Consider the following 114,043-nt stretch of genomic DNA (forward strand, 5'->3'; position numbering starts at 1 on the left):
GCGTGAATTTTATTGAGGCGCGTGATTCTGCCATGTGCAGGAGAAATGTCAAGTGCGTACGGTGTATTTTCCCCTTCACGTCGCCTCGGTCGGGTGACGGGTTCAGTCAGGTGACGGGGGTGGTTGGCAGACGGGGCAGCAATAGGTGGCCCGTTGTGCCTGGGTGAATTTTCGGATCGGCGTGCTGCAGACGCGGCAGGGCTGATCGGCGCGATCGTACACGTTCAGTGTCTGCTTGAAGTAGCCCGGCTGTCCATCTTCCCGGACGAAATCGCGCAGCGTCGTGCCGCCCTGTTCGATGGCGCGGGCGAGGACGTCCCGGATTGCCGCGACCAGTCGGGTGACTGCATCCCGGTCGCAGCGACTGGCGGAGGTCGTCGGGTGGATGCCTGCCAGGAACAGGGCCTCGTTGGCATAGATGTTCCCGGCGCCGACGACGATGTCCGCGCTCATGATGAGCGGCTTGATGGCGACGAGGCGGTTTTGCAGCTTCCGGTGCAGGTATTCGGGCGTGAAGTCGGGGCCGAGTGGTTCGGGTCCCAGATTCGCGAGTCGCTCGTGCGGGTTGTCCACGTGGTCGGTGAGCAGCGCGCCGAAGCGGCGCGGATCGTGATAGCGCAGGATCCGGCCGCTGTCGAATTCGATTTCGACGTGATCGTGCTTTCTTTTCGGCGTGCCGGGCTCGACGAGGCGCAGGCTGCCGGACATGCCGAGGTGAATCAGCAGGCGTTCACCGTTCTCGAATGCGATGAGCAGGTATTTGGCGCGCCGGGAAACATCCGTGATACGGCGATCCTTCAGCCACTCGGTCAGGTCGCCACGCACTGGCCACCGCAGTCGGGGATCGTGCACCTGGGCACGGACGATCCGGCGGTCAAGGCAGTGAGGCTCGATGCCCCGACGGGTGGTTTCGACTTCAGGTAGCTCGGGCATGTTTGTTCCGCAAACAAGAAAACCCGCCGCAGGGATATGGCTGGGCGGGTTGACGAAGTGGGGATCAGGCTGGCGGATCGGGTCGATGCAGACCCGATGGGGCACTTACTTGATCTTGGCTTCTTTGTAGATCACATGCTGGCGAACGACCGGATCGAATTTCTTCAGTTCCAGCTTTTCCGGCATGGTGCGCTTGTTCTTGGTCGTGGTGTAGAAGTGACCGGTACCCGCGCTCGATACGAGTTTGATTTTATCACGCATGGTTGTTCTTCCTTATCGGGTCCGGGGTGCGCCCGAACCGAACATGTTCAGTGGTTAGATTTTTTCGCCACGCGCCCGCATGTCGGCCAGAACGCTGTCGATACCCACCTTGTCGATGGTGCGGATCGCGTTGGTCGATACGCGCAGGGTCACGAAACGGCCTTCGCTTTCCACCCAGAACCGCTTGTGGTGCAGGTTGGGCAGGAAACGGCGACGGGTTTTGTTGTTCGCGTGCGAAACGTTATTGCCGACGGCAGGACGTTTGCCGGTGACTTGGCAGACTCGGGCCATGATGCTGGTCTCCTAAAAAGCGGACGCTCGATATCATTCAAAGGCGCGAGATGTTACGGCAATTTGCCGTGATGGGCAAGTCCGTTTCGGCCAAATGGTGTCGATGCGTGGAGTCGGGGGCAGATTTGCTATGATCGATGCCCTCCATTCTACACACAAATACGCGTATCAGGTTTCTCATGACTCAAACCACTCCAGGCACGTCCGCGGGCGCCAAGCGGCCCATTGTCCTTTCGGGTATCCAGCCTTCCGGTCAATTGTTGATCAGTCATTATGTCGGTGCCATGCGCAATTGGGTGGCGATGCAGGAGACTCATGACTCCCTTTTTATGCTGGTCGATCTGCATGCCATTACCGTCCGTCAGGATCCGGCCGTGTTTCGCGCCCGCTGCTACGACTTTGTCGCGCTGTACCTCGCCTGTGGTCTGGATCCCGAGAAGAACACCATTTTCGTTCAGTCCCATGTGCCGGCGCATGCCGAGCTGGGCTGGATTCTGAACTGTTATGCGCATATGGGCGAATTGGAGCGCATGACCCAGTTCAAGGACAAGTCGACGCGCCCGGATGCCAGCATCAATGTCGGTCTCTTCGACTACCCGGTCCTGATGGCGGCCGATATCCTTCTGTATCAGGCGACGCACGTGCCGGTCGGTGCCGACCAGAAGCAGCACCTGGAACTGACCCGTGATCTGGCGATCCGCTTCAACCATATCTATGGCGATGTGTTCACGGTGCCGGAGCCGTTCATTCCCGAAACGGGCGCGCGCATCATGTCGTTGCAGGATCCGACCAAGAAGATGTCCAAGTCCGATCCCAGTGAAGCGAGCTACATCGGATTGCTGGACGATCCCAAGGCGATCCTCAAGAAATTCAAGCGCGCGGTCACCGATTCCGATACGGCCATCCGCTTCGATCCCACGGAAAAGCCCGGTGTGTCGAACCTGCTGACACTGCTCTCAATCTTCTCCGGCGAATCGATTCCGGCGCTCGAGGCGCGTCTGGATGGTCAGGGGTATGGCACGCTCAAAGTGCAGACGGGCGAGGCCGTCATCGCGTTCCTGGCGCCCATTCAGGAGCGATTCCAGGCGCTGCGTGCCGATGAGGCGACCCTGGACCGCATCCTGGCCGACGGGGCCGAAAAGGCCCGTGCCCGTGCGGAACCGACTCTGCAGCGCGTATTCGATGCCCATGGCTTCCTGCCCCGGCGTTGAGCCGCGCCCGCTCATGAAAGACTGGTTCCGATGAACGATCCGGCGTCACCGCTTTCACTGGATCCCGCCCTGCTGGCCGTCTTTTCCGCGGCACAGATCCGTGCGCATGAAGCAGCCATCTTTGCGCGCGGCACGGATGGCTACACGCTGATGGATCGGGCCGGCGCGTCACTGCTCGCGGCTTTGCGCTCGCAATGGCCCGAGGCTCGGCACATTGCGGTCGTGGTCGGGGTGGGGCAGAACGCCGGAGACGGTCTGGTGGTCGCCCGGCGCGCTGTCGAAGCCGGGCTTTGCGTCGACTTGTTCGGTTGGCAGGATCCCGCCGACTGGTCGGGTGCCGCCGCGCAGGCCTGGCAGGCATTGCGGCAGGCCGTGCCGGATATCCGGATTCGAAATGATTCTGCCGGGCTTTCGACGGCAGAAGTGATCGTCGATGCCCTGTTCGGTATCGGGCTCAATCGTCCGATCGACGGGCCCGCCGCCGCATGGATCGCCGCCATTAACGCGGCACGACACGCCGGAGCATGGGTCATCGCCGCCGATTTGCCTTCGGGATTGTTGGCGGATACCGGTCAGGTGCTGAACGACTGCGCGGTGCATGCCGATCTGACGGTCAGTTTCCTGGGATTCAAGCCGGGGCTGTTCACCGGGCGGGGGCCGGCGCTTGCCGGGCGTCTGCACCTGGCCTTGCTCGGGCAGGCCATGCCGGATGGCGCGCCGATGGCAACGCTTCTGTTCGACGCGGCGCCGTTGCCGCCCAAACCCCGCGATGGCCACAAAGGCACGTTCGGCACCGTGCTGGTGGTCGGCGGCAATCGCGGCATGGGCGGCGCGGCTCGTATGGCCGGTGAATCTGCGCTTCGCCTCGGCGCGGGGAAGGTGATTCTTGCGGTTCATCCTGAGCAGGTGATCGGCATGAACGCCGGGCGGCCGGAACTGATGGTGCACGGGGTTGACGGTGTGGCTGCCCTGATTTCCCTGATGTCCCTCGCGGATGCCGTCGTTCTGGGGCCGGGGCTGGGCCAGGATGACTGGGCGCAGACTTTGGCGTTGGCGGCATTGGCGTTTGACGGGCCGATGATCGTCGACGCCGACGGATTGCGATTTCTGTCTCCGGTCGATTCATTGGTCGATCCACGCGCGCAATCCACGGTGCTCACGCCGCATCCGGCGGAAGCGGGACGATTGCTGAACTGTTCGACGGCGGATGTACAGGCCGATCGATTTGCCGCGGCACGCGCCTTGCAGGCCCGATTTGGTGGAGCGGTTCTGCTCAAGGGCGCGGGCAGCGTCCTCGCCCTTCGGGATGGCCTGAAGCTCTGTGGTCGGGGTGATCCGGCGCTCGCCACGGCGGGTACGGGCGACATCCTCTCCGGCATGGTCGGCGCACTGCTGGCCATGGGGTTCGATGCGGACGAAGCGCTTGGTCGGGCCGTCTGCTGGCATGCGATCGCGGGGGAAATCGAGGCCACAGCCTCGGGGTCATGGGGGATGGCTGCTTCAGATCTCTTGGGTCCGATCCGGGCCTTGGCCAATGCACAGTTGAGCGGTGCGAATGAGCGGTTGCCATGGCTGCTGAATTGACGCCTGCAGCAAGTGCGCCGTGGGTATTGGCCGGGCAGGACGAAGCGGCGGTTTCCCGTTTGGCCCAGGCTCTGGCCCAGACCGCGCCCGGCCACGGGTTGGTGTTTCTCGAGGGGGATCTGGGTGCCGGAAAAACCACGTTCACACGCGCCTTTCTGCGCGCTCTGGGTGTGACAGGTCCGGTGCGCAGCCCGACCTATACCCTGATCGAACCCTATGATCTGGAAGAATGCGCGGATTCTGCGCGCGGAGCGGACGCCGCCGTTGCCCCGTGCCGGGTGCTTCATCTCGATCTTTATCGGTTGGGGTCGCCCGAAGAGCTGGATTATCTCGGTCTGCGGGATGAGTTCGGGCAGGCGCTGATCCTGGTCGAGTGGCCTGCGTGCGCGGGCGACGAGTTGCCCCCGCCGGATATTGAAATCCGTCTTTCCGTTGATGCGTTTGCTGGGGTGGATCGTCGACAAGTGACCGTGCGTCCGCGGACGCCTTCGGGAACCCGGTGGTTTCAGGCTTGCCAAAGCCGGTATGGCGAATAAGGAGGCAGTAAAATGGATCAGGCCGTGATGCTCTGGGGATTGGTGTTCGGGTCGGTCGGGCTCGGGTTTCTGGTTTATGCCCGTCGGCGTCGCGCGATTGTCCCCCTGGTCGTGGGAATTGCGCTCACCATCTACCCCTTCTTCGTCACCAACGTCTATGCCCTGGTGCTTATCGGTCTTGGTTTATCGACCTTGCCGTATTTCATTCGCCTTTGATTGTTCCTTGATCCCGCTCAAATCCCACCGGTTCCCACTTTCGAACCGCCTGTGTTGCATTGCCGCAAAAACACAACATATAGTGTTTTCTCCAGTTTTTTAGCCCGATATGCGGCAAATTTTTTTGGATATTTTTCTTTAGAATTCGGCGCTATCTAATTAAAAATGTTGAAAAAAAATTATTCTTGTTCAGAATGTATCTCAAGCATGGCCCGCCTTGAGTGCGGCGTCTGCGTTGTGATGAATCTGTTCGTGAGGGTCAAATTATGTTTGATAATTCCTCGAATCCTTGGGATCGCCGGAAGTTTCTGGGTGCCGTTCTGGGCACGAGTACGGCGGTGTTCGGACTGGTGGCGCCGGAGAAGGTTCTTGCGGCGCGCGTGATCAATGCCGTGCAAACCACGCGCCAGCCGGATTACACGCGTTATGTATTTAAGGTGAACGGCCCCCTGGACTACAAGACGTTCAGCCTCGACAATCCCCCACGGGTGGTTGTCGATCTCACGCAGACTCAGATGAGCCAGATCGAGATTCCGCCGGCGCCCGCCGGTTCCGTGGTCAGCGATCTGCGGGTCGGTATTCACAATGGGTACGACCTGCGGCTGGTGTTCGACATGAAGGCGGCAGTCAAGCCGCGCATGCTGCTGTTGCCGCCGAGCGACGGACAGGGCTACCGTTTCGTGGTCGATCTGCCGCACGACAAGGCAGCGACTCTGGTGGCGCGCGACGCGGCCGATCCGGATAGCAAGCCGCGAATCCAGACACAGCAGACCTTCCGGGATATCGTGATTGCGATCGATCCGGGCCATGGTGGCAAGGACCCCGGGGCGATCGGCCGTCGGGGGACCAAGGAAAAACATATCGCGCTCGATATCGGACGGCGGTTGCAGGCCATGGTGGCGGCGACTCCCGGACTCAAGCCCGTCATGACGCGCGACTCCGATCGTTACATCCACCTGCGGGGGCGTACCGCCATCGCCCGCCGCGCCAAGGCGGATCTGTTCGTTTCCGTGCATTCCGACGCATTCCGGGTGACTTCCGCACGGGGTGCCTCCGTTTTCTGTCTGAGTCAGGGCGGGGCCACCTCCGAGGCGGCGCGCTGGATGGCCAATCGGGAAAACGAGGCGGATTTCGTGGGCGGCGCATCCATTGCCGATCACGACCAGGATGTGGCTTCCGTATTGCTCGATCTCTCGCAGACCAAGACGCTGGAGAACAGTCTGGATTTCGGGCATCGCGTGCTGTCGCAGATCGGCGACGTCACCGATCTGCACTCCAAGCGCGTGCAGCAGGCCGGTTTCGTCGTGCTCAAGTCGCCGGATATCCCCTCGATTTTGGTGGAAAGCGCGTTCATCAGTAATCCGACCGAGGAGGCGCGCCTGCGTACCGCGGCGTATCAGAACGAAATCGCCCGGTCGATTCTGGCCGGCGTGAACACCTATTATGCCGAGCGGGCGCCCGAAGGTACGCGGTACGCCATGCTCTGAGCAACCCGGCGCTGCGTGCGCCGCCATTTGTATTCGGAACGATCGCGGGGGAAAATACGCTTTTGCCCCGCGAAATCCCGATGTCCTCGATAGCCGTACTTCCCCCCACACTCGTGAATCAGATCGCCGCCGGCGAGGTGGTGGAGCGCCCGGCCAGCGTCGTCAAGGAACTCGTCGAAAATGCCCTCGATGCCGGCGGTCGGCGGATCGTCGTGCAGATCGAGGAGGGCGGTTCGCGCTTGATTTCCGTGCGCGACGATGGTCGGGGCATGGACGATACCGATCTGCCGCTGGCGCTGACGGCCCATGCCACCAGCAAGATCCGCTCTCTGGATGACCTTGAGGCCGTTCAGAGCATGGGGTTTCGTGGTGAGGCTTTGGCCAGCATCGCTTCGATCGCCCGGGTGACCTTGACCTCTTGCACCGCCAATGCGCCGCACGGCTGGACGCTCAGCAACGAAGTGGACGTCACCGCCTGCAAGCCGGCGGCGCACCCTCAGGGCACGACGGTGCTCGTTCGTGACCTGTTCTACCAGACGCCGGCCCGGCGCAAGTTCCTGCGTACCGAACGGACCGAGTTCGGCCAGATCGACCAACTCATGCGGCGATTCGCGCTGGCCCATCCGACGGTCGGCTTTACCCTGGAGCACAATGGGCGCCGATTGTTCGATCTGCCGCCTATCGGGCCGGATCAACTTTCCGAGCAGTTTCCGGCCCGCATCGCCCAGATGCTGGGCGAGGATTTCCTGACGCGCGCCCGCTTCATCGATTCCACGGCTTCCGGACTCGGTCTGACCGGCTGGGTGGCCGATCCGAGTTATGCGCGCTCCTCGACGGATCAGCAGCTGTTCTTCGTCAATGGTCGGATCGTGCGGGACCGGCTGATCGGTTTCGCAATCCGTCGCGCCTATGCCGACGTGCTGCACCATGCGCGCCAGCCTGCCTACGTCCTGTCGCTGAATCTCGACCCGCGGCACGTCGACGTCAACGTCCATCCCACCAAGGCCGAGGTGCGATTCCGGGATGGACGGGCCGTGCAGGATTTCCTGTTCCGCGAGATTCATCGTGCCCTGGCCGTGGGCGCCGATCCCGGGGTGGGCGACGCGGCGGCGTTCGGTGCCGGTGCGTCATCGGGAGAACTGCGTTCTTCCGGCTCGGCCGGTGCGCCACCGTCGAGGTCGATGCCGGACCGTGCCCTCGCTTCGGCGCCTCGCGTCCAGGGGTATCTCGATCTGCTCTCCGCTGCCGCCGAACCGGTGTCGAATCCTGTTATGGTCCCCTCGGCATCGGCAACCACCCTGGCTTTCGGGGGCGTGACCGAATCCGAGCCGGCAGAAATCCCGCCGCTGGGGTTTTCCCTGGCCCATCTGCACGGGGTGTATATCCTGGCCCAGAACGCCCAGGGTTTGATCATCGTCGATGCCCACGCGGCGGCGGAGCGGGTGACCTACGAACGTCTGAAAACCGCTTATGCCGGCCGGCAGATGGTGCTTCAGCCCCTGTTGCTGCCCGTGACTTTCGGTGTTACCGAGGCAGAGGCCGACCGGTTCGAGGCTTTTGCATCGGCCTTCGCCCGCATGGGCGTGGCCCTGTCGCGCATTGCACCGACCCGGATTCGCGTCACGGCGCTCGCGGCGCTCCTGCGCGGTGCGGACGCCGAATCCCTGGCGCGGGACATGCTGGCCGCCGTCGAGGACGACGAGTTGTTGCCGGATGCGGAAAATCCCGTGATGACCGAGCGGATCAATGCGGTGCTTTCCCGGATGGCCTGCCATGGGTCGGTGCGTGCCAACCGCATTCTGACCCGACCGGAAATGGATGCCCTGTTGCGCGACATGGAGCGCACGGAGCGCGCCGATCAGTGCAATCACGGTCGACCGACCTGGCGGCAGTTGAGCATGACGGATCTCGATCGCCTGTTCATGCGGGGGCAATGATGAGCGAGAACGGGGTGACCCAGTGCGCCGAGAAGTCTCCCGTGATCGCCCTGCTGGGCCCTACAGCTTCGGGCAAGACCTCCACCGCACTCGAATTGGCGGCGCATCTGCCCGTGTCGCTCATCAGCGTGGATTCCGTGATGATCTATCGCGGGATGGATATCGGCTCAGCCAAACCTGCGCCCGCCGTGCTGGCCGAGTTTCCCCACGAACTCGTGGATATCTGCGATCCATCCGAATCGTATTCGGTCAGTAACTTCTGCCACGATGCCCTGGCGGCAATTGATCGTGCCGATGCGGCGGGTCGTGTACCGCTCCTGGTGGGGGGCACGATGATGTACTTCCAGGCGCTGCTGGATGGGCTTTCGACCCTGCCATCGACCGATCCCGACATCCGTGCCGCCGTTCAGGCGGAGGCCGAACGCCTGGGCTGGTCGGCTCTTCATGCGCAGTTGCAACAGGTCGACCCGGAAGTGGCGGCTCGGGTTCATCCCAACGACCCGCAACGGATCGGTCGGGCCCTGGAGGTGTTCCACGCGACGGGCAAGCCCTTGAGTCGGTGGCAGCGGGAGAATCCCCCCCGATCCCCGCTCGGCGACCGAATCGTGCATCGGTTCGGTCTCTGGCCCGCCTCGCGGGCCCATGCCCGCGAAGCCATGGCCGAGCGATTCGACATGATGCTGGCGGACGGGTTGTTGGACGAAGTGCGCCGATTGAAGGATCGCGGGGATCTGGATCCGGGCATGCCGTCGATCCGGGCGGTGGGGTATCGTCAGGTCTGGGATTACCTGGATGGCGTCACGGACTTCGACCGGATGCGCTTTCTGGCGATCACCGCGACGCGTCAGCTGGCCAAGCGCCAGATTACCTGGATGCGCGGTCAGTCGACCACCCGGTTTTATCCGACCGAACAGCGGGACGAACTGCTCGCGCAAATGCAGCGAATCGTCGCTCAGGCGGAACTTGCATCCCCCGGTTAAATCCAAGGGCGGCCGACATGACGGCAGTCTGTGGCTGCGACATCTTGAAATTTCAGGATTCGGGCCCAAATCCCAACGGTCGTGATACGCTAAACGCTAATACGCTGAGCAGCGTGCACACAATACTGTGAATGCGACCTGTTCCCGGACGATCAGGAGTGATCTGCCGCTCGGCGTGCCACTACGTGCGCATCGGAAGCTGCCAACTACATTACAAACGAGGAAAAATGCGATGGCAAAAGCTCAATCACTACAGGAACCCTATCTGAATGCCCTGCGCCGCGAGCATGTGCCCGTGTCCATCTATCTGCGCAACGGGATCAAGCTGCAGGGGCAGATCGACTCCTTCGACAATTTCGTGGTGCTGCTGAAAAACAACGTCAGTCAGCTCGTCTACAAGCATGCCATCAGCACGATCGTGCCCACGCGCGAAATCCATATCGATTTTGACGAAGAGGGCGACGCCGCCAAACCCGCTCAGTCGGGAGACGATGGTCACTGATGCAATTCTTTGAACGGCACGAGGGCGGCGAGCGCGCGGTCCTGCTGCACGTCGTCTCCCGGCAGGCGAGTCGTGCCGAAGATCTTGACGAATTCCGTGAATTGCTGCGCTCGGCGGGCGCCGAGGTCGTCGGTGAGTGTCTTGCCAGCCGCGAGTCTCCGGACCCGCGTCTCTATATCGGCAAGGGCAAGGCCGAGGAGCTCGCGGCACTGGTGGGCGAATCGGAAGCCGATCTCGTTGTCGTCAACGCCCAGTTGTCTCCTTCCCAGGAACGAAACCTCGAGGCCCTGCTCAAATGCCGGGTGATCGATCGTACCGGTCTGATTCTCGATATTTTCTCCCAGCGCGCCCGATCCCATGAGGGTAAGTTGCAGGTCGAGCTGGCCCAGCTGACGCACCTGTCCACCCGGCTGGTACGGGGCTGGACCCACCTCGAGCGTCAGCGCGGGGGCTCCATCGGTCTGCGTGGGCCCGGGGAAACCCAGCTCGAGATGGACCGACGTCTCATTCATGAGCGAATCAAGCAGCTGAAAGAGCGCATCCTCAAGGTCCGCCGTCAGCGCCACGAGGGGCGAAAGGGACGACAGCGCTCGGAAATTCCCACGGTTTCCCTGGTGGGCTACACCAACGCCGGAAAATCGACCCTGTTCAATGCCCTGACGACCGCCGGCACCTATGCGGCGAATCAGCTGTTCGCCACGCTGGATACCACGTTGCGGCGCGTCGATCTGGCCGTCGGCCAGCCGATGGTGCTGGCCGATACGGTCGGGTTCATCCGCCATCTGCCCCACGAGCTGGTGACGGCCTTCCGCTCCACGTTGGAGGAAACCCTCGAGGCGGATCTGCTGATCCATGTGGTGGATGCCTCCAGTGAAGAGCGCGATCGGCAGATGGCGGATGTGGAAAAAGTGCTCGAGGAAATCGGTGCCGATTCGCTCCCGCGACTCACGGTGATGAACAAGATCGATCAGCTGGCGCAGAGCGTAGCCCAGGTCGATGTCAACGAACAGGGTGCTCCCGAGCGCGTCTGGGTGTCCGCGAAGACAGGCGAAGGCATGGACGATCTTCGCCAGGCGTTGCTGAGTCGGCTGGCGCCCGCCAAGATAGCCGTATCGATCTTTCTGCCGGTCTCCGAGGCGGGTATCCGTGCCCGTCTGCTCAATGAAGGACTCATCGTCCGAGAGGCATGGTCCGAGGACGAATCCCGACCGGGGTGGCGTCTCGATCTGGTTCTGACGGACGGCAAGTGGGCGCAATGGAAAAAGCATTTCCCGCAGTTAGGCGACTATCAGATCCCCCCGGTCGTGCTGCCGGATACCCCGGTCGTTTTGCCGGGTGCGCTTGCGGCAGATGGGCTCCATCACTAAACTTACGTGTCTTTTTTTGAAACCTGTCCAATCGGTTCCCCCGATTATCCCCGGAGTAGTGCCCATGGCCTGGAATGAACCCGGCGGTGGCAAGGATAACGATCCTTGGTCCAATCCCCGCCGTGGCGGCAAGCCGCCCAATATCGACGATGCGATCGAACGTCTACAGAAGAAATTCGGCGGCGCCATGGGTGGCGCGGGCGGCGGAAAGGCCCTGGCAGGGATTGCCGTTCTGGCGTTTGCCGCCTGGATGTTCTCCGGGGTCTACACCATTGATGCCGGTCAGCGCGGTATCGTGCTGCAGTTCGGTAAATACACCGAAACGACGGGGGCAGGGCCGCACTGGCATCTGCCTTACCCGATCGCGTCGGTGGTCAAGGTGAACGTGGATGAGTTTCGCGACAAGCAGCTGAAGATGTCTTCGCTGACCAACGACGAGAACATCGTCGAGGTCAAGATCAGCAGTCAGTTCGTGATCAACGATCCGGTCAAGTACCTGTTCAACGTTCGCGATCCAGACGGCACACTGTCCGACGTCATGCAGAGCGCGATCCGCGAAGTGGTCGGCTCCAAGAAGATGGACTACGTCCTGACGGAAGGGCGAAGCGAGATCGCCAGTCTCGTGCGCGATCGGATGCAGGATCTGCTTAACGGCTACGACACCGGTCTGAAGGTGCAGTCGGTCAACCTGCAGGACATTCAGCCGCCGGAAGCCGTTCAACCCGCCTTTGAGGATGCGATTCGCGCCCGCGAGGACGAGCAACGCTATATCAGCGAGGCCTCGGCGTATGCCAATCAGGTCGTGCCGCGCGCGCGCGGCGATGCCGCCCAGATCGACGAGCAGGCCAAGGGCTATCAGTCCAAGGTGATCAATGCAGCATTGGGTGAGGCGGCACGGTTCGAGTTGCTGCTGAAATCCTATCGACTGGCGCCCGAGCTGACGCGAGAGCGCATGTACCTCGATGCCATGGGGGATATCTTGAGCAAGAACCGGAGCGTGATTCTCGATTCCGGCAAATCCAACAACGTGTTCTATCTGCCGTTGGGCGACCGGACTTCTGCTGCCAGCAAGAAGCCGGTGAAACCGGTCACGCCGGCGGACAATGCCATTCTGCCGCTGCCTTCCCTGCCGTCCCCGGACGATACGTCGCTCTCGCGCAGTACCGTGACCAACGATAGCCGCAGCGATCTGCGTACGAGGAGCGCGCCATGAACATCATCAATCGCGTGATTCTGCCCGTTGTCGTGGTGGCGGTGTTCCTCCTGTCGACCGCCACCTTCCAGGTCAAACAGTATCAGACGGCGCTGGAATTCCGCCTGGGCGAGATTGTCCAGGAGGGCTTCGATCCCGGTCTGCACTTCAAGATTCCGTTCATCAACAGCGTCCGCCTGTTCGACAAGCGCGTCCTGACGATGACTTCGCAGCCCGAGCGCTTCCTGACCAGCGAAAAGAAGAACCTGATCGTCGACTACTACATCAAGTGGCGCATCGTGAATCCGGCCGATTTCTACCGCGCGACGCGTGGCGAGGAGCGGATCGCGATGAACCGGATGGATCAGATTGTCCGGGACAGCATGAAAAGTCAGATTTCAAGCCTGACGCTGAACGAGGTGGTCTCCGGGGATCGCGATCTGTTCATGCGCCATGTGATCGATGTCACGAACAAGGACATCCATGGCCTGGGCATCGAGATCACGGACGTCCGCATCATGCAGATCGAGCTGCCGCAGGAAGTCCGCAAGTCGGTGTATGCCCGGATGGAGAAAGAGCGTTTTGCCGTGGCCCAGTCGATACGCTCGCGCGGCGAGGAGCAGGCCAAGAAGATCACCGCCGATGCGGACCGTCAACGCGAGGTGATTCTGGCCGAAGCGAACCGTCAGGCGGCCAAGATTCGCGGCGAGGGGGATGCCCAGGCCGCCAAGACCTACGCCGAGGCCTACACGGCTGATCCCGGCTTCTTCGACTTCTACCGGAGTCTCGAAGCCTACAAGAAGGCCTTCGATCAGGGGGACAGCACGTTCGTCCTGAATCCGGATACCCCGTTCTTCCAGTATTTCCGTGCGCCGGGGCAGCCGGGCGCTGCCGAGTCGGGACACGGGGGATCGGCAGCCAAGCACTGATCCCGGCAGCACAGGCCCGTTTCAGGAGTCGGACGTTTGGATCATCTTTGGTTGCAGGTCATCGGGCTGGTCTTGATCGTCGAGGCCTTGTTGCCGTTCATCAGCCCCCGTCGTTACCGGGCGATGGCCTTGCAGATGGCCAGTACGCCGGACGGTGTGCTGCGTTCGATCGCGCTGGTCGCCTTGCTTGCGGGCGTCGTCCTGCTGAGCCTGGCGCACCGTTAATTATGTATTCGTATTGTCAGACGGGGTCGGGCCCCGTCGCTGAATAGGATTTTTTCATGTCGCACAAAACCTCGCGCTGGGCCCTGCCGGCCGGTATCGACGAGCTGTTGCCAGACCAGACGCGCCGCATCGAGCGCTTGCGCGCCGTGCTGCTCCGCCGCTTCGAAGTCGCCGGTTATGATCTGGTTGTCCCGCCGCTGGTCGAGTTTGTCGACTCCCTGCTCGTGGGCGCTGGAGAGGCTCTGACGCTGGATACGCTCAAGATGACCGACGGGCTGACTGGTCGCCAGTTGGGTCTGCGGGCGGACATGACGCCCCAGATCGCCCGGATCGATGCGCACAGCATGAAGACCGAAGCTGAGCGGCGGCTTTGCTATATCGGCACGGTCGTACGGGCGCGTCCCGACGGGTTTGGCGGTAGTCGTACCCCGATGCAGCTCGGTGCCGAGCTTTATGGGGTTGCGGAGGTCGAGGGTGATCTGGAAATCATCACGCTGATGCTCGATCTCCTGCAGACGGCTGGCGTGGATGCGCTGGTGCTCGATCTGGGGCACGTCGATCTGTTTGGCGAGTTGGCTGCGGCAGCCGGTTTGAGCGAGCATGCCGAAGACGCCGTGCGCGATGCGCTGCAGCGCAAGGCGGCAACCGAGATGGACGGCCTTCTTGCCGATCTGGACCTGGCGACGGAATACCGCCAGGGCTTGCTCGCGTTGTGCGACCTGCACGGCGCCTGGGCGGAAACACTGGCCGAGGCCGAGGCGCGTTTGCGTCCGGTGCTCAACGAGGCGATGAAGCAGGCATTGGCCCGGTTGCGTATGATCGCCGAGCTCATCGAACGCCGTTTCCCCGTCGTCACGGTATTGATCGATCTTTCCGAGCTGCACGGTTATCACTATCAGACCGGTCTCGTATTTGCGGCCTATGTTGAGGGGCTCGGTCGAGAAATTGCGCGCGGCGGTCGTTACGACGACATCGGCGAGGCTTTCGGACGCGCCCGCCCGGCAACCGGCTTCTCGACGGATGTGCGCGACCTTTTGCGATTCTTCACGGCGGATGCGCCGGCACCGGTCGCCATCTATGCGCCGGCCCGTTATGACGACGAGGCATTGATGCGCGAGGTGGCGCGTCTGAGGGCTGAAGGCCGACGGGTGGTCATGACGAATCGTCCTCCGGAGGGCGCTGCGGCCAGGTTGGTCCCGGGCACCGAGGCAACACAGAATTTATGGCAGTTAGTGGGTGATACCAATCATGGGTAGAAGTGTTGTTGTGCTCGGATCCCAGTGGGGGGACGAGGGCAAGGGGAAGATCGTCGATCTTCTGACGGAGTCCGCGCAGGCGGTCGTCCGCTATCAGGGCGGGCATAATGCCGGCCATACGCTGGTCATTGAGGGCAAGAAAACCGTCCTGCACCTCATCCCGTCGGGCGTGTTGCGCGAGAATGTCCTGTGCCTGATCGGCAACGGCGTCGTGTTGTCTCCCGATGCGTTGATCAAGGAGATGACTCAGCTCGAGGCGAGTGGCGTGCCGGCGCGCGAACGCCTGATGCTTTCGGAAGCCTGCCCGCTGATCCTGCCCTATCATGTGGCTTTGGACCAGGCACGCGAACAGGCGCGCGGGGCCGCCAAGATCGGTACCACGGGCCGGGGAATCGGTCCGGCTTACGAGGACAAGGTGGCGCGCCGGGCGATTCGCCTGGAGGATGTCTTCCACCGCGAGCGTCTGGCATCGAAGCTGGGCGAGGTGCTGGACTACCACAATTTCGTCCTGCGCAATTACTTCCACACCGATACCGTCGACTTCCAGCAGGTGCTGGATGAGGTACTGGCGCAGGCCGAGATCCTGGCGCCGATGGTCGGTGATGTGCCGGCGCGTCTGGCGGAGATGAAGCGGGCCGGGGCAAACCTGATGTTCGAAGGGGCCCAGGGCACGCTTCTGGATATCGACCACGGCACCTATCCCTATGTCACCTCGTCCAATACCACGGCCGGCGGTGCATCGACCGGATCGGGCATTGGCCCTCTGGGGCTGGATTACGTGCTCGGCATCACCAAGGCGTACACGACCCGCGTGGGTGCTGGCCCGTTCCCGACGGAGCTTGAATACGACGCGGCGCTGGATGTGGGTGACTCGGTGGGTAAGCATCTCGGCACCCGGGGCAAGGAGTTCGGCGCGACGACCGGTCGTCAGCGTCGTTGCGGCTGGTTCGATGCCGTGGCACTGCGCCGGGCCGTCGAGATCAACAGTATTTCCGGTCTGTGCCTGACCAAGCTCGACGTGCTGGATGGTATCGACAAGATCAGTATCTGCGTCGGCTATGAACTGGATGGTCAACCGGTCAGCACGGCGCCGCTCAGTGCGGAAACCTATGCGCGCTGCGTGCCGGTCTACGAGGAAATGCCGGGTTGGCAGACGTCGACGGTGGGTGTGCGCAGTCTGGAAGGCTTGCCGGAAAACGCCCGGCAATACATCCGCCGTATCGAGGAGCTCGCCGGTGTTCCGGTCGACATCATTTCCACTGGACCGGATCGGGACGAGACCATCGTTCTGCGTGATCCCTACGACGCCTGATTTTGGCGTACCGTGCCGGTTCCCCTCGATGGGCGTGCCGCACGGCTGAGTGGTGGACTTTCCACCACGGAATTTCGACGTTGTTTGAATCTTTTTTCAAGCAACGCTTTATTTTTGTAAAAACTTGCGTAAAATCACGCGCCTTGAATTTTGAAAAGGCGCGGTGTGGTTTTTCGTCCGCCCCCTTGAAACAGGATAAATGACACATGGTATCGATCCGTTTAGCTCGCAGTGGCGCCAAGAAGCGCCCGTTCTACCACCTGGTGGTCACCGACAAGCGTAACGCGCGTGACAGCGGTGCATATATCGAGCGTGTTGGTTTCTTCAACCCGGTGGCCCGCGGTGCGGAAGTTCGTCTGCAGGTCAATCTGGAGCGTTTGGAGCACTGGGTTGGCCAGGGCGCGCAGCCGAGCGATCGCGTGGCTGCCCTCTTGCGTGAAAACAGCAAGCAGGCCGCGGCTGTCTAATACCCCGTGACGGGTTCGCTTGCCATGGATGCCTGCCCGGAAGATCCGGTCGTTGTCGGTGAAATCGGGCGGGCCTATGGCGTGAAGGGGTGGTTCTGGGTGACCTCCCATACCCGGCCCGAGGATGGGATCCAGCGTTACACGCGTTGGTATCTCGATTCGGATTCGGCGACGAATCCAGGGCGCTGGGTGAACGTTGCGCGCTATTCCCCGCAAAGCAAGGGGATCGTGGCCAAGTTGCAGGGGATCGATGATCGAACCCAGGCGGAAGCACTGACCGGCATGCGGATCACGGTGGCTGCGAGCGATCTGCCCAAGGCAGGCAAGGGCGAATATTTCTGGCGCGATCTGGTCGGGTGCCGGGTCGTGCATGTGGATGGACAGGATTTTGGTGTCGTTGAGGATCTGATCGAGACGGGCGCCAACGATGTGCTGGTCGTTCAGGGTGATCGGGAGCGTTTGATCCCGTTCATCCCGGATCAGGTTCTGGTAATGATCGATCTGGACCAGCGCCGTATCCTGGTGGACTGGGATCCGGATTTCTAGACGACGAGCGTCTCGGGATGCACATCACGGTGGTCACCCTGTTTCCGGAGCTGGTGGCAGCGGTCGGCGAGAGCGGCATGCCGCGGGTGGCCATCGGGACGGGTGCCCTGACGGTGGATACGGTGTCGCCGCGCGACTTTGCCGTGAATCGGCACCGCACGGTCGATGATCGCCCCTTTGGCGGCGGTCCGGGAATGCTGATGATCCCCGAGACGCTGGCGGCGGCGATCACCGAAGCCAGGCGTCGCGCACCAGGCGCACGGGTGGTTCTGATGTCGCCTCAGGGGCGGCGGCTTGACCGGGCAGCGGTTCAGGCCTTCTCGGAAACGGCGGGTCTGATTCTGGTGTGCGGTCGGTATGAGGGCATCGATCAACGCGTGATCGATGCGATGGTCGACGAGCAGGTTTCGATCGGCGATTACGTGTTGTCGGGTGGCGAGTTGGGCGCCATGGTCGTGATCGACGCCGTGGCCAGACGACTGCCGGGTGTGCTGGGTGATGCGGCGTCCGTCGAGCAGGACTCCTTCGAGGAGGCCTTGCTCGACCACCCGCACTACACCCGGCCGGACAACTGGCGGGGGCAGGGTGTGCCGCCGGTACTGACGTCGGGCGATCATCGCGCGATCGATGACTGGCGCGAACGGCAGCGGTTGCGAGCAACCGCCGATGCACGGCCGGATCTTTTTTATCAGCGTGGCCTCGACGATCGAGCGCGCGCATTATTGACCGCAGAATGGCTTCATTCTGCCGCAACGAACGTTTAGTAGGTGGGTTAAGTTATGAGCAATATCATTCAGCAGATCGAAGCCGAGCAGATGACGCGCGACGTCCCGGCGTTCGGCCCCGGCGACACGGTCGTCGTTCAGGTCAAGGTGAAGGAAGGTGATCGCGAGCGTCTCCAGGCCTTCGAAGGTGTGGTGATTGCCAAGCGTAACCGCGGCCTGAACTCTGCCTTTACGGTACGCAAGATCTCCTATGGCGAAGGCCTGGAGCGTGTGTTCCAGACGTACAGCCCGGCAATCGCCTCCATTGAAGTGAAGCGTCGCGGCGACGTCCGTCGTGCGAAGCTGTACTATCTGCGCGGCCTGACCGGCAAGAAGGCCCGTATTCGCGAAAAGCTGGCCTGATCCATATCGGGCGTCGATCGGCCCTGCCGGTCACGCCCCCAGCGGGTGTCGATGCGACGAATCCGCAAGGCCCCCTCTTGAAAAACACCCCGGCGTCCACAAAACGCTGGGGTGTTTTTTTGCTTTTATCCTTCCCGACGGAGATGTTCATTCTATGAGCCAGCCTGAAACTCATGGTTTCCAAACCGAAGTCAAAGAACTGCTGCAGTTGATGATTCACTCGTTGTACTCCAATCCCGAGATATTTCTTCGGGAGTTGGTGTCCAACGCCTCTGATGCCTGCGACAAGCTGCGTTTCGAGGCGATTTCCGACGAAGCGCTTTACGAGGGGGACGAGTCCCTGCGGATTCGGGTGGAATTCGACGAAAACGCCAAGACGGTGACCATCAGCGACAACGGTATCGGCATGAACCGGGATGAGGTCATCCAGAATATCGGCACGATCGCCCGTTCCGGCACCAAGGCCTTCGTGCAGAAGCTGGGTCAGGATCAGTCCAAGGACCTTCAGCAGATTGGTCAGTTCGGGGTAGGTTTCTACTCCGCCTTCATCGTGGCCAAGGAAGTGGTGTTGACGACCCGCCGGGCCGGCACCGGCAAGGAGCACGGCATCCGCTGGACCTCGCAGGGCGAGGGCGAATACACCCTCGAGACCGTGGATGTGTCGGAGCGTGGGACGAAGATCGTCCTGCATCTGCGCGACGATCATCAGGATTTCGCCAATGACTGGCGCCTGCGCTCCGTGATCCGCAAGTATTCGGATCACATCACCTTCCCCGTCGAGATGCTGAAGCCGCAGACGCCACCGGCGCCGGACTCCGATAATGAGGAAACGGTGATCGATGCCCCGGTGTGGGAGCGGGTGAACGACGCGCAGGCACTCTGGGCGCGCCCGAAATCCGAGATCTCCGACGAGGAATACACCGAGTTCTACAAACATGTCGGTCACGACTGGGAGGCCCCCCTGGCGTGGTCGCACAACAAGGTGGAAGGCAAGACCGAGTACACCTCCTTGCTGTATCTGCCTGCACGTGCGCCGTTCGATCTCTGGGATCGCGAATCGAAGCAGGGCGTGAAGCTGTATGTGAAGCGCGTGTTCATCATGGACGACGCGGAAAAACTCATGCCGCGCTACCTGCGTTTTGTGCGCGGGGTGATCGATTCCGCCGACCTGCCGTTGAACGTGTCGCGGGAAATCCTCCAGTCCAACCGGATTCTCGATACGATCCGTCAGGGTTCCGTGAAGCGCGTACTGGGCATGCTGGAGCAGATGGCGACCAACGATGCCGAGAAGTATGCGAAATTCTGGTCCACCTTCGGTCAGGTGCTGAAGGAAGGTGTCGGCGAAGATTTCGGCAACCGCGAGCAGATTGCCGGTCTGTTGCGCTTCGCGTCCACCCAGGGCGGCAACGATACGCAAAACGTCAGCCTGGGCGACGCGATTGGCCGGATGCAGGAAGGTCAGGACGAGATCTACTACATCATCGCCGATTCCTATGCCGCCGCGATGGCGTCGCCGCATCTCGAGATTTTCCGTAAGAAAGGCATCGAGGTGTTGCTGTTGTGGGATCGGATCGACGAATGGCTGATGTCCCAGTTGACGGAATTCTCCGGCAAGAAGTTGAAGTCCGGCACCCGGGCCGAGTTGTCATTGGATGAGTCGACCGAGGCGGAGACGCCGGAGGCCAAGGAAACCCAGGATGCGCTGGTCGATCGCCTCAAGAAGGCGCTGTCCGATCAGGTGGACGATGTGCGTGTGTCCAAGCGTCTGGTGGATTCGCCCGCCTGTCTCGTGACCACGGAAGAGGAAATGAGTCTGCATCTTCAGCGTCTGCTGAAGGAAGCCGGGCAGCAGGCGCCTGTGGTCAAGCCGATTCTGGAGATCAATCCCGTGCATCGGTTGTTGCAGCGTGCGGCGGCCGAGCAGGATGAGGCGCGCTTCGAGGACGTGGCACGCGTCCTCCTCGGGCAGGCGATGCTGGCGGAAGGCGGGCATCTGAGTGATGCGGCAGATTTCGTGACGCGTCTGAATCGATTGTTGGCCTGATCAATCGCGCGTTGAGCGGAGTGACGGTCGCCGCTGCGTCAATGCAACGGCGACCGTTTCTTTTATCGGGGAATGGGGGCATCTCAAGCAGTGCTGGCAATTGTGCCCGGAATTTATTATTTTGCTTTGACGGGCTTATCATTAGCCGAATATCGATTGAGACGGGCTATGATTTTGTTCGGGTTTTGTACAATCGGCAAATTCAGGCATTCTTGTCCGAGGATGTCCGTGCGATAATCGGTTAATAATTTTGTCATGGGGTTGTGTCTTGGTTCACCAGCGAACGTTGAGAAATAGCATTCGTGCGACGGGCATCGGCCTGCATACTGGCGAGCAGGTGCGGTTGACCTTGCGCCCGGCTGCTCCGGATACCGGGATCATGTTTCACCGGGTCGATCTGGACGAACCGGTCGATATCGGCGGGCATGCCTTCAATGTCGGCGAAACCCAGCTGTCCACGACCCTCGTAAAGAATGGGACCCGGATTTCCACGGTGGAGCACCTCATGTCGGCCTTGGCCGGCCTGGGCATCGACAATTGTCATGTGGAGATCGATGGACCGGAAATGCCGATCATGGATGGCAGCGCCAGTCCCTTCGTGTTTCTGATCCAGTCCGCCGGTATCGAGGAGCAGGATGCGCCCAAGCAGTTCATCCGTATCCTCAAGCCGGTCGAGGTCGTCGACGGCGATCGCTGGGTGCGTTTCGATCCGCATGACGGTTTCCGAGTCGCCATGTCGATCGACTTCAACCACCCCGCGCTGGCGGATTCCGCACGGCTGGCCGAGATCGACTTTTCGTCCACGACCTTCGTCAAGGAGGTGGCTCGGGCGCGGACATTCGGTTTCATGCGCGATCTGGAAATGATGCGTCAACGCAATCTCGCCTTGGGGGGGAGCGTGGACAACGCCATCGTCGTCGGCGACTCGCACATCCTGAACGAGGACGGGTTGCGTTATGGCGACGAGTTCGTCAAGCACAAGATCCTGGATGCGATCGGCGATCTCTACCTGCTGGGGTGCAGCGTGATCGGCGCCTTCACCGGGCACAAGTCGGGGCATTACCTGAACAATCAGTTGCTGCGCACCCTGTTGGCCCAGGAGGATGCGTACGAGCGCATTACCTTCGAGCGGGAGGAAATGCCGCCGGTATCCTTTGCCCGTCCCGTGGCGCAAATGGCGAGTTGAACGCCCGCATCATCCTGCGAAAAAAGGCCCCGCTTTGGGGCCTTTTTTATGCTTCGTCCGAACGGGTTGATCGCTCGGACGATTCGTCGGCGGGGACGGTTGTGTGCCGGCGCTGGTTCCGCACTTGTGCGAGTCGCCGCATGGCCTCGGCAAGTTTCGGATCCGGTTCCGAGGCCGCCAGATTGAGCAATGCCTGCCGCGTCTCCGCATCAGGTGGTAGGCCGGGGCGCCGCAATTTTTTCAGGGGTGGCTCCGCGTTGATCCGGATCTCGATGCCGGTCAGTTTCGGGAGTCTCGGGTACGCCTGAGCGGCCAGATTGAGTTGGTTCAGCCACTGACCGGACTGGAACCGTGCCTGGGTGGCCAGGGATCCGTGATCCACGCCCAGTACCAGGGTGTCCGCGCGAAGATTGAGCACCTGCACCCGCCCGACAAGGTGATTGGGGAGTGACTCCTGCAGCAGCAGGTTGAACATCCGGATCAGCCCTGCGCGCTCGGCAATCGGTCGGATGGCGGGGAACTGGAAGGGTTTCATCGGGGTCGCATCCACAATTGTCGACGGGGTGATCCCAGTGTAACGGAGCGGGAACATTTCCGCGTTATAAGATCCGGTGGCCCGGGGAGCGATGCGGCGGGGTTCAACCGTTGTCGATCATCGCGTTCGAGGCCTGGGCTGCCGCGGAATCGGTTGTCTTCCCTACCAATTAAGGCGTATCTACCGTACCATTCCAAGCGATTTGCACGCGGCGGGTCAAGTCAGGATGCGCGGCAGTATTCGCGCCCACGGCCCGCCTTACTTAATTCAAGCGGAAATTTGTGTTCATGATCTCAAGTATCGTCCGGAAGATTTTTGGTACCCGTAATGACCGGGTCATCAAGCAGATGCGTCAAAGAGTGGCGGAGATCAACGCCCTCGAACCTCAGATGCAGTCCCTGAGCGACGAGGCGCTACGGGCCAAGACGGACGAGTTCTACCAGCGCTGGCAGGGTGGGGAGACGCTGGATCAGCTGCTCCCCGAGGCCTTTGCGGTATGTCGGGAAATGAGTAGCCGCGTGCTGGGCATGCGCCATTTCGACGTACAGCTGATTGGCGGCATGGCCTTGCATCAGGGCAAGATCGCCGAAATGCGCACCGGTGAAGGCAAGACCCTGGTGGCGACCCTGGCCGTGTATTTGAATGCCTTGACGCGTCAGGGTGTCCATGTGGTCACGGTAAACGACTATCTGGCCCGCCGCGACGCCGAATGGATGGGCCGCTTGTACAATGCGCTGGGTTTGAGCGTGGGGATCGTGGTGCCGGAGATGGACCAGCGGAGCAAGTACGATGCCTACCGCTGCGACGTGACCTACGCGACCAACAATGAACTGGGCTTCGACTACCTGCGCGACAACATGGCCTTCAGCCCGGACAACGTCATGCAGCGCGAGCTGGTCTACGCCATTGTCGACGAAGTGGACTCGATCCTCATCGACGAGGCGCGCACCCCGCTGATCATCTCCGGTCCGGCGGCCGATTCCTCGGAAACCTACCAGAAGATCAACGGCCTGATGCCGGAACTGAAGCGCCAGGCGCGCGAGGAACCGAAGGACGACGAGCCGCCGCTGACCGACGACGAACGGGGCGACTTCACCGTCGACGAGAAGAACAAGCAGGTGTTCCTTACCGAACAGGGTTTCGAGCGTGCCGAGAGCCTGCTGATCCAGATCGGCCTGCTGGAAGAGGGCGATTCGCTGTACGACGCCCACAACATCATGCTGCTCAGCCATCTGAATGCGGCGCTGCGGGCCCATGCGATCTATCGGCGGAACGTCGAGTACATCGTGCGCGACAACGAGGTCATCATCGTCGACGAATTCACCGGCCGGACCCTGGCGGGTCGTCGTTGGTCGGAGGGGCTGCATCAGGCCGTCGAGGCCAAGGAAGGGGTGCCGATTCAGGCCGAAAACCAGACCTTGGCGTCCATCACGTTCCAGAACTATTTCCGCCTGTACAAGAAGCTGTCGGGCATGACGGGTACGGCCGATACCGAAGCCCGAGAACTGGCGGAGATCTACAACCTCGAGGTCGTGCAGATTCCGACCAACCGTCCGGTACAGCGGATCGACCACGGGGATCTCGTCTTCCTGACGCAGGCGGAAAAATACGAAGCGATCGCCAAGGACGTGCTGGCCGCCCGGGAGCGCAACCAGCCGACCCTCGTGGGTACGGCATCCATCGAATCCTCGGAGATCGTCTCTGCGGCGCTGACCCGTTTCGGCATCGAGCACAACGTCCTCAACGCCAAGCATCATGAACGGGAAGCCGAGATCATCGCTGAAGCGGGGCGCCCCGGTGCGGTCACCATCGCGACCAACATGGCCGGCCGGGGCACCGACATCGTGCTGGGGGGTAACCTCGAGCAGGAGCTGCTGGCGCTCGGTGGCGAGATCAGCGAAGCGGAGAAGGCGCAGGTGAAGGCCGCCTGGCAGGCGCGCCACGAAGCGGCACTCGCGGCGGGCGGTCTGCACGTGGTCGGTACCGAGCGTCATGAGTCGCGGCGGGTCGACAATCAGCTGCGCGGTCGTTCGGGCCGACAGGGCGATCCGGGCTCGACCCGCTTCTTCCTGTCACTGGAAGACAATCTCATGCGCGTGTTCGCCTCCGACCGGGTCGCAGGACTGATGAAGAAGCTGGGCATGCAGGCCGGCGAGGCGATCGAGCATCCCTGGGTGACCCGGGCCATCGAGAACGCCCAGCGCAAGGTCGAAGGCCACAACTTCGATCAGCGCAAGCATCTGCTGGATTACGACAACGTTGCCAACGAGCAGCGCAAGGTCATCTACGACCAGCGTCGTGCCGTGATGGCGGCCACCGATACCGTGGCCATCGTCGTGCCGATGCGCCGCGAGGTGCTGACCGACGTCTTCACCAAATACATTCCGTTCGATGCCCTGGAAGAGCAGTGGGATGTGCCGGGCCTGACCGAGGCCCTCTCCGAGAAGTTCGGCCAGGCGTTGCCCATTCAGGCGTGGCTGGATGCCGACAAGGATCTGCATGCCGAATCTCTGCTGGAGAAGGTGATTGCTGCGCTGGAAGAAGATTACGCCCTCAAGGAAACCCTCGCCGGTGCGGAATCCCTGCGTCAGTTCGAGAAAGGAATATTGCTGCAGGTGCTGGATGCGCACTGGAAAGAGCATCTGGCGGCCATGGATTACCTGCGCCAGAGCATCGGGCTGCGGGGCTACGCGCAAAAGAATCCGACCCAGGAGTACAAGCGCGAAGCCTTCGAAATGTTCAGTCGGATGCTCGACGAGATCAACCTCGACGTGGTCAAGATTCTCAGTCGCCTGTCGATCGCCCCGAACCCCGAAATGGGCGAGGCGGTTCTCGACGACATGCTGGACGAGGTCGTCGAGGCGCAGCAGGTCGACGAAAGTCGGTTGCAGTTGCGGCATGACAGTGCGACGGGGTATGGGGGAGAGACGGAGCGCAACGCCGCACCCGAGCCGTCGGCTGCCGCACCGGCCCGAGCCGAACCCAAGATTGGGCGCAACGAGCCCTGCTGGTGCGGTTCGGGCAAGAAATACAAGTATTGCCACGGAAAGCTGAGCTGATCACCGCGGTCCGACTGGACCGTGTCCGGGTTTCGTCATGAAACCTGTGGTATTTTTTCGTGGTTTGCTGAACGGATGAGTCCATACAACGTAGGGAAATGAGCCATGAGAAAAATCATTATCGCGGGCGTCGGCGTGATTGTTTTGGGCGGATTGGCCGCTGCGCCCTATGTCTCGGGCATGCTGATCGAGCAACGCCTGCAGGGCATGAAGGTTGTTCCGGGCATGGGCGGCGGCACGGTCTGGTCGCTGGACGCGTACGAGCGGGGCTATCTGCATTCGACGGCGAAATCGAGCGTCCGGTTTGATTTCGGCAAGGGGGCGCCACTCGTCCTGCATTTCCGGCAGGATATCGATCAGATCCCCGGACTGGACGGCCGCTACGCCACCGTGCGTACCGTCTGGGTGCCGGATGCGGATCAGAAGGCAGCCGTTCAGGAAATTTACGGCGACAAGGATCCGGTTTCATTCACCACGATCCTGCGCATGAATGGCAGCTCCCATACCGACGGTGACTTCACGCCCGTCAACAAGGATGGGGTGACCTTTTCGGGCGGCAAGTTCGTGCAGGATACGACTGCGGACGGTCGCTTCACGTCGGGTCTGACCATCGACTCGTTTTCTGCCACGCAACCGAAAACCGGAAATTCCCCGCCGGAGACCGTCACCGTATCGGGCATCGATCTGAAGGCGGACGGGCGGATGTCAGAAAAGCATATCGTGTGGGACAGCAACATCGCGCTGAATGTCGCCTCGATGAAAGCCGGCGATCAGGGCAATGTTTCGGGCCTGAGCGTTACGGGGCAATCCGCGCGGACGGGCGACGATGCGCGCTTCGAGGTCACGGTCGGCGCGCAGAAGTTCGATTTTCCCGAAGCGCCCGCCTGGGCAAAGCCGATCACGGACATGCGCGTGAATTACGGCCTTTCCCGCATCAGTGCACCCGTGGTCGAGAAGGTCGTCGCACAGATTCAGAAGGCCAAGGCACGCGGGGATCTGGATTCCAAACAGCTCAGCGACGACGTGCGTGAAACGCTGATGAGCGAGATGCCGGCTCTGCTCGACAAGGGGCCGATCTTCACCATGAATCCGATTCGCTTTACGGTACCCTCCGGTCCGGTCGATTTCCATCTGTCGGTCGAATTGCCCCCGGGGCACGGGGCGGATGGCGCCAAGAATCCCATGTTGCTGATCAGCCTGTTGAAGGTGAACGGCGACTTCAGCGCGCCGGAGTCGCTGATGATGGACATGATGGCGGAGCAGGGCAAAGCCGAAAATGGCCGGAAGAATCTGGATGCATTGGTTCAGCAGGGGTACGTGACCCAGGCGAATGGTATGCTCAGTACCAAGTTCGCCTTCACGGACGGTAAACTGACCGTCAACGGTCAACCGGCGGATCAGATGGCTGGGATGCTGGGCGCCCTGTCCGGCGGCATGTAGACTGGCGGTATCCCGGCCGCCCCGGCGCCAGGGAAACGACCGGGAAATGACTGGAAAACGATGGTGGTGACGACCTCGCAGAGCGAGGTCGTTTTGATTGAATAGCGTGTAAGGAATCGAGTTATGCCTGTTGGTCTGGTTGCTCCCTCAGCGGGTTCCCTGAAACCCATCCCCGGAATTGCACTTGGCGTGGCCCAGGCCGGCGTGCGCAAGGCGAATCGTGACGACCTGCTGGTGATCACGTTGCCGGAGACGGCGACGGCGGCTGGCGTGTTCACACAGAACCGCTATTGCGCGGCGCCGGTACAGATCTGTCGGGCACATCTCGGGGCCGGGGTGCCGCCCCGCGCGTTGGTCGTCAATACCGGGAATGCGAATGCGGGCACGGGAGAGGATGGCCTGATGCGGGCACGCCAGGTGTGCCAGGCGCTGGCAGCGCACCTCGGTTGTACCGAACAGGCGATCCTGCCGTTTTCCACTGGGGTGATCATGGAATCGTTGCCGGCGGACCGGATCGTGGCCGGCTTGCCCGAGGCATTGTCGAATCGGATGGAAGACAATTGGCAGCGGGCAGCGGGCGCGATCATGACCACGGACATCGTGGCGAAGGGGCGTTCGACGACCTGTACGATCGATGGACAGGTCGTCACCGTGACCGGCATCGCCAAGGGTTCCGGCATGATTCATCCGAATATGGCCACGATGCTCGGTTATGTGGCGATCGATGCCCAGGTGCCGGCCGAAGTGCTGCAGACGTTGCTGAACCATGTCACGAACGAGAGCTTCAACCGGGTGACGGTGGATGGCGATACCTCGACCAACGATTCGTTCATCCTGATCGCCAACGGTCGACATGATGCACCGCGGATCGACGCCGTGGGGACGGCAGCCTACGAGGCTCTGTACGCCGCCGTTGCCGAGGTGTCGGTGTTCCTCGCGCAGGCGCTGGCCCGGGATGGCGAGGGGGCGACCAAGTTCGTCACCATTCAGGTCGAGGAAGGTCGGGATCGGGCCGAGTGCGTCAAGATTGCCAAGGCCATCGCGCACAGCCCACTCGTGAAAACGGCCCTGTTCGCTTCCGACCCGAACCTGGGGCGGATTTTGTGCGCCATCGGCTATGCCGGTATCGACGATCTCGACGTGAGCAAGATCGGCCTGTGGCTCGGCGATGTGGAAGTGGTCCGCAATGGCGGGCGGGATCCGGCCTATGTCGAGGCCCGTGCTGCAGAGGTCATGAAGCAGGCCGATATCACCATGCGGATCACCCTGGGGCGTGGCACGGCGCACGATCAGGTCTGGACCTGCGATTTCTCCTACGACTACGTCAAGATCAATGCCGAGTACCGGTCCTGAGTCGACCGAGACCCGCGTCGTTCTTGGCGTGCTCGAATCCGCGCCGGATACCTACTGGCTGGAGCGTCGGCCGGATGACAAGCATCTTGCCGGCCTGCTGGCCTTCCCGGGGGGCAAGTGCGGGGCCGACGAGTCCCCACTGGCGGCGTTGCGGCGCGAGTTGATCGAAGAGTTGGGGATCGAAGCGGAAACGATCGAGCCGCTGATTGAAATCCCCTGGGTCTATGCGGCGTCACGGCCGCCCAAGCATGTCCGGCTTCTGGTCTATCGGGTGTTCTCCTGGCGTGGGCCGATCCGAGGCCGTGAAGGGCAGTCTGTTGAACCTGTCCGGCTGGATTGCCGGGATCGGTGTACCTGGCTCGATGCCTTGCCGCCAGCCAATCGGGGGATTGTGGCCGCCCTCTGTCTGCCGCCCCGCGTGGCGATATCGGCCGCCTGCGGATCCGACGCACAGGGCTTCGAACGCTGGTTGGCGGACTTGTGTGCCACGGCGGCCGAGCTTGCGCGGCGCTTCGGCGCAGCCGGTTCGATCTTGCAGCTGCGGCCCGGGATGGAACTTTCCCTGGAGGAGTGGCGGCGGGCCGCGGCGGCTGTTCGCGCGCAGGGTGTGTGCGTGTTCGTCAATGGGGCGTTGGATCTGGCCGATGCCCTGAATGCCGATGGGGTTCACTTGAATCGTCAACGCCTGTTCGACACGGATGTGGCAGCCTTGGCCGCCTGGCAGGCGCGGGGTCGCTGGGTGACGGCGGCGGTGCATGCCGACAGGGAATTGCATCGGGCGAACGAACTGCGTGCGGATGCCGTGTTCATTTCCCCGGTTCTGCCGACCGAAAGCCATCCGGGCGAGCCCGCGATGGGTTGGGATGGTTTCGCCGCGCTGACCCGGGCCGCCACCATGCCGACCTATGCCCTGGGTGGTATGTCGATGGGGGCGCTGTCCCGGGTTCGTGCCCTGGGCGGTCAGGGTGTCGCGGCGATTCGCGCCTTCTGGTGCAGGGGCGCCGATGAGGTCGAGGCAGGAGAAGAATCCGATTCTTTTTCGTGCTGATCGGGATATTTTCTGGCTGACGTTGTCGAACGTCTTTCGGCGCAGGCCGCGCCGTTCTGCAATCGAAGACCTGGAGATACGCATGTCGATGAATCAAGCGCGCTGGCTGGTGGGGACCTTCGTGGTTCTGGCGGTGCTCAGTTTTATCTGGGGGCACAATCCCGCGCACCTGGGCAAGCCACAGGCCGTGAGCGGTGCGGTTCAGTCGATTCCGGTGCCTAAGGACTGCGCGCTCAAGGGCGAAGGCTGCACGCTGTCGTTGCCGGAGGTGGGACGCATCACGGTGCAGGCACCGGCCGTCATCAAGCCGCTGCAGAAATTCACACTGTCCGTGTCGCCTTTGGGTGAGACGGCCAAGTCCCTCGGTGCCGTCAGTGTGGATTTCCAGATGGTCGGCATGGACATGGGGATCAATCAGTACCCGCTGGAACGACAGGCGGACGGACAATATCGCCAGGCGATCATTCTGCCCGTATGCACCTCGACCCGGACCGACTGGGTGGCGATCCTCAGCCTCAACAGCACCCGGGGCGATTTCGTGGCAAAGATTCCCTTCGTCGTGGATCGTCGCTGATCAAGTTTCGACGCGAGCGATTTCTAAAGCTTGCGTAGCAGCACGTAGATCGCCCCGGTGCCGCCGTCGTGCGGCGGCGTGGAGCAGAAGGCGATGACGTCGTCGCGTTGCGGCAGCCAATGGTTGACCATGCGCTTGAGTACCGGGATCTGGCGCTGCGAGCGATTCCCCTTGCCATGCACGATGCGCACGCAGCAGCGCACATCGCGTCGTTGCGCCTGGAAAAACGTCGCGATGCTGATGCGGGCCTCGTCCACGGTCATGCCGTGAAGGTCGAGACTGGCCGCGCAACTGAACTGTCCCCGTCGGAGTTTGCGTAGCACCGTGGGCTGGGTGTCCGGTCGCAGGTAGCTCAGGGTTTCGCCATGCTCGATCGGTTCCTCGAGAGCAAAGCCGTCGGACAGGCGGGGTTCCTCGAGGAAGTCCTGCAAGCGATCCTGTCTTCGCGCCGCCTGACGAGGGCTGGGGCGCGTCGGCTCGGGCGGGAGGGTTGTCGGGTCGCCCACCGAATCCACATCGCCGATGGCCTCGCGGAACAGGGCGATCTCATCGGGGCTCAAGTCGCTTGGCGGCGGTCGTTTGCCGGTCTGGGCCATGGTCGTTCCTGTGCGTGTCGTTCGGTCTCTTCGCCTGATTTTAATGTATTACGGGCACGTCATCGGTATCCTTAGACTCTTCATCCAATCAAGTGGTCAAGCATGAATTTTCTGGTCAGTAATGATGACGGTTATTTGTCGCCCGGCGTTCGGGTGCTCGCGACGCGATTGAAGCGTCTGGGCTCGGTGACGATCGTGGCCCCCGACCGGGACCGCAGTGGCGCATCCAACAGCCTGACCCTGAGCCGCCCCCTGCGTCCCCGACTGATCGAGCCGGGCGTCTGGGCGGTCGACGGGACCCCCTCCGATTGCGTGCACCTCGCCATTCAGGGGTTGCTTCCGGAGGTGCCGGATCTCGTGGTCTCCGGAATCAATCACGGGGCCAACCTGGGCGATGACGTGCTGTATTCAGGTACGGTGGCCGCCGCGACCGAAGGGCGCTCCCTGGGGTTGCCTGCCATTGCGGTTTCCAGCACCGCCCATGTGCCGCAGCATCTGGATGCGGCGGCCGATGTGGTGGCCGATCTCGTGGGACGTCTGGTGAATCATCCGCTGCCGGCATTGACCCTGCTGAATGTGAATGTGCCGGATCTGCCCGCCGATCAGCTGAAATCGATGATCGCGACCCGTCTGGGTCGTCGCCATCCGTCCTCCGGTATCGTGCGGGACGCTGATCCGCGCGGGCGCGAAATCTTCTGGATCGGTGCCGCTGGCGAAGGGGCCGATGCCGGCGAGGGGACGGATTTTGCCGCCGTGGCCGCCGGTCATGTCTCGGTGACGCCGATTCAGTTCGACATGACCCGTCATGGGGTCATGGATGCGGTATCCCATTGGTTGGCGTGATCGGGCGGGAAGCGGGCGACAGGATGATCGGGATGTTTCGGCGGGACTATACCTGGGCGCGGGCGGCCATGGTCGAGCGGCTCCGTGGGCAGGGGATTTCCAACGCGACCGTACTGGCCGCGATGAATGAGATCGCTCGGGAAGAATTTGTGGATGAGGCCCTGCGCATGCGGGTCTACGAGGATTGCTCCCTGCCGATCGGCCATGGTCAGACGCTGTCGCAGCCCTATATCGTCGCGCGGATGACCGAACTGGTGCTGGCTGCATCGATTCCGGTGAAGCGGGTGCTGGAGATCGGTACCGGCTCGGGCTATCAAGCCGCGATTCTTTCTCGCTGTGTTTCGTCGGTGTTCACCGTCGAGCGGATCGGCGCCTTTCTGGATACGGCGAAGCAGCGTCACCGAACCTTGGGATTGGGAAATATCCGTTACATGCATCGTGACGGCTTCAAGGGCTGGCCCTCCCAGGCACCGTTCGACGGGATTCTCGTCACGGCAGCGCCGCCGACCCTGCCCGACGAACTCAAGGCCCAGCTGGCCGTGGGTGGCCGGCTGATCGTGCCCGTCGGGCAGCAGGGCGAAGCGCAGCGTCTCACGGTGATCACGCGAACCGAGAAGGAATTCCGCAGCCAGTATTTCGATGCGGTGAGCTTCGTGCCGATGCTGCCGGGAGAAATGTCATGAAGCTGTTCGGTGCCTTGTACGACCGTGTCCTGGCTTGGTCGGCGCATCGCCGTGCCCCGTGGGCGTTGGCCGGGCTCAGCTTCTCCGAGGCCTCATTTTTCCCGATTCCGCCGGACGTGATGCTGATTCCCATGTCGCTCGCGCAACCGCGCGCCTGGTGGAAACTGGCGCTGCTGACGACGTTGGCCTCGGCGATCGGCGGGATGTTCGGCTATCTCATCGGCTGGCTCGCGATCGATGCCTTGACGCCGTATCTCGTGAAATGGGGTTACGGCCCTGCTCTGCAGGCGGCGCACAACGCCTTCGATCAATGGGGTTTCTGGGCGGTGCTGGTTGCGGGGTTTTCGCCTATTCCCTACAAGGTATTCACGATTACGGCCGGTGCGCTCACCATGAATCCCGCCCTGGTCTTTGCGGCTTCGCTGCTGGGGCGGGGCGGTCGTTTCTTCCTGGTGGCCGGATTGATCGCCTGGGCGGGGCCGAAGATTGCGCCCAGGATTCGCCAGTACATCGAGTGGCTGGGCTGGCTCACGGTCGCCCTGCTGGTCGGTGCGATCGTCGTCTGGCAGATGTTCAAGGCCACCGGGCACTGATTGCGGAGACGAATGCGCCGTGCACCGACTGCCATTCGCTATGACCGGGACTTCGATACGGCGTCTGATCGCATTGACGTTGGCCCTGGCGTTGCTCGGTGGCTGTGCGCGCAGTTCGCATTTCGATCGGTGGGACGCGCGTACCTCGCCGGGGTCCGGCATGACGGTGGTGCGCTCCGGGGATACGCTCTATTCGATTGCGGTCGCCCATGATCTGGATTGGCGGGATGTCGCGCGTTGGAACGGTATTCGAGATCCAAGAAGCCTGCGTGTGGGGCAAACGCTTCGCCTGACGGCGCCAGGGCATCGTTCTGCATCTGTGGTGCAGCGATCTGCGCCAGTCCGAACGCCGCAACATGCCCGCGATGCATCGTCCCGTTCGGAAAGCACATCACCGCACTGGTTATGGCCTGCCCAAGGCAGGGTGGTGAGTCGGTTCATCGATGGGTCCAGTCTGCAGAAAGGCCTGATCATTTCCGGTGCCCTCGGCGAACCGGTCCGAGCCAGCACGGCGGGCGAGGTCGTCTATGCCGGTAATGGATTGCCTGGGTACGGGAATCTGCTCATCATCAAATATGACAGTACCTGGTTGTCCGCATATGGTTACAATGAGAAACTCTTGGTCAAGGAGGGCGACCGGGTCAGAGCCGGACAGCAGGTCGCGCTGATGGGGCGCCGCGATGGACGTGCGCTCGACAAGACCGGCAGTCTCCTGTTTCAAATCCGCCGCGATGGCAAACCGGTCGATCCTTTGCTTCATTTGCCCAATCGCTGATTTCAGCGCACTTTCCTTCCCACCACTTATTTGCCCCGTTGTGTTTGTGCAACATTTTTGGCGTTCTTAATCAACCCGAAATAAAAAATTTCGGCACTAGCGAACTTTTAGTAAACCCAGCTATCTCATGTACATAACTTGTACAGTTAGATAGTAGGTTAATGGTTTTTTCCTCGTTTTGGTCAAAATTGGCGGGCGAGGTTCGCGATTAAGCACTTGAATTCGTCGTTTTGTTGTGCAAGATTTGTACGAGTGTTTTACTTGGGTATAGCACCCCCCTGAAGCGAGGATCTGTCCATGGCAAGCATGACACCGCCGAAAATGAAACAGGAAGCATCTACTCAATTCAAGACACGGGCCAAGCAGAAGGCCCCCGAACAGTTGACGCTCGACGAGATCGACGATCTTAATACCGACCATGCGCTGTCCCTGTCGCTGACCGAAAACGACGAGGATTCTCTGGAAACGGAGGAAGCCCCGGATTTTGCTCAGACCTTCAGCGCGGATGACTCCGAGTCCCCCGATCCTGTACGCCTGTACCTGCGGGACGTGGAAACCGAGCGGCTACTGACGGCCGATGAGGAAGTGCACTATGCCCGCAAGGCGCAGGCAGGTGATGAGGCCGCCCGGCAAAAAATGATCGTCTGCAACCTGCGTCTTGTTATCAAGATTGCGCGCCGCTATCTCAATCGCGGTCTGGATCTGCTGGACCTGATCGAAGAGGGCAACCTCGGTCTGATGCGGGCCGTCGAAAAGTTCGATCCGGAACGCGGCTTCCGTTTTTCGACCTATGCAACCTGGTGGATTCGCCAGACCATCGAGCGGGGCCTCATGAACCAGTCGCGTACGGTGCGTCTGCCCGTGCACGTCGTCAAGGAAGTGCACAGTTACAATCGGGCCGCGCGCAAGCTGGCGCAGCACCAAAACGCCGAAGTTACGGCCGAGCAGATCGCCGAGCATTTCGACAAGCCGGTGGGCGAGGTGCTGCGCGTCATGGCCTACAACGAGCGTCAGTCGTCCTTTGATCGGCCGCTGAAGGGAGAAAGTGAGTTCTCTTTGTTGGATCTGGTTCCGGATGAAGACAGCAACCGACCGGACGAACTGTTGCAGGATACTGGCGTACACCACTTGCTTGAAAAGCTCATCGGTCAACTGGACAGCAAGCAGAAAGAAGTCGTGCTGCGGCGTTTCGGTTTGCGGGGGTATGAGGCCCAGACGCTTGAAGAGGTGGGCGAGGTACTTGGCGTCACCCGTGAGCGCGTGCGTCAGATTCAACTCGAGGCCGTGCGCCATCTCAAGCAATTGGCCAAAGGGGCAGGGGTTACGGCCGACGTGATCTTCGCCGACTGATCTACGCGCGATCACACAAATAGGGCCATTCGCCGTGAAAATCGGTGAATGGCTTTTTTTTTGGGCGGGAAAGTACATCTAATCGGCAAAACAGGCGCAATTAAGTTAATATCATTAATAGTTTGCATCATGACGTATTGAAACCATGCCAAATCCTGACTTCGATATCTGTGCCGAAAATCGCATGCCGATCCTGATGTTGCGTGTGACGCAACTGTGGCGGCAGATCATGGATAATGAGTTGGCCCACCACGGGCTGAGTCAGGCAAAATGGCGTACGCTCGCCATTCTCGCGATGCATCCGGATGGCATGATCCAGTCTGAATTGGCCGACGAACTGGGCATCGAGGGGCCATCGCTGGTCGCCATGCTGGACCGGCTATCCAAGGACAATTGGGTCGAGCGCAAGCATTGCGAAACGGATCGGCGTTGCAAGATCATCCATCTCACCGAGCACGCCTGGCCATTGATCGATGAGATTCGTCAAAGCTCCGAAAAAATCTATGACCGTACCATCGCCCAGGTCACCAGCGTGCCGGTCGAGCAGGTGGAAGCCTTCTTTATCGAATTGCGTGACCGGCTATACGAGAACCTGCCGGAGAAAAAACGCCATCCGCGGGAAACCAGGTCGGACCTCGGCGATGTCGCCGGTGAGCCATCGGCCGTGGCGCTTTCCGCCCATCCGAAATGAATGGGGTATCCGGGCTGATGACAGGTCGCTCGGTGCCAACCCGATGAACCTTGAAGAAAGACCCGCTCCGGCGGGTCTTGCTTTTAGCGTAGTTTGGATCACGGGGCTCGGGCATAGGTCTTCTGCTTTTGCTATGCTCAATGGGCATTTCCCATCAAGGAGACGTGACTATGGCTCAAGCAACATCAAATGATTCCTCTGCAGAACTGGCCGCCGTCAAGGCCGATCTTCATCAATTGAAAACGGATATGGCGGCATTGGTTGCTGCATTGAAGGACTCCGGCAGCAAGCGGGTATCCGCAGCGGAAGAAACGACGCTGGAGGCGGTCCACGAAGCGATCGCCTCGCTGAACAGTCGTTTCGAAACCCTCAAGAGCAAGGCAGGGGCGCAAGCGAAGGATGCGTTGGACGAGGCCGAGCAAACGGTGACGCGTCATCCCCTGGCCACAGTGGTTGCCGCATTCGGCATCGGCTTCGTGCTGGCCAAACTGTTCGATACGGGGAGCCGTCACTGAACGCGCTTACCGAATATGTCATCGGTCTGCTCGAACTGATCGAGGCTGAAGGGCGGGCGCTGCGGCAGGCCGTACTTCGAACCGGCATGGGGCTCGGGCTGCTGATGGCGGCCGTTGGACTCGTGCTGGCAGGTTCCGGTTTTGTTCTGGCTTCCGTTTATATGGCGTTGGCGAGCATGATGTCGGCACCCTGGGCGGCATTGATCGTTGGTGGGCTGGCTTTCCTGCTGGCAATTTGCCTGGCCTGGTTGGCCTACCGGATGAATCGTTAGGGCTCTGACGATGGCTAAGCGATCTTGTGCACAGGACAGGGTGGCGGCTGCAAAAGCGCGGTTACGCCAGCAGTCCAGCCGACTGACGATGGTGCCCCTGTTGCGACGCGTCGTTCGGCGGCATCCGTTGCGCGCAATCGGCGTGTCCCTGCTGAGCGGTTTGGTTGCGTATCGGATAATGCCGTTCGGCGGCGTTCTGTTGCGGTCAAACCTGCCCCTGGCATTTTGGGTTGCCCGCACTATTTTCCAGAGTAATAGTGTCTCGCGTCGAAGATCGAAACATTCAAATTAATGATTGAACTATTCAATCAAAAAACCCCCGAAATTAATCGGGGGTTTTATTTTTGGGACTTCCTTGTTCAGATTCGCTCAACGAGCGAATCCATTATCCATTCACGAATTAGAAACCACCGTGTGCAGCAGCTTCCATCATCTTGTGGATGCTGTCGCGTACATGCTGGGCATGTGACTTGAAGGGCTCAGGCATGTTCTTGCCACCGTGGACGAACATGTCCATGTTCAGGCCATACAGCCAGTAACGGCCTTCCTTGTCTTCCACCACGGCAATCCGGCAGGGCAGATAGGCGGCAAAGTACGGGCTGAAGTCGACCGCTTCGCGGGCGATGGACGGGCTGCAGTACTGATAAATCATCAGGTAACGCTGCTTCTTGCCGGTTTCCAGTTCCAGCTGCTTGGACAGTGGCATTTCGCCGACGTTCTTCAAGCCGGTACCGACGGATGCAGAGTCGAGACTGGTCTTGATGTCGTCCGGGGTAATTCCCTTGTCGACTTCCATCCGCCATACGGTTGCGGCACCCAGGTCGCCACCGCTGCTGACGAAGCGATCATACATACCGCTGTAAATATCCATTGCCTGCGGATCCAGTTTGTCTTTGATCGACAGAAAACCGCAACCAGAAAGAGACATGATAGCGACACCCAGTACAGATGCCTTGACGAAATTGCGCATTCGACTCACCCCGTTTTGTTGATTTTATCTACTAGCGGGAGGCATTGTTGCTCCATTAGTAAACCATGACAAACTGATTTAGTTCATTATGAATAAATCCATTTAATATAGCCATATGCTAATAAACCAACGGCTATCCTGAATTATTCATCACCTTCTCCCACCGTGCGGCGAGTGATTTGGCATTTCCCGAAGGTTGTTCAAATCCACTAGAATCGGCCCTATGTCCTCGAAAACTGTAGCAACGATGATGCAAACCCAATTGGTGGTCAGTCTGTTTGGCAAGCTCGACGTCGTCCAGATGGCCGACCTGTTCGAGATCATCCAGCAACAGAACTGTCGAGCCCTAGATAGCCATGTCATGACGTTCGGATCCCGGCTGGAAATGGGACTCCGGCTGTCGGGCAATTGGGATCGAGTGACCCGGGTCGAGTCGGCCCTCCACGAATTTGCGCAGAAGCACCAGGTTGAAATGAACATTTACCATGAGCAGTCCCCGGAAGGCCGTGAGGCGGTGCTGCCCTATGTACTGGATGCGATCGGGCTGGAGTCGGCAGACATCGCCGCGGCGTTGCTGCGGTTCTGCGTGCGGCAGGGCGTGAGCCTTCGGGAGATGTCCACACGTGCCTACCGGCCGGCGCGCAGTGTCGAGCGCCTGATCCAGTTGCGGGCGGAGATCGATATCCCGACCACCTGCCATTTGGGTCAGTTCAAAACCGATTTTTTCGACCTCTGCGATGCGCTGAATCTGGATGCGGCCATTGAGCCGAGCCGCATGTATTGAAGCCGCACGCGCTTCGTGATTTGCCTGCTTGATCCGCCCGTGTGATCCATAAGGGTTGACGGATGCCCCGACTTTGGAAAAACTGGGGGTGCCATCTCTTCGCCCGGCGGGTCGAGCGAAGCGGATCGGCCGGGAGGCACCGTGTCGGCCAAACCGGAGCCTCCTCGGAATCCGCGATATTGACCCGCCGTCGATTCAGTCGAAACCAGCTGCCCAAGGAGCAATGGATGCCCGACACCGAACTGACGCTTGGCCACCCCATCCCTCCTTTCGCGGGCCGCACCGCCGACGGCTCGACCATTGATCACTCCACCTACCTCGGGCAATGGCTCGTTCTCTATTTCTACCCGCGTGACAGCACGCCGGGCTGCACGACCGAAGCCCAGGACTTTCAGCGACTCCTTCCGGAATTTTCGGCGGCCAATGCCGTTGTGGTTGGTGTTTCCAACGATTCGCCCGCCAGCCACGAGAAATTCTGCGCGAAACAGGGGCTGACCTTTCCGTTGATCGCCGATACCGAACGTACCGTTTCCCTGCTGTTCGACGTGATCCGCGTAAAGAAAATGTACGGCAAGACCTTCGAGGGTATCGAGCGCAGTACGTTTCTGATCGATCCCGAGGGGCGGTTGCATGCCGAATGGCGCAAGGTGAAGGTGCCCGGCCATGCCGAGGCTGTCCTGGCGGCGATCCGCGCATGATGCCCCCGGGGACCCGCCAGAAAATGAACCCGGATCGCTCCGGCCCCCGCGCTTTCCCATCGATTCCGCTCCGATCCTGTCCTTTAACGATCTCGTGTATCCCCTGCCTCGGAGGCCCTGCAGTTAATGATCAATAATACGCGCCAGAGAAAGTGCCTGTTCGTCCTGGATACCAATGTGCTCATGCATGATCCGACGTCGATTTTTCGCTTCATGGAGCACGATATCTACCTGCCCATGGTGGTCATCGAGGAGCTCGACAACGGTAAGAAGGGGACCAGCGAGACGGCGCGCAATGTGCGACAGGCCAGCCGATTCCTCGATGAACTGCTCCAGGATGCCGATCTGGAGAACATCAACCAGGGCTTGTTGATCGAGAGCCCGTTGATGAGCAAGAACCGGACGATGACCACTGAGCCGGGGCGTCTGTTCCTGCAGACCGAGATCGAGAACTATGAATTGCCGACCGGCATGCCCGGCGGACGACCGGACAACCAGATCCTCGGCATCACCCTGGCCTTGCGCCAGCGGATCAAGGATCGGGACGTAATTCTGGTATCCAAGGATATCAACCTCCGGATCAAGGCCACGGCCATGGGGCTGAAGGCCGAGGACTACCATAACGATCAGGTGCTGGACGACGTATCCCTGCTGCACAGCGGGATCGTGCAGTTGCCGGATGATTTCTGGGAAAGTCATGGCAAGGCGCTGGAATCGTGGCAGGAGGAGGGGCGCGCCTTCTACCGCATTAATGGCCCGCAGACCGCCGACTGGTACGTGAACCTGGCTCTTTACCTGGATGGCCCGTCGCCGTTCTCCGGTATCGTCCGCGCGATCGACGGTGATGGTTCGGCCATCGTCGAAAGTGCGCTCAACTTCCAGCACGAGCGCCAATCCGTTTGGGGCATCACGGCCCGTAACCGGGAGCAGAGCTTCGCTCTCAACCATCTCATGGATCCCGATGTCGATTTCGTCACGCTCCTGGGGCAGGCCGGTACGGGCAAGACGCTGATCACCCTGGCGGCCGCCCTGGTGCAGACCCTGGACAAGAACCGCTACAGCGAGATCATCATGACCCGCGTCACGATTCCGGTCGGCGAGGATATCGGCTTCCTGCCGGGCACGGAGGAGGAAAAGATGACGCCGTGGATGGGCGCGCTCATGGACAACCTCGAGGTGCTCTCCAAGACCGAGGGGGCGGGCGGCAACGGGGGCTGGGAGCGTGCAGCGACCAACGATCTGTTGCGTTCGCGGATCAAGATCCGTTCGCTGAACTTCATGCGCGGGCGGACCTTCCAGAACAAGTTCGTCATCATCGACGAGGCGCAGAACCTCACCGCCAAGCAGATGCGCACCCTGATCACCCGGGCCGGACCCGGTACCAAGATGGTCTGTCTGGGCAACGTGGCGCAGATCGACACGCCCTACCTGACGGAAACCACCTCCGGCCTCACCTTCGTGGTGGATCGCTTCAAGGGCTGGCCGCACGGTGCGCACATCACCCTCGCTCGGGGCGAACGTTCCCGTCTGGCCGAACATGCGGCGGAAGTGCTGTAACACCTGGGTTTGTCGCGTTGCCCCTGATCGCGGCGGGGCGTGATGAACGAAAGGGCAGTCCGAACGGACTGCCCTTGTTTTTGGACGGTAGTGAATCAACGGTGCTCGCGATCAGCCGCTGCGCTAATCAAGATCGGCGCGCAGTCGTTGCGCCACGGCGACCATGGCTTCCAGAGCGGGCGTCACTTCTGCCCAGCTTCGGGTCTTGAGGCCGCAGTCGGGATTGATCCAGAGCCGTTCGACCGGTACGCGGGCCAAGGCCAGCCGGACCCGTGCCTCGATTTCCGCTTCGGTGGGAATCTGCGGGGCATGGATGTCGTAGATGCCGGGGCCGATGGCATTGGGATAGTCGAAGTCGGCAAAGGCATCGAGCAGCTGCATGTTGGACCGGGTCGTCTCGATGGTGATCACGTCGGCATCCAGGGCGGCAATGGATTCGATGATGTCGTTGAACTCGCTGTAGCACATGTGGGTGTGGATCTGCACGTCGCTGGGGGCGATCGAGACCGCATGACGGAAGGCGCGGACGGCCCAGGTGAGATAGGACGGCCAGTCCTTGCGCCGTAGCGGAAGACCCTCACGGAAGGCCGGTTCGTCGACCTGGATCATGCCGATGCCCGCCGCCGCCAGATCGGCGATTTCGCCGCGCAATGCCTCGGCGATCTGATTGCAGACCGCTTCCCGGGAGAGATCGTCACGTACGAACGACCAGAACAGGATCGTGACGGGTCCGGTCAGCATGCCCTTGACGGGGCGGTCGGTCAGGGATTGGGCGTAGCGGGCCCAGTCGACCGTCATCGGCCGGCTGCGACGGACATCGCCCCAGATGATCGGCGGCTTGACGCAACGCGAGCCATAGGACTGCACCCAACCTTCCCGGGTGAAGGCAAATCCGTCGAGCTGCTCGCCGAAGTATTCCACCATGTCGTTGCGCTCCGCCTCGCCGTGTACCAGCACATCGAGGCCGATAGCTTCCTGCGCCCGGATGACCTCGGCGATCTCCGACTTCATCTGCGCCTCATACTCGGCTGCATTGATTTCCCGGTTCTTGAAAGCCTTGCGCGCCTGGCGAATTTCCGGTGTCTGGGGAAATGAGCCGATGGTCGTGGTCGGCAGCAGCGGAAGTCGGAAGCGTGCCTGTTGTGCGGCGCTGCGGGCGGAAAACGGGGCAGGTCGCGCCGGCGAGTGCTGGGGGATGGTGGCGGTTTCGGCCCGTAGTTGCGGATCGATCCGCCCCGGTTGGGCATCGAGGGTCGCTCGGGCGGCGGCGGTTTGGTTCAGTTCCAGGGCAATGGCATTCCAGCCTTCGGTCAAGCCGCGCGCCAGCAGCCGAAGTTCCTGCAATTTCTGCCGGGCAAAGCTCAGATTCCGGCGCAGAAAGTCCGGCAACTCGGATTCCGATTCCGCGTCCAGGGGGAGATGCAGGAGCGAGCAACTCGGCGCCAGCCAGAGCCGATCCCCCAGACGCGTATGCAGCGGACGGAGCCGGTCGAGCAGGGCGGCCAGGTCAGCCCGCCAGATCGATCGGCCATCGAGAATGCCAACGGATAGCACCTTGTAGTCCGGCAGGCGATCCGCCACGGCGATGAGGTCGGCGGTCGCCGTGGCATCGATGTGCAACCCGTCGACGGGAAGTTGGGCAGCCAGCGCGACGTTGCCGTTCAGGTCGCCGAAGTAGGTGGTAAGGAGCAACTTGATCCGGGGGACGCGCAGCCGGTGATAGGTCGGTTCGAAAGCCTGCAGCCAGGCCAGCGGCAGATCCAGGGTGAGAATGGGCTCGTCGATCTGTACCCAGGTCACGCCCAGCTCGGCCAGTTTGGCGAGCAGGGTCCGATAGGCGTCCGCCAGGGCTTCGGCCCGGGCCAGTCGTGCCGACTCGTCGAGCCCTCGGCTGAACCAGAGAAAGCTCAAGGGGCCGAGCAATACCGGTTTGGCCTTGGACGACGCGGCGCGCGCCTCGCGCACGAGATCGAGATAGCGCGCTGCGTCGAGCATGATCGGTTGGTCGGTTTCCAGTTCCGGTACCAGATAGTGATAGTTGCTGTTCAGCCATTTCTTCATCGCCAGGGGGGCTGTGTTGCGGCCCTTTGCGGTGCGTCCACGACCCAGCGCGAACAGATTGTCGAGCGTATTGGCCATCGGGCCGAAGCGCCGGGGCGTCTGGCCGAACAGCAGGGCCGTGTCGGCCACGTGATCGTAGAAGGAGAAGTCTCCCACCGGTGGGCGGGTGATGCCTGCGGCAACATGGTCGTCCAGGATCTGCTGTCGGATGGCGTGGCCTGTTGCATGCAGGCGATCGGCGGTGTCGTCACCGCGCCAGTAGGCTTCGAGGGCCCATTTGAGGGCGCGTCGATCGCCGATGCGGGGAAAGCCCAGTGTGTGGGTGATGAGCGGGGTCGAATGGGGCATGGTCGGTATCTCGGTTTACGGGTGAATGATTAACCCGGCTCACGATACCCGAACTCAATATGATGGAAATTGATAAAAATGGAAGAATAGTATGAATGGATTCGAAGACTCCGCTTCGGCGTATCATCTCGGGAACTAACGGAAGCGCTGGTGTTCCTAGCGAGCGTTAACGCGTGCCGGCAATCTTTTCCAATCATTCGGAGTAACCGCCCCATGGCCTGGCTCATCACCAAATATCTGATCACCTCGGCCGTCGTCGTGCTGGTGTCCGAGATCGCCAAGCGCAGCGACAAGCTGGGCGGGCTCGTGGCCGCCCTGCCGATGGTCACGGTGTTGGCCTTGATCTGGCTCTACATCGACAATCAGTCCCAGGAAAAAATCGCCAATCACGCCTGGTATACGTTCTGGTACGTGATTCCCACCCTGCCGATGTTCCTCGCCTTCCCGCTGCTGTTGCCTCGCCTGGGGTTCTGGCCGACTCTGGCCGCCTGCGTCGTGCTCACCATGGCCAGTTTCGGCCTGTTCGCGCTGGCGGTACGCCGGTTCGGCATCGAACTGCTCTGATTCAGGCTCCGGCAGGAATTTTTCCACCGGGCTGTAAGAACAGCCCACTTCCCAACGACTCATCACAGGAATGCAGAATCCGGCTGCGCCGCAGCCTGTTCCGCGTTCGCCTGCCTGCGGCATGGTGTCGCCCGGCAGTTTCTCAATTCCTGATTTTGATGGAGTCTCCTCATGAAAAATGCTCAGAAAACGACGGCTGCCACCCTGGCTCTGGCACTCGGAACCGCACTGACCCTCGGCGCGACTGCGGCACAGGCCGACGGCATGAATGGCGGCATGTCCGGCGACATGCATTCCGGCATGATGGACAAGGAAAAGTGCTACGGGGTGTCCATGAAGGGCAAGAACGACTGCAAGTCCGGTCCGGGCACCTCCTGCGCCGGCAGCGCCACCATGGACTACCAGGGCAATGCCTACAAGCTGGTGCCCGCCGGGACCTGCGAGAAGATGATGTCCAAGACCTCGCCCACCGGTCATGGCATGACCAAGCCTTATTGAGCCCAATCCTATCGACGTCGTCTCAACCTGTGGCTGTGGCTGTGGCTGGGGCGACCGGGCACCAACGGAGGCGACCATGACCGTCCCTCGACTCCCGCCGCAAAGCGGCATCGGGCTTAAGCCCGAACATTTTCAGGAAATCGTCGATACGGCGCCGCCGGTCGGCTTTTTCGAGATCCACGCCGAGAACTATCTGATGCCCGGCGGGGCGTTTCATCATTTTCTGACCCGCATCCGGGCGGATTACCCGTTGTCGGTCCATGGCGTCGGCCTGTCCATCGGCGGGGCGGGGCCCCTGGATCGCAGGCATCTCTCGGCCTTGCGCGGGCTGCTGGATCGCTACGAACCGGAGCAGTTCTCCGAGCATCTGGCCTGGTCGAGCCACAACGACGTGTATCTCAATGACCTGCTGCCGATGCCCTACGATCGCGCCACGCTCGATCGGGTCTGCGCGCACATCGACGAAGTGCAGACCATGCTGGGTCGGCAGATGCTGTTGGAAAACCCCGCGACCTATGTGGCGTTTGCGCAATCCACGATGAGCGAGTCGGCGTTCCTCGGCGAGATCGTGCGGCGTACGGGCTGCGGTCTGCTGCTGGACGTGAACAACGTCTATGTCAGTTGCTGCAATCATGGCCGAGATCCGTTGGTTTATCTGGCCGAAGTGCTGGCGGCGGTGCCGGGCGCGTCCGTGGGCGAGATTCATCTCGCCGGCTTCCATCGGGATACCGATTCGCTGGGTGCGCCGCTGCTGATCGACAGTCACGGCCGCCGCGTGGATGACGCGGTCTGGGCCTTGTTTGCCCAGGCCATGACTCAGCTTGGGCCCAAGCCGGTACTCATCGAATGGGACAGCGATCTGCCGCCGCTCGGTACGTTATTGGTCGAAGCGCGACGGGCTGCGGCGGTGCTGGACCGGGTTCGGCCCGGCCCTTTTGATTCGACGCAAGCAGGGGATGTCGCATCGATGCCATCATGGCTTTCGGAATTCGACGCGATGGCTGCCGGACTGGCCAATCCAGGTTGGATACGATCGGGACGAGGGCGGGGCGGGGCCGCGGGATGAGCTGGACGGACGATTGGACACGTAGTCTGCACGACCCGCAGTCCCCGGAGCCATCGGGGCTCGTGACCTGGAACGGCTCCGATCCGGGGCAGCGTTTCGGCGTGTACCGCAACAATGTCATGGCTTCGCTGATTGCCGCGCTCGCCGATACCTTCCCCGTGGTCGAGCAGCTGGTCGGGCCGACGTTCTTTCGGGTCATGGCCGGCCAGTTCGTCCAGGCGCACCCGCCACAGAGCCCGGTTCTGGCCCGGTACGGCGATGCGTTTCCCGCATTCGTTGCCGAGTTTTCACCCGCGGCGTCCTTGCCCTATCTGCCGGATCTGGCCCGGCTGGAGCTGGCTTACCTCGCGGCCTTTCATGCGGCCGATGCCGAGCCCCTCGATCCGGCCGTCTGGCAAGCCCTGTTGGCCGACCCCGATGCTTTGCCGGCCCGTCGTTTCCGCTTCCAGCCGGCCTTGCAGGTGATTCGTTCGGACCATGCCATCGTCTCCCTCTGGGCCGCGCACCAGGCGGATGCGTCGCGGACGCCCGCGCAGGTGAACCCCGGCACCTCGGAAATCGCCTGGGTGATGCGGCCGGGCTGGCAGGTCGGGATCCAGGCCGCGACGGCGGCGGATACGGCCTTTCTCGCGGCGATGATGGCGGGACAGACGCTCGGTCGTGCACTGACCCTCACGGAAGCCGAATTTCCCGGGTTTTCGCCGACGGCCTGCCTGGGGCTTTGGTTGGCCGAGGGGCTGGTCGTCGGCATGGCGCCGGGCTGAGCAACTTCAGAAGAACATCGATGACGGCCTCGGATCGGGAACTTGCCCGGTCCGAGGCCGCCCCGCACGCGGGGTCAGTCCCTGCGATCCTGCTCCGGATGTTTCCCGGTCTCATCGGGTTCCGCGGAATCCACGGAAGCGCCCTCGGCATAGGCCCGGCTCAGGCTGCGCATGGCCTTGATCTGGCGACCGAAATTCCGGCAGTTCTGACATTCGATCGTGTGGATGCCGAGGTTGAGGCGTTCGCCCAGGGTCAATTTGCGTTCTAGGGCTTCGGAAAGCAGGCGGGTGGCAGCGCGACATTTCAGCATGAGGCCACCTCCGGCGATGCGCCCCGCGGGCTGGGTACGAACCAGGTTTCCTCGAGGCAGGCCCGCAGGCGCAACCGCGCCCGATACAGAATCACGTGCAGGTTGCTGGTCGTGATGCCGACGGCGGCGCAGATCTCCTGGCTTTCCATCTCGACGAACTCGCGCATCATGAAGATCCGGCCCTGTTCGGTCGGCAGGTGCTCGAGGCAGGCTTCGAACACCCGCCAGAACTGCTGCTGCTCGATGGCATCCTCCGGATCGTGCCAGCTATGCGGACGTTCCTCGGACTGCCAGATGCCCCGATCGTCGAAGGGATCGGGATCGTCGTGCTCCGTGGAATCCGGATAGGTGAGCCGCTGATTGTCGGCAATGCGCTGACGCAGCTGATCGACGATCTTGTGCTTGAGGATGGCGAAGACCCAGGTCTTGAGCGCCGAGCGTCCGGCAAACCGGTCGGTATTCTTCAGGGCGCCCACCAGGGCTTCCTGGACGGCGTCCTCCGCCTGATTGGGGTCACCCAGTTGCAGCGTGGCGAATTTCAGCATCTGCCGACGCAGGTCGGCCAGGAACACCGGGTCGGTGAAGGGGGTGGTCTTGCCTGAAGCAGGGCCGGGAATTGGGCCGGTTTGCGGCCCGCCGTTCGGGATCGGTTCGGTTTGCGTCACGGGGCTCTCCCATCGGTATAGGCGCCGCAAGTCGCGGCGGATCGTGATCGAGGGCTTGGTCGTTCCGGAAGGGGGAATTCTTACACGAACCGCGAAAAATTATTCCGGTTCGTCTTCCGGCGCATCGTTTTTCTTTGTGGGCGGCACGCGCAGGGGCGCACGGCCATTGGGTTTGGAGAAGGCATTCATGATGCGGCAGAACAGTTCGGCCGTCTGTTCGGCATCGTAGAGCGCACCGTGCGCCTGGGCGCTGTCCCATTCGAGCCCGATGGCTTCGAGGGCCTTGGCCAGCACGGTCTCGCCGACGGCCAGCGCGGAGAGGGTGACCGTGTCGAAGGTGGAAAACGGATGGAAGGGATTGCGCTTGTTGCCGGTGCGGGCCACGGCCGCATTGATGACGGCCAGATCGAAGGCGGCGTTGTGGCCGACCAGGATCGCCCGACGCGCGCCATACAGCTTCACCCGCTGGCGGATGGGCTGGAAGAACTGTTGCAGCGCCTCGGCTTCGGGCACGGCATTCCGGAAGGGGTGATCCACGTCAATGCCGTTGATTTTCATGGAAATCGGGTCCAGATTCGCGCCTTCGAACGGTGCCACGTGGATCTGGATCCGGTCGACGGGCACGATCTTGCCCTGGGCGTTCACGTCGAGCAGGACGGCAGCGAGTTCCAGCAGCGCGTCCGTCTCGGGGTTCAGGCCGCCCGTCTCGACATCGACCACCACCGGCATGAAGCCGCGAAAACGCCGGGCCACGGACCAGTCGTCCGGCCGCTCGCCGCCCAGGGCCGCCAGAAATTCACCGGGCGGGGGTACCGTGTCCATGGTCGATTCGGCTGTCATCGTGGGCGTTTGGGACTCAGTCAAGATGGCTGCGCCAGGCTTGGACGGTGTTATCCATCAGCAGGGCGATGGTCATGGGACCGACGCCGCCCGGCACGGGCGTGATCCAGCTGGCTCGCTCGGCGGCCGTGGCGAAATCCACGTCGCCGCAGAGACTGCCGTCCGCCTGGCGGTTGATGCCCACGTCGACGACGATGGCACCGGGCTTGATCCATTCGCCCTTCACCAGCCCCGGCTTGCCCGCAGCGACCACGACGAGATCGGCCCGCTGGACGTGTTCGGCCAGATTGCGGGTGAAGCGGTGGGTTACGGTCACCGTGGCGCCGGCCAGCAGCAGCTCCAGCGCCATGGGGCGGCCGACGATGTTCGAGGCGCCCACGACCACGGCTTCCAGGCCGAAGAAATCCACCCCGGTCGTTTCCAGCAATTTCATCACGCCATAAGGCGTGCAGGGCCGCAGGGCGGGTTGACGGATGGCCAGCTTGCCGATGTTCTCGGGGTGAAATCCGTCCACGTCCTTGCTGGGACTGATCCGCTCGATGATCGACTGCGCACTGAGATGGGCGGGCAGGGGCAGTTGCACCAGGATGCCGTCGATCAGCGGATCGGCGTTCAGCTGGTCGATCAGGGCGTCGAGTGCCGTCTGGGATGTTTCTGCGGGCAGATCGTGGGCGACCGAATGGATGCCCAAGGCCGCACAGGCCTTGCGCTTGCTGCCGACATACACCTTCGAGGCCGGGTCGTCCCCGACCTGCACGACGGCGAGCCCCGGCGGGCGAATGCCGTCTGCGGTCGCCGAGCCGATTTCCTGTTCGAGTTGCGCACGAATCTCGGCCGATACCGTGCGGCCATCCAGCAGTTGAGCAGTCATAGGGGAAACGCCGTTTTGGGGGAGCGGCGATTGTCGCATGAAGGGGGTAGGGGCTCAATGCGCGGCCAAGTCGTGACGACCGGAGCCCGCGGCGCATTCATGCTCATTCGGACCCTAGCGGTGCGCCAGCGCGATCAGGATAACGAGCGCGGCCAGAGTGATGCTCCACAGGGCAAAAGACCAGAGACTGGAGCGGCGGGCACGGGTCTTTTCGGGCCAGCGTCGGGGCGAGACGCCCTTCAGGACGAAGACGAGCTTGGCCGAGATGTTGATCGCCGTCACGTTGATCAGCAGGAGCAGGGCTGCCTCGTAGGCATGTGTCATCTGGCCCCAACCCAGAAACAGCCCGACCGCGGCGGCGGGCGGCATCAGGGCCACCGCGACCATCACGCCGACCAGTCCGATGGCGGCGCCGGCCGTCAGGGAGAGTACGGCGGCCGCCCCGGAAGCCAGCGCCAGGATCAGGGCGGTATAGCTTACTTCTGTCCGGCTGAGCAGTTCGCCGCTACTACTGGGCGGCAGAATCCAGGTCATGCCCCAGGCAATGAAAATCGCCAGCCCCAGACCGGCCAGGGCGGCGAATACGGCGCGACGTGCCAGCACGAGGTCGCCAAGAGTGGTGCCCAGTGCCAGGGCGAGGTTGGGGCCGAGCAGGGGCGCGATCACCATGGCCCCGATCACGACGGCGGCGTTGTTGTCGATCATGCCGAGCGCCGCGACGATCGTCGACAGGCCCGTCAGCAGCAAATAGGTGGGAGAAATACGTCCTCCGGTCTCGACCTGCTCGTACAGTTCCTCGCGCGTCAGGCTCGGCTCTTTCTCGCCCTGGTCCTTGCCGGATTTACCCTTGCCGTTTTGGGGCTCCTCCTCCTTCTCGATCTTGGGTAGGGTGGCGTCGATGTCGTGGATGATGATCCGCGCCTGATCGCAACGGTCGAGGACTTTCTGCAGTTCGTCCAGCAGGGGCTGGAAGTTGCCGGGCGCGACCATGAGATGGGTCGAGAAGCGTTCATCCTCGAACGGGGAGGAGCGCCACCAGTCGATGACGCCCTGTTCATCGGCGATGCGGGCGATGGCCGATTTCTCCTTGGGTGGGGCGATGATCTCGACGACCTTGAGTGCCATGGGGATGATTACCTCGTGTGTCTGCGAAACGGTCGGGAATTCATTCGTTCGCGGGGACCGGGTCTGCTGCGTCGGTGAAAAACGCCTGCACCGCCCGCAGATCCGAAGTACGGCGCATGGGCGGCAGGGCATCGAGAATCTGCCGGCCGTAGCCCGTGGTTTGCAGGCGCGGATCGCAGAGGATCAGCACCCCGCGATCGGTCACGTCGCGGATCAGTCGGCCCACGCCCTGCTTGAAGGTGATGATTGCCTCGGGCAGGGCCATGGCGGCGAACGGCGAGAGGCCGGCATCCTTGAGCTGGGTTTCGCGCGCCCGGCGGACCGGATCGTCCGGCGAGGCGAAGGGGATGCGGTCGATCATGACGACCGACAGCGCCTCGCCGCGCACGTCCACGCCCTCCCAGAAGCTCTGGGTGCCCAGCAGCACGCCGTTGCCCGACTGGCGGAAGGCTTCGAGCAGGGCCGCCTTGGACTGGGTGCCCTGCACGAACAGGGGGAAAGGCAGCTTGCCGTCGAGGATGCGAGCGGCTTCCTGCAGCGCGCGGTGGCTGGTGAACAGCAGGAAGGCGCGGCCCTGGCTGGCTTTCAATACCGGGAAGGCGAGCCGGAGAATCTTGAGGGTGTAGTCCGGGTCACCCTTTGGGTCGGGCAGGTTCGGCGGCAGGTACATCAGCGCCTGTTCGGGATACACGAACGGCGAGGGCGTCTGCTGACACAGGGCGAGGTTGAGATTCAGGCGTCGGGTGAAGTGGGAAAAGTCCTTGCCCGCTGCGAGGGTGGCCGAGGCGAACACCCAGGCGCGCGGCTGGCTTTCCACGATCTCCGCGAAGGTCTTGCCCGCGTCCATCGGCGTGGTGTTCAGGGTGAAGGACCGCTCGCGCCGTTCCAGCCAGCGCACGGATTCGGCGTCCTCGGCCGCGCTGCGGTAACTGCGCAGGGCCTGACTCATCTGCACTGCCCGTTCGAAGCAGTTGCCCAGCCCCTTGCCGCGCGGCGCGGCGATTTCCAGGGCCGCCCGCAAGGCGTCCAGCCGCTCCTGAAGGGTATCGAAGGCCGCGTTGATGCCGGCGTCGTCCGCCAGTTCGGCCCAGGCGATCCGGTCGGTGCGGGCGTTCTTGAGCGCTTGTACGGCCGGGTCGATCGCCTGTTCGAACTGCTGGGCGACCTGGGTGACGTCCGTCATGTCGGCGGCCTCGGCCTGCTGCTCGCGGGCCGTGTCGCGCACGAGGTCGAGCATCTGCCCGCTGCTGAGGGCGGACCCGAAAAACAGGCTGGCGATCTCCGGCAGCTGGTGCGCCTCGTCCAGGACGATCACGTCGGCCTGGGGCAGCAGTTCCGCGAAACCGCTCTGGCGGATGGCGATGTCGGCGCAGAACAGATGGTGGTTGATGACGACCACGTCGGCTTCGTGGGCGGCCTCGCGGGCCTTCGCCACGTAGCAGTCGTCGAATTGCGGGCATTCCTTGCCCAGGCAGTTGTCGTTGGTGGAGGTAACGAGGGGCCAGATGCCGTGTTCTTCGGGCACGCTGCCGCAGCGGGCGATGTCGCCGTCGATGGATCGGCTGGCCCAGTCCTTGATCCGGTGCAGGGCGCGTACCCACTCGGGACTTTGCAGGCGGCCTTCTTCCAGCGCCCGTTTGAGGCGGTGGGGGCAGAGGTAGTTGGCCCGTCCCTTGAGCAGGGCGATGCGGGCATCCGAGCCCATCAGGCGCTTGATCTCGGGCAGATCGCGCCCGAAGATCTGGTCCTGCAGATGCTTGGTGCCGGTGGAGACGATGGCCTTGCGCCCGGACAGCAGCACGGGGGCGAGATAGCCGAAGGTCTTGCCGACGCCGGTGCCTGCCTCGATCACCACGGTGCGGGAGTCGGTGATCGCATCGCGGATGATCTCCGCCATCTGTACCTGGCCGGGGCGCGGCTGGTAGCCGGGGAATTCGGCCGCCAGCACCCCCGCGTCGCCGAATACGGCGTCGATGGTTGCGGGCTTGCTGGCGGCCTTGGTGCTGGCCTGGGCGGCGTGCGTACTCACGATGTCCGGCGCGGGCGACATCGCAGGGTGACGGGCAACGACATTGGCCGGGTCATCAACCTTGGGTCTGGTTGACGGACGGTGCCCCGGCCCGACGGCGCGCATCGGCGGCGCCTTGTGCATTGCCCTGTGCATCGCGGGCCTTGGCGACCAGCAGCCAGGCGGCGCTCAGTTCCTGATTGCTGGCGGCGTACTGCACGGCGCGCAGGGCGAACTGTTCGGCTTCGGCGGGCTGCTGCTGCGCCAGGCGCAGTTGGGCGAAGTCCATCCACAGTCGGGCGTCATGGGGCTGAATCTGCACCGCCCGTTCCAGGGTGGCATCCGCCCCGCCGAGATCACCGGCCTTGGTCTGGTGCTCTGCGCGAACCATCAGCGCGCGCACGGCCGGGGCGCTGGCCGTCGGCGTGACCTGCATGGGCGCGTTGTTCATCCCCGTTCCCCCCGGACTTGCGGCGCCTCCGTTCATGCCGCTCTGGGGCGGCAGCTTCTGTTCGCGGATGGTCGGCATCACGAGCGGATGGGCCTGAACCGCGGGCGGGATCGGCGGCTGCGTCATGGTCGGCGCTGGCGCTGTCGGTCGGGGCGGTGCGGAGGCACAGCCGGCCAGCAGTCCAATCACGGCGAACGGGACCGCGAAGCGTCCGGCGCGTACCAGGGTGCGGCGTGCGGGACGGGTGGAGGAAGCAGGAAAACCGATCGCGGAGAATGTCATGGGTCGCAGTCCTTAAACGAGGGCACAGGCTAACGGAAGAGGCTAACGGAAGAAATTCAGAATCGGGTTCAAGGGATTGTCGCTCGGGGCCGAAGCGCCGCCGGTTGGCGTACCCTGGCAATCCTGCACGGCCTGCGGTTCGTAACCGCTGACGAACGGCATCAGAATGCCCGGGCAGGTTTGCGGCACGCGAGCCTGAAGGGCCACGTCGACCCGCTGGAAGCTGATGCCCTTGGGCGGCGTCATGTCGCGTGGTTTATTGTACAGCGGTTTGAACGCGGCGGCCCACACGGGCAGCGCGCCGCTCGCACCGGTCAGGCTGGTGGGCTTGTCGTCGTCGCGGCCCACCCAGACCACGCCCACCCGGTTGCCCGTGAAACCGGCGAACCAGGCATCGCGGCTGTCGTTCGTCGTCCCCGTCTTGCCGGCCACGCCGACCGAGGGCGGGATGGTCCTGTTGAGACTGCGCGCGGTGCCATCCGAAACCACGCCCTGCATCGCGTACTGCAGCAGGTAGAGCGCGTTCGGGTCCGCCACCTTGGTGACCTGCAGCGGATAGCGCGACAGCGGCTTGCCCTGACTGTCCACCACGCTGCGGATCGCGCGCAACGGACTATAGAAGCCGTCCGAGGACAGCGTCTGGTAGATCTGCGCCACGGTAAACGGCGTCATCGTCATCGAACCCAGGAGCATGGCCGGGAAGAAGGGCTTGATTTCGGGACCACCCAGCTTGTGCAGGGTATCCGCGACGTTGTCCAGCCCCACGTCCATGCCGAGCTTGATACTGGGCACGTTGCGCGATTCGGCGAGGTCCATGTACAGCGGGGTCGGGCCGAGGAACTTGCCGCCATAGTTCTTCGGCGTCCAGGGTTCAGAGCCCTTCTGATCGATCGTGATGGGCGAGTCGTCCAGCAGGGTGATCAGCGAATACTTGGCCGGGTCGGACAGTGCCGTCAGGTAGATCGCCGGCTTGATCAGCGAGCCGATCTGCCGCTGGGCGTCCAGCGCCCGGTTATAGCCTTCGTAAGTCGGGTCGCGTCCGCCGATCAGCGCCTGTACCTCGCCCGTGCCGATCGACGTGATGATCCCCGCCGTCTGCAGGGTGTCCGGCTTGTACTTGCGCGCCTTCTCGATGCCGTTCAGCGCATCGACGGCATGCTCCAGCGCCGCCTGCACGCGCGGCTGCATCGTGGTGAAGATCCTGAGTCCCTTGGTTTTGAGGTCTTCGGGTTTGTACTGTTCGGCCAACTGCCGTTGGACGAGATTCAGGAAGGCCGGATGCGGCGAGGTGGTGCCTTTTTCCTTGAGTACGCCCAGCGGTCGCTGCTTCAGTTCGCCCGCCTCCGTTTCGCTGATCAGGCCGTTGTTGGCCATGAGATCGATGACCGTGTCGCGCCGGTTCTTGGCGCGCTCCGGATTGCGGCGCGGGTTGTAGTAGGAGGCCCCTTTGACCATGCCGACCAGCAGGGCGATTTCCTCGGGCCGCAGTTCGTCGACCGGACGGCCGAAGTAATAGCGTGCGGCAAGGCCGAATCCGTGAATGGCCTTGCTGCCGTCCTGACCCAGATACACCTCGTTCAGGTAGCCTTCCAGGATCTTGTCCTTGCTGTAGTGCCATTCCATTTCCAGGGCCATGATCATCTCGGCGACCTTGCGTTCGATCGTGCGCTTGGGCGTGAGGAACAGGTTCTTGGCCAGCTGCTGGGTGATGGTGCTGCCACCCTGCACCGTATGGCCGGAGACCAGGTTCACCATGAGGGCGCGCAGTACGGCGGACGGTACGACGCCATGGTGGTGGTAGAAATCGCGGTCTTCGGTCGTGATCAGGGTCTTGATCAGCAGGGGGGCATCCTTCTGTACCTGCTCGACGTTCAGCAGGATTCGGTCCTCGTTCACGTCCGGGTACAACTGGCCGATCATCATCGGTTCGAGGCGGGTGATGCCGATGTCCGCGCCGTTCGCGTCGGTCACGCTCCGTACGTCGTCATCCACGAAGCGGACGCGGATCTGCTTGTCCGGTTCCTGCCCGTCGGGGAAATCGAAGGCACGACGGTGGATGCGCACCTCGTTACCCACTCGGTCGAAGGTGCCCGTTTCGGACAGGTCGTTGCGATCGCGATAATGCAGGGCGGTGAGTTCGCCGATCAGCTCGCTGGGGGAAAGGTGCTGACCGACGTAGATTTCCTGCGGTGCGGCGAACACGGTGGCCGGCAGCTTCCACAGGGTGCCGGAAAAGCGGTCGACGACCCGTTCGTTCAGCACGTAGGCCCAGATGGCCAGCAGCCCCGCTACCACGAGGCCGCCCAGCACCATCAGTTTGACGAACAAGGCCAGCAATGGGCGCTTGCGCGGCGTTTTTGCCGAATCGGCACGGGTTTTCTTCACGGGTTTCTTACGTGTTGCCACGGGACTCAATTCCTGACGCTAAACACCTGACGTTAACTACTTGAGATGTTTTCTTGGATCGAAAAATCCCCAAGCCCAAACCTGAACGCGAAGCCGGGCGTTCGGGGTCCTGATGAACCTCCTGGCTTCGACTCTATCGCAGGTCGCGGACCCCGCCTCGGCAGGGCTTGTCCGCGGCACGCCGCGATGGTTTTTCACGGTTTGACCACCGCGTTTTGCTAAACTCGGGATCAAACGTTTCAAATGGTGCAGTCTAGCAGCAACCCCCACGGGGTGCCGAGAATCTGTGACCGCGCCGTGCCCCTGACCCCAGACCGGAATCGACACCCATGCCAGACCAAGCCTCGCTGATCGAACGCTTCAAGCGCCATCTTCATGATACCCATGGGGAGGTCGTGCACCTGCAGACCCATATCTCCCATGTGTTTCTGGCGGGCGATCATGCCTACAAGATCAAGAAGCCCGTCGATTTCGGCTTCCTGAATTTCTCCGAACTGGCGCAGCGTCGGCATTTCTGCGCGGAGGAAATCCGTCTCAACAAGCGCCTTGCGCCGGAACTGTATCTGTCGGTGGTCGGCCTTGATGCCAATGGCGGTCTGATCGCCAGTCCCGATAGTGCCGCCGAGCCCGTGATCGAGATGCGTCGCTTCGATCAGGTCGACCGGCTGGACAACTATGCCGCCACCCATGGCCTGGACGACGCGCTGGTCGACGCGCTGGCCGAGCAGATCGAGCAGTTCCACGAAATGGCCGCGCAGGCGCCTCAGGCCAGCCATTTCGGCACGCCGGAAACCGTGTACTTCCCCATCAACCAGAATTTCGAGCAGATCCGCCCGTTCCTCACGGACGATGACGACCAGAACCAGCTGGATCGGATCGAGGCGGCCAGCGAGGCGGCCTTCCTCAAACTCAAGCCCCTGATCGTTACCCGCAAGAAGACCGGCCACGTGCGCGAAGGCCACGGCGACATGCATCTGGGCAACATCGCGCGGATCGACGGCAAGATCGTCATTTTCGACGGCATCGAATTCAACGAGGATTTCCGCTGGAGCGATACGGCCAGCGACCTCGCCTTCCTGCTGATGGACCTGACCGACCGGCAGTTCGTCGGCGCGGCGCGGCGCCTGCTGAGCGCCTACCTGGAAGCGACGGGCGATTACGACTCACTGCCGCTGCTGAATTTCTACCAGGCCTACCGGGCCATGGTGCGCGCCAAGATCGCCCTGTTCGAAATCCGCCCGGATTCCACCGAGGCCGAGCGGACGGCCCAGTGGGCGACCTATCGGCGTTATGCCGATCTGGCGGAACAGTTTCTGGCGCCGCGGACGGGCGCGCTGTGGATCACGGTCGGCTTTTCCGGCAGCGGCAAGTCGCTGGCGGCGCAGGAACTTGTCGTGGCGGCCGGTGCCATCCGCGTGCGCTCCGATGCCGAACGTCTGCGCCTGTATACCGATCGCGCCCAGCGCTACAGCAAGGACGCCAGCGAACATATCTACGCGCACCTTGCCCGCATCGCGCGCATCGGGGTGACGAGCGGCTGGCCGATGGTGATCGACGCGACCTTCCTGCATCTGGCGAAGCGGCGGGATTTCGCGCGTCTGGCGAAGGAACTGGGCTGTCCCTTCCGCATTCTGTTCATCGAGTGCGATGGGCCGACCCTGCGTCGCTACCTGCGCGAGCGGATCACGAGCGGCAAGGACATCTCCGAGGCGGACGAGCAGGTGCTCGAAGCCCAGATGCAGCAGCTTGAACCGCTCACCACCGACGAGCGGGCGCATACCTTCCGCCTGCAGTGCGATACGCCGTTCGGCGGTCAGGTGAGCAGCATTCTCGAGGCGCTGTAGACCGGGTCGTTAACTGGTTTTACCCGGCGGAATCCCGCAACGCCGCCTGCCAGGCATAGATCAGATCCAGCGCCTGTCGGGGCGTGAGGTCGTTGGCGTCCAGCGAGGTTAGTGCGTCCAGCACCGGATTCGGTTCTTCCTCTGCCTCGATGGGCATCGATGCTTCCTCCGTGGGCGTGGCTGGCGCGAACAGATCCAGCTGGGCGGCATGGCCGCCCGTGACCGGCGCCTGCTGTTCCAACCGATTGAGCAGGGTCTGGGCGCGGCGGATCGTCTCGCGCGGCAGCCCGGCCAGGGCGGCGACCTTGATCCCGTAGCTCTGGCTGGCCGGCCCCGCCTTCACCGTATGCAGGAAAATCAGTTCGTCGCGATGCGTCACGGCATCCAGATGCACGTTGTGCACATGGGCGAACTGCTCGGCCAGCTGGGTCAGCTCGAAATAGTGGGTGGCGAACAGGGTGAGCGCCCGGTTTTTCTTGATCAGCTGCTCGGCCACGGCCCAGGCCAGCGCCAGACCGTCGAAGGTGGAGGTGCCCCGGCCGATCTCGTCGATCAGCACCAGCGACTGCGCCGTGGCGGTGTGCAGAATCTCGGCGGTTTCCGTCATTTCCACCATGAAGGTCGAGCGCCCGGACGTGAGATCGTCCGCCGCGCCGATGCGGGTGAAGATGCGGTCGACGGGGCCGATCCGCGCCCGGCTGGCCGGCACGAACGAACCGATGTGCGCGAGCAGCACGATCAGCGCCGTCTGCCGCATGTAGGTGGATTTACCGCCCATGTTCGGGCCGGTGATCAGCAGCAGTTGCCGATCCGGCCCGAGGTTCAGATCGTTGGGCGTGAAGGCGTTCGGGCTGAAGGCCTCGATCACCGGATGGCGCCCGGCCTCGATCTCGATGCCCGGTTCCGCCGAAAGCTCCGGCGCGCGCCACTGGCAGCGCTGGGCGACGCGGGCCAGGGCATGCAGCACGTCCGTCTGCGCCACGGCCGCCGCCAGGTCGCGCAGCACGCCTTGATGCTGCGCGAGTTCGGTCAGCAATTCCCCGAACAGCGCCTGCTCGCGGGCCAAGGCCCGATCCCGCGCCGACAGCACGCGATCCTCGAAGGCCTTGAGGGTGGGGGTGGTGTAGCGCTCCACGGATTTCAGCGTCTGGCGGCGGATGAACTGCGGCGGCATCTTCTCGGCCTGCGCCCGGCTCACCTCGAAATAGAATCCCTGCACCCGGTTGTAGGCGATCTTCAGGGTCGCAATGCCGCTTTCGGCGCGCGCCTCGGCTTCCAGGGCATTCAGCGCCTCGTCGGCGTGTTCCGAGAGATGGCGCAGCTCGTCGAGTTCAGCATCGAACCCGGCGGCGATCACTCCGCCATCGCGCAGCCACACCGAAGGGGTTTCCACCAGCGCCCGTTCGAGCAGGGTGCGCGCCTCGGGCAGATCGGTCAGGCGCTCCGTGAGGCGTTGCCACAGCGGCAGTTCAAACCGCGCGAGGATCTGTGCGAGTTCCGGCAGGGCGGCGAGGGAATCCCGCAGACCGGAGAGATCGCGCGGCCGCGCGCTGCCCATCACGATCCGCGTGGTGATCCGCTCGATATCGTTGATGCCGCGCAGGCCGGACCGCAGCGTCTCGATATTACCCAGTTCCAGTAGCTCGCCGATGGCCTGCTGGCGGTGCTGCAACACCTGCCGATCGCGCAGCGGGCGACCCAGCCAGGCTTTCATCAGGCGAGCGCCGACGGCCGTCACCGTTTCGTCCAGCAGATGGATCAGCGAGGGATCGGGGCCGTGGGTCTCGTCTCCCGTCTGGGCGCTGAACAGTTCGAGATGCCGCCGGGTGTGCCGGTCGATCTGCAGGGCCTCGTCGTTGGATTCCACCCGCAGCCGCTCGATCTGGGGCAGGGCGGTCTTCTGCGTATCGGCCACATAGGCGAGCAAGGCCGCCGCCGCGCCCAAGGCAGGCAACTCGGCCTCATGCACGCCGAAGCCCTGCAGATCGTGCACGCCGAACTGGGCGCGCAGGGTTTCCTCGGCGCGTTTTGGGTCGAAATGCCAGTCGGGCCGCAGGCGCCAGCGCTTGGGTTCCACGGAAAGCTTGGGTTTCAGCAGCGTGAACGCCGCCCCTTCCGCCGTTTGCCCCTCGGCCAACAACTCCGGCACCAGCAGTTCCTTCGGGGCGAGCCGTGCCAGTTCGCCGATCAGACTCGGGGCATCCAGGCGCATCAGCACGAAATCCCCGGCCGCGAGATCCAGGTGCGCCAGCGCGTATTGTTGGGGATTGGTAGCGGGCAGCGGCATCAACGCGGCCAGCCGGAATGCCTCACGCTGGTCGAGCAGCGCCTCGTCGGTCACCGTGCCGGGCGTCACCACCCGCACCACCTCGCGGCGCATCGGCCCCTTGCCGCTGGCCGATTCGCCCACCTGCTCGCAGATCGCCACGGACTCCCCGGCGCGGATCAGCCGGGCGAGATACCCTTCGTAGGCATGGGCCGGCACCCCGGCCATGGGGATCGGCTGCCCCGCCGACTGCCCGCGATGGGTCAGCGTGAGGTCGAGAATCCGCGCCGCATGCTCGGCATCGTTGTAGAACAGCTCATAGAAATCCCCCATGCGATAGAACAGCAGCACATCGGGATGCGCCTGCTTCATCGCCCAGTACTGCTGCATCATCGGGGTATGTTGGCTGAGATCGACGTCGGTCACGGAGCGGCTCTTTTGTTTTTGGGTACGTTCTGGATTTGACGGGCGGGAATCGGCGTCGGGATATTGTACGGGATCAGCGTCCCGATCGCTGGAGCGGTTCTGACCCGGAGCCAGCCAGATCGGGGTGGCGGGAAACGTCTTGCACGGAAGGATGCCTCGAATCCGTCGTTTCCTGCCGGCCAGTGGATCGCGTCCCTAAAATCCTTACCAGGAATTTAGGCCAGGAATTTAGGCCAGGAATTTAGGCCAGGAATTTCCACCAGGAATTTTGGCCGGTAATTCTGGCCAGGAATCCGGTGACATTAACCCTGCCGATGGTGGTCTATTCTTGTTGGGGTGTGTTTGATGGCCGCTAAATCAACCGGATACCGTGCCAGATTGCAAACGCCCGAATACTGGAAATGGATGAGACGCCGATATGACGCCTAACCCACCCTCAACGAACTTGGATGATCGGCCAGTGACCGCCGAGCGGACGGAATCGATTTCCCAGGCCGCTCCGTTCTGGCATCGCGACCGCGCGGAGCAGGTCAGTTTCCTGATTGATGGCGAGGCCTACTACAGCGCCTTCGCCGACCTCCTGCTGCAGGCGCGCAACCAGGCCTGGATCATTTGCTGGGACGTCGACAGCCGAATGGCGTTGACCCGTCCCTGCACCAAGCGTTCATCTCCTTGTCGCCTGGTGGATGTCGTCTGCCGGGCCCTGTCCGACAACCCGAATCTGCACATCCACCTGCTGGCATGGGACTATTCGATGATCTACGCCCTCGAGCGCGAATGGCGACCCCTGTTCAGTCAGAGCGTCTATCGTCACCCGAGGTTGCATGTGCATTTCGACAGCCATCATCCCCTCGGCGCCTCGCAGCATCAAAAGGCGCTGATCGTCGATGACCGCACGGCCCTGGTCGGCGGCTTCGACCCGTCCAAATGGCGCTGGGACAGCTCCGAACACGCTCCCGATGACGAACGGCGCCGCGATCCCCAGGGCGATCGCTACCCGCCTTTTCACGACGTTGCGCTGCTCGTATCGGGCCAACCGGCCAGCCGTCTGGGCAAATTGGCCCGCCAACGCTGGGCCTTGGCGACGGGGGAGCATGTCCCGCCGGTCAACCGAACCGACGAGCGGAACGCGGTGACGACGCCTTGGCCCAAAGACGTTCCGGTATTGCTGCGCGACGCCGATATCGGGATTGCCCGAACGTTGCCCGCTCATGGTGAACAGTCCGAAGCACGTGAAGTGGAGGCCGTCCTGCTCGATGCAGTCAAACAGGCAAGCGGATTCATCTACATCGAGAACCAGTACTTCACGAGCCATCGAATCGGCCAGGCATTGATCGATCGCCTCGGCGAGCCCGACGGTCCCGAGCTGGTCATTGTCCTGCCGCGGGAGAAGGACGGTTGGCTCGAGCGCGTGACGATGGACGTATTGCGGGCACGGCTGATTCGGCGCCTTCAGGCTGCCGACGCCTTCGATCGGCTGCGTATCTATTACCCCGAGGTACGAGGACTGGCTCCGCAGATGATCAGCGTACACAGCAAACTCGTCATCGCGGACAACATCCACCTCAATGTGGGTTCCGCCAACTTGTCCAACCGTTCCATGGGGCTGGATTCGGAGCTCAATCTCTCGTTGCTGGGCAGTGACGAAGCGGGTCGACAGGCGATTGACCAGATCCGCCGCCGGCTATTGGCCGAACACCTCGGCACTACGGAAGCGCAGGTGGCGGCTGCCGAGTCGACACACGGCTCGCTGATCGCCAGTATCGAGGCGCTGAACCGGGCGGATGCCCCGGGGCTGGAATTGGACCAGAGCGAGGACTCGAGAACAGACCCGGATCGCCGCCGCTGGCTCGAACCGCTGACGATCACCCTGGATGAAGACCTGGAGCGCCAGGTGCCGGATGCGGCCGTGATCGATCCGGAACGCCCGATGCCACCGGATGAGTTGATCGACCTGTTCATCGAGCACGAGCACCGGAAACCCATGGGCAAACGTGCCCTCGGTCTGGCCGTTCTGATCGCCTCGATCGCGGGATTGGCGTTGGCCTGGCGGGTGACGCCACTCAGTGAATGGCTGAGCCCGGATCGCCTATCGCATCATTTCCAGGCGCTGCGTACCGAACCCTTGGGCGGCGTTCTGGCACTGCTCCTGTTCGTCGGCGCTGCGGTCGCCGGTATGCCGATCACGCCGCTGGTGATCGTCAGCGCGCTTCTGTTCGGCGCCTGGGCGGGATTCGGCATCGCCTACGCGGGTGCCGTATCGGCCGCAGTGCTCGGTTTCTTTCTTGGCCGATTGCTGGGTCGGAAAACCATCCGTCGACTGGCGGGTGCCCGATTGGACAACATCAGTCGGCGTATGGCCCGCAAGGGCATCCTCACGGTGTTTTCCTTCCGGTTGCTGCCGATCGCGCCCTTTGCCCTGATCAACGTGGTCGCCGGCGCCTCGCACCTGCGTTTCCGGGATTTCGTCATCGGCAGCCTGGCCGGTCTGGCACCCGGTACCTTCGCCCTGACCGTGTTTTCGGACCGGCTGCTCACCGCCTTCCTGCACCCCAGTCTGGGCAGTATCGCCGTGCTGCTGCTGGTGTCGCTGATCTTCATCGCCATCGGCTGGGGACTATCCCATTGGCTGTCGCTGCGGAGCCAGGCCTCCGGGTCATGATGCTGCGCGTGGGTACCTGGAATATCCACGGTTGCGTGGGCCGCGACAGGCTCTGCGACCCGGGGCGCACCTGGACCATGATCGAGGCGATGGCGGTCGACCTGCTGGGGCTGCAGGAAGTCGAGATCCATCAACCGGAGACCGATGCCCTGCTGCGGCTGGCTCGCGACGCCGGCTACCACAGCCACTTCGCCCCCACGGGCCACCGAACGCCGGGCGGCGGCCAGTTCGGTAATCTGTTGCTCAGCCGGCTGCCCCTTGACGTCCAGCCCAGCCTGGATCTCTCCGTCGCAGGGCGGGAGCCACGCAATCTGCTGCGCGCCAACGTGATCCAGGCCGGGCGCCCGATCGCCATCTGGGTGACCCATCTGGGCCTGCGGGCCTGGGAACGACGCACTCAGGTCCGCCGGATTCACGAACATCTCCAGACCGAATACCACGCACTCCCGAAAGAGCGAATCCTGCTCGGCGACTTCAACGAATGGATGCCGGGCCAACGAAACCTGCGCCTGATCCACCGGCATTTCATGCGCCTGCCCGCCCTCCGCAGTTTCCCCGCGCACCGCCCCCTGTTCCCGCTGGACGCCATCTGGCTGGCCGGCGATCTGCACCTCGCGGGCATCGAGCGCGTCCGTCACCCGCTGCTGGTGTCGGCCTCGGATCATCTGCCCATTGTCAGCCAGATCCAGGGCGGCGAATCCTTCTTGGACCCCATTGTCACTCCCATAGCCACCCGTTGAGTCGATTTGATCCCGTAAACCGTATTGGTCGGCGCGAACTCTCGATATACGGGAGCCGTGATGCCGTACATTGGTGAGTCGGGCATCTACTCCAGTGGCGCGCATCGCCGGTCTGATGCCATATTCCATTCGTTGCCATTGCTATTTGTGCGATGATTCGGGCAATGAACTTAGTAGAGCGCGTAAACCGTTTTGCCTCGTGTTCGTGGGCAACTCGCAGTAAAGGAAACTCATGAATCAAGACGAACAGCACTTCCTCAATGGCCTCGACAAGAAACTCTGGACCGCCGCGAATAAGCTGCTCCCAATGCTCGACGCCGCCGTCTACAAGCACGTCGTGCTTGGTCTTATCTTCCTCAAATACGTGTCGGACTCGTTTAAAGAGCGACGCAAAGAGCTAGAGGCTGCGTTCACCGATCCGGCCAACGATTACTTCCTGGGCGAAGATGGGGCCGGCCTGATCGAACAGGAACTTGAAGCCCGCGACTACTACATCGAAAAGAATGTCTTCTGGGTGCCGGCCTTGGCGCGCTGGGATTTCCTCCAAGCCAACGCCAAGGTCGCCCTTGGCACCCTGCTGGAGGTCAAGAACGGCAAGACCTCCGTATATGAATTCAAAGGTATTGGCCGCTTGCTCGACGATGCGCTCGAAGCCGTGGAAAAGGAAAACCCCAAACTCAAAGGCGTGCTGGAAAAAGACTACGCCCGCAAGCAGATCGACTCCGCGCTGCCGGGGCTCATCGACCTTATCGCCGAAATCCCGTTTGAACACGGCACACTTCACGCCAAAGACATCCTCGGCCACGTGTACGAATACTTCCTCGGCGAGTTCGCCATGGCCGAGGGCAAGAAAGGCGGCCAGTACTACACGCCCAAGAGCATCGTCACCCTCATCGTCGAAATGCTGGAGCCTTACCAGGGCCGCGTGTACGACCCCTGCTGCGGCTCCGGCGGCTTCTTCGTGCAGTCGGAGAAATTCGTCGAGGAGCACGGCGGCAGGCTCGGCCAGCTTTCCGTCTACGGGCAGGAATCCAACCCCACCACCTGGCGTCTGGCCTCCATGAACATGGCCATCCGCGGCATGGACTTCGACTTCGGCAAGGAACCCGCCAGCACCTACACCCGCGACCAGCACCCCGACCTGCGCGCTGACTTCATCATGGCCAACCCACCCTTCAACATGAAGGAGTGGAACGCCGGCGTGAAGGACGACGACCCGCGCTGGAAATACGGCATCCCGCCCGCCGGCAACGCCAACTTCGCCTGGATGCAGCACATGATCCACCACCTGGCGCCGCACGGCAGCATGGCCCTGCTGCTCGCCAACGGCTCCATGAGCAGCAACACCAACAACGAAGGCGAAATCCGCAAGGCCATCATCGAAGCCGACCTGGTCGAATGCATGGTCGCGCTGCCCGGCCAGCTTTTCACCAACACCCAGATCCCCGCCTGTATCTGGTTCCTCACCCGCAGCAAATCAGCGCGCAACGGCACCCGCGACCGCAAAGGCGAAACTCTCTTCATCGACGCCCGCAACCTCGGCTACATGAAAGACCGCGTGCTGCGCGACTTTGCGCCCGAAGACATTCGCAAGATTGCGGACACCTTTCATGCCTGGAAAAAAGGCGAGAACTACGCGGACGAAGCGGGCTTCTGTAAAGCCACCAAACCCGAAGACATCCAAAAGCACGACTACGTGCTCACCCCCGGTCGCTACGTCGGCGCGGCGGAGCAGGAGGACGACGGCGAACCGTTCGAGGAAAAGATGGTGCGGCTCACGGCGCAGCTGAACGAGCAGTTCGGCGAGAGCGGGCGGCTGGAAGCAGTGATTCGCGAGAATCTGGCGAGGCTGGGTTATGGTGGGTGAGTGGCTGACAGTGAGAATTGGTGATGTCGCAGAAGTGTTTGACGGTCCACACGCGACGCCTAAGAAAACTGCAACCGGGCCAATTTTCCTGGGCATAACCTCGCTTGACCATGGTCGGCTGAATCTCTCCAATGTTGAACATTTGTCGGAAGAAGACTTCATCACCTGGACTCGCCGTGTAACACCAAGCCCCGGTGATGTTGTGTTTTCCTATGAGACCCGCCTTGGTGAGGCTGCACTAATTCCAGATGGTCTTCGTTGCTGTTTAGGACGCCGCATGGGGCTTGTGCGCACTAAAGAGACTGTGCTCGATTCAAGATTCTTCTTGTATCAATATCTGAGCCCCGCATTTCAGGCATTCTTGCGTTCTAGAACGGTTCATGGGAGCACCGTTGACAGAATTCCGTTAATCGACTTTCCAGATTTCCCTATTACGGTTCCTCCTCTGGGCGAACAACGTGAAATTGCCCACACCCTCGGCACCCTCGACGATAAGATCGAACTCAACCGCCGCATGAACGAAACGCTGGAGGGCATCGCGCGGGCGATCTTCAAATCCTGGTTCGTCGACTTCGACCCCGTCCGCGCCAAGGCCAACGGCGAACCGCTCGAATCCATCTGCCGACGCCTGCACCTCACCCCCGACCTCTTGGCCCTCTTCCCCGACCGCCTCGTCGATTCCGAACTCGGCGAGATTCCCGAGGGGTGGGAGCAAAAGCGTGTGGACGACTTCATGGAGCTTGCCTACGGAAAAGCACTCAAAGCGAGTGATCGCATTGACGGGCCAGTGCCAGTCTATGGATCAGGCGGAATAACTGGATACCACAGCGTACATTTGGTAGATGGCCCCGGAATAATTGTTGGACGTAAAGGTACAGTCGGTAGCCTCTATTGGGAAGATCGGTCGTTCTTTCCAATCGACACCGTTTTTTATGTAGTACCTAAGGTCCAACTGACTTATTGCTATTACCTTTTGCAGACGCTTGGCCTTGACCGCATGAATACAGATGCTGCGGTGCCCGGGCTTAACAGAAACAATGTCTATCGTTTGCCGGTTGCTTGGTCGCCGGATGAGTTACGGCAAGCTTTTGATCGCGTTGCTGAGCCCTTGCGAGATCGATTGTTTGCTAACAAACAAGAGTCTCAGGCCTTGGAAAACATCCGCGAGACGCTCCTTCCCAAACTCCTCTCCGGCGAATTGCGCGTGCCACAAGATGAAAAGATGACGGAGGCGATCGCATGAACGATGTAATCCATATCTATTGCGATGAATCCTGCCACCTGGAGCACGATCATCAGAAGTCGATGGTGCTCGGCGCCGTATGGTGCTCTGCATCACACCGGGCAGCGCTGGGGCGCAAGGTCAAAGCCATTCGTGACCAGTTCGGTTTGCCCCCCACCTTCGAGATCAAGTGGACCAAGATTTCACCGGCTGGACTCGATTTCTATCTCGCGCTCGTGGACCTTTTTTTCGACGAACCTTTGCTGCGTTTTCGCGCCGTTGTCGTGCCGGAAAAGGCGGTACTGGATCATGGACGATTCAATCAGTCGCATGACGATTTCTACTACAAGATGTGGTATCTGCTGCTGACGCATCTGGTGGACGATCAGCATTGCTTCCGTGTGTTTCTTGACATCAAGGATACGCGCGGACAGACGAAGGTGCGGAAGCTCCATGAAGTGCTGTGCAACAGGCACTACGATTTCGACCGACAGCGAATCGCGTCCATCGAGCAGGTGCACTCACACGATGTGCCGCTACTCCAGATCGCAGATTTGATGATTGGCGCTTTGTCTCACCTGCATCGCAACCTGGATGGCTCTCCTGCGAAGCAGGCCGTCATTCAACGCATACGGGAGCGAAGCGGGCACGATCTGCTGCGTTCTACACCGCCACGCGTCGAGAAATTCAATTTGCTGGTTTGGCGGTCCAAGGCGGAACTATGAGCCAGCCGCCAGATCTGCTGCCTTTTGAGGGCGACTGGGCCAGTTATGAGGACAGGATTTACGAGGCGTTTCTGGATAGCTTTGTGCGCGTGGGTGTGCAGTTTCGCGGGATGCGGGTGAGTGCCCAGTTTCGGCCGGAAACGCGAGGGAAGGGCTACAGCTTCTGGCATACGATTTCGGAAGCGCCGGATCGGAACAATCGAAATGAAGATGACCGAATTCCCGATTTACGGAGATGCGAGCGCATTCGCTGGATTCGATGGGTAATTGAGAATGCAGGAAATGACGGTTTCTTGTGGTGGGAGAACCAACGGCAGGGCAACACCCATGTGGTGATATGGGCCAAGGCACATGATTTTGCGGTGGTGCTCGCCAAACGTAGCGATTACTACGTGCTGAAAACCGCTTACGCAGAGCTGAGGTCGCACCGTAGAGCAACTTTTGAAGCGGAATGGACGGCGTTTTGGGAATCCCAAAATGGCTGAAGCCCCACGGCATTGCTACCGCAGGGCTTCGGATGCTCCTTCCACACTTGGTGGATGAGACTGACGACATTCTAGATATCGGCTAGCCCTGGGTCAAGCTTGAGGGCTAGAAACGTCATTTAGGAGCCGAGCCACTGTTGTATGGGTTGGCTTCATAGTTAACTGATTATTAACGGATTTCTTATTTAGATGCAAACTCTGGCCGGACACGCGATGACCGAAGATGATCTCGAACAACTCGCCATCACCTGGTTCCAGGATTCCGGCTGGGAATACCGTCACGGACCGGATATCGCGCCGGACGGCGATATCCCCGAGCGCGAGGACTACCGTGGGGTGTTGCTGACGGGCCGGCTTAAGGAATCGCTGCATCGCCTGAACCCGGGGATTCCGGAGGCAACGCTGGATGAGGTGCTACACCAGATTGCCAAGCCGGGGCACCCCTCGCTGATCCTGAACAATCGCGCTTTCCACGAGACGCTGCTCGACGGTGTGCCGGTGGAGGTGGAAGGCGATGGCGAGAAACGCGGTGACCGCGTGCGGCTGATTGACTTCGAGCGCCTGGAGCAAAACCGCTTTCTGGTGGTGAATCAGTACACGGTGCAGGGCACCAAGCAACCGCGCCGCCCGGATTTGGTGTGCTTCATCAATGGCATTCCTATTGCGGTGATTGAGCTCAAGAATCTGGCAACTGAGCAAGCGGATATCTGGTCGGCCTTCAACCAGATCGAAACCTATAAGGCAGAAATTTCCGATCTCTTTGTGTTCAATGAAGCATTGGTGATTTCGGATGGTCTGCACGCGCGCGTGGGCTCGCTCACTGCCGATCGTGAGCGGTTCATGCCATGGCGCACCTTGAGAAACGAAAACGACCGGCCACTGCTGGAGTTTGAGTTGGAGAAAATGGTGCGAGGTTTCTTCGCGCCCGAGTTGCTGTTGGACTATCTGCGTTACTTCATTCTGTTCGAGCAGGGCGACGACGGCATCATCAAGAAGATCGCCGGGTATCACCAGTTTCATGCCGTGCGGGAGGCCGTGCGGGCCACGGTAGTTGCGGCTACGGTGATTGCGCCAGATGCGGTTGCTGAGGAACGTGCTGATTATGGCAAGCGGGTCGTGCCCGGCTCGCGCAAGGGCGGTATCGTTTGGCATACCCAAGGTTCGGGTAAGAGCATTTCGATGGTGTGCTTTGTCGGCAAGTTGATGCAGCAGCCGGAGATGCGCAACCCGACGATTGTCGTGGTCACCGATCGCAACGATCTGGATGGGCAGTTGTTCCAGACCTTTGCCGGTGCGCGAGCATTGCTGAAGGAAACACCGCAACAAGCGGAAGACCGGGAGCAGCTACGTACACTGCTGAATGGGCGTCCATCCGGCGGCATCATTTTTACGACAGTGCAAAAATTCTCGCCCGACAAAGATGAAGATCAGTTCCCACGTTTGACGGAGCGAACAAACGTCGTCGTCATTGCCGACGAGGCGCACCGCTCGCAGTATGGCTTCCGTGCCGTGCTCGACAAGAAATCGGGTAAATACAAATACGGTTTTGCCAAGCATCTTCGTGATGCTTTGCCTAATGCCACCTTCGTGGGCTTTACCGGTACGCCGGTGGAGTCCAGCGATAAGGATACCCGCTCGGTGTTTGGCGACTATGTGAGTGTCTATGACATTCAGGATGCTGTGGACGACGGCGCTACGGTACCGATCTACTACGAAAGTCGGTTGGCCAAGCTGGATATCAATAAGCTGGAGATCGAACAGCTTAGCGATCAGGTCGAAGAAATCTTCGAGGATGAAGAAAGTATCGCGCTCCGTGAGGCGGGTAAGAGCAAGTGGGCCGCTTTGGAGAAGTTGGTCGGGGCAGAACCGCGCATCCGCGAAGTTGCCGCGGACATCGTGCAACACTTCGAGGCGCGCAATGCGGCTGTGGAAGGCAAGGGCATGATTGTGGGCATGAGCCGCGATATTTGTGCCCATCTCTATAACGCCATCGTGGCATTGCGACCAGACTGGCACAGTACCGACCCGGCGCAGGGGGCGATCAAAGTCATCATGACCGGTTCTGCGGCGGATAAGGAGCTGTTGCAACCGCATATCTACAACACGACCACCAAGAAGCAATTGGAAAAGCGCTTCAAGAACCCGAAAGACCCACTCAAACTGGTGATTGTGCGCGACATGTGGCTCACCGGCTTCGACGTGCCGTGCCTGCATACCATGTACATCGACAAGCCGATGCGTGATCACAACCTGATGCAGGCCATCGCGCGCGTGAACCGTGTGTTCCGCGATAAGGAAGGTGGTCTGGTGGTGGACTACATCGGTATCGCCGCCGAACTGCGCCGGGCGCTGAAGATTTACACGGAAAGTCGCGGCAAAGGCCAGCCGACGCTCGACTCGGCGGAAGCATTAGCCAAGCTCAAGGAACTGATGGACGTGGCGCGTGGGTTATTGCACGGCTTCGACTATGCGGCGTATCGCACCCATGCGACCAGCTTGCTCCTTCCGGCCGCCAACTTCGTGTTGGGACTAGACGATGGCAAGAAGCGCTGGGCCGATGTGGTGGTTGCGATTACCAAAGCGTTTTCGCTGTGTGGCACTCTGGATGAGGCCATTGAATTACGGGAAGAGATCGCTTTCTTCCAGGCCATCAAGAGTGTGATCGCCAAGGCAACGGAGACCGACAAGAAACTCTCCGAAGACAAAAAGAATGCCGTCCTCAAACAAATTCTGGATAACGCTGTTATTGCCGAGGGTGTGGACGATATTTTCAAACTGGCTGGGTTGGATCGGCCGGATATTGGCATCCTGTCCGACGCCTTTTTGGAAGAGGTGCGTGAACTCCCCCAACGCAATTTTGCTGTCGAGCTGCTGCAAAAGTTGCTCAATGATGAAATCAAATCGCGCAGCCGAACCAATGTAATTCTGGAAAAGAAATTCAGCGATCGCCTGCTGGCGGCTTTGAACCGTTACCGCAGCCGAGCCATCGAAAGCGCGCAGGTGATCGAAGAATTGATCGAGATGGCCAAGGAATTCCGCGAGGCAGCCAAGCGCGGCGAAAACCTGGGCCTCAACGAATCGGAACTCGCTTTCTACGATGCCCTGACTGACAACGAAAGTGCCGTTCGAGAGTTGGGTGACGAGGTGCTGAAAAAGATCGCCTTCGAGTTGACGGAAAAACTCCGCAACAGCACCACCGTGGACTGGCAGAAACGCGAAAGCGTGCGTGCCCGGCTGCGCAACCTCGTGCGCATCACGCTACGCCGCTATAAATATCCACCAGACAAGCAGGATGAGGCGATCCGGTTGGTGCTGGAGCAGGCGGAACGGTTGTCTGATGAGTGGGCGAATGGATAAGGGAGAGGTGACATGGGAAAGGGTATAACCAGAGAGCGAACCGGTCTGTTGTTGCAAACGCTGTTCCACGTATTGCTTGAGCACCCGGATGGTATCGCGGCCCGTGACGCAATTGACGCCGCCGCTTCGCGGCTCCAACTTACCGAACACGAGGCAGGGGCGTACGAGACGGGCGGCAGACGTTTCGACAAGATTCTAAGATTTGCCACCGTCGATGCAGTGAAGGCTGGATGGATGACCAAGAGCAAAGGTACTTGGTCGATTACAGAAATTGGCCAGGAAGCGCTAATCACCTACCCCAAACCTGAAGCCTTTTACCGTGAAGCATCGCGGCTCTACTGGAAATGGCGCCGAAGCACGCCCGTCGCTGCGACACCGGAGGAACCCGAGGATGAGCGAGACGCAACCATCACATTCGAAGAAGCCGAAGAGCAGGCTTGGAAGGAAATAGTTGCTTATCTGGAAAATATTGATCCCTATGATTTGCAGGATATGGTCGCCGCGCTTCTGGAAGCGATGGGTTATCACGTGAATTGGGTATCGCCACCCGGTAAAGACGCGGGTCTCGACATTGTGGCTTATAGCGATCCGCTCGGTACAAAGCCTCCGCGTATAAAGGTTCAGGTAAAGCGCCGCAAGGATACGATTGGCGTTGAGGAGTTGCGTTCCTTCCTCGCCTTGATTAACGAAGACGATGTCGGGATTTTTGTTACTACGGGTGGTTTTTCTAAAGACGCGACGGACCTGGCTCGGCATCAAGAGCGGCGGCGAGTCACGCTCATTAATCGGCAGCGGTTAGTCGATTTATGGATCGAATACCAAGATCAGGTGGTGTTGGATAAACGCGATGCACTCCCATTAAGGCCAATTTATTTTTTGGCTCCAGCTGAATAAGGATCGTTAAACAACAAACTCCGGAGACAAATCTGACATGAAAGCCACCGCTGAACTGCAAGTCATCCCCATCGGCAATGGGGTGTCGGTACGGGAGGAGGTCACGCGCGTGGTGGCGTTGTTGACGGCGCATGATTTCCTGGTCGAGACCCATGCTTCCGGCACGAACATCGAAGGCGAATTGAACGAAATTTTGGCGGCGGTGGCTGAGGTGCACGCGGTGTTGCATCGCGAGGGTAGCGTGCGGCTCGTGAGTTATCTCAAGCTCGAAACCCGCACGGACAAGGAACCGACCCTGGCGGGCAAGGCGTTGCGCAACGATGGCTGAATCTCTCTGCCCTTGTGGTTCCGGCAAGGCGTATGCCGCCTGCTGCGGTCGGTTTATCGATGCGGGTGCCTTGCCCGAGACGGCCGAGCAGTTGATGCGCTCGCGCTATACGGCGTTCACCCAGGCCCATGCGCCTTATCTGCTCGACACTTGGCACGAGCGCACCCGGCCGGCCCAGTTGGACCTCGACGAGGGTGAGCCGGTGAAGTGGCTGGGCCTGCGGATCGACAAAGTCGCGGCGGGCGGTGCGGCTGATACGCACGGCGAGGTATGTTTCCTGGCCCGCTGGCGGGTGGGCGGCGGCAAGGCGCAGCGGTTGCAGGAATGCAGCCGGTTCGAGCGGGTGGACGGGCGCTGGTTTTATGTGGATGGCGATATTGGCGCGTGAGTTCATCCGTAAACTGAGCGAAGTGCCCCAAGCCTCTTTTGGGTGACGCTATCGAGAATCACTTCTGCGTTGGGGGCCGATCGGGCGCCGGGTAGAGCCTGAGAAAGGCATCACTGGCGTGACGGGCGCGCTGGGCCAGCGCCGTTTCGTCGGGGCGTTCGCTGGTGCCAAGCAATAGATCGAGCATCAGGTTGCCCCAGAGCAGGGCCAGGAAGGATTCTACCTGTTCGGTCGTATCCCCTTCGACAAGCGCGGCGTCACGCGCTTGTTTCAGCAGCTCACCCAGAATGGCCCGGCTTGACCCGCGGCCGACGCCATTGAGTGTTTGGGCCACTTCCGGTGCGCGTGTTGCTTCGGCGATTGCCAGCCGGAATAGGGCAATAACGGCGGGATCGGTGACTTCGTGCAGGAGGCGGGTGCCAAACGTCGCAAGTAGCTTCTCCAGGATGGTCCGGTCCGTGGGTTCAGGCAGGTTGGCGGGCAGGCGGAACCGCTGGGCTCGTTCCCGTATACAGGCCAGTAGCATGTCTTCCTTTTTTCCGACCAGAGCATACAGGTCCCGTTTGGATACACGGGCGCGGGTGGCGATCGCGAGAGTGCAGGCTTTGGCGTAGCCCCGGCGGGTGAATTCGGCCAAAGCCGCATCGAGGATGCGTTGGCGCGCATGGATTTTGTCCGGGTTCTGGTCGGGGTTCCGGTCGAGGGTGTCCGCGGATGTTTGATTCAATTGTCGACTTCCTAGGTTTTTTCGGTTGACTTGGTACCGATTGGTACCTTAGCATGACTTTGCTGGTACTGATCGGTACCAGTGTGTCGGGTGGGTTACATCGGGAGGGTTCGGGATGAGGTTCTCACTGTTCAGGACGCGCGTTCCGCCACCCATCTATGCCGCGGTGGCTGGTGTGCTGATCTATGGCCTGCACCGGTTTCTGCCTCAGGCGACCGTTGTCGGTGGTTTGGGCTGGATGAATGGTATCGCTGCGATCAGCATGGGCATACTGGGGGTGGCGCTGGTTGCCTGGGCGGCCCGGGTGTTCGGACACGTCCACACCACCATCGATCCCCGCGATCCCTACAGGGCGAGCCAGCTGGTGACTGTCGGGCCGTACGCTTTCACGCGCAATCCGATGTATCTGGGCTTGCTGCTGCTTCTGACCGGCTGGGCCATCTGGCTCGGCAATCTGGTCGGGCTGCTCGTGCCGCCGCTATTCGTGGTGGTGGTGACCTTCTTGCAGATTCTGCCGGAGGAACGGGCACTGGCGACGCTGTTTGGTGGGCCGTATGGCGATTACCGCCATCGAGTCCACCGTTGGTTCGGTCGTTCGCGATACGGTGGGGCGACGGTATGTGCTCGGGATGAGTGATTTTTCGCTCTGTCTGTTTTTATGTGTTTCGGGAGGGTTTGATCATGTCGATTGATTTGCTTGCTTCCAGTATCTTGACTGCCAGCGCGGCTATTGCGATCGCGGTAGTCTCGGTCGGATTCGGTCAGACGATGTCTGTGCGGCTCCGAATTGCCGCTGGCCTGGTTCTGTGGTTCGTGTTCGTTGTGGGGATGGCCGCTACGGGAATACTCTCCTATCCGAGCGGGCTAGGGACGCCTGGTCTCGGTGTAGCCGTCGTACTGCCGATCGTGGTGCTTGTCGTGTTGGTGTTACGCAGTCCCGACGGGCGTTTGGCTTTGCAGTCGGTGCCGCTAGAACTGATCGTGGCCTTGCATGCGATCCGCGTGCTCGGCGTGCTGTTCCTCATCTTGTATACGGCGGGACGGTTGCCCGCGCCTTTTGCCCCGCTGGCCGGTTGGGGGGATGTGCTGACGGGCCTGGCGGCCGTGCCGCTGGCCTGGTGGCTGCATCATCAAGCAGGGCGTTCGGGGCGCACAGCCCTGTGGATCTGGAATACTTTCGGATCGCTCGATCTGGTGTTGGCAGTCGGTCTTGGTGCCGTGTCGACACCGGGCCCCACGCAACTGATTTTCGTCGAACCTGGCACGGCCCTCATGACCAGCCTGCCCTGGCTTCTGATTCCGGCATTCCTGGTGCCGCTTCTGGCGGCGATACACTTGGCGATATTCTATCGCCTGGCAACGCACCGGTATCCTGATGGCGTGAATACCCATTCAGCGGTGCGCCCATGTGCATGATTGGCGATTCGATCGTTGAGCGGCACGACAAAAGACGAGCCTCCGTTCCCATGGAACCTGTAAAGCGAGACATATCGGTATGGTTGACGAATCTTCTCCTCCAAAGCCGCTGGATCGTGCGGCAATGCTTGCCCTGTCCGAACGCCTGGGCCATGCGTTGCAGGATGCGGGGCGGACGTTGTGCGTCGCCGAATCCTGCACTGGCGGCGGGTTGGCCGAGGCGATCACGGCGATTGCGGGTAGTTCCGCCTGGTTCGAATGTGGCTGGGTGACGTACACCAATGCCGCGAAGATGCGCCTGCTGGGTGTGCCCTCGGCGGTGTTCGCGGAACACGGGGCGGTGAGTGGCCCGTGCGTGGCCGCGATGTCGGCCGGGGCGCTGGAACGGGCCGAGGCGGATTATGCGGTGGCCATCAGCGGTATTGCCGGGCCGGGGGGCGGGAGCACCGAGAAGCCGGTGGGGACGGTCTGGATTGCCTGGCGGTTTCGGGGGCAGGCTGCAGTGGCCTCATCCGCTTCCCGCGTGGGCGAGGCAGGGACAGATCGGCGGCCGGGGCCGTCGTTCATGTCGGTGAAGTTCCATTTTTCCGGCGATCGGCTGGCCGTGCGCGATCAGGCGGTGGTCATGGCGATGCAGGGGGTGCTCAATCACCTGGAAACCGGGGGCTGGTTCGACGGTGCCGCCGCGGATTGAGGCGGGGGCTTGGGCGGGGCATTGGTTGTTGGGGTGCGCGTTGCTTACCCCAACCTACGGGCTGTGCTTCGTTTCTCCAACCTACGGTGCTCCGGGGGAGGCATGGTTTGTTGGGATTGTTGGGGTGCGCTTCGCTTACCCCAACCTACGGCGTGGTCTGGCTGATGGTGCGGCCTTTTGCCGTATGGTGTTTGTAGGTTGGGGTAAGCAACGCGCACCCCAACACGTTTTCGTCTCCGGCTCGTGCCGGGTTTTCCCGAAGGATTGAATGAGGATTGCGAGGATGCAATACCGGCGCGCCCGCCTGGCAGGCGGCACTTATTTCTTCACCGTGAATCTGGCGGATCGGCGTCGGCGATTGTTGGTCGAGCATGTGGATGTGTTGCGCGAGGTGGTGAATACCGTGATGCACAGGCATCCGTTTGAGATCGATGCCTTCGTGGTCATGCCCGATCACCTGCATGCGATTTGGACGCTGCCATCAGGCGACGCGGATTACGCATCCCGGTGGATGCTCATCAAGGCGGCTTTTTCCAAAAACGTGCCTAAAGGCGAAACCATCTCCGCGAGCCGGAGTGCCAAAGGCGAGCGGGGTATCTGGCAACGTCGGTATTGGGAGCATGCGATTCGGAACGACGACGATTTTGCACGGCATGTGGATTACATCCATTACAACCCGGTGAAGCATGGGTATGTGGATCTGCCGGAGGTTTGGCCGTATTCCAGCATCCATCGATATGTTTCGGCGGGCGTGGTTCCGCGCGGGTGGGGTGGGGCCGTGGGTATCGAGGGTGTCTTTGGGGAACGGTGATTCCGACCGATGTTTGCGTTGGGTGGAGTTTGGCCCAATCTACGGAGAAATCATGGAATTGTTGGGATTGTTGGGGTGCGCTGCGCTTACCCCAACCTACATGGATAGCGGGATTGTATGAAAAAAACCTCCGACGGATTCGGAGGTTTTTTGTTTGCGGCGCCCGTGTTGGTTGAAGCAGGCTGCCCCTTTCGGAACGACTTACCAGGACTTGTAAGGCAGGAATTTGCCGTTCATGGTGACGACAACGCGGTCGCCGGCCGGATTTTCTTCCTTGTCGATATGCATGCTGAAGTCGATGGCGCTCATGATGCCGTCGCCGAACTTCTCGTGGATGAGGGTTTTCATGGTCGGGCCATACACGCCGATGACTTCGTAGAAGCGGTAGATCAGCGGGTCGGTCGGGATCACCTTGTCCCAGGTCTTGGTGGGGCAGGCCATCAGGGCGGCGAGGGCGTCGGCCGGCAGTTCGAGCAGGGTGACGAGTTTCTTGGCCGGCTCTTCCTTCAGGCTGTTCATGCCGAGGCAGGCGGAGACGGCGAATACGGGGGAGAGGCCGATGCCGCTGGCAATGGCTTCCCAGCTCAGGGACAGGGCTTCCTTCTTTTCCAGGATCAGGGCGGTCAGGGCTTCTTTGGTCATCATGGCGTGCGTTCTCCGGGTCTTCTTGGGGTAGGTGTACAGCACCAAGGTGGTGCCTCGTCTGTTTCTCTTTCAAAAACCTTGCCAATCGGTGCAATGCCGGAATATTGCGGATAGCGACGATTTGACCGGACCCTTGTTGCACTGCGGTTGTGCGGCAGAAATTGGCTCCGGAAGCGATCCGGAAGTGCTGAATTTTCATGGATGCCGGGGGGCGATGACTGCCCGGGAATTGGGCGAGTCGGGCGATTTTCCCGGAGGCGAGCGGGCAGATTGTCCGGTCGACCGGACAATGTCCGATCAATTGTTAACAATGTGGCGACTTCGGCCTGGGATGGCGGGATCATGGGCGATCAAAAATGGCGTAAAAACGCCTGAAATGGCGCTGTGGCGTACTTCGGTGTGATCTGGCACGGACGATGCAATGGGGTATTCGTCCGATAAACCCTTTGATCACTTTGACCGGAGAAGTCTCATGTCTACCGAATTCCAAGAGCCCGTTGCCCCCGCCTGCGTTCGCCAAGCCCTGCGTGAAATCGACAAGCAGGGTCTGGCCGCCCTCGGCGAAAAAGGTCGTGCCAATCCCAATAACGTCGTGACCCTGAAAGCCAAGACCGTTTGCGAAGGCCAGTTCCGCAACCTCACTTATATCCGCAGCCTCGATCCGGTGATCGTCGACGAGCCGCCGCATCTGCTGGGCGAAGACACCGCACCGAACCCCTCCGAAGCGTTGCTGGCCGCCTTGGGCGCCTGCCTCGCCGTGGGCGTGCATGCCAACGCCACCGCACAGGGGATCAAGCTGACCAAGCTCGAATTGCATCTGGAAGGCGACATCAACGTTACGGCCGTCTGGGGTACCGGCGATCTGGACGAGAACAAGCCACTGGGCTTCACCGCGATCCGCGTGAAGTTCGACATGGAAACCCTCGAGCCGATGACCGACGAAGCCAAGGACGCGCTGCTGCAGCATGCGAAGAAGTGGTCGCCGGTGGCCAACACGATGACCCGTCCCGTCGCGCTGGATTGCGATCTGCTGTAACCCGCTTTCGGTCGCCGGGCGATCGCTGTTTTTTTGAGGAAGCACATCATGAACATGGTTGATTCGATCACCGCACCCGCGCCGACGACCGCTCCGGTCGCTGGACAGGGCAGCGCGCCCGATTTCGATGCCATTCGTGCGGTGGTGCGGGAGACGCTGGCGCCGCTGACCCTGAAGATCGACGAGGGCTATTACCCGGCCGAAGTGCTGCGGGCCCTGGGTGCGGCCGGTACGTTCCGGCAGCATCTGCCGTCGCAGAACGGGCGCGGTACGGTCGATATCCAGGCAGCGCTGACGGCCATGGATATCGTTTCCCAGGAGTGCATGTCCACCGGATTCATGGTGTGGGCGCAGGATGTGGCCTGTTGGTACATCGAGATGTCCGGCAACGAATACCTCAAGGAAACGCTGTTGCCCAAGCTGGCTTCCGGCGAGGCATTGGGCGGCACGGCGCTGTCCAATCCCATGAAATATCTGGCCGGGATCGAGCCCTTGCTGATCTCGGCCGAGGAAACCGAGGATGCCTTCATCCTGAACGGCACGCTGCCCTGGGTTTCCAATCTCGGGGTCGACCACTGGTTTGGCTCCATCTTCAAGGTGGGCGGGGAAAACCCGCGCGACGTGATGGCGATGGTCAACACGAGCTGGCCGGGCATGGAGCTGAAGCAGCTCGCCAAGTTCTGCGGCATGGAGGGCACCGGGACTTACGCACTGTCGTTCGACAATGTGCGCGTGCCCAAGAGCCATGTGCTCGGCGATCCGTTGCTGCCCTACCTGAAGAAGATCAAGGCCGGCTTCGTGCTGCTGCAGACCGGCATGGCGACGGGGGTGATCGAGGGCTGCATCAATCTGTGCGAAGCGGTCGAACCCCGTTTCGCCCACGTGAACTGCTATCTCGACGACCGTCCGGACGAATTGCGCGAGGAACTCGAGGATGCCCGCGAGCTGATCGAAGCCCTGGCAGGAGACGTGTTCAACACGGACAAGGACTTCATGCGCAGCGTGCTCGAGGCACGGCTGCTCGGCTCGGAGCTGTCATTGCGCGCGGCGAACGCGGCGATGCTGCACACGGGCGCCAGCGGCTACCTGCACGACGCCCCGGCACAACGCAAGCTGCGCGAGGCCTACTTCGTCGCCATCGTGACGCCGGCCATCAAGCACCTGCGCAAGGAGCTGGATGTGTTGGCCGCCGCCTGACATTACAACGACCAACCTTGGTGGAAACCCTCCCGAGCCCTTCGCGGATTCGGGACCGAACCGGGGAGAGACTGGAGCCATCATGACGACGAATACGGATGCCGAAAAACCGCGCTGGATCTGCACGGTCTGCGGCTGGATCTACGACGAGAAGGAGGGAGACCCGGACAGCGGTATCGCGCCCGGCACCCGCTTCGAGGATATTCCGGACGATTGGTCCTGCCCGTTGTGCGGCGTGACCAAGGCCGATTTCATTACCCTGGACGAATATGCCGCCCAGCGCGCCGCCAGTGCCCCGACCGCGCGGCCGCGCCGGGCCAAAGGGCAGGTGGGCGGATCGGATGCCGTGGTGATCGTGGGTAGCGGCGTGGCCGGCTGGACGGTGGCTGAGCAGATCCGGGCGCGGGATCCGGATCGGCCGATCACCCTGATCACCGCCGACGACGGTTGCGTCTATCCCAAGCCGGCCCTGTCGATGGCGATCGGCCAGGGGCGCGGCGCGGACGAGCTCGTGGAGATGTCCGGCGCGGTGAAGGCCAAGTCGCTGAACATGACCCTGCAGGCGCTCACCCGGATCATGTCGATCAAGCCCGAGGCGCGCCGACTGGTGACGCCGCGCGGCAGCGTGAATTACGGAGAGCTCGTGCTGGCCCTGGGTGCCAGCCAACGCCGGCGCGATTTCGGCGGGGAGGCAGCCGAGGAGATTCTGCGGGTCAACGATCTCGCGAGCTATCGGCGGATGCGCGAACGCCTCGAGGGCGGGCCCAAGCACGTCACGCTGATCGGCGCGGGCCTGATCGGCGTGGAGCTGGCCGAAGATCTGCGGGCCGGCGGTCATGCCGTGACCCTGCTCGATATTGGCGATCAGTTGTTGGGCCGCCTGGCACCACCGCCCGTGGCCGCCCGTCTGCTGGCAGCCTTGAAGGCCAAGGACATCGCCTTCATGCCCGGCGTGAGTCTGGCCTCCCTGGAACCACACGACGGTCGCTATCTGGCCCTGCTGAACAATGGCGGCGCGCTGCAGACGGACCTCGTGATCTCGGCCATGGGCCTCGTGCCCAACGTCGATTTGGCCCGGAAGGCTGGCCTGCGGGTGAACCGCGGGATCATCGCGACGGCGGCGGACATGCGCACCAGCGACCCGCATATCTTCACCGTGGGCGACTGCGCCGAAGTCGACGGCCGCAGTTACTTCTACATCGAACCGATCCGCCGACAGGCCGAGACGGTGGCCGCCACGCTCTGCGGCGAGTATCGCCCGTTCGAACGGCTGCCGGTCGCCATCCGCGTGAAGACGCCGAGCCTGCCGCTCAATCTCTGCCCGCCGGACCTCAGCGTTGCCGACCTCGGCGGCTGGCATGAGAAAAGTGCCGATGGTGCCGATGGTGCCGATTGCCGCATGGATTTTCTGGTGCAGCAGCAATTGGCCGGCTATGCGCTGACCGGTCGCTGCGTCACGCAGAGCGACGGCCTGCAAGGCACCCTGATCGCTGCCGCATCTTCCCTGGTTTCCGCTGCCTGACCCCCCACCCCTGACCATCCTTTGAGGAGAATCGCCATGAGCTCAGTTCTGTTGACCGCTGCCGAATTGAACACCCTGATGGGTGCCGAGCCGACCGTCGTGATCGATGCCCGCAACCCGGATGCCTATGCCGCCGGGCATATCCCCGGTGCCGTGAACATTCACGACATCTTCACCTTCCTGGCGACCTCGACGCCGGAGGGCCTGGCCGAGCTGAAGACCAAGTTTGCCGAAACCTTCGGCAAGGCAGGGCTTTCCGGTGCGGAAACCGCGGTGATCTACGAGGATGCGATGAATACCGGTTTCGGCATGTCCTGCCGCGGCTACTTCCTGCTGAGCTATCTCGGCTACCCGAAGGTCAAGATTCTCCACGGCGGCTATCAGGCCTGGCTGGCGGAGAAGCTGCCGGTCAGCACCGAGGTACCGACGCCGACCCCGGCGGCCTTCCCGCTGAAAGACACCGGCACGGATCTGATGATCGGCAAGGAGGAAGTGCTGGCGGCGCTCGGCGGCGACGGCCCCGTCCTGCTGGACGTGCGCGACATCGACGAATGGATCGGTACCAGCTCTTCGCCCTACGGCAAGGACTTCTGCCCCCGCAAGGGTCGCCTGCCGGGCGCGGTCTGGATCGAGTGGTATCGCCTGATGAAGCCGGGTTCCGTACCGATGTTCAAGGCGCCCGAGGAAGTGCTGGCCGAATGCGCGACCGTGGGCATCACCAAGGACACGCCGGTGTACCTGTACTGCTTCAAGGGCGCGCGGGCATCCAACACCCTGGTCGCGTTGAAATCGGCGGGCGTCGAGAACGTGAAGCTGTATTTCGGTTCTTGGAACGAGTGGTCGCGCGATCCCGAACTGCCGATTGAGGAAGGTCTGCCCTACGCCGCAGCCTGACGGGCTGCGGGCGCCCCGTTCCGGTTGCAAATGCCGGGCGGCGCGCCATACTCGGTCCTTCCGTTTTACGTCATCCGACATGGACTACCAAGGAATGCCCCGATGTTCGCCCTGATGAATGCGCTGATCTCGATTCTGCACAGCCTCGCCGCCATCCTCTGGATCGGCGGCATTTTCTTTGCCTTCATGGTGCTGCGACCGGTGAGCACGATGCTCGAGCCGCCGCCGCGCCTGCAATTGTGGAGCGCGGTATTCGCCCGGTTCTTCCCCTGGGTCTGGGTGTTCGTCACCACGCTGGTGGTGACGGGCTATGCCGATCTCTACATCCGGTTCGGCGGTCTGCCGGGACCGGGCTATCTCGTGGCGATGCAGGTCATCGGCTGGGTGATGATCATCCTGTTCGCCTGGCTCGCCTTCGTGCTGGTGGGGCGACTGCATCGCGCCGTGCGTGAGCAGCGCTGGCCCGATGCGGCAGCGGCCATGGTGCCGATCCGCCGGATTATTGCCACCAATCTGCTGCTGGGCATTCTGATCACTGTGGTTGGTGTGGCTCGACCCGTATTGGGCTGAGTGATCCGGCGGGCGAGGTCACGGGCGCTTCTTGGCCGGATCGGGTCGGCATCAGCAACAGGAACGCCTGAACGGTAAACAACATCGCGACGCCCAACAGGTGGAGCGGCTGGGCAAGGGTCGGCAGATTCTGCGTGATCAGGATGAGACCGAGCAGGATCTGGATGAGCACGATCAGGGCAAGAGCGACCAGCGCGCGTTTCACCAGCGCCCCGGCGCCGACCAGCCGCGCGATCAGCCAGAGATTGACCAGGACGACCGCTACTGCCCCGGCGATATGGATGTTCAGTACCGGGCCGATGTTCTCCAGCCAGTGCGTGCCGACAGGCAGCCCTCCAACGGTCGTGCCGATCTGATCGACGCGTTCGCGCACCTGAGCGCCGAGGCCGGTCTGTACCAGGGTCACCAGGGTGGCGAGCGGCAGGGCGGGGAACCAGCGTGACTTGATGTCCGCGGCGATGCCGCAGGATGTCGGCAAGGTCCGCGCGACCAGGGCGACCAACAGCAGAATCACGCCGAAGGACAGCATCATGTGGGTGGTGACCACCGCTGCATGCAGATTCGTCTCGATGACGACCGCGCCCAGCCAGCCATTGAGCCCCACCAGGAAAAAGGCCCCGCCCGCGAGCCAGGGCAGCCGGGCGTCGTGACGGCGCGCCAGGAAGGCGAGCACCAGCGTCAGGATCGACAGCAGGCCGATCAGCGAGCCCGTCAGGCGATTGAGGTATTCGGTCCAGGTCTTGACCGGATCAAAACGCATCTTGTCGTAACCCAGCCGGGCGTAGGTCTGCCGGTAATCGGTCGGCAGGTCGGCCTCGCTGAGCGGCGGCACGATGCGGCCGAAGCAGGTCGGCCAATCCGGGCAGCCCATGCCGGCCCCGGTCGCCCGCACGGTGCTGCCCACCCAGATCAGGAACAGCACGGCCAGTACCGTCACGATGGCCATGATGCGCAGCTGTTTCAGTCGTTTCACGCTTTGGTGTCTCCCAGTTCAATCATCTGATGTCGGGTCATGTCCGGTTTCCGGGCTGCCCGCCGTGCCCGGCCTCGCGAGGCCAGCAGGCCCGCGAGCATCGCAAAGGGCAGCAGCAGCACGCCCCAGAACCAGAGTACGCGCCCGCCGATGCCGAATATCGCGCCGGTGTGCAGGGCGGCCAGCCAGTCGCCCGCGGAAAGTCCGGCCGATTCCCGGGGGCCGCTGCGATAGCTCCGGCCGAAGGGCCCGACGCTGCCGGGGGCGACGCATCGGGCCAGGGCGGTGCCATCGGCCCGCCACCAGATCAGATCAACCTGCTGGGCGTCGCAGATACCGGTCAGATCCTGCGTGGGCTGAAACAGTGCCTGGCTGGGCGGTTGCAGGGGGTTGAAGGAGTCCCCGGCGAATACGGCGAGCACGCCCGTGCCGGCGCAGATCAGCCACAGCCCGGCGGCGATGGCCACCAGTCGAGGGTGCAGCGCCACGGTACGCCCATCCATGCGGCGACGGCGCCAGAGACGCCCGGAGAGGAACAGCAGGATCACGCCCAGTGACGAGAGCACCACGAGGATCCGCCCGGGTAGACCAAGGCTGAGCGATCGATGGAATTGGCCCAGCCAGTACACGGGGTCGGTATCGGCCGCACGTTGCCCGACGATCCGTTGCCGGTACGGATCGATGAAGAGTTCCTGTGCCTGCCCTTGGGAATCCCGCACGGTGGCCACGATCGTGTCCTGCGGCCGGTCGGGCATTTCCAGCCGCAGCAGGCGATCCTCGGGGCGGGCGTGATGGATGAATTGCAGTGTTTCTGCGGGTGTCAGCGTCTGGGCTTCGCCGAGTGCCGAGACGGTCCACAGATCGGGGGCGAGCACGCGCTCGAATTCCCGGGCGAATGCCAGCCCCACGCCGGAGAGCGCGACCAGGGTCACCGGAATGAGGAGCAGCGCCCCGAGCCAGACGTGCAGGCGGAATACCCAGGTCGGGCGCGCTTTCGTGGCGGGTTGTTGAAGGCGGCTCATGTCGTCAGATGCTGAATTCACGCGTGGTCACTGAGGCGGTCGATCGAAACGGCAGATTACTGCCCCGGCCAGGATTCGGCGATCAGTTGTTTGAGATCGGCGGCGATCTGCGCACTGGTTTCCTGCTGATCGACCAGCAGCCGCGCCTTGCCCTGGGGGTCGAAAATGTAGATCGAGGCGCTGTGATTGACTTCGTAGTACGTGTTCTTGTCGGGGTAGCCCTTGCCGTAGCTGTAGGCCACGCGATACCGCTTGGTCACGTCCTGCAGCTGGTCCTGAGTGCCGGTGAGTCCGAGCATCCGTGGGGAAAAATACTTGACGTATTCGCGCAGAACCTTGGGCGTGTCGCGGTTGGGATCGACCGAGACGAACAGCACCTGAACATGCTCGGCCTTCTTCCCGAGTGCCTTGAGGGCGGTGGCCAGCCGGGTCAGGGTCTGCGGGCACACATCCGGACAGAAGGTATAGCCGAAGTACAGCATGACCACCTTGCCGCGATAGTCCTCGCCGGTGACGGGTTTACCGGTGTCGTCGGTGAGGTGGAAAGTCAGCGGTTCCATCACCCCGGAAATGTCCGTGGCATGCCATTGGACCGGTTTCTTGCCGCCACAGCCTGACAGCGTCAGTGAAAGCAACAGGGCAACCAGGGCAGGGACAATGATCCGGGCAGCGGAACGGATGTGAAGGCCAGTCGAAAGCATAGGTTCTCCTCAGGATGCAGCGATCGGATTCTTGGGCGATTCCGCTTCGCGCCAAGGGTCAGGAAATACAGGGTCGTTCGCCGGCGCGCTGGCCTGCGCCCTTCGTGTCCATTTCACCAGGAGCACCAATGCCCCCAGTACACTCATCATGGCCGCCGGGATCCAGGTCACCAGGCCCCCGAGATGTTGTCCCTCCATTTCGCCGATGGGCAGCACGCGGCCGCACAAGGCATAAATGCTGAACAGGTCCGTGGGACTCAGAGCGATGTACGCGCCCAGCACGATCTGCGGAAACATCACCAGAAAGAGCACCAGCAGACGCACCCCGTAATGGCGTGCGACCGGTTCGCCGGGCCGGTGCAGGTTGAAGATCATCCACCAGAACAGCAGCCCGTCGATGGCCATGCCCCAGTTCATGGTGTTGTAAAGCGGCAGGCTGAGCATGGCGTAGAAGTGGATGTCCGGCTCCAGCCAGAAATAGATGATGGCGACGAACAAAAATCCCGCGACAAAGGGTTGCTGGATCACCCGTAACGGCCCGCGGATCAGCGGGCTCTGCACGAGTGGATCGACGATACGACTACGGATGGCCAGGGGCAGGCCGGCTTCCAGGATCGGTGCCGGGGCGGACACCGCGATCAGGAACGGTCCCAGGTGATGCAGCACCAGATGTTGCAGTCGGTGAATGAAGAAGCTGAACCGCCCGTAGTAGTCCACCTGGGTCTGCAGGACGAGATAGATGCTCACGAGCCCGATCCCGAAGAGCAGGGCCCCCCAACCCGGTCGACGCCTCAGGCGACGCAGGCCGCGAATGTACAGCCAGCCGGCGAGCAGGCAGACGGTCAGCACGGTCGGGGAGAATTCGTACGGCAGCAGGAATGCCGCAAGGGTGCTCAGCTGATGGTAGAGGGGGTCTAGCACCGATCGGTCACCCTGCTCATGTCCCGATCCGGGCGCGCCGGATTCCGGATCGGTGCCTGATGGCTGAATTCGCCCGGCTTCATGGGAATCGTACCGGTCCGGTTACCAGGCCCAGCCATGGACCGGCAGGTAATGATCGACCAGCAACAGGGCGAACAGCAGGGTCAGGTAGGTGATCGAGAAGCCGAACAGGCGCATGGCCAGCTGATCGCTGTCGACATACATCAGCTTGTAGGCACGAACGGCGAACATGCCGCCCAGGATGGTCGCGCCGATCAGGTAGAACGGGCCGCTCAGTCCCACGGTGACCGGCAGGTAGCTCACCGGGATGAGGAACAGGGCATAGGCGAAGATACTGTGCTTGGTGTAGGGGACACCATGCGTCACCGGCAGCATCGGTACGCCGGCCTTGGCGTATTCCTCGCGACGCGCTACCGCCAGGGCCCAGAAGTGCGGCGGGGTCCAGACGAAGATGATCAGGAAGAGGGCAAACGCCTCCCAGCCGATCGTTCCGGTAATCGCGCTCCAGCCGAGCATGGCCGGCGCGGCGCCGGATGCCCCGCCCAGCACGATATTCTGGGGCCCGATCCATTTGAGGTAACGGGTGTAGACCACGGCATAGCCGATCAGCGTCAGCAGCGTCAGCACGGCGGTGAACGGGTTGACCATCGTCCAGAGGATGAGCATGGCCAGGGCGCCGAGCGTGGTGGCGAATACCGTGGCCGAAGTTCGGGAGATATTGCCGCTGGGCAGGGGCCGATTCTGCGTGCGGCCCATCACCTGATCGATATCGCGATCGGCGATATGGTTGAATGCCGCAGCGGAGGCGCCCGCGAGCGCAATCCCGATGGTGGCGGCCAATACGGTGACCCAGGGCAGATTGCCCGGTGGCGACGCGAGCACCATGGCCACCAGGGCCGTGAATACGACCAGCGAGACGACCTTGAGCTTGCACAGTTTCAGATAGCAGCGCCAAGCGGAGGGCGGCGCGAGGGTCAGGCTTTCGGTACGGACTGTTGTCATTGGATGGCTCCCCTTCGTCTGGTACTACCGCTTTCGAGCGGCGTTGTGTTTTGTTCTGATCGAATCCGGCATAGGGACTCTTCGTGGATCACTTGCCCGCCAAACGGAGCAGGCGCTTCAGGTCCTTGAGCAGTCCGGTCGGCTCGAAACCCGGGGGATAACGCAAGGCCACGAATCCCTGGGGATCGATGAGATAAACCGATCCCGCCTGCAGCGGCCAGTCCGTTGCCGTGACGACGTTCAGACCCTTGTCGAACTGATCCGCGATGCCCGGAACCTGGGCGGCGGACGCCGGCAGAACCAGCACGCGCTGCACCTCACGCATCGAGCGATCCTGGGCGATGCGCACGCGTCGCAGGGTGTCCATCAGAGCGAGACAATCTGCGTTACAGGCGCTAATCGCGCCGTCTGCATTGGCGTTGCCGCCGTCCGGGGCGCGATAGAGCAGCGTCCACTTGCCGCGAAACAGATCGGCGGACACCATCCCGCCCTGCAGGTTGTGCATCGGGGGCGGGTCGAGTTGCCTGACCGGCGTGATCAGTTCGCCGTGTTCCAGGCCGCCCCGGAACGTATCGCCGTAGTAATTGAAGACAAACCACGCCATCAGCAGGGGCAGACCGAAAATCACCAGCAAGCTGGCGACGATGGGGATCTTGCGCTGAGGCAACATGCTGCTTACGCCTTCCATTGTTTTTCTTCTCCGATTTTTGCTCTCTTGAATCCATGCAAAAGGTAGATACCGACCAGAATCGCCGCGAACCCGAACCACTGGGCGGCATAGCCGTAGTGGCGAGAGGGTCCGAAGGCGTGCATGGATCGATTGCGATCCTTGGCCACCTCCGATCCGTCCGGGTACAGCACGACGGGCAGTAACGAATACCCCAGCGCCTTCTCCAGTTGGCCGGGTTGTGCGTTTTGCACGACTTTCGGCCAGCCGGAAGCAAATTCCTGCCGATTCGTCAGATGGAATGGGGGAGCGTCCGGGGTCAGCGCCAATCCCGTCACAGTTTGGGGCGTTTCCGGCACCGAGACCTTCGGCAGTTTCTGTCGACTCTCGCCCTGGGGAACCCAGCCGAGATTGACCAGCACGGCCTTGGTATTCGGCCCCGCCCCACCGAGTTGCAGGGGCGCCAGCAGGAAATACCCCACCCGACCGTCACGCACCCGGTTATCCAGCAGGAAGAGGTGATGCGTGTCGTACCGACCCTGCGCCTGGGCATGCAGCGAGGGCTTGCCTGTGCTCGCGGCGTCGAGCAATTGCGGTGCGGCCTGTTCGGCCGCCGCCTCCGCCGCGAACAACTGCTTTTTCTCGGCAGCGCGGTGCATCTGCCAGACGCCGAGCGCGATGAAGCACGGCAACAGCAGGACAGTCACCACGGTCTGAACCCGTGCGGGACGAAAACGCATCCCGTTCCCCCTAATCCAGTCCGGCATTTCGGCAAAAAAAGACTTCAATGTGCCTGACTCCTTGCCATGGCCTGTGTAAACGGTTGGCGGAATCTGCTCCGGACGCCGGGCTGTGGTTCGCCCGGGCTGGCAGGCATTCCTCCAATACCGTCACTTCTCGTAGGCCTGCGGACCCTCGTCATGGATCTGCTTCGCCGTCGGCGGGGTGGTGAACGTGTGATAGGGCATCGGTGACGGAAGCACCCATTCCAGTCCGCGCGCACCATCCCAGGGACGTACCGGTGCCGGCTTGCCGCTGCGTATCGTCTGGATGAGCAGCCAGATGAACAGCAGTTGGGAGAAGCCGAACACGAAGGCACCCACGCTGGAGATCATGTTGAAGTCGGTGAACTGGATCGCGTAGTCCGGAATCCGGCGCGGCATGCCCGCCAACCCGGCGAAGTGCATCGGGAAGAAAGTGACGTTCATGGAAATGACCGACAGCCAGAAGTGCCACTGTGCCAGTCGCTCGTTGTACATGCGGCCGGACCACTTGGGCAGCCAGTAGTACACGCCGGCGAAGATGGCGAACAGGGCACCGCTCACCAGGACATAGTGGAAGTGCGCTACCACGAAGTAGGTGTCCTGATACTGGTAGTCCGCCGGTACGTCGGCCAGCATCAGTCCGGAGAAACCCCCGATGGTGAACAGGATGATGAACGCGATCGCCCAGAGCATCGGTGCCTCGAAGGTCATCGAACCGCGCCACATGGTGGCAACCCAGTTGAAGATCTTGATGCCCGTCGGGATCGAAATCAGCATGGTCGAGTACATGAAGAACAGCTGACCCCAGACCGGCAGACCCACGGTGAACATGTGGTGCGCCCAGACGATGGTCGACATGAACGTGATTGCCGCGATGGCGTAGATCATCGACTTGCGGCCGAAGATCGGCTTGCGGGCGAAGGCCGGAACCACCTCGGAGATCACGCCGAAGGCCGGCAGGATCATGATGTAGACCTCGGGGTGACCGAAGAACCAGAAGATGTGCTGGAACAGCACGGGATCACCGTTGGCCGCGAAGAAGTGCGTCCCCCAGTGACGATCCGACAGCACCATGGTGGCGGCAATTGCCAGGGTCGGCATGGCCAGCAGCAGCAGGAAGCCCGTGATCAGCCAGGACCAGGTGAATAGCGGCATGTCCATCAGCTTCATGCCCGGCGTGCGCAGCTTGAGAATGGTCAGGATGATGTTCAGCGCGCCGAAGAACGAGGAGATCCCCATGATGTGGATCGCGACGATCATCCAGTCGATCGACTCCGGCCCGTAGGTGGTGGACAACGGCGGGTAGAAGGTCCAGCCGCCGGCCGGCGCGCCGCCATGCATGAAGAAGGTGCTCCAGAGGATGAGCGCCGCGGGCGGCATGGCCCAGAACGCCCAGTTGTTCACCCGCGGCCAGTACATGTCGTCGGCCCCGACCTGGAGCGGCACCATCCAGTTAGCCAGACCGGTCAGCGCCGGCATGATGGCCAGGAAGATCATGGTCAGACCATGCATGGTGGTCAGTTCGTTGAAGAATTGCGGCTGCATCAGCTGCATGCCGGGCTGGAACAGCTCGGCGCGGATCATCAGCGCCATGATGCCGCCCACCATCAGACCCACCAGACTGAGGACCAGGTACATGGTCCCCACGTCCTTGTGGTTGACGGTCAACAGCCAGCGAAGCCAACCCTTGCGCGGCCCATGATGGGCGTGATCGTCATGGGCGTGGCCCACGTGATCGATTGAAGCGCCTGCAGCCGTGTTCTGCATGACCTGTTCGGCTGTTTGATTCATCGTGCGGCCTCCACTTCTTTCGGCGTAATGAGATCCCCGGTGTGGTTACTCCAGGCGTTTCGTTCGTAGGTGATGACGGCGGCGATGTCGCGATCGCTCAACTGCTTGCCATAGGCTTGCATGACCGGATTCTTCTTGCTGCCATGAACCACGATATGGATGTGGTCCTTGACGGATAGCTTCATGCCGTCGAGTGCCGGGAAGGTGCCCTTGATGCCCTGGCCGTTGGCCTGGTGACAGGCGGCGCAGATCGAGCCATAGACCTTCTCGCCTTGTGCCATGGCAGTTTTCATGTCCCACGGTCCGGCTGCTTCGGCCTTGGATGCGGCTGCGGCCGCCTTTTCCTTGTTCACCCATTCGGCAAATGCCGCTGGCGTGACCGCCTTCACCACGATCGGCATGAAGGCATGTCCGGCGCCGCATAGCTCGGCGCATTGCCCGCGGTACGTGCCCGCTTTCTTGACGACGAAGGTCATGTTGTTGATTTTTCCGGGGATCGCATCTGTCTTGAAGCCCAGCTGCGGCACCCACCAGGAGTGGATGACATCGTCGCTGGTCACCCGGATCTGCACGGTCTTGCCGACAGGGACGACCATCGGGTGATCGACGTTCAGCAGGTAATACGGTGCGCTGGCAGGGGATTCCTTGGCGCCCAGCTGACTGGCGTCGCGGCTGGAAGTGGCGAGGTTGCTGAAGAAGGCAATGTCCTGATCAGGATATTTGTAATGCCACTTCCATTGTGAACCATGGACATCCACGATCACGTCAGGCTTGGGGGGCTGGGCATTTGCCGCGACCAGTGCCATGGTCGCAGGAACCGCCACGGCAATCAGAATCAGGGCGGGGACCAGGGTCCAGATGATCTCGATCGTGGTGTGCTCGTGGAATTGGGCGGCCACGGCACCGCGTGAGCGGCGATGTCGTATGAGCGACCACGCCATGACGCCAAACACGCCCACGCCGATGAGTACGCAGACCCAGAACAGCAGCATGTGCAGATCGAACGCATCATAGCTGGTAGATGTCACCCCATAGGGCATGTTGTAACTGAACGGGTCCTGCTCTGCGGCTATTGCTGGCGTAATTGACGTGATTAGCGTCAAAGCCAGCGGTATTAATCGCTTTACCATCCTGACTCCTTTTCGATTTATTCGAACTTATCGAGCAATGCAAAAACTAATTATTAATTCCTCGGGTCGCGGCAAGTGCTGTCCGCGATAAAACGAAATCATTCTACATTCGGGTTGAAGAAAATTGTCAATAAAAATATTGAGCATTGCTATTTTAATTTTGTATATCGTTAATTACTAAAGTTAGTTTGCAAGACTATTTAAATAGAATAATATTCTTATGGATGAATAACTGTATTTAATGTGTGGTTATTCTGCATCAGACAATAATCAACTTCTAATGGATCTTTGTCTGTCTGATTCTGCCCAGGTTTGCCCTGGTTTGCCCGGGGTTTGAGCTGGGGTTTGTGCTGGCACTTGTGCGGGTGTTACGGTTTTATTTATGACGGATTCAGCTTTTCCGTTGTGTTTCTGCGTGGGTTTTTCGGGGCTATATTTCTGAGGCGAGTCTGCTTTATACGGTTTCTTGTCGAGATTCCGCTGGGTGGGTTCGCTGATTTTAATTTTTTAACATACTGTTTCGTAATGTTTTCCGTGATTGCCTGCGGTGTCGTTTTTCGGAAAGTGGTCTGCGTGTTCCTCTCGGGGATAATCCCGACAAGTCACAATGCAGAGGGTTGGTGGATTCAAAAAACATTTTATCGGGTGCGGTTGGTCGTCTGGGGTATATAAACCTAATAGCCAGTAGAATTGATATAATTGATAGGTAATCTTTTGGGCATTGGCTACTATTGTGGCGTGATATGAATCACAAACTGGAGATAGGATATGCACTACATTGGCAAACTTGCGGAGATGCCAGGAGTCATTGCCGCAGGGAGTTTCACCTATAAGGGTGAAGTAATTAAATATGTGGGCCAGTTGAGCCAGAAAGAGGCGCAGCAATTGTCGTCTCTATGTGTCGCAAACCTGCGAACGGTTCGAATGCAGGGCAATATGCTTCAAGCGCTCACCGCCTATAAACCGGGTAATGATCGTTGCGGTCTTCACTCCGCGAAGGGGTGGGTCGTGCATGGCGCACAAACGACGGTATGCGTTGTTTCGGATTCCTTCTGCATCCTCAAGAATCGTGACGGCTCCCTGAACGAAGTTCTTCACTTCATGCTCAACGAGAAAAGGAACGCAAAAGACAATCTCATCTAATCCAGACATGGCCTGTTCATGAGCGGACTTCAGGCCAAAAGCATAACCGTAGAGCGGACATACCAAGGAGCACCATCATGGCCACAATGAGTGAATTGACCCAAGTTCCCGGCGCAATTGCTGGGTTCACGTTTTCGCAAACCGGAGAGCTCATCGAATCCGATATCAAGCCCGGCAACCATGAACTCGACGAATCAACCCTCGGGCTGCTGGCGCACATCTGTGTCGCCAATATGGCGATCAGCAACATGCAGGCGACCGGATGGGAAAAATCCAGCGATCTCAAAGGCTTTCATCCCGTCGAGGGATTCACCTTCGTCTGCGTCGATGTGTCGGTCGTCAGCCGGGGCCATCAGGCAATCGTTCTGATCAACCACGGCGCCGATTACGACAAGGCCTTTCGAGCCCTTGCTGGCTGAGGAGGGCACATGATCAAGCAACTGAAGAACATTGAGGGTGTCCTGGCCGTGGTCGTGTTCAGTGAGGGGCTGAATCCGGAACCGATGGCCGTCCATGGCGACATGCCGATTGAAGAAGCCAAGCGCCTGTCCCGTTTCGCCAATGACTACATGCGCATGCTGCAGGGCATGGTCGACCAGTTTGCCCACTTTGCCCCGTCCACCCGGTGGAACCCGGTCGACGGCTGGGCCGTGCATGGCCCGATGTTCTCGGCTTATGGCTGGGGCAATCTGGCCTGTGTGGTCGATAACCGGAAGGTGAATCACAACTTCATTCAGGAGGTCCGGGACGCGTTCGTCAACATGTAGGGGTGGATGGTCGAGCGCACGATGTGGCGCTGGCATATAGAGACCAACACCGAACGCTTGCCGCGCCGTCTTCATCCACCGCCCGCTTCATGATTCGCCTGCTTGCATTCAACGGATGCAAGCAGGCTTTCCTTATTTTGGCACCCGATACGCCGCCCCTGGCGATTTCAGGGCGCTCATGTCGAATGAAATCCCAAGGCACGTTCGTGCCGGTATTACCTTCCCTGTGGGGTTTTGTCCGTCGACTCTGTTGGGGATTGCCCTAAACGGCTGGCGTGCCCGAAGGAGGGAGTTTATCCAGCAATCCCAGTCGCTCCAGGCGGTAGCGGAACTGGCGTGGCGTCATGCCGAGGGTCATGGCCGCGCGGGTCTTGTTACCGCCGGTCAGGCGCAGGGCGTCGAGCAGGCTTTGCCCCTCGTCGGCGCGCACCCAGCCATAGCTGCGCTGGGCGACGTTCGGCCGGGGATCGAACAGGGGCATCGCAGGCGCCGATGCAGCGGGCATGACCGGCGCGGGCGGCGGGATGATTTTCTGCTGGGTGCCGGCTTCCAGGTGTTCGCCGATATGCGCCTCGTGCTGGAGGATCAGAATGACGTCGTCCACGGTGATCTCGCGGTTCTGCGCCACGAGCACCGCGCGCTTGATGACGTTCTCGAGCTGGCGGATGTTGCCTGGCCAGTTGTAGCTTTCCAGGCGCTCCAGTACGCCCATGCCGAATACGGTGTTGCGATCGAATTCGTGGTTGGCCGTCTGCAGGAAATGCCGGGCGAGGTGACGCACGTCGCCCGCCCGTTCGCGCAATGGGGGCAGATGGATCGGGAAAACGTTGAGCCGGTAGAAGAGGTCGATCCGGAACCGCCCTTCATTTACGGCCTTCTGCAGGTTCTTGTGGGTGGCCGCGATGATGCGCACGTTGACCGGAATGTCCTGCGTGCCGCCGACGCGCTTGATGGCCTGTTTCTCCAGCACGTGCAGCAGTTTGGATTGCAGGTCGAGGGCGAGATCGCCGATTTCGTCGAGGAACAGCGTGCCGTGGTTCGCCAGTTCGATGATCCCCTGCTTGCGCACCACCGCGCCGGTAAACGCGCCTTTCTCATGGCCGAAGAGTTCGGATTCGAGCAGGGCCTCGGGGATGGCGGCGCAGTTGATGGCCATGAAGGGGCCGTCGCGGCGCTGGCTCGTGATGTGCACCATGCGGGCGAAGCGCTCCTTGCCCGTGCCGGATTCGCCAGCCAGTAGCACCGTGGCCTGGGTCGGCGAGACGTGCAGGGCCTGGCGCAGTGCATGCCGCAGGGCCGGGCTTTCGCCAAGGATGCCGTGGGTGACCTCCGTCTGCTGGTCCAACGCCTGTTTGAGGGCGCGGTTCTCGTCGGCCAGCAGGGCGGTTTTTTCCGCGATGACTCGGTTCAGGCTCAGGATCTGCGCGATCAGGGTCGCCAGTACGCGCAGCAGGGTGATGTCCCGGCTGAAGGGGCGTTTGCGCCCCCGAAGGCGATGGGCGCCCAGCACGCCGAGTCGGGCGTCATTGTGGACGATGGGCACGGCGAGGAAGGCCACCGTTTCCTGGGGGAGCGTGCGACGCTCGACCGCGCGTGTCAGGTAGACGGGTTCGTCGTCGATGTTCTGGATCACGGCGACCTGGCCTGTCTGCATCACGCGGCCGGTCACGCCTTCGCCGATCACGTAATGACCGCGTTCCCGTTCCGGCGTCGTGAGGCCATAGGCGTAGCGGATGCTCATGGTTTCAGCGCCCGGGTCCTTGAGCGCGACGCGGCCACGGTTCAGGCCGATCATCTGCGACATCAGGCGCAGGATGCCGTTGATGGCTTCGTCCGGCGAACCCCCGTGGGTCATCAGTCGGGAGGCTTCGTAGATGATGAGGAGTTCGACATCCTCGATATCGGTATCGGTTTCGAGATTCTTGATGGCGGTCAGGGTCATGATGCGGACTCCGGGGCGTCGAGGGGCTTTCCCGATACATCGCAAAATGTGCGCCAATCTGTCCGGTGCTTTGTAGAACATTGTTCGACAATGTGCGGCGGGGTTCAGGCGCGATTGGCAGGCGCGCAAGCGCACCGATTTTCCTCGTTAGGCGGTCTGGCGTGCGCCATATTGGTGCATTGTCCGCCGATGGCGCGTCATTCCTTGCTGGCGGCCGGCATTTCCTGATCTTTTTCGGGGCAGTTTGCAACTGGGGCTTGTTTGGCATGGGGCTTGCGTTGTCCCTAGTGCCAACTACCTATTCGCATACTTGTTACCCCGGGAGATCGCCCATGTCTGCATTTAAAAATCCCTTTGATTCCGCCATCCGACTGAAGGGCGGATGCTCCTGCGGCCAGCACAAGAGTCAGGCCGAGCACGATGCCGAGCGTGTGGCCCAGGCCGTGCCGCAGGACGAAGAGGCCGGATTGAACCGGGTCATCGAATCCACCCTGGTTCGGGCGATCTTCCCTCATGACGAAACGCGTCGTGCCTTCCTCAAGGCCGTGGGCGCCGGTACGGCCATGGCGGCCTTGTCGTCGATCTTCCCGCTGGCCTCGGCCCAGGCCCTGGCCGCCGAGGGTGCCGGCGCGCTGGAGAAGACGAAGCTGAACATCGGCTTCCTGCCGATCACTTGCGCCACGCCGCTGGTGGCCGCCGACCCCCTGGGCTTCTATGGGAAGCAGGGCCTCTCCGTCACCCTGCAGAAAACCGCCGGCTGGGCCGTGGTGCGCGACAAGACGCTGTCCGGCGCGTTCGACGCCGCGCACATGCTGGCGCCCATGCCGCTGTCGATCAGCCTGGGCGTCGGTGCCGATCCGAGCCCGATGATGATGCCGGCCATCGAGAACATCAACGGCAACGCCATCACCCTGCACGTGAAGCACAAGGACAAGCGCGATCCCAAGCAATGGAAGGGCATGACCTTCGCGATCCCCTTCGATTACTCCATGCACAACTTCCTGCTGCGCTACTACCTGGCCGAGAACGGCCTCGATCCCGACAAGGACGTGAAGCTGCGCGTAATGGCGCCGCCGGACATGGTGGCCAACTTGCGTGCCGAGAGCATCGACGGCTTTATCGTGGCCGAGCCGTTCAACCAGCTGGCGGTGTACCACGGCGTCGGTTTCATCCACATGCTGACGAGCGAGATCTGGAACAACCATCCCTGCTGTTCGCTCTCCGTCTCGCAGAAGTTCGTCACCGAGAACCCCAACACCTTCGCCGCCTTGTTCCGGGCCATCCTGACTTCCACCATGCACTGCTCCGACATGAAGAACCGGCCGGCCGTGGCCGAAGCGATCGGCGGGCCGAAGTACCTCAACCAGCCGAAGGTCATCCTGGATCAGGTGCTGCTCGGCAAGTATGCCGACGGTCTGGGCCACGTGAAGGACGATCCGAACCGCATCAACTTCGATCCGTTCCCCTGGGACTCCATGGCCGTGTGGATGCTGACCCAGATGAAGCGCTGGGGCTACATCAAGAAGGATATCGACTACAAGGCGGTTGCCGAGCAGGTGTTCCTCGCGACGGACGCTCGCAAGAAGATGGCCGAACTGGGCTTCACCGCGCCGGAAACCAATTACAAAAAGGACGTGATCATGGGCAAGACCTTCGATCCGTCGAAGCCGACCGAATACCTCGAGTCCTTTGCCATCCGGAGAACCTGACATGCCGCTGTCGCTCAACCTGCGCGCCGTGATCGTTTCCCTGATCTTTCTGGCCGCATTCATCGGGATCTGGCATCTGGCGACCCTGCCGGAGCAGTCGCAGACCACCTACGCCGATCCGGCCTACGCCGCGCTGATGGGCGGGGCGTCGCCGGCCAAGTCGGGCATCCCGTCGCCGGGGATGGTCTGGCATACCGCCATGACCAACCTGTCGAATCCGTTCTACGACAATGGGCCGAACGACAAGGGGGTCGGCCTGCAATTGGCTTACTCCCTGGGCCGGGTGCTGGTGGGTTTTCTGCTGGCGATCGTGATTGGGGTCCCGCTGGGGTTCGTCATCGGCATGTCGCCGCTGATGCGCAAGGCCATGCATCCGTACATCCAGATCCTGAAACCGATCTCGCCCCTGGCCTGGATGCCGCTGGCGCTGTACACCATCAAGGACGCGTCGTTCTCGTCGATCTTCGTGATCTTCATCAGCTCGATCTGGCCGATCCTGCTCAACACGGCCCACGGCGTTGCCTCGGTGCGCAAGGACTGGCTCAACGTGGCGAGAACGCTTGAGGTAAACCCCGTGCGCACCGCCTTCAAAGTGATCCTGCCCGCCGCGGCGCCGACCATCCTGACGGGCATGCGGATTTCCATGGGCATCGCCTGGCTCGTGATCGTGGCGGCGGAAATGCTCGTCGGCGGCACCGGGATCGGCTACTTCGTGTGGAACGAGTGGAACAACCTGGATCTGTCGAACGTGATCTTCGCGATCTTCGTGATCGGGGCGGTGGGCATGATCCTCGACATGATTCTCGGTGCCATCGCCAAACTTGTGACCTATCAGGAGTGATTGAATGAGCCAGCCTTTCCTCAAAGTCGAAGGACTGAAAAAGGTCTTCCCCGGGGTCGGGGGTGGCGCGGACGTCACCGTATTCGAGAACATCCATTTCGGATTCGAGAAGGGGGAGTTCGTCTGCATCATCGGCCACTCCGGCTGCGGGAAATCGACGATCCTGAACGTGCTGGCCGGGCTGGATTCCGCCACGGCCGGCAACGTCTTCATGAACGGGCGCGAGGTATCCGGGCCGAGCCTGGATCGCGGCGTGGTGTTCCAGAGCCACGCCCTGATGCCCTGGCTCACCGTGATCGAGAATGTGGCTTTCGCGGTTTCGTCGCGCTGGCCGGATTGGTCGCGCGGCAAGGTTCAGACCCAATGCGAGAAGTACCTCGATCTCGTGGGGCTGGGCCACGCCCTGCACAAGAAGCCGCATCAGCTGTCCGGCGGTATGAAGCAGCGGGTGGGGATCGCCCGAGCTTTTTCCATCGAGCCGAAAATGCTGTTGATGGACGAGCCCTTCGGGGCGCTCGACGCCCTGACCCGGGGCGTGATTCAGGACGAACTGGTGCGGATCTGTTCGGCCACCCAGCAGACGGTGTTCATGATCACCCACGACGTGGACGAGGCGATTCTGCTTGCCGACAAGATCGTGCTGATGTCGAACGGACCCGAGGCCAAGATCGCCGAAATCGTGGAGAACCCGCTGGCGCGACCGCGTCTGCGTTCGATCATCCACCACGAGCCGGATTTCTACCCGCTGCGCAATCATCTGGTGGATTTCCTCGTGACGCGTTCCAAGCGGATTGCGGAGGGGCATCTGCCCGAGGGCTACGATCCCATGCATCCGCCCCTGGTTCGTCCGACTGCGCCGGCGGAATCGCCGATGGCGGAAGTCGGCTGATCACCCGGCAGTTATCTAATCCCCCGGTTCCAGCTCCGTGGGGAAACGATCCCGGTCGGCGACCTCCGTCGGCCGTTCTTTTTTCCGGTTCGGAATCATGGTGATGCTCAACCCGCCGAGCACGATCGCGCCGCCCACCAGTTGCGCCATCGTCGGCAGGGTGCCGAGCGCGATGCCGGTGAGCATGGCGAACACGGGGACGAGATTCATGAAGATGGCCGTGCGTCCCGATCCCAGACGCTGGATGCCGATGTTCCAGAACAGATAGAAGCCGACGGTGCCGCCGATGACCATGATGGCCAGCGCCAGGGCCGCTTCGGCGCTGGGCATGTGGATCGGACCGGCGTGTATGAAGGCACCGCTGGTCAGGATCAGGGCGCCGGCGCCCATGACGAGGGTGGTATTGACGAGGGCGTTGCTTTCCTTGGGCATGAGCCGCCGGCTCAGCACGTTGTACAGCGCCCAGGCGATGTCCGCGCCCAGCATCAGCCAGTCGCCGTCGACTACCTTGAGACTCAGCAGGTGCCGGAGATCGCCTTCGGTAATCACGATGGTGACGCCGAACAGGGCGATGGGCAGGGCGATGAGCTGCCGGACGGTGGCCTGTTCGCGCAGGATCAGGGCTGCCAGAAGCGTCGTCAGCAGGGGATTGGTGGCCATGATCAGGGCCGCATTGTCGGCGCTGGTCGTGTTCATGGCATCGAAGAACAGCAGGTTGAACCCGGTGATGCCCACCCCGCCGAGAATGAGATAGGCCAGCCAGTGCCGGCGAATCAGCGACAGGATGGGCGCGCGTTGCCAGAGAATGATGGGCAGCAGGAACAGTGCCCCCAGCAGGAAGCGCAGCGCCGCCGCCCAGCCGGTCGAAATTTCCGGCAGGATCATGCCGGCCAGCACGAAATTGGCCCCGCCGAAAAAGGTGGCGGCAATCACCATGGCGTAAACGGGCAAGAGGTTCATCAGGGGACTCCCTATGAGTCGGATCGTTGGTGGGTAATGCAAGGGACGAAAAACGCCAGCGACAGGGTGCTGGCGTCCGGAATCGGGCGAGCGATCCTGTCGTCGCCCGTCTAAGCCTAGCTTAGATCAGAAATCCCGCTCGACCTTGAAGGTGTTGAAGATGATGTCGGCCGAGACGTTGCGGGCAGCGTGGGCCACGGCGTCGAAGATGTCGCGATCCGTCCAGCCGAGCGCCTTCAGGGCGGCGATATCGTCGGCGTTCACCGCGAGCGGGGTTTTCACGGACTTGAGCGTGAACAGCAGCATCGCCTTGTCCTTGGGATCCAGGATCGCCTGATTGGGATCCTGTCGCGTCGCCGCGACCTGCTCCGGGGTCTGTTCGCAGCGATTGATGAGCAGGGCGGCATTGAAGTCCACGCAGTAGTCGCAGTGATGCGCCTGCGAGACCAGCATCCGCGTGGTCGCCAGCAGCGGCAGGCTGAGGGTGGGGTGGTTGAAGAAGTACCCGAGGACCTCCAGATTCATGCGGAGCTGCTCCGGGCTCGCGCTCATCAGTTGCATGATGTTGGGCACCCAGCCCAGTCTTTCCTTGAGTTGGTCGTAGCTTTCGGCCAGTGCACCGGTCGCCTGTTCGGGGGGGACGGTTGAGATCAAAGACATGACGGCTCTCCTGTGTTCAACTGCGTATCGGTCATAAAACTGTCATACCGACCATTCGGTATGACGCGTGCCCAAAAAAAATCGCGACTCCTTGGGCGCGATTCCCCGGGTTGGTTGGTGCCGTCTCAGCCGCTATGCGGCCCAAGATTCAGCACGTAATTGCGTAACTGCGAAAGGCATTGCTGGAACACGGCCACCGATTGGCGGTTCTTGGCCATGCCCCAGCAACCCTCCCAGGCGGAAACGATGAACAGCGCCGCGCTGCCGCAATCGACGTCCGGACGGATCTGGCCCTGGGCCTGACCCGTGACCAGGGCCTGTTCGATGACGGATTGCCAGGTCTGGAGAATCTCGTTGAGGCGCGCCTTGAAGTCATCGTCCAGGGGGCTCATTTCCTGCGTCAGGTTATTCAGCGGGCAACCCAGCCGGATCGATTCGTCGGTCATGGTCTCCCGGCGGAACTGCAGGTAGTCGAGCAGGGCCTCCACCGGCCTTTCGGCGTGGCGAAGGGGATCCAGTATCCGTTCTGCAAGGCTGGGAAGGATGACCTCGTCCACGACGGCCAGCCCCAACTGCTGCTTGGAGGGGAAGTGATGGTACAGCGCGCCCTTGGTCAGTCCGGTGTCGGAGAGAATCTTGGCGATACTGGCCGCCTGGAAACCGCAGCGATGAATCTCGCTGGCGGCCGACTGCAGGATCTTTTCCCGGTTGATGTCGGGCGTCTGATCCCGGGGCTCGTCCGGGGCGGGCGTGCTGCGCGTCTCGTGTGCTGTCTGGTTCATGGATCGTTTAGATACCGACCGGTATGTATGTTGGAATGATCTTAGTCTCCGTCCGGTATTTTGGCAAGTCGCACCGCGAACATTCGTGGCTTGACCCCATGCGGGCCCGGCGGTAATTTTTTTCGCACGCGACGCCAGCAACAAGGCAGGGAGCAACAGATGATTGTCGATCCGAAAACCGAAACATTGAGTGGCGTGCGCTATGTCCATAGCCCGCATTGCGACGATCGCCCGCCCGACATGGCGATGACCCTGGTGGTCATTCATGGTATCTCGTTGCCCCCCGAGCAATTCGGCGGACCGGCCATCGAGCAGCTGTTTCTCGGACAACTCGATCCGGCCGGTCATCCCTATTTTGCGGAAATCGCCGGGCTCAGGGTGTCGGCACACCTGCTGATCCGCCGCGACGGCAGCATGGTCCAGTTCGTGCCCTTTACCCGGCGGGCCTGGCATGCGGGCGAATCTCGGCTGGGCGATCGCACCCGCTGCAACGATTTTTCCATCGGCATCGAGCTGGAGGGCACCGATACGCATCCTTATACTTCGGTTCAGTACGATCAGCTGACGCAGGTGTTGGCTGCCCTGAAGCAACGCTATCCGAGCCTGCGGGACGTCCGCGGACACAGCGCGATCGCCCCGGGGCGCAAGACCGACCCTGGGCCGGCGTTCGACTGGGGACGACTGGCCAATTATCTGCCGTCCGGTCTGAGTCTGGCTTAAGATAGTTTCTGGCTTGTGGTTCTTGGCTTCTGGTCCTTGGCTTCGGTCAGGGCGGGTTCGTTTATCCCGAAGTCATGATTCCTCGGCATACTGTCCGCTGAACGTGCATGAATAAGAAGAATATCCGGTTGCCCTGTCGGGCGGATCAATACCATCAAAGGGACAAGAAACCATGAAACTCATCGTATTGCTGCTGGTGCTGGCCCTCGAACGCTTCTGGCGCCAACTGGTTTCCTGGCGGGCGGATCGTCAGGCCGAGCGTGCGTTCAATCGCGTGTATCAATCGCTGGGTGACGTGATCGGCCGAAAGCCGGCTGCCATCGTGCTCTGGCTGGTGCTGCCGGGGCTCGTGTGGTGGTTCGTCGATACGATCGGCGACGGCTTCTGGGGCGTCATCCTGTATATCGTGTTCTCCCTGCTGGTCCTGGTGGCCCTGCTGGCGCCGCGCCAGGCCCATGTACGTGCCCAGGCGCTGGAAGCGGCGTGTCAGACCGGCGACGAGGCGCAGGCCATGAAGGAGCGCGAGGAACTCACCGCGGACACGAACCTGGATCCGATCTCGGCGCGCCCCCAGCAGCTGGCCGAACGCATCATCGTGCTCGGTTTTCACGAGTGGTTCGCCGTGCTGTTCTGGTTCGTGCTGGCCGGTCCGGCCGGTGCCTTGCTCTATCGGCTGACGGACTGGTTTGCCCAGCCCCAGCCGACGTCGACGCCGGTGGAAGACGAGAACGCGGCGGAAGAGGGCGTGCTCGTCGTCGACGACACCCTGACCGACCAGCCGGCGGAATCCCTGGACGAATCCTCGGATGAATCGGTACGGACCCCGGCGGCGGAACCCGTTTCCGTCGCCGACGAATTCCGACGGATCCAGGGCTGGCTGGATTGGCCGGCGGCCCGCGTGTTCGCCCTGTTGCTGCTTCTGGCCGGTGGGTTCAACCGGGGCTGGTCCGCCTGGATCAATGGCGGCACGGGCCTGAGCAGCAGCACGATGTACGAGCGCAACCAGCACCTCATCGGCCGCGTGGGTCATGCCTCCCTGGAACTGGAACGCGAGGACGACTGCGGCGATGAGCAACCCTGCCTTCTGGATCAGTCCCGCTGGTACAAGGACGCCTCGGGCATGGTCCTGCGTGCGTTGATGCTGGGCCTGGGCGGCGTGGCGCTGATTACCTTGTCGGGTTGGATTCAGTGAGTGGCGCCCAAGCGCCCGGCCAGTCGGATGCCGTGACCCACTTCGACCTGATGCGGCATGGCGAACCGCGGGGCGGTCGTCTGTATCGCGGCGATCGTGTCGACGATCCGCTGAGTGAGCTGGGCTGGGTGCAGATGCGCGATCGGGTCGAGCTCTGCCGGCAGACGGGGCAGGACGACTGGACCGCCATCATTTCATCCCCCCTGTCACGATGCCGGGCTTTTGCCGAGGATCTGTCCCTCGCGCGCAACCTGCCGCTGCATATCGAACCGAACCTGCGCGAGATCGGGTTCGGCGTGTGGGAAGGACTGGCGCATGCCGAGGTGCCCGAAGTCTATCCGGAACAGTACCGGGCCTTCCGTGCCGATCCGGTTCATGGCCGGCCAGAAGGTGCGGAGGACATGACTGCGTTTTTCGAGCGGGTATCCGGCGCCTTGCGCCAATGGTCGGCCACCCTGGCCGGGCAGCGGGTTCTCGTGATCGGCCATGCCGTGGTCATGCGGGCGGCGCTGGTCTGGGCGACCGAGGCGCCACTGCGTTCCATCACCCAGATCGACACGGAGTACGCCAGCCTGCTCAGTCTGCGCTGGCGAAGTCAGACGGCGCCTCTCCCCCGGGTGATCGGTCTGCAGAATCATCTCGCCTCCGTAAAGCCGGTGCCCATGCCGCCCCCGGTGCCCCCCGCATGAGTCGGGCGGTTTCCGCGCCGACGCCTGCCGAATCCCCCGCGCTGACCCTCACGATTTTCGGCCTGCAGCCCGTCGAGACAGTGCGGGATGCGGATTCGGCACGGCATCACGTCCATGCCTTGGCGGCGGTCGATTCCGTCTGGCAATGGCCCCATCCGGAATCCGCCGATCACGAGGGGGCGGATCCCGAGGTTCGTCCCGGGGCGCATCGTCCCCTGTTGGAAGCCCTGCAACGCCGTCGCCGACGGGCGCCTGCGGCACCTGCAGGCGCCTGTGCCGACGATCTGGCCGCGCTTGCCCGGCTGCGACTGCACCAGTCGACGGTCGAGCCGGCGGCGTTGGTTGCGCTGCGGGCGGATCTGGCCGACGATCCGGCATTGTCCGACCTGCTGGCAGGACATCCCGAGTGGGTGGCTGTCAGCCGCCTGGCGCTGGTGCATCTTCAGGCGGGTACGGACCATGCCCTGGTGTTCGGCCCGCGCTATCTCGATCTCGCCGCAGCAGATTGGGCGTCGCTGGCCGGCGATCTCAACGACTGGTTGATCGAGGACGGGCTGGCGGCGTTCACGACGCGTTCGGGGCGGCATTATCTCGCGTATACGGCAGCGGGTCTGTCCCGCGTCGGGCAGCACGATCTGCCGCCGCTGGCCTGCGCCCTCAATCGCAACGTCCAGCCTTTTCTGGCAGGCGACGACGTGCGCCCCCTGCGTCGCTGGCTCACCGAACTGCAGATGTGGCTGTATGCCCACCCCCTGAATGCCGCCCGGGCGAAACGGGGCCGGCCGGAACTGAACAGCCTGTGGGTGTGGGGACGAGCGCTGCTCGCGGATTTGCGCGCGCAGCCGAAATCCGCCGAAGGATCCGACCCGGGCGATGGGGTGCTCGTGTACACGGATTCGGCCGAGCTGGCCGGCGCTCTGTGGGTCGGGCAGGGCGCCGATGCGGCGGTGCTGATGACCGGGGCGCTGCCCGATCTGTCCGACTTGACTCAGCGGGGGGGGCGGCCGGGGGCTCGCCCCCTCCATGTCGTGTACACGGAACCGGCCTGGTGCTTTCTCGAAGGCGATGTGGCCGGATGGGCAAACGCCCTGGATGCTGCGGACGCGTTCCTGAAGTCTTGGTTGGCCGCCACCGGGCAGCAGCAGGGCTCGTTCGCACTGGATGACGGGCTGGGGCAATCCTGGCCGTCGGCAGGGAAGGGCTGGCGCAGCTGGCTGACACGACTGCGCCGGATGCGCTTGTTCCCGGGTTAAGATGCCCGGCCTGACTTTTCCCGTCCCCCTGCCATGAACGAACTGCCCCTGATCGAACGCCGACCGATCCCGTCCATCCCCGAGGCGATGGCCGACCTGAACCCGCGGCTGGCCCAGGTGTTGGCGCTGCGCGGGATCACGCATCCCGATCAGCTGGATCTCGGCCTTTCCCGATTGCTGGCGCCCGCCGACCTGCCGGGCATTGAGGTCGCGGCCGAGCGGATAGCCGCCGCCGTCCAGGCCGACGAACCCATCCTGATCGTCGGCGATTTCGATGCCGACGGCGCCACCGCGACGACGCTCTGCGTGCGTGCCCTGCGTGCCTTCGGCACGACGCGGGTGGCCTACACGCTGCCGGATCGCCAGCGTCACGGCTATGGTCTGTCGCCCGCGCTCCTGAGGGATTGGCTGGATGAAGCGGCGGAACCGCCCCGCCTGCTGATCACGGTCGACAACGGCGTGGCCGCCCATGCGGGTGTGGCTGCCGCGCAGGCAATGGGGACCGAGGTCGTGGTGACCGACCACCATCTGCCCGGTACCGAACTGCCGCCCGCCACGGCCATCGTGAATCCGAACCTGGCCGGCTCCGCCTTCGGTTCTCCGTCGCTGGCGGGGGTCGGCGTGGCGTTCTACGTGCTGGCGGCGGTACGTGATGCGCTGACCCGCGCGGATTGGTTCACGGATAGCCGTCCCCGGCCGAATTTGGCCCAATGGCTGGATCTCGTGGCTGTCGGCACGGTGGCCGACGTGGTGCCGCTGGACGACAACAACCGTCGTCTGGTGGCGCAGGGACTGGCCCGGATCCGGGCCGGGCAATGCCTGCCGGGTATTTCCGCCCTGTTCGCCGTGGCCGGCAAGGATCCGCGCCAGGCGGCGAGTACGGATCTGGGCTTCGTCGTCGGCCCCCGGCTGAATGCTGCCGGGCGTCTGGAGGATATGCGCCTGGGGGTGGCCTGCCTGCTGGCCGACGATCCCGCCGAGGCGCGTCACCGGGCGATCGAACTCGACCGCATCAATCAGGAACGGCGTGCCGTCGAACAGGAAATGCTCGCCAGCCTGGGGCCGGATGCACGCAGCGATGCGCTGTCGCTGGCCGATCTCCCCCGGCCCGTCAATCCCGCCGATTGGGTGCGCTATGACGTCGGATTCCATCAGGGGGTGATCGGTATCGTCGCCGGTCGGCTCAAGGAGCGTTGGCAACGGCCGGTATTCGTGTTCGCACCGGAAGACCCCGAGGCGGGCGACGCGCCCGATGCGCTCATCAAGGGCTCGGGGCGTTCGATGCCCGGTGTTCATCTGCGCGACGTGCTGGTGGCCATGGCGACGGCCGAACCCGAGTTGATGCGGGCCTTTGGCGGTCACGCCATGGCGGCGGGCGTCAGCATCGAGCGACGGCAGCTCGACCGTTTCCGAGGATTGTTCGCCGGAGAAATGGCGAAATTCGCGGATCGCCTGCCCGAACGCCTGGTCATCCCGTCCGATGGCGGGCTCGGTCCCGGGGAACTGACGGTCGATTTTGCCGAGACCCTGCGCGACTGCACGCCCTGGGGGACGGATTGCCCGGAGCCGGTCTTCGACAATCGCTTCGAGGTGCTGGATCGTGTACCGATGAGTGGTGGAAAGCATTGGCGGCTGACCCTGCGTCTGCGCGATCCCGATCGGCCCGAGCCGTCCGCGGGCGCGTCGTACACCGCCGTCTGGTTCGGCATCGGCGATCGCCTGCCCGCCAACCGCTATCTGCATCTGGCCTATCGGCTCAACATCAACCACTTCCGCGGTCGGCAAAGCCTGCAGCTGATGGTGGTCGGCGGGCTGGTCGCCTGACCGATTCTGATTGACCCGGGGGAATTCTGGGGAATTCTGGGGAACCTTTGTTAATCCCGGGGAATCCGGGGCGTGTTAGGTCGCCCCGAACGCTCAGCCGGGCGGAATGATCACCCCTTGACGACCAGCCAGGCAACCACGGCCAGCGCAATCAGAACGGCGATCACGATCGCGGCCCGTCCCATGCCGCCGGACGAGCCCTGAGCGGCCCCGTTTTCGTCCCGGTCCATCCAGTTGGCGGCCCAGGTGGACGTCCAGGGGACGCATTGCTTCCATTCGTCATCCTGCGCGAAAAAGTGCAGGAATACCCCGATGACCTCGTCCTCGGTCAGGTTCGGGTTCTCGCAGCTGTAATGCTGGTCTGGCGTCCCGTCTCGATATTCCAGTACGTAGCCGTCCTGCGGAGTGCCGGCGACCTGCACGTAGGTCTGCGTGCTGAGCGAGAGGATGACGAAACCCTCTTCCTGGTCGGCGAGACCGCGAATCGCGCCCTCGATGGCCTCGGCCGTGACGGCGCCCGAGTATTCCGTTCCACTGATCGTCAATTGCATGATCGGCTGCTCCTAGGTTTCCCCGGTGTCGGGGCTTGGGCGCATGGCACCATAATCCGCCGGAGCGGGGAAATAAAAAAGATTACCGATGTTTCTGTGTGGTTTATCCCGGGTCGGATGTTCGCGGTGGTATGGTGGGGCACTATCCGCAGACCGGCACAGCGGTCAGCGATGTTCGAAACGATTGCCCGGTTTTTTGCCGACGAGGTGCCATGTCGATTCCCACGTCCCTGTCCGAACCGGAGCTTCAACTGCGCCAGTCGGAGATCATCGGCGCCCTGTCCCATGCCCTGGACCTGACGGAAGGCCTTCCGGCCGGACACGCCCAGCGTTGTTGCTGGATCGGCATGCAACTTGGCCAGGAATGGGGTCTGGGCGATGAGGAACTCGCCGACCTGTACTATGCACTGCTGCTCAAGGATGCCGGGTGCTCCAGCAATGCCGCCCGCATCTTCAGCGTGTATGGTTGCGACGACCGGGCATTAAAGCGGGATTTCAAGCAGATCGACTCCGAGAAGTTTCTTGATGTGGCGAAGTTCGCCTGGTCACACATCAGCCCGGGAGAGTCCTGGCAGGCGAAACTGCCGCGTCTGCTCAATCTGGTGGCAAAAGGGGAGCAGATCGGCGAGGAACTGTTCCTGACCCGCTGCGAGCAGGGTGCGGAGATCGCGGAGCGGCTGGGGTTTTCCGGCCGGGTCTGCGAGGCGATCCGGGGGCTGGACGAACATTGGGACGGGCAGGGTAGCCCGAGAAAACTGGCGGGCGAGGCGATTCCGCTCTTTGCGCGCATCGCCCTGCTGTCCCAGGTGGTGGAAATCTTCTTCGCGGATGGCGGTGCGCCGCGGGCAATCGCGACCGTGCGGGCTCGGCGGGGCAGCTGGTTCGATCCCGCCCTGGTCGATGTCTTCGAGCGGATTGCCGTCCGGCCCGAACTGTGGGACGGGCTGCGCGACCCGGACATCGGCGCGCGTCTGGTCGCGCTGGAACCGGCCGAGTATGCCCATGGCGTGGACGACGACGAATTGGATCGCCTGGCAGGCGCCTTCGCCGCGGTCATCGACGCGAAAAGCCCCTACACCTTCGGCCACAGCAGCCGCGTCAGCCAGTACGCGCAGCTGATCGGCGCGGAAGTCGGCCTCACCGACCGGCAACTTCTGTGGCTGCGCCATGCCGCCCTCCTGCACGACATCGGCAAGCTGGGCGTCAGCAACAGCATTCTCGACAAGCCGGGCAAGCTCACCGATGCGGAATTCGATCAGGTGAAACTCCACCCGGTGTATTCGATGGACATTCTCTCGAAAGTTGGGATCTTCAATTCCCTGGCGCCGGTGGCGTCCGGCCATCACGAACGGCTGGACGGCCGGGGCTACCCCTGGGGCCTGAAGGGCGAACAGATCGATTTCGCCACCCGCATTATCAGCGTGGCGGACGTCTTCGATGCCGTGTCGGCGGAACGGCCGTACCGGGGCGCCATGCCATTGGATCAGGCGCTGGCCATTCTGGACGAGATGGCGGGGCCGGCGCTGGATGGGGATCTTGTGGCCGCCCTGCGGCGGACCTTATGATCGGGCACATTCCATTTCCAGATTGAATTCTCTCGACAGAAACTCGCCAGGGAGGCGCCTCGAATGAGCCAAGCAGTCGATCTTTCCACACAACCGGCCGACGACGTTGCCCGAGCCGGGCAGCCGCACGACATGGGAGGCTTTGTGGCCGGTACCCTGGTGCATACCGAGGACGGACTCAAGCCGATCGAGCAGATCAAGGTGGGCGATCGGGTGCTTTCGCGGCACGAGTCGGGCGAAGGCGAGCTGTGTTATCAACCGGTGACGCAAACCTTCCAGTACGAAGACCGGGAACTCTATTACGTGTCCTGGCAGGTGCTGGATAAAGAGACGCTCAAGCCGAAACAAATCCGTGGGGAAATGGCGGTGACCGGTGCCCACCCCATCTGGGTCAGGCGGGTGGTGGAAGAGCGCATGGATGCGGAGTGCGTTGATCTTGAGGAGACCCCACATGAAATCAACCGCTGGATGAGCATTGAAGAGATTTACCTATGGTATTGGAAGGCCTATTGGGACTTCGAATGGAACCGTGGCAAGGGGGGTGGGGCAAACGTCTATGTCGAGCTGGCCGATGGGCCCGCCTTGTTCGGGTACATTCAACCCATCTTGCAAAGCGACGATCCCGATGTCGGGGTGGGATTTGATGATGAAATACAATGGCTAAGAAATGCAGATACGGAGGGGTGCCGGGTTGATTTCAGGAGCGAGGAAGGGGTTCCCCGCAACGGATTGTCCTCGTCGGAATACGGCACCTTAGATAACGATCGTGTCGCAGCTATGTTGATCGATGATTTACAAGAAGCCTACGATCATCCGGATGCCTTGAATTTTACCAAGCGCTCGGGAGGCTACTTGCCCATGCGCCGGCGGGTGTACAACCTGGAGGTGGCCAATACCCATACCTATTTCGTCGGTGATCTCGGCTTGTGGGTGCATGACAGCAGCGTCCTTTCTTGTACCCAAATCAGACGATCTCCGCGCATAAACCCTGAACATTTAGATGGCTGACCCGCTGATGGGCCGATTCATACGGCAAACGGCAGGCGGTCGCGACGTTACCCCGAATTTGAGTAGCACAGGCATTTAGAGTCCAATCCCATGAATCAAGGAGATTGGATGTGGAGAAACGCTACAGCGAAGAACAGATCATTTGGTTATTGAAGGAGGCGGACACCGGTGTCCCGATCATTGATCATCGCTTGTACGGAAGCATTCACTCTAGTTCACCGTTCTTGTTGAGCCGAAAAATCCAGGCGTCGCCGAAGCCCGCGCCCTTGGACGAGGTATAACCGGCCACGGTGAAGCCGCCGTCGACGTTCTGCACGACGGCAGAGGCCCAATCCACCTTGCGGCCGCCGAAGGTGCGATCCCATCGCAGCTTCCCTTGAGCATCCAGGCGGATGACCCAGGCGTCGCCCTTGCCCGCGCCCTTGGACTGGGTGCTGCCGGCCACGGCGAAGCCGCCGTCGGCGGTGCGCACGATGGTAGTGGCCCAATCCTCCTTGCGGCCGCCGAGGGTGCGATCCCACAGCGCCCGGCCTTGCGCATTCAGGCGGATGACCCAGACGTCGGATGAGCCCGCGCCTTTGGAGTGGGTCTCGCCGGCCACGGCGAAGCCGCCGTCGGCGGTCTGGACCATGGCGCCGGCCCAATCATTTTCGCTGCCGCCGAAGGTGCGATCCCAGAGCACGTGACCTTGAGCATCCAGACGGATGACCCAGATGTCGGCCTTGCCCGCGCCTTTGGACTGGGTATCGCCGGCGACGGCGAAGCCGCCATCGGCGGTCCGCACGAGGGCGGTTGCCTCGTCCTCCTCGCTGCCGCCGAAGGTGCGGTCCCAGAGCACCTGGCCGTGAGCATCCAGGCGGATGACCCAGGCGTCCCCCTTGCCCGCGCCTTTGGACCGGGTGCCGCCGGCCACGGCGAGGCCGCCGTCCGCGGTCTGCACGACGGCAGAGGCCCAATCGTCCTTGCGGCCGCCGAGGGTGCGATCCCAGAGCACCTCGCCTCGGGCATCCAGGCGGACGACCCAGAAGTCGATGTTGCCCGCGCATGTGGCATCGTCCTGGTTCGCGCATGTGGCATCGCCCTGACCCACGCCCTTGGCATCGCCCTGGTCCGCGTCCTTGGACCCGATATCGCCGGCCACGGCGAAGCCGCCATCGGCGGTCCGCACGATGGCGTTGGCCGCGTCGTCCTCGCTGCCGCCGTAGGTGCGATCCCACAGCGCCTCACCGTGAGCATCCAGGCGGATCACCCAGGCGTCCACCTTGCCCGCGCCTTTGGAATCGGTGTAGCCGGCCACGGCGAAGCCGCCGTCGGCGGCCCGCACGATGGCGGTTGCACCGTCATCCTCGCCGCCGCCGAACAGGTGTTTCCAGAGCAAGGCCTCAGCCCTCGGCGGCTCCGCCTTGATCCTCAACGGCGGCGGCTGCGCATGGCTCGGCATTGCGACAGACAGGGCGCAGAGAAAGTATGCAACGGTGGCGAGTTTTTTCATGACGAATGGATCTCGGGTATTTCGAGCGTGTAGACCTCCGATTGTCACCACCGGATAGGTTATGCGAACAGGGGGGTGATCGTCACCATTCGGCTAGATTTGCTCCAGCTTTGTTTGTGGTGACGTCGCTCGTAGTCTCCGGGCGACATCAACTCTTTAGAACCGAGACGACGTCGGGATAAATTGGGTCATAGTTTTTGATCATAGGTTATACGGCTTAGGGGCAATACTCATTCCGAGTACTCGATCATTGTTCGGGTCACTAACCGCTATGCGCGGCCGAACCACTAATCGCCGCAACCATTACCCATTGTGGTAGAGCCAGTCGAGCAGGGCGTCCTGTACCCGGCTGCCGCCGCCGTTCTGCACGTTGGGTTCGTTCTGGAGGATGACGACCACGTAGCGGCGGCCAGATTCGGTGATCATGTAGCCCGCCCCCGCGCGGACGTCGCGCAGCGTGCCGGTCTTGAGGTGGATCATGCCGCGGGCGGGTTCGCCGCGCAGGCGTTTGCGCATGGTGCCGTCCACGCCGGCGATGGGCAGGGAGGCCATCAGCTCGGGCATGATCGGACTATCCCAGGCATAGCGAAGCAGCTCACCCATCTGCCGGGGTGAGATGCGTGCCTTGCGCGACAGGCCGGAGCCGTTCTCAATGTCGAACCCCTGCCAGTTCATGCCGATTTCCTTGAGCCAGGCGTCGATGGCGGCCTTGGCCTTCAGCGGGGTGCCGGGCGGACCTTTGATCTCGGCGCCAATGGTCAGGAAGATCTGCCGGGCCATCAGGTTGTTCGACCACTTGTTCTGCAGATACAGGTACTGGGTGAGGTTTTCCGAATTGTGCTGGGCGAGAAAGACCGCCGAGGACGGCGTGATGCCCTCGCTCCACAGACCGTCGATCTTGCCGCCCTGCTGGGTGAGCATGTGCTTGAAGGCGTAGTAGATGGCGTCGTTCGCGTTGCCGGCCACGAAGTAGTACTGGTCGGGCGTGCATTGGGCGCTGTAGGTGCCGTTCACGTCGATGCTGGGCGTGTTGGTGTCCGAGCCTTGCACGACGATGCTGGGTTGGTTGGCGCGCCCGGTACACGGCCCTTTCACGAGCTTGAGGTCGTTTTGCACCTGCAGGTTGGGGTTCGGCGGCCAGGCGCGCACGACGGCACTGCCGCCGGTGCGATCCGGCGGCGTGATGAGTACGCGGGTGGCGCGGTTGTCCAGCAGTAGGGCTTGCGGCAGGGCGTTGTAGACCCGTTCGGGATGGTTGTCGAAATCGGCGGGATCGGCCGGGCCCGGATCGAAGTAGCTGTTGTCGATAATCAGCTTGCCGGTGATTTCGCGCACGCCGAGGTCGTTGAGTTGGCGCATCAGGTCCCAAAGGTCTTCGCTGCGGAACCAGGGATCGCCGGATCCCTTGATGTAGACGTTCCCGTGAATGACGCCGTTCACCGGCAGGGCGTCGGCGTAGACACGGGTCGGCCATTGGAAATTGGTGCCCAGAATGTCGAGCGCCGCCACGGAGGTGACGAGTTTCATCACCGAGGCGGGGTTGTACAGATTATCGGGCAGATGGGCGAGCAGCGGTTTCTTGCTGTCGACGGCCTGGATCCAGATGCCCAGATCCTTGGCGCTGAGCTTCTGCTGGCGCAGGGTGTCCACCACCGACTTGGGCAGATCCGAATCGGCAGCCAGCGCCGCGGGCGGCACGCCGAGGCAGAGACCGATCAGGCCGGCGATGACAAGATTTCTGAACGATAAATCGAATCGGTGCATGGTGCGACTGCTCTGCGGATCTGCTCTGGGGGTGTCGTCTATGGCCGTTCAGCCTGCGATCACGCGTGAAACTTGCAGTGGTAGGCAACGTCCGCCGTGCAGCGCATCTGCAGGTTGCTGTTGGCCGGTGCTTCGAACACGGTGCCAGCGGGCGCCTTGAATTCAGCGGCATCGTCGATGGTAACAAACATTTCGCCGTCGATGACCGTCATGGTTTCGGCCGCCTTGAGGGGGAACAGGTAGGTGCCGGGCTGGAGAACGCCGACGCTGGCGCCGTTCTGGCCGTTGTCGAAGCGGAGGGATTGAACGGCGTCGTCGTGGTAGCGGCTGTGCTTGATGGTCATGGAAGTTCCTGAAACGGTGGGATGGAAAAACGGATTGTCGGAAGACGAACGCCCCCAGCGGGGGCGGTGCGTTTCGGTGACGCAGTCTAGCTGAAACCCGGGGGTTTTTTTAGTGGGTGTTTCATTGCGGTGACCGCATCTAGGCGTCGATGCGGTACACTACGCGGCCTTGAAAATGCAACACGAATATTCCCCATGATCGAAATCAATCCGATCCTGTTCAAGATCAAAGACCTGTCAGCGCGCGCCGCCGCGCTGAGGGGGTATCTTTGACTTTGACGTCAAGAAAGAACGTCTAGAAGAAGTCGACCGCGAACTCGAAGCGCCGGACGTCTGGAACGATCCCGCCCGTGCACAGGCACTGGGGCGCGAGCGCGCCTCGCTGGCCCGTGTGGTGGAGACCCTCTCGTCCATGGCCCAGGGGCTGCAGGACAACGCCGACCTGCTGGAAATGGCCGCCGAGGAAGACGATGCGGCGACCGTGGATGCCGTCGATCACGACGTGACCGAGTTCGAGCGGCAGATCGCCGATCTGGAGTTTCGCCGCATGTTCGCGGGCGAGATGGACGAATCCAATGCCTATCTCGACATCCAGGCGGGCGCCGGCGGTACCGAGGCGCAGGACTGGGCCAGCATCCTCCTGCGCATGTATCTGCGCTGGGGTGACCGGCGCGGATTCAAAACCGAAGTGGTGGAAGTCTCCGACGGCGAAGTCGCCGGCATCAAGTCCGCAACCATTCGTTTCGAGGGCGAATATGCCTTCGGCTGGCTGCGCACCGAAATCGGCGTGCACCGTCTCGTGCGCAAGTCACCGTTCGATTCGGACAACCGACGGCACACGTCCTTTGCTTCGGTGTTCGTCTCGCCGGAAATCGACGACAACATCGAGATCGAGGTGAACCCGGCCGACCTGCGCGTCGACGTCTACCGGGCCTCGGGCGCGGGCGGTCAGCACGTGAACCGGACCGAGTCCGCCGTGCGTTTCACCCACATCCCGACCGGCGTGGTCGTGGCCTGTCAGGCCGAGCGCTCGCAGATTCAGAACCGCGAGCGGGCCATGAAGATGCTGAAAGCCAAGCTGTACGAAATCGAAGTGCAGAAGCGCAACGCCGTCAGCCAGGCGCTGGAGGACACCAAGTCGGACGTTTCCTGGGGCAACCAGATCCGCTCCTACGTGCTCGATCAGAGCCGGATCAAGGATCTGCGCACGGGCTACGAAACCGGCAACACCCAGGCCGTGCTCGACGGGGACCTCGATCCCTTCATCGAGGCCAGCCTGAAGAGCGGCCTGTAAGCCATGGGCGCCTGTCGCCATCCGTCTTTCGACCGCACGCCCCGAGCTGTCGTGGGCGCGCCTGAACATTCATCTACCGGAAACTGACCAGCATGTCCGAATCTACCGCCCCCCAAGCGTCCGAAGTCATTGATGAAAACCGCCTGATCGCCGAGCGTCGCGACAAGCTCAAGCGGATTCGCGAAGCCGGCAACGCCTTCCCGAACGATTTCCGCCGGGATGCCAGTGCCGGTGACCTACAGGCCCAGTACGCCGAGAAGGAAGCTGCCTTCTTCGAGGAAAACGCCCTGCGGGTGATCGTCGCCGGACGGGTGATGGCCAAGCGGGTGATGGGCAAGGCGAGTTTCCTGTCGATTCTCGACCACACCGGCCGCATCCAGCTGTACGTGGCGCGCGATGCACTGGGCGAAGCGGTCTACGACGACTTCAAGACCTGGGACATCGGCGATATCGTCGGTGGCGAGGGCGCGCTGTTCAAGACCAACAAGGGCGAGCTGTCGGTGAAGGTCGACAGCCTGCGCCTGCTGACCAAGAGCCTGCGGCCGCTGCCGGACAAGTTCCACGGCATCTCGGACACCGAGCAGCGTTATCGGCAGCGCTATGTCGACTTGATCATGAACGAGCCGGTGCGCGACACCTTCCGCAAGCGTACCCAGATCATCCAGTTCATCCGCAACTATCTGAATGGACGGGACTTCCTGGAAGTGGAAACGCCGATGATGCACGTCATCCCCGGCGGTGCTTCGGCCAAGCCCTTCACC

At 62.0% G+C, this 114,043-nt stretch carries 110 protein-coding genes (1 of these 110 only partly in view); 75 read left to right on the top strand and 35 right to left on the bottom strand.

Translation table 11 applies throughout. The features are described 5' to 3' along the window. Positions 1-102: 102 nt before the first annotated feature. The 3 genes from mutM to rpmB all read right to left on the bottom strand — a co-directional run bounded on the left by mutM (position 103) and on the right by rpmB (position 1,485). The gene (mutM, locus tag A9404_RS10955) at positions 103-933 is read right to left on the bottom strand and encodes a bifunctional DNA-formamidopyrimidine glycosylase/DNA-(apurinic or apyrimidinic site) lyase (RefSeq protein WP_066101477.1); all 831 of its coding nucleotides are present in this window, start codon (positions 931-933) and stop codon (positions 103-105) included. A 105-nt stretch (positions 934-1,038) separates the two neighbouring features. Next, positions 1,039-1,194 carry a 50S ribosomal protein L33 gene (gene rpmG / locus A9404_RS10960; protein WP_012824876.1) on the bottom strand — a complete coding sequence of 52 codons (156 nt, stop codon included), beginning with the start codon at positions 1,192-1,194 and terminating at the stop codon, positions 1,039-1,041. Positions 1,195-1,248: 54 nt separating this feature from the next. Beyond that, positions 1,249-1,485: a 50S ribosomal protein L28 gene (gene rpmB, locus A9404_RS10965; RefSeq protein WP_066101480.1), complete on the bottom strand. Its 237-nt coding sequence runs from the start codon at positions 1,483-1,485 to the stop codon at positions 1,249-1,251. A 179-nt stretch (positions 1,486-1,664) separates the two neighbouring features. Here rpmB and trpS point away from each other — a divergent pair, with 179 nt between their 5' ends. The 20 genes from trpS to lpxC all read left to right on the top strand — a co-directional run bounded on the left by trpS (position 1,665) and on the right by lpxC (position 21,589). Further along, entirely contained in the window at positions 1,665-2,696 is a 1,032-nt protein-coding gene (gene trpS / locus A9404_RS10970; RefSeq protein ID WP_066101484.1) for a tryptophan--tRNA ligase, read from the top strand. Positions 2,697-2,726: 30 nt separating this feature from the next. Further along, positions 2,727-4,280, top strand: a complete 1,554-nt coding sequence (locus tag A9404_RS10975; protein ID WP_066101487.1) for a bifunctional ADP-dependent NAD(P)H-hydrate dehydratase/NAD(P)H-hydrate epimerase — start codon at positions 2,727-2,729, stop codon at positions 4,278-4,280. Next, entirely contained in the window at positions 4,265-4,816 is a 552-nt protein-coding gene (gene tsaE / locus A9404_RS10980) for a tRNA (adenosine(37)-N6)-threonylcarbamoyltransferase complex ATPase subunit type 1 TsaE (protein ID WP_082922922.1), read from the top strand. Before A9404_RS10975 ends, tsaE begins: the two co-directional genes overlap by 16 nt. Positions 4,817-4,828: 12 nt before the next feature. Further along, complete coding sequence (locus A9404_RS10985; RefSeq protein WP_066101492.1) at positions 4,829-5,032, top strand: hypothetical protein; 204 nt, start codon at positions 4,829-4,831, stop codon at positions 5,030-5,032. Positions 5,033-5,298: 266 nt separating this feature from the next. Beyond that, positions 5,299-6,519, top strand: a complete 1,221-nt coding sequence (locus tag A9404_RS10990) for an N-acetylmuramoyl-L-alanine amidase (protein WP_066101495.1) — start codon at positions 5,299-5,301, stop codon at positions 6,517-6,519. An 80-nt stretch (positions 6,520-6,599) separates the two neighbouring features. Further along, positions 6,600-8,456, top strand: coding sequence for a DNA mismatch repair endonuclease MutL (gene mutL, locus A9404_RS10995; protein WP_156521314.1), 1,857 nt, complete (start codon positions 6,600-6,602; stop codon positions 8,454-8,456). Then, a complete protein-coding gene (miaA, locus tag A9404_RS11000; RefSeq protein WP_231880906.1) occupies positions 8,453-9,436 on the top strand; it encodes a tRNA (adenosine(37)-N6)-dimethylallyltransferase MiaA in 984 nt (327 codons plus the stop codon). The genes mutL and miaA overlap by 4 nt, the downstream gene beginning before the upstream one ends. 232 nt (positions 9,437-9,668) lie before the next feature. After that, positions 9,669-9,938, top strand: a complete 270-nt coding sequence (hfq, locus tag A9404_RS11005) for an RNA chaperone Hfq (protein WP_066101502.1) — start codon at positions 9,669-9,671, stop codon at positions 9,936-9,938. Continuing rightward, positions 9,938-11,305: a ribosome rescue GTPase HflX gene (hflX, locus tag A9404_RS11010; RefSeq protein ID WP_082922923.1), complete on the top strand. Its 1,368-nt coding sequence runs from the start codon at positions 9,938-9,940 to the stop codon at positions 11,303-11,305. Before hfq ends, hflX begins: the two co-directional genes overlap by 1 nt. 64 nt (positions 11,306-11,369) lie before the next feature. Then, the gene (gene hflK / locus A9404_RS11015; RefSeq protein ID WP_066101505.1) at positions 11,370-12,518 is read left to right on the top strand and encodes an FtsH protease activity modulator HflK; all 1,149 of its coding nucleotides are present in this window, start codon (positions 11,370-11,372) and stop codon (positions 12,516-12,518) included. Beyond that, complete coding sequence (gene hflC / locus A9404_RS11020; protein WP_066101508.1) at positions 12,515-13,426, top strand: protease modulator HflC; 912 nt, start codon at positions 12,515-12,517, stop codon at positions 13,424-13,426. The genes hflK and hflC overlap by 4 nt, the downstream gene beginning before the upstream one ends. A gap of 36 nt (positions 13,427-13,462) precedes the next feature. After that, on the top strand, positions 13,463-13,651 hold the full coding sequence (locus A9404_RS11025) for a DUF2065 domain-containing protein (protein ID WP_066101511.1): 189 nt from the start codon (positions 13,463-13,465) through the stop codon (positions 13,649-13,651). 56 nt (positions 13,652-13,707) lie between these two features. Beyond that, positions 13,708-14,907, top strand: a complete 1,200-nt coding sequence (locus A9404_RS11030) for an ATP phosphoribosyltransferase regulatory subunit (RefSeq protein WP_066101513.1) — start codon at positions 13,708-13,710, stop codon at positions 14,905-14,907. Then, complete coding sequence (locus A9404_RS11035) at positions 14,900-16,219, top strand: adenylosuccinate synthase (protein WP_066101516.1); 1,320 nt, start codon at positions 14,900-14,902, stop codon at positions 16,217-16,219. The genes A9404_RS11030 and A9404_RS11035 overlap by 8 nt, the downstream gene beginning before the upstream one ends. A 206-nt stretch (positions 16,220-16,425) precedes the next feature. Further along, the gene (gene rpsP, locus A9404_RS11040; RefSeq protein ID WP_066101518.1) at positions 16,426-16,686 is read left to right on the top strand and encodes a 30S ribosomal protein S16; all 261 of its coding nucleotides are present in this window, start codon (positions 16,426-16,428) and stop codon (positions 16,684-16,686) included. A gap of 6 nt (positions 16,687-16,692) precedes the next feature. After that, positions 16,693-17,232, top strand: a complete 540-nt coding sequence (rimM, locus tag A9404_RS11045) for a ribosome maturation factor RimM (RefSeq protein WP_231880908.1) — start codon at positions 16,693-16,695, stop codon at positions 17,230-17,232. Positions 17,233-17,249: 17 nt separating this feature from the next. Next, positions 17,250-17,996: a tRNA (guanosine(37)-N1)-methyltransferase TrmD gene (gene trmD / locus A9404_RS11050; RefSeq protein ID WP_066101521.1), complete on the top strand. Its 747-nt coding sequence runs from the start codon at positions 17,250-17,252 to the stop codon at positions 17,994-17,996. 15 nt (positions 17,997-18,011) lie between these two features. Continuing rightward, positions 18,012-18,359 (top strand): 50S ribosomal protein L19, encoded by a 348-nt coding sequence (gene rplS / locus A9404_RS11055; protein WP_066101524.1) that lies wholly within the window; start codon positions 18,012-18,014, stop codon positions 18,357-18,359. A 154-nt stretch (positions 18,360-18,513) separates the two neighbouring features. Next, the gene (gene htpG, locus A9404_RS11060; protein WP_066101527.1) at positions 18,514-20,403 is read left to right on the top strand and encodes a molecular chaperone HtpG; all 1,890 of its coding nucleotides are present in this window, start codon (positions 18,514-18,516) and stop codon (positions 20,401-20,403) included. A gap of 268 nt (positions 20,404-20,671) precedes the next feature. Further along, positions 20,672-21,589 carry a UDP-3-O-acyl-N-acetylglucosamine deacetylase gene (lpxC, locus tag A9404_RS11065; protein ID WP_066101529.1) on the top strand — a complete coding sequence of 306 codons (918 nt, stop codon included), beginning with the start codon at positions 20,672-20,674 and terminating at the stop codon, positions 21,587-21,589. Positions 21,590-21,635: 46 nt separating this feature from the next. Here lpxC and A9404_RS11070 read toward each other — a convergent pair whose 3' ends face one another. Further along, positions 21,636-22,124: a DciA family protein gene (locus A9404_RS11070; protein ID WP_066101533.1), complete on the bottom strand. Its 489-nt coding sequence runs from the start codon at positions 22,122-22,124 to the stop codon at positions 21,636-21,638. A 287-nt stretch (positions 22,125-22,411) separates the two neighbouring features. Between A9404_RS11070 and secA the strand changes: the two genes are divergently transcribed. The 5 genes from secA (at position 22,412) to A9404_RS11095 (ending at position 29,598) form a co-directional block, all read left to right on the top strand. Then, complete coding sequence (gene secA, locus A9404_RS11075; RefSeq protein ID WP_066101535.1) at positions 22,412-25,183, top strand: preprotein translocase subunit SecA; 2,772 nt, start codon at positions 22,412-22,414, stop codon at positions 25,181-25,183. Between the two features lie 105 nt (positions 25,184-25,288). Continuing rightward, positions 25,289-26,623 (top strand): YdgA family protein, encoded by a 1,335-nt coding sequence (locus A9404_RS11080; RefSeq protein ID WP_066101540.1) that lies wholly within the window; start codon positions 25,289-25,291, stop codon positions 26,621-26,623. A 123-nt stretch (positions 26,624-26,746) separates the two neighbouring features. Next, entirely contained in the window at positions 26,747-27,976 is a 1,230-nt protein-coding gene (gene argJ, locus A9404_RS11085) for a bifunctional glutamate N-acetyltransferase/amino-acid acetyltransferase ArgJ (protein WP_066101545.1), read from the top strand. Further along, positions 27,957-29,024 (top strand): thiamine phosphate synthase, encoded by a 1,068-nt coding sequence (locus A9404_RS11090; RefSeq protein WP_066101549.1) that lies wholly within the window; start codon positions 27,957-27,959, stop codon positions 29,022-29,024. The genes argJ and A9404_RS11090 overlap by 20 nt, the downstream gene beginning before the upstream one ends. Positions 29,025-29,106: 82 nt before the next feature. Then, positions 29,107-29,598, top strand: coding sequence for a hypothetical protein (locus A9404_RS11095; protein ID WP_066101551.1), 492 nt, complete (start codon positions 29,107-29,109; stop codon positions 29,596-29,598). A 23-nt stretch (positions 29,599-29,621) separates the two neighbouring features. On the opposite strand, the gene A9404_RS11100 is transcribed toward A9404_RS11095, so the two are convergent. Next, positions 29,622-30,194 (bottom strand): Smr/MutS family protein, encoded by a 573-nt coding sequence (locus A9404_RS11100; protein ID WP_066101554.1) that lies wholly within the window; start codon positions 30,192-30,194, stop codon positions 29,622-29,624. A gap of 102 nt (positions 30,195-30,296) precedes the next feature. Between A9404_RS11100 and surE the strand changes: the two genes are divergently transcribed. From surE to A9404_RS11140, 8 genes are all read left to right on the top strand, one after another. Continuing rightward, a complete protein-coding gene (surE, locus tag A9404_RS11105) occupies positions 30,297-31,037 on the top strand; it encodes a 5'/3'-nucleotidase SurE (protein ID WP_066101557.1) in 741 nt (246 codons plus the stop codon). Positions 31,038-31,069: 32 nt separating this feature from the next. After that, a complete protein-coding gene (locus tag A9404_RS11110) occupies positions 31,070-31,720 on the top strand; it encodes a protein-L-isoaspartate(D-aspartate) O-methyltransferase (RefSeq protein ID WP_231880910.1) in 651 nt (216 codons plus the stop codon). Beyond that, positions 31,717-32,313 carry a YqaA family protein gene (locus tag A9404_RS11115; RefSeq protein WP_066101562.1) on the top strand — a complete coding sequence of 199 codons (597 nt, stop codon included), beginning with the start codon at positions 31,717-31,719 and terminating at the stop codon, positions 32,311-32,313. The genes A9404_RS11110 and A9404_RS11115 overlap by 4 nt, the downstream gene beginning before the upstream one ends. A gap of 40 nt (positions 32,314-32,353) precedes the next feature. After that, positions 32,354-33,088, top strand: a complete 735-nt coding sequence (locus tag A9404_RS11120) for a peptidoglycan DD-metalloendopeptidase family protein (RefSeq protein ID WP_066101565.1) — start codon at positions 32,354-32,356, stop codon at positions 33,086-33,088. 297 nt (positions 33,089-33,385) lie between these two features. Beyond that, positions 33,386-34,438 (top strand): RNA polymerase sigma factor RpoS, encoded by a 1,053-nt coding sequence (rpoS, locus tag A9404_RS11125; RefSeq protein ID WP_082922925.1) that lies wholly within the window; start codon positions 33,386-33,388, stop codon positions 34,436-34,438. Between the two features lie 145 nt (positions 34,439-34,583). Beyond that, positions 34,584-35,129: a MarR family winged helix-turn-helix transcriptional regulator gene (locus tag A9404_RS11130; RefSeq protein ID WP_066101568.1), complete on the top strand. Its 546-nt coding sequence runs from the start codon at positions 34,584-34,586 to the stop codon at positions 35,127-35,129. A gap of 170 nt (positions 35,130-35,299) precedes the next feature. Next, complete coding sequence (locus tag A9404_RS11135; RefSeq protein ID WP_066101570.1) at positions 35,300-35,644, top strand: DUF883 family protein; 345 nt, start codon at positions 35,300-35,302, stop codon at positions 35,642-35,644. Positions 35,645-35,703: 59 nt separating this feature from the next. Beyond that, positions 35,704-35,916, top strand: a complete 213-nt coding sequence (locus A9404_RS11140) for a phage holin family protein (protein ID WP_407645338.1) — start codon at positions 35,704-35,706, stop codon at positions 35,914-35,916. A gap of 400 nt (positions 35,917-36,316) precedes the next feature. On the opposite strand, the gene A9404_RS11145 is transcribed toward A9404_RS11140, so the two are convergent. Continuing rightward, on the bottom strand, positions 36,317-36,844 hold the full coding sequence (locus A9404_RS11145; RefSeq protein WP_197490339.1) for a DUF302 domain-containing protein: 528 nt from the start codon (positions 36,842-36,844) through the stop codon (positions 36,317-36,319). Between the two features lie 289 nt (positions 36,845-37,133). On the opposite strand from A9404_RS11145, the gene A9404_RS11150 reads away from it, so the two are divergent. From A9404_RS11150 to A9404_RS11160, 3 genes are all read left to right on the top strand, one after another. Next, positions 37,134-37,670 (top strand): glycine cleavage system protein R, encoded by a 537-nt coding sequence (locus tag A9404_RS11150; protein ID WP_066101582.1) that lies wholly within the window; start codon positions 37,134-37,136, stop codon positions 37,668-37,670. Between the two features lie 227 nt (positions 37,671-37,897). After that, on the top strand, positions 37,898-38,368 hold the full coding sequence (locus A9404_RS11155) for a peroxiredoxin (RefSeq protein WP_066101585.1): 471 nt from the start codon (positions 37,898-37,900) through the stop codon (positions 38,366-38,368). Between the two features lie 126 nt (positions 38,369-38,494). After that, positions 38,495-39,925: a PhoH family protein gene (locus A9404_RS11160; RefSeq protein ID WP_066101588.1), complete on the top strand. Its 1,431-nt coding sequence runs from the start codon at positions 38,495-38,497 to the stop codon at positions 39,923-39,925. 123 nt (positions 39,926-40,048) lie between these two features. On the opposite strand, the gene metE is transcribed toward A9404_RS11160, so the two are convergent. Further along, positions 40,049-42,334, bottom strand: a complete 2,286-nt coding sequence (gene metE, locus A9404_RS11165) for a 5-methyltetrahydropteroyltriglutamate--homocysteine S-methyltransferase (RefSeq protein WP_066101591.1) — start codon at positions 42,332-42,334, stop codon at positions 40,049-40,051. Positions 42,335-42,547: 213 nt separating this feature from the next. On the opposite strand from metE, the gene A9404_RS11170 reads away from it, so the two are divergent. From A9404_RS11170 to A9404_RS11185, 4 genes are all read left to right on the top strand, one after another. Then, positions 42,548-42,898 (top strand): DUF3147 family protein, encoded by a 351-nt coding sequence (locus A9404_RS11170; protein ID WP_066101597.1) that lies wholly within the window; start codon positions 42,548-42,550, stop codon positions 42,896-42,898. A gap of 171 nt (positions 42,899-43,069) precedes the next feature. Further along, entirely contained in the window at positions 43,070-43,396 is a 327-nt protein-coding gene (locus A9404_RS11175; protein WP_066101601.1) for a BufA1 family periplasmic bufferin-type metallophore, read from the top strand. Positions 43,397-43,472: 76 nt separating this feature from the next. After that, positions 43,473-44,462 carry an MNIO family bufferin maturase gene (gene bufB / locus A9404_RS11180; protein ID WP_066101604.1) on the top strand — a complete coding sequence of 330 codons (990 nt, stop codon included), beginning with the start codon at positions 43,473-43,475 and terminating at the stop codon, positions 44,460-44,462. Next, complete coding sequence (locus A9404_RS11185) at positions 44,459-45,226, top strand: HvfC/BufC N-terminal domain-containing protein (protein WP_066101607.1); 768 nt, start codon at positions 44,459-44,461, stop codon at positions 45,224-45,226. The genes bufB and A9404_RS11185 overlap by 4 nt, the downstream gene beginning before the upstream one ends. Positions 45,227-45,300: 74 nt before the next feature. Here the strand turns inward: A9404_RS11185 and A9404_RS11190 are convergent, their stop codons facing one another. From A9404_RS11190 to mrcB, 8 genes are all read right to left on the bottom strand, one after another. Then, positions 45,301-45,537: an anti-sigma factor family protein gene (locus tag A9404_RS11190; protein WP_066101610.1), complete on the bottom strand. Its 237-nt coding sequence runs from the start codon at positions 45,535-45,537 to the stop codon at positions 45,301-45,303. Then, a complete protein-coding gene (locus tag A9404_RS11195) occupies positions 45,531-46,202 on the bottom strand; it encodes a sigma-70 family RNA polymerase sigma factor (protein WP_082922927.1) in 672 nt (223 codons plus the stop codon). The genes A9404_RS11190 and A9404_RS11195 overlap by 7 nt, the downstream gene beginning before the upstream one ends. A 99-nt stretch (positions 46,203-46,301) precedes the next feature. Further along, positions 46,302-47,024, bottom strand: coding sequence for a ribonuclease T (gene rnt, locus A9404_RS11200; protein ID WP_082923041.1), 723 nt, complete (start codon positions 47,022-47,024; stop codon positions 46,302-46,304). A 34-nt stretch (positions 47,025-47,058) separates the two neighbouring features. Next, positions 47,059-47,913: a bifunctional methylenetetrahydrofolate dehydrogenase/methenyltetrahydrofolate cyclohydrolase FolD gene (gene folD, locus A9404_RS11205; protein WP_066103275.1), complete on the bottom strand. Its 855-nt coding sequence runs from the start codon at positions 47,911-47,913 to the stop codon at positions 47,059-47,061. 114 nt (positions 47,914-48,027) lie between these two features. After that, on the bottom strand, positions 48,028-49,038 hold the full coding sequence (locus A9404_RS11210) for a TIGR00341 family protein (protein WP_066101616.1): 1,011 nt from the start codon (positions 49,036-49,038) through the stop codon (positions 48,028-48,030). Positions 49,039-49,078: 40 nt separating this feature from the next. Continuing rightward, on the bottom strand, positions 49,079-51,067 hold the full coding sequence (locus A9404_RS11215; protein ID WP_066103277.1) for an ATP-dependent DNA helicase: 1,989 nt from the start codon (positions 51,065-51,067) through the stop codon (positions 49,079-49,081). Between the two features lie 55 nt (positions 51,068-51,122). After that, on the bottom strand, positions 51,123-51,779 hold the full coding sequence (locus A9404_RS11220) for a tetratricopeptide repeat protein (protein WP_066101618.1): 657 nt from the start codon (positions 51,777-51,779) through the stop codon (positions 51,123-51,125). A 42-nt stretch (positions 51,780-51,821) separates the two neighbouring features. Next, entirely contained in the window at positions 51,822-54,185 is a 2,364-nt protein-coding gene (gene mrcB, locus A9404_RS11225; RefSeq protein WP_156521317.1) for a penicillin-binding protein 1B, read from the bottom strand. A gap of 329 nt (positions 54,186-54,514) precedes the next feature. On the opposite strand from mrcB, the gene A9404_RS11230 reads away from it, so the two are divergent. Further along, a complete protein-coding gene (locus tag A9404_RS11230; RefSeq protein ID WP_082922930.1) occupies positions 54,515-56,029 on the top strand; it encodes a bifunctional aminoglycoside phosphotransferase/ATP-binding protein in 1,515 nt (504 codons plus the stop codon). A gap of 19 nt (positions 56,030-56,048) precedes the next feature. Here the strand turns inward: A9404_RS11230 and mutS are convergent, their stop codons facing one another. Next, positions 56,049-58,688 carry a DNA mismatch repair protein MutS gene (gene mutS / locus A9404_RS11235; RefSeq protein WP_066103283.1) on the bottom strand — a complete coding sequence of 880 codons (2,640 nt, stop codon included), beginning with the start codon at positions 58,686-58,688 and terminating at the stop codon, positions 56,049-56,051. A gap of 451 nt (positions 58,689-59,139) precedes the next feature. Between mutS and A9404_RS11240 the strand changes: the two genes are divergently transcribed. From A9404_RS11240 to A9404_RS11285, 10 genes are all read left to right on the top strand, one after another. Beyond that, positions 59,140-61,383, top strand: a complete 2,244-nt coding sequence (locus A9404_RS11240) for a VTT domain-containing protein (RefSeq protein WP_082922931.1) — start codon at positions 59,140-59,142, stop codon at positions 61,381-61,383. Beyond that, on the top strand, positions 61,380-62,123 hold the full coding sequence (locus A9404_RS11245; protein ID WP_066101623.1) for an endonuclease/exonuclease/phosphatase family protein: 744 nt from the start codon (positions 61,380-61,382) through the stop codon (positions 62,121-62,123). The genes A9404_RS11240 and A9404_RS11245 overlap by 4 nt, the downstream gene beginning before the upstream one ends. 232 nt (positions 62,124-62,355) lie before the next feature. Next, on the top strand, positions 62,356-63,990 hold the full coding sequence (locus A9404_RS11250) for a class I SAM-dependent DNA methyltransferase (RefSeq protein ID WP_066101625.1): 1,635 nt from the start codon (positions 62,356-62,358) through the stop codon (positions 63,988-63,990). 10 nt (positions 63,991-64,000) lie between these two features. Further along, positions 64,001-65,233 carry a restriction endonuclease subunit S gene (locus tag A9404_RS11255; protein WP_197490340.1) on the top strand — a complete coding sequence of 411 codons (1,233 nt, stop codon included), beginning with the start codon at positions 64,001-64,003 and terminating at the stop codon, positions 65,231-65,233. Next, positions 65,230-65,937, top strand: coding sequence for a DUF3800 domain-containing protein (locus A9404_RS11260; RefSeq protein WP_066101630.1), 708 nt, complete (start codon positions 65,230-65,232; stop codon positions 65,935-65,937). The genes A9404_RS11255 and A9404_RS11260 overlap by 4 nt, the downstream gene beginning before the upstream one ends. Beyond that, on the top strand, positions 65,934-66,422 hold the full coding sequence (locus A9404_RS11265; RefSeq protein ID WP_066101633.1) for a hypothetical protein: 489 nt from the start codon (positions 65,934-65,936) through the stop codon (positions 66,420-66,422). The genes A9404_RS11260 and A9404_RS11265 overlap by 4 nt, the downstream gene beginning before the upstream one ends. Positions 66,423-66,635: 213 nt before the next feature. Continuing rightward, positions 66,636-69,779 (top strand): type I restriction endonuclease subunit R, encoded by a 3,144-nt coding sequence (locus A9404_RS11270; protein ID WP_066103288.1) that lies wholly within the window; start codon positions 66,636-66,638, stop codon positions 69,777-69,779. A 12-nt stretch (positions 69,780-69,791) separates the two neighbouring features. Beyond that, on the top strand, positions 69,792-70,673 hold the full coding sequence (locus tag A9404_RS11275; RefSeq protein ID WP_066101637.1) for a restriction endonuclease: 882 nt from the start codon (positions 69,792-69,794) through the stop codon (positions 70,671-70,673). Between the two features lie 37 nt (positions 70,674-70,710). Next, positions 70,711-71,001: an MTH1187 family thiamine-binding protein gene (locus A9404_RS11280; RefSeq protein ID WP_066101640.1), complete on the top strand. Its 291-nt coding sequence runs from the start codon at positions 70,711-70,713 to the stop codon at positions 70,999-71,001. After that, complete coding sequence (locus A9404_RS11285) at positions 70,994-71,389, top strand: YchJ family protein (RefSeq protein WP_066101642.1); 396 nt, start codon at positions 70,994-70,996, stop codon at positions 71,387-71,389. The genes A9404_RS11280 and A9404_RS11285 overlap by 8 nt, the downstream gene beginning before the upstream one ends. 58 nt (positions 71,390-71,447) lie before the next feature. Here the strand turns inward: A9404_RS11285 and A9404_RS11290 are convergent, their stop codons facing one another. Further along, entirely contained in the window at positions 71,448-72,116 is a 669-nt protein-coding gene (locus A9404_RS11290; RefSeq protein ID WP_082922932.1) for a TetR/AcrR family transcriptional regulator, read from the bottom strand. 115 nt (positions 72,117-72,231) lie between these two features. Between A9404_RS11290 and A9404_RS11295 the strand changes: the two genes are divergently transcribed. The 4 genes from A9404_RS11295 to A9404_RS11310 all read left to right on the top strand — a co-directional run bounded on the left by A9404_RS11295 (position 72,232) and on the right by A9404_RS11310 (position 75,037). Beyond that, positions 72,232-72,753, top strand: coding sequence for a methyltransferase family protein (locus A9404_RS11295; protein ID WP_066101645.1), 522 nt, complete (start codon positions 72,232-72,234; stop codon positions 72,751-72,753). 44 nt (positions 72,754-72,797) lie between these two features. Then, positions 72,798-73,532, top strand: a complete 735-nt coding sequence (locus A9404_RS11300) for a hypothetical protein (RefSeq protein WP_066101648.1) — start codon at positions 72,798-72,800, stop codon at positions 73,530-73,532. Positions 73,533-73,611: 79 nt separating this feature from the next. Continuing rightward, positions 73,612-74,226 carry a CinA family protein gene (locus tag A9404_RS11305; RefSeq protein ID WP_197490341.1) on the top strand — a complete coding sequence of 205 codons (615 nt, stop codon included), beginning with the start codon at positions 73,612-73,614 and terminating at the stop codon, positions 74,224-74,226. Positions 74,227-74,509: 283 nt separating this feature from the next. After that, positions 74,510-75,037: an REP-associated tyrosine transposase gene (locus A9404_RS11310; RefSeq protein ID WP_066101656.1), complete on the top strand. Its 528-nt coding sequence runs from the start codon at positions 74,510-74,512 to the stop codon at positions 75,035-75,037. A gap of 201 nt (positions 75,038-75,238) precedes the next feature. Here A9404_RS11310 and cynS read toward each other — a convergent pair whose 3' ends face one another. Next, positions 75,239-75,682, bottom strand: coding sequence for a cyanase (gene cynS, locus A9404_RS11315; protein WP_066101659.1), 444 nt, complete (start codon positions 75,680-75,682; stop codon positions 75,239-75,241). Positions 75,683-76,154: 472 nt separating this feature from the next. On the opposite strand from cynS, the gene A9404_RS11320 reads away from it, so the two are divergent. From A9404_RS11320 to A9404_RS11340, 5 genes are all read left to right on the top strand, one after another. After that, positions 76,155-76,718 (top strand): OsmC family protein, encoded by a 564-nt coding sequence (locus A9404_RS11320; RefSeq protein ID WP_066101661.1) that lies wholly within the window; start codon positions 76,155-76,157, stop codon positions 76,716-76,718. 54 nt (positions 76,719-76,772) lie between these two features. Further along, positions 76,773-77,915 (top strand): acyl-CoA dehydrogenase family protein, encoded by a 1,143-nt coding sequence (locus tag A9404_RS11325; protein ID WP_066103294.1) that lies wholly within the window; start codon positions 76,773-76,775, stop codon positions 77,913-77,915. Positions 77,916-77,997: 82 nt separating this feature from the next. Then, positions 77,998-79,437, top strand: coding sequence for an FAD-dependent oxidoreductase (locus A9404_RS11330; protein ID WP_066101663.1), 1,440 nt, complete (start codon positions 77,998-78,000; stop codon positions 79,435-79,437). 36 nt (positions 79,438-79,473) lie between these two features. Further along, entirely contained in the window at positions 79,474-80,331 is an 858-nt protein-coding gene (locus tag A9404_RS11335) for a sulfurtransferase (protein WP_066101666.1), read from the top strand. A 102-nt stretch (positions 80,332-80,433) separates the two neighbouring features. Continuing rightward, positions 80,434-80,901 carry a CopD family protein gene (locus A9404_RS11340; RefSeq protein ID WP_197490342.1) on the top strand — a complete coding sequence of 156 codons (468 nt, stop codon included), beginning with the start codon at positions 80,434-80,436 and terminating at the stop codon, positions 80,899-80,901. On the opposite strand, the gene A9404_RS11345 is transcribed toward A9404_RS11340, so the two are convergent. From A9404_RS11345 to coxB, 9 genes are all read right to left on the bottom strand, one after another. Then, positions 80,864-81,874 (bottom strand): COX15/CtaA family protein, encoded by a 1,011-nt coding sequence (locus A9404_RS11345; RefSeq protein ID WP_066101669.1) that lies wholly within the window; start codon positions 81,872-81,874, stop codon positions 80,864-80,866. The genes A9404_RS11340 and A9404_RS11345 overlap by 38 nt on opposite strands. After that, on the bottom strand, positions 81,871-82,896 hold the full coding sequence (locus tag A9404_RS11350; protein WP_066101671.1) for a PepSY-associated TM helix domain-containing protein: 1,026 nt from the start codon (positions 82,894-82,896) through the stop codon (positions 81,871-81,873). Before A9404_RS11350 ends, A9404_RS11345 begins: the two co-directional genes overlap by 4 nt. A 56-nt stretch (positions 82,897-82,952) precedes the next feature. Then, complete coding sequence (locus A9404_RS11355) at positions 82,953-83,597, bottom strand: SCO family protein (RefSeq protein ID WP_066101674.1); 645 nt, start codon at positions 83,595-83,597, stop codon at positions 82,953-82,955. A gap of 9 nt (positions 83,598-83,606) precedes the next feature. Beyond that, on the bottom strand, positions 83,607-84,518 hold the full coding sequence (locus tag A9404_RS11360) for a cytochrome c oxidase assembly protein (protein ID WP_066101676.1): 912 nt from the start codon (positions 84,516-84,518) through the stop codon (positions 83,607-83,609). A gap of 102 nt (positions 84,519-84,620) precedes the next feature. Next, positions 84,621-85,541, bottom strand: coding sequence for a heme o synthase (gene cyoE / locus A9404_RS11365; RefSeq protein ID WP_066101679.1), 921 nt, complete (start codon positions 85,539-85,541; stop codon positions 84,621-84,623). Between the two features lie 88 nt (positions 85,542-85,629). After that, on the bottom strand, positions 85,630-86,229 hold the full coding sequence (locus A9404_RS11370; protein ID WP_066101682.1) for a hypothetical protein: 600 nt from the start codon (positions 86,227-86,229) through the stop codon (positions 85,630-85,632). Continuing rightward, positions 86,217-86,948, bottom strand: a complete 732-nt coding sequence (locus tag A9404_RS11375; protein ID WP_066101685.1) for an SURF1 family protein — start codon at positions 86,946-86,948, stop codon at positions 86,217-86,219. The genes A9404_RS11370 and A9404_RS11375 overlap by 13 nt, the downstream gene beginning before the upstream one ends. Before the next feature lie 150 nt (positions 86,949-87,098). Continuing rightward, the gene (ctaD, locus tag A9404_RS11380) at positions 87,099-88,739 is read right to left on the bottom strand and encodes a cytochrome c oxidase subunit I (RefSeq protein ID WP_066103300.1); all 1,641 of its coding nucleotides are present in this window, start codon (positions 88,737-88,739) and stop codon (positions 87,099-87,101) included. Positions 88,740-88,759: 20 nt separating this feature from the next. Further along, positions 88,760-89,893, bottom strand: coding sequence for a cytochrome c oxidase subunit II (gene coxB / locus A9404_RS11385; protein ID WP_066101688.1), 1,134 nt, complete (start codon positions 89,891-89,893; stop codon positions 88,760-88,762). Between the two features lie 768 nt (positions 89,894-90,661). Between coxB and A9404_RS11390 the strand changes: the two genes are divergently transcribed. From A9404_RS11390 to A9404_RS11400, 3 genes are all read left to right on the top strand, one after another. Then, on the top strand, positions 90,662-91,036 hold the full coding sequence (locus A9404_RS11390; RefSeq protein WP_066101691.1) for a DUF2173 family protein: 375 nt from the start codon (positions 90,662-90,664) through the stop codon (positions 91,034-91,036). Between the two features lie 77 nt (positions 91,037-91,113). Continuing rightward, positions 91,114-91,455 carry a DUF2173 family protein gene (locus A9404_RS11395; protein ID WP_066101694.1) on the top strand — a complete coding sequence of 114 codons (342 nt, stop codon included), beginning with the start codon at positions 91,114-91,116 and terminating at the stop codon, positions 91,453-91,455. Positions 91,456-91,464: 9 nt separating this feature from the next. Next, positions 91,465-91,803, top strand: a complete 339-nt coding sequence (locus tag A9404_RS11400) for a DUF2173 family protein (protein WP_066101696.1) — start codon at positions 91,465-91,467, stop codon at positions 91,801-91,803. A 262-nt stretch (positions 91,804-92,065) separates the two neighbouring features. On the opposite strand, the gene A9404_RS11405 is transcribed toward A9404_RS11400, so the two are convergent. After that, on the bottom strand, positions 92,066-93,745 hold the full coding sequence (locus A9404_RS11405; protein WP_066101699.1) for a sigma-54 interaction domain-containing protein: 1,680 nt from the start codon (positions 93,743-93,745) through the stop codon (positions 92,066-92,068). Between the two features lie 332 nt (positions 93,746-94,077). Here A9404_RS11405 and A9404_RS11410 point away from each other — a divergent pair, with 332 nt between their 5' ends. The 3 genes from A9404_RS11410 to A9404_RS11420 are packed head-to-tail and all read left to right on the top strand — an operon-like array spanning position 94,078 to position 97,184. Further along, complete coding sequence (locus A9404_RS11410) at positions 94,078-95,454, top strand: ABC transporter substrate-binding protein (protein ID WP_066101701.1); 1,377 nt, start codon at positions 94,078-94,080, stop codon at positions 95,452-95,454. A gap of 1 nt (position 95,455) precedes the next feature. Continuing rightward, positions 95,456-96,295: a nitrate ABC transporter permease gene (gene ntrB / locus A9404_RS11415; protein WP_066101705.1), complete on the top strand. Its 840-nt coding sequence runs from the start codon at positions 95,456-95,458 to the stop codon at positions 96,293-96,295. 4 nt (positions 96,296-96,299) lie between these two features. After that, positions 96,300-97,184, top strand: a complete 885-nt coding sequence (locus tag A9404_RS11420) for an ABC transporter ATP-binding protein (RefSeq protein WP_066101708.1) — start codon at positions 96,300-96,302, stop codon at positions 97,182-97,184. Between the two features lie 15 nt (positions 97,185-97,199). Here the strand turns inward: A9404_RS11420 and A9404_RS11425 are convergent, their stop codons facing one another. The 3 genes from A9404_RS11425 to A9404_RS11435 form a co-directional block, all read right to left on the bottom strand. Then, positions 97,200-98,144, bottom strand: a complete 945-nt coding sequence (locus tag A9404_RS11425) for a DMT family transporter (RefSeq protein WP_066101711.1) — start codon at positions 98,142-98,144, stop codon at positions 97,200-97,202. Between the two features lie 126 nt (positions 98,145-98,270). After that, complete coding sequence (locus A9404_RS11430) at positions 98,271-98,804, bottom strand: carboxymuconolactone decarboxylase family protein (protein ID WP_066101713.1); 534 nt, start codon at positions 98,802-98,804, stop codon at positions 98,271-98,273. A gap of 125 nt (positions 98,805-98,929) precedes the next feature. Further along, complete coding sequence (locus A9404_RS11435; protein WP_066101715.1) at positions 98,930-99,586, bottom strand: TetR/AcrR family transcriptional regulator; 657 nt, start codon at positions 99,584-99,586, stop codon at positions 98,930-98,932. Positions 99,587-99,745: 159 nt separating this feature from the next. Between A9404_RS11435 and ampD the strand changes: the two genes are divergently transcribed. From ampD to recJ, 5 genes are all read left to right on the top strand, one after another. Beyond that, the gene (gene ampD / locus A9404_RS11440) at positions 99,746-100,306 is read left to right on the top strand and encodes a 1,6-anhydro-N-acetylmuramyl-L-alanine amidase AmpD (protein WP_066101717.1); all 561 of its coding nucleotides are present in this window, start codon (positions 99,746-99,748) and stop codon (positions 100,304-100,306) included. Between the two features lie 172 nt (positions 100,307-100,478). Beyond that, positions 100,479-101,498: a regulatory signaling modulator protein AmpE gene (gene ampE, locus A9404_RS11445; RefSeq protein WP_066101719.1), complete on the top strand. Its 1,020-nt coding sequence runs from the start codon at positions 100,479-100,481 to the stop codon at positions 101,496-101,498. Then, positions 101,495-102,187 (top strand): histidine phosphatase family protein, encoded by a 693-nt coding sequence (locus A9404_RS11450; protein ID WP_066101724.1) that lies wholly within the window; start codon positions 101,495-101,497, stop codon positions 102,185-102,187. Before ampE ends, A9404_RS11450 begins: the two co-directional genes overlap by 4 nt. Then, positions 102,184-103,440, top strand: a complete 1,257-nt coding sequence (locus tag A9404_RS11455) for a hypothetical protein (RefSeq protein WP_066101728.1) — start codon at positions 102,184-102,186, stop codon at positions 103,438-103,440. The genes A9404_RS11450 and A9404_RS11455 overlap by 4 nt, the downstream gene beginning before the upstream one ends. 33 nt (positions 103,441-103,473) lie before the next feature. After that, positions 103,474-105,264 (top strand): single-stranded-DNA-specific exonuclease RecJ, encoded by a 1,791-nt coding sequence (recJ, locus tag A9404_RS11460; RefSeq protein ID WP_066101731.1) that lies wholly within the window; start codon positions 103,474-103,476, stop codon positions 105,262-105,264. A gap of 110 nt (positions 105,265-105,374) precedes the next feature. Here recJ and A9404_RS11465 read toward each other — a convergent pair whose 3' ends face one another. Continuing rightward, the gene (locus A9404_RS11465) at positions 105,375-105,815 is read right to left on the bottom strand and encodes a hypothetical protein (RefSeq protein ID WP_066101734.1); all 441 of its coding nucleotides are present in this window, start codon (positions 105,813-105,815) and stop codon (positions 105,375-105,377) included. A gap of 212 nt (positions 105,816-106,027) precedes the next feature. On the opposite strand from A9404_RS11465, the gene A9404_RS11470 reads away from it, so the two are divergent. Then, the gene (locus tag A9404_RS11470) at positions 106,028-107,380 is read left to right on the top strand and encodes an HD-GYP domain-containing protein (protein ID WP_066101736.1); all 1,353 of its coding nucleotides are present in this window, start codon (positions 106,028-106,030) and stop codon (positions 107,378-107,380) included. 63 nt (positions 107,381-107,443) lie between these two features. Further along, complete coding sequence (locus A9404_RS11475; protein ID WP_066101740.1) at positions 107,444-108,388, top strand: polymorphic toxin-type HINT domain-containing protein; 945 nt, start codon at positions 107,444-107,446, stop codon at positions 108,386-108,388. Positions 108,389-108,593: 205 nt separating this feature from the next. Here A9404_RS11475 and A9404_RS11480 read toward each other — a convergent pair whose 3' ends face one another. The 3 genes from A9404_RS11480 to A9404_RS11490 form a co-directional block, all read right to left on the bottom strand. Then, entirely contained in the window at positions 108,594-109,880 is a 1,287-nt protein-coding gene (locus A9404_RS11480; RefSeq protein ID WP_066101742.1) for a hypothetical protein, read from the bottom strand. A gap of 303 nt (positions 109,881-110,183) precedes the next feature. Then, positions 110,184-111,644 (bottom strand): D-alanyl-D-alanine carboxypeptidase/D-alanyl-D-alanine endopeptidase, encoded by a 1,461-nt coding sequence (gene dacB, locus A9404_RS11485; RefSeq protein ID WP_082922936.1) that lies wholly within the window; start codon positions 111,642-111,644, stop codon positions 110,184-110,186. A 59-nt stretch (positions 111,645-111,703) separates the two neighbouring features. Further along, on the bottom strand, positions 111,704-111,988 hold the full coding sequence (locus A9404_RS11490; RefSeq protein WP_066101745.1) for a pyrimidine/purine nucleoside phosphorylase: 285 nt from the start codon (positions 111,986-111,988) through the stop codon (positions 111,704-111,706). A 195-nt stretch (positions 111,989-112,183) separates the two neighbouring features. On the opposite strand from A9404_RS11490, the gene prfB reads away from it, so the two are divergent. Further along, a protein-coding gene (prfB, locus tag A9404_RS11495; RefSeq protein WP_156521319.1) for a peptide chain release factor 2 occupies positions 112,184-113,282 on the top strand; the annotation gives its coding sequence in 2 pieces (ribosomal slippage) (positions 112,184-112,258 and positions 112,260-113,282; 1,098 coding nt in all). A gap of 92 nt (positions 113,283-113,374) precedes the next feature. Beyond that, positions 113,375-114,043 carry the 5' end (the start) of a lysine--tRNA ligase gene (gene lysS, locus A9404_RS11500; RefSeq protein ID WP_066101752.1) on the top strand. The gene runs 843 nt beyond the window's last position, so only the first 669 of its 1,512 coding nucleotides appear in the window; the start codon lies at positions 113,375-113,377; the stop codon falls past the right edge of the window.

Source organism: Halothiobacillus diazotrophicus (genome assembly GCF_001663815.1).
GTDB lineage: Bacteria > Pseudomonadota > Gammaproteobacteria > Halothiobacillales > Halothiobacillaceae > Halothiobacillus > Halothiobacillus diazotrophicus.

Bases quoted from the DNA above. Each gene is read 5' to 3' on its own strand.
- mutM (WP_066101477.1), bottom strand. From the start codon at position 933: ATGCCCGAGCTACCTGAAGTCGAAACCACCCGTCGGGGCATCGAGCCT.
- rpmG (WP_012824876.1), bottom strand. From the start codon at position 1,194: ATGCGTGATAAAATCAAACTCGTATCGAGCGCGGGTACCGGTCACTTC.
- rpmB (WP_066101480.1), bottom strand. From the start codon at position 1,485: ATGGCCCGAGTCTGCCAAGTCACCGGCAAACGTCCTGCCGTCGGCAAT.
- trpS (WP_066101484.1), top strand. From the start codon at position 1,665: ATGACTCAAACCACTCCAGGCACGTCCGCGGGCGCCAAGCGGCCCATT.
- A9404_RS10975 (WP_066101487.1), top strand. From the start codon at position 2,727: ATGAACGATCCGGCGTCACCGCTTTCACTGGATCCCGCCCTGCTGGCC.
- tsaE (WP_082922922.1), top strand. From the start codon at position 4,265: ATGGCTGCTGAATTGACGCCTGCAGCAAGTGCGCCGTGGGTATTGGCC.
- A9404_RS10985 (WP_066101492.1), top strand. From the start codon at position 4,829: ATGGATCAGGCCGTGATGCTCTGGGGATTGGTGTTCGGGTCGGTCGGG.
- A9404_RS10990 (WP_066101495.1), top strand. From the start codon at position 5,299: ATGTTTGATAATTCCTCGAATCCTTGGGATCGCCGGAAGTTTCTGGGT.
- mutL (WP_156521314.1), top strand. From the start codon at position 6,600: ATGTCCTCGATAGCCGTACTTCCCCCCACACTCGTGAATCAGATCGCC.
- miaA (WP_231880906.1), top strand. From the start codon at position 8,453: ATGATGAGCGAGAACGGGGTGACCCAGTGCGCCGAGAAGTCTCCCGTG.
- hfq (WP_066101502.1), top strand. From the start codon at position 9,669: ATGGCAAAAGCTCAATCACTACAGGAACCCTATCTGAATGCCCTGCGC.
- hflX (WP_082922923.1), top strand. From the start codon at position 9,938: ATGCAATTCTTTGAACGGCACGAGGGCGGCGAGCGCGCGGTCCTGCTG.
- hflK (WP_066101505.1), top strand. From the start codon at position 11,370: ATGGCCTGGAATGAACCCGGCGGTGGCAAGGATAACGATCCTTGGTCC.
- hflC (WP_066101508.1), top strand. From the start codon at position 12,515: ATGAACATCATCAATCGCGTGATTCTGCCCGTTGTCGTGGTGGCGGTG.
- A9404_RS11030 (WP_066101513.1), top strand. From the start codon at position 13,708: ATGTCGCACAAAACCTCGCGCTGGGCCCTGCCGGCCGGTATCGACGAG.
- A9404_RS11035 (WP_066101516.1), top strand. From the start codon at position 14,900: ATGGGTAGAAGTGTTGTTGTGCTCGGATCCCAGTGGGGGGACGAGGGC.
- rpsP (WP_066101518.1), top strand. From the start codon at position 16,426: ATGGTATCGATCCGTTTAGCTCGCAGTGGCGCCAAGAAGCGCCCGTTC.
- trmD (WP_066101521.1), top strand. From the start codon at position 17,250: ATGCACATCACGGTGGTCACCCTGTTTCCGGAGCTGGTGGCAGCGGTC.
- rplS (WP_066101524.1), top strand. From the start codon at position 18,012: ATGAGCAATATCATTCAGCAGATCGAAGCCGAGCAGATGACGCGCGAC.
- htpG (WP_066101527.1), top strand. From the start codon at position 18,514: ATGAGCCAGCCTGAAACTCATGGTTTCCAAACCGAAGTCAAAGAACTG.
- A9404_RS11070 (WP_066101533.1), bottom strand. From the start codon at position 22,124: ATGAAACCCTTCCAGTTCCCCGCCATCCGACCGATTGCCGAGCGCGCA.
- secA (WP_066101535.1), top strand. From the start codon at position 22,412: ATGATCTCAAGTATCGTCCGGAAGATTTTTGGTACCCGTAATGACCGG.
- A9404_RS11080 (WP_066101540.1), top strand. From the start codon at position 25,289: ATGAGAAAAATCATTATCGCGGGCGTCGGCGTGATTGTTTTGGGCGGA.
- argJ (WP_066101545.1), top strand. From the start codon at position 26,747: ATGCCTGTTGGTCTGGTTGCTCCCTCAGCGGGTTCCCTGAAACCCATC.
- A9404_RS11090 (WP_066101549.1), top strand. From the start codon at position 27,957: ATGCCGAGTACCGGTCCTGAGTCGACCGAGACCCGCGTCGTTCTTGGC.
- A9404_RS11095 (WP_066101551.1), top strand. From the start codon at position 29,107: ATGTCGATGAATCAAGCGCGCTGGCTGGTGGGGACCTTCGTGGTTCTG.
- A9404_RS11100 (WP_066101554.1), bottom strand. From the start codon at position 30,194: ATGGCCCAGACCGGCAAACGACCGCCGCCAAGCGACTTGAGCCCCGAT.
- surE (WP_066101557.1), top strand. From the start codon at position 30,297: ATGAATTTTCTGGTCAGTAATGATGACGGTTATTTGTCGCCCGGCGTT.
- A9404_RS11110 (WP_231880910.1), top strand. From the start codon at position 31,070: ATGTTTCGGCGGGACTATACCTGGGCGCGGGCGGCCATGGTCGAGCGG.
- A9404_RS11115 (WP_066101562.1), top strand. From the start codon at position 31,717: ATGAAGCTGTTCGGTGCCTTGTACGACCGTGTCCTGGCTTGGTCGGCG.
- A9404_RS11120 (WP_066101565.1), top strand. From the start codon at position 32,354: ATGACCGGGACTTCGATACGGCGTCTGATCGCATTGACGTTGGCCCTG.
- rpoS (WP_082922925.1), top strand. From the start codon at position 33,386: ATGGCAAGCATGACACCGCCGAAAATGAAACAGGAAGCATCTACTCAA.
- A9404_RS11130 (WP_066101568.1), top strand. From the start codon at position 34,584: ATGCCAAATCCTGACTTCGATATCTGTGCCGAAAATCGCATGCCGATC.
- A9404_RS11135 (WP_066101570.1), top strand. From the start codon at position 35,300: ATGGCTCAAGCAACATCAAATGATTCCTCTGCAGAACTGGCCGCCGTC.
- A9404_RS11145 (WP_197490339.1), bottom strand. From the start codon at position 36,844: ATGTCTCTTTCTGGTTGCGGTTTTCTGTCGATCAAAGACAAACTGGAT.
- A9404_RS11150 (WP_066101582.1), top strand. From the start codon at position 37,134: ATGATGCAAACCCAATTGGTGGTCAGTCTGTTTGGCAAGCTCGACGTC.
- A9404_RS11155 (WP_066101585.1), top strand. From the start codon at position 37,898: ATGCCCGACACCGAACTGACGCTTGGCCACCCCATCCCTCCTTTCGCG.
- A9404_RS11160 (WP_066101588.1), top strand. From the start codon at position 38,495: ATGATCAATAATACGCGCCAGAGAAAGTGCCTGTTCGTCCTGGATACC.
- metE (WP_066101591.1), bottom strand. From the start codon at position 42,334: ATGCCCCATTCGACCCCGCTCATCACCCACACACTGGGCTTTCCCCGC.
- A9404_RS11170 (WP_066101597.1), top strand. From the start codon at position 42,548: ATGGCCTGGCTCATCACCAAATATCTGATCACCTCGGCCGTCGTCGTG.
- A9404_RS11175 (WP_066101601.1), top strand. From the start codon at position 43,070: ATGAAAAATGCTCAGAAAACGACGGCTGCCACCCTGGCTCTGGCACTC.
- bufB (WP_066101604.1), top strand. From the start codon at position 43,473: ATGACCGTCCCTCGACTCCCGCCGCAAAGCGGCATCGGGCTTAAGCCC.
- A9404_RS11185 (WP_066101607.1), top strand. From the start codon at position 44,459: ATGAGCTGGACGGACGATTGGACACGTAGTCTGCACGACCCGCAGTCC.
- A9404_RS11190 (WP_066101610.1), bottom strand. From the start codon at position 45,537: ATGCTGAAATGTCGCGCTGCCACCCGCCTGCTTTCCGAAGCCCTAGAA.
- rnt (WP_082923041.1), bottom strand. From the start codon at position 47,024: ATGGACACGGTACCCCCGCCCGGTGAATTTCTGGCGGCCCTGGGCGGC.
- folD (WP_066103275.1), bottom strand. From the start codon at position 47,913: ATGACTGCTCAACTGCTGGATGGCCGCACGGTATCGGCCGAGATTCGT.
- A9404_RS11210 (WP_066101616.1), bottom strand. From the start codon at position 49,038: ATGGCACTCAAGGTCGTCGAGATCATCGCCCCACCCAAGGAGAAATCG.
- A9404_RS11220 (WP_066101618.1), bottom strand. From the start codon at position 51,779: ATGACATTCTCCGCGATCGGTTTTCCTGCTTCCTCCACCCGTCCCGCA.
- A9404_RS11230 (WP_082922930.1), top strand. From the start codon at position 54,515: ATGCCAGACCAAGCCTCGCTGATCGAACGCTTCAAGCGCCATCTTCAT.
- mutS (WP_066103283.1), bottom strand. From the start codon at position 58,688: ATGATGCAGCAGTACTGGGCGATGAAGCAGGCGCATCCCGATGTGCTG.
- A9404_RS11240 (WP_082922931.1), top strand. From the start codon at position 59,140: ATGACGCCTAACCCACCCTCAACGAACTTGGATGATCGGCCAGTGACC.
- A9404_RS11245 (WP_066101623.1), top strand. From the start codon at position 61,380: ATGATGCTGCGCGTGGGTACCTGGAATATCCACGGTTGCGTGGGCCGC.
- A9404_RS11250 (WP_066101625.1), top strand. From the start codon at position 62,356: ATGAATCAAGACGAACAGCACTTCCTCAATGGCCTCGACAAGAAACTC.
- A9404_RS11260 (WP_066101630.1), top strand. From the start codon at position 65,230: ATGAACGATGTAATCCATATCTATTGCGATGAATCCTGCCACCTGGAG.
- A9404_RS11265 (WP_066101633.1), top strand. From the start codon at position 65,934: ATGAGCCAGCCGCCAGATCTGCTGCCTTTTGAGGGCGACTGGGCCAGT.
- A9404_RS11270 (WP_066103288.1), top strand. From the start codon at position 66,636: ATGACCGAAGATGATCTCGAACAACTCGCCATCACCTGGTTCCAGGAT.
- A9404_RS11275 (WP_066101637.1), top strand. From the start codon at position 69,792: ATGGGAAAGGGTATAACCAGAGAGCGAACCGGTCTGTTGTTGCAAACG.
- A9404_RS11280 (WP_066101640.1), top strand. From the start codon at position 70,711: ATGAAAGCCACCGCTGAACTGCAAGTCATCCCCATCGGCAATGGGGTG.
- A9404_RS11285 (WP_066101642.1), top strand. From the start codon at position 70,994: ATGGCTGAATCTCTCTGCCCTTGTGGTTCCGGCAAGGCGTATGCCGCC.
- A9404_RS11295 (WP_066101645.1), top strand. From the start codon at position 72,232: ATGAGGTTCTCACTGTTCAGGACGCGCGTTCCGCCACCCATCTATGCC.
- A9404_RS11300 (WP_066101648.1), top strand. From the start codon at position 72,798: ATGTCGATTGATTTGCTTGCTTCCAGTATCTTGACTGCCAGCGCGGCT.
- A9404_RS11305 (WP_197490341.1), top strand. From the start codon at position 73,612: ATGGTTGACGAATCTTCTCCTCCAAAGCCGCTGGATCGTGCGGCAATG.
- A9404_RS11310 (WP_066101656.1), top strand. From the start codon at position 74,510: ATGCAATACCGGCGCGCCCGCCTGGCAGGCGGCACTTATTTCTTCACC.
- cynS (WP_066101659.1), bottom strand. From the start codon at position 75,682: ATGATGACCAAAGAAGCCCTGACCGCCCTGATCCTGGAAAAGAAGGAA.
- A9404_RS11320 (WP_066101661.1), top strand. From the start codon at position 76,155: ATGTCTACCGAATTCCAAGAGCCCGTTGCCCCCGCCTGCGTTCGCCAA.
- A9404_RS11325 (WP_066103294.1), top strand. From the start codon at position 76,773: ATGGTTGATTCGATCACCGCACCCGCGCCGACGACCGCTCCGGTCGCT.
- A9404_RS11330 (WP_066101663.1), top strand. From the start codon at position 77,998: ATGACGACGAATACGGATGCCGAAAAACCGCGCTGGATCTGCACGGTC.
- A9404_RS11335 (WP_066101666.1), top strand. From the start codon at position 79,474: ATGAGCTCAGTTCTGTTGACCGCTGCCGAATTGAACACCCTGATGGGT.
- A9404_RS11340 (WP_197490342.1), top strand. From the start codon at position 80,434: ATGTTCGCCCTGATGAATGCGCTGATCTCGATTCTGCACAGCCTCGCC.
- A9404_RS11350 (WP_066101671.1), bottom strand. From the start codon at position 82,896: ATGAGCCGCCTTCAACAACCCGCCACGAAAGCGCGCCCGACCTGGGTA.
- A9404_RS11355 (WP_066101674.1), bottom strand. From the start codon at position 83,597: ATGCTTTCGACTGGCCTTCACATCCGTTCCGCTGCCCGGATCATTGTC.
- cyoE (WP_066101679.1), bottom strand. From the start codon at position 85,541: ATGACAACAGTCCGTACCGAAAGCCTGACCCTCGCGCCGCCCTCCGCT.
- A9404_RS11370 (WP_066101682.1), bottom strand. From the start codon at position 86,229: ATGGAAGGCGTAAGCAGCATGTTGCCTCAGCGCAAGATCCCCATCGTC.
- A9404_RS11375 (WP_066101685.1), bottom strand. From the start codon at position 86,948: ATGCGTTTTCGTCCCGCACGGGTTCAGACCGTGGTGACTGTCCTGCTG.
- ctaD (WP_066103300.1), bottom strand. From the start codon at position 88,739: ATGCAGAACACGGCTGCAGGCGCTTCAATCGATCACGTGGGCCACGCC.
- coxB (WP_066101688.1), bottom strand. From the start codon at position 89,893: ATGGTAAAGCGATTAATACCGCTGGCTTTGACGCTAATCACGTCAATT.
- A9404_RS11390 (WP_066101691.1), top strand. From the start codon at position 90,662: ATGCACTACATTGGCAAACTTGCGGAGATGCCAGGAGTCATTGCCGCA.
- A9404_RS11395 (WP_066101694.1), top strand. From the start codon at position 91,114: ATGGCCACAATGAGTGAATTGACCCAAGTTCCCGGCGCAATTGCTGGG.
- A9404_RS11400 (WP_066101696.1), top strand. From the start codon at position 91,465: ATGATCAAGCAACTGAAGAACATTGAGGGTGTCCTGGCCGTGGTCGTG.
- A9404_RS11405 (WP_066101699.1), bottom strand. From the start codon at position 93,745: ATGACCCTGACCGCCATCAAGAATCTCGAAACCGATACCGATATCGAG.
- A9404_RS11410 (WP_066101701.1), top strand. From the start codon at position 94,078: ATGTCTGCATTTAAAAATCCCTTTGATTCCGCCATCCGACTGAAGGGC.
- ntrB (WP_066101705.1), top strand. From the start codon at position 95,456: ATGCCGCTGTCGCTCAACCTGCGCGCCGTGATCGTTTCCCTGATCTTT.
- A9404_RS11420 (WP_066101708.1), top strand. From the start codon at position 96,300: ATGAGCCAGCCTTTCCTCAAAGTCGAAGGACTGAAAAAGGTCTTCCCC.
- A9404_RS11425 (WP_066101711.1), bottom strand. From the start codon at position 98,144: ATGAACCTCTTGCCCGTTTACGCCATGGTGATTGCCGCCACCTTTTTC.
- A9404_RS11430 (WP_066101713.1), bottom strand. From the start codon at position 98,804: ATGTCTTTGATCTCAACCGTCCCCCCCGAACAGGCGACCGGTGCACTG.
- A9404_RS11435 (WP_066101715.1), bottom strand. From the start codon at position 99,586: ATGAACCAGACAGCACACGAGACGCGCAGCACGCCCGCCCCGGACGAG.
- ampD (WP_066101717.1), top strand. From the start codon at position 99,746: ATGATTGTCGATCCGAAAACCGAAACATTGAGTGGCGTGCGCTATGTC.
- ampE (WP_066101719.1), top strand. From the start codon at position 100,479: ATGAAACTCATCGTATTGCTGCTGGTGCTGGCCCTCGAACGCTTCTGG.
- A9404_RS11455 (WP_066101728.1), top strand. From the start codon at position 102,184: ATGAGTCGGGCGGTTTCCGCGCCGACGCCTGCCGAATCCCCCGCGCTG.
- recJ (WP_066101731.1), top strand. From the start codon at position 103,474: ATGAACGAACTGCCCCTGATCGAACGCCGACCGATCCCGTCCATCCCC.
- A9404_RS11465 (WP_066101734.1), bottom strand. From the start codon at position 105,815: ATGCAATTGACGATCAGTGGAACGGAATACTCGGGCGCCGTCACGGCC.
- A9404_RS11470 (WP_066101736.1), top strand. From the start codon at position 106,028: ATGTCGATTCCCACGTCCCTGTCCGAACCGGAGCTTCAACTGCGCCAG.
- A9404_RS11475 (WP_066101740.1), top strand. From the start codon at position 107,444: ATGAGCCAAGCAGTCGATCTTTCCACACAACCGGCCGACGACGTTGCC.
- A9404_RS11480 (WP_066101742.1), bottom strand. From the start codon at position 109,880: ATGAAAAAACTCGCCACCGTTGCATACTTTCTCTGCGCCCTGTCTGTC.
- dacB (WP_082922936.1), bottom strand. From the start codon at position 111,644: ATGCACCGATTCGATTTATCGTTCAGAAATCTTGTCATCGCCGGCCTG.
- A9404_RS11490 (WP_066101745.1), bottom strand. From the start codon at position 111,988: ATGACCATCAAGCACAGCCGCTACCACGACGACGCCGTTCAATCCCTC.